The 114,397-nt window shown below is 71.5% G+C and carries 105 protein-coding genes and 1 CRISPR repeat array (2 of these 106 only partly in view); of the genes, 45 read left to right on the forward strand and 60 right to left on the reverse strand.

Annotated features, from left to right (window positions below):
* Positions 1-508: the start of an aromatic ring-hydroxylating oxygenase subunit alpha gene (locus tag C2865_RS13405; RefSeq protein ID WP_106398797.1), read on the reverse strand. Its footprint begins 653 nt before the window's first position; 508 of the gene's 1,161 nt are visible here — the first part of the coding sequence; it begins with the start codon at positions 506-508; its stop codon lies beyond the left edge, outside the window.
* A gap of 99 nt (positions 509-607) precedes the next feature.
* Here C2865_RS13405 and C2865_RS13410 point away from each other — a divergent pair, with 99 nt between their 5' ends.
* The gene (locus C2865_RS13410; protein ID WP_106399337.1) at positions 608-1,768 is read left to right on the forward strand and encodes an amidohydrolase family protein; all 1,161 of its coding nucleotides are present in this window, start codon (positions 608-610) and stop codon (positions 1,766-1,768) included.
* Here the strand turns inward: C2865_RS13410 and C2865_RS13415 are convergent.
* Positions 1,756-3,306 (reverse strand): MFS transporter, encoded by a 1,551-nt coding sequence (locus C2865_RS13415; RefSeq protein WP_198653303.1) that lies wholly within the window; start codon positions 3,304-3,306, stop codon positions 1,756-1,758. The two genes, C2865_RS13410 and C2865_RS13415, sit on opposite strands and share 13 nt — an antisense overlap.
* Positions 3,307-3,361: 55 nt before the next feature.
* Positions 3,362-4,048 carry a TetR/AcrR family transcriptional regulator gene (locus C2865_RS13420; protein ID WP_106398798.1) on the reverse strand — a complete coding sequence of 229 codons (687 nt, stop codon included), beginning with the start codon at positions 4,046-4,048 and terminating at the stop codon, positions 3,362-3,364.
* 102 nt (positions 4,049-4,150) lie between these two features.
* Here C2865_RS13420 and C2865_RS13425 point away from each other — a divergent pair, with 102 nt between their 5' ends.
* Entirely contained in the window at positions 4,151-4,711 is a 561-nt protein-coding gene (locus C2865_RS13425) for an NAD(P)H-dependent oxidoreductase (RefSeq protein WP_106398799.1), read from the forward strand.
* A 121-nt stretch (positions 4,712-4,832) separates the two neighbouring features.
* A complete protein-coding gene (locus C2865_RS13430) occupies positions 4,833-6,371 on the forward strand; it encodes an alkaline phosphatase D family protein (protein ID WP_232835579.1) in 1,539 nt (512 codons plus the stop codon).
* A 69-nt stretch (positions 6,372-6,440) separates the two neighbouring features.
* Here the strand turns inward: C2865_RS13430 and C2865_RS13435 are convergent, their stop codons facing one another.
* Positions 6,441-7,733, reverse strand: a complete 1,293-nt coding sequence (locus C2865_RS13435; protein ID WP_198653304.1) for an FG-GAP and VCBS repeat-containing protein — start codon at positions 7,731-7,733, stop codon at positions 6,441-6,443.
* Positions 7,734-7,998: 265 nt separating this feature from the next.
* On the opposite strand from C2865_RS13435, the gene C2865_RS13440 reads away from it, so the two are divergent.
* From C2865_RS13440 to C2865_RS13455, 4 genes are all read left to right on the forward strand, one after another.
* On the forward strand, positions 7,999-9,585 hold the full coding sequence (locus tag C2865_RS13440) for a PAS domain-containing sensor histidine kinase (protein WP_106398801.1): 1,587 nt from the start codon (positions 7,999-8,001) through the stop codon (positions 9,583-9,585).
* A 198-nt stretch (positions 9,586-9,783) separates the two neighbouring features.
* Positions 9,784-11,058 carry a serine/threonine-protein kinase gene (locus C2865_RS39975; protein WP_198653305.1) on the forward strand — a complete coding sequence of 425 codons (1,275 nt, stop codon included), beginning with the start codon at positions 9,784-9,786 and terminating at the stop codon, positions 11,056-11,058.
* Positions 11,055-12,095, forward strand: coding sequence for a serine/threonine-protein kinase (locus C2865_RS13450; RefSeq protein WP_106398802.1), 1,041 nt, complete (start codon positions 11,055-11,057; stop codon positions 12,093-12,095). The genes C2865_RS39975 and C2865_RS13450 overlap by 4 nt, the downstream gene beginning before the upstream one ends.
* On the forward strand, positions 12,062-12,436 hold the full coding sequence (locus C2865_RS13455) for a hypothetical protein (RefSeq protein ID WP_157963693.1): 375 nt from the start codon (positions 12,062-12,064) through the stop codon (positions 12,434-12,436). Before C2865_RS13450 ends, C2865_RS13455 begins: the two co-directional genes overlap by 34 nt.
* A gap of 92 nt (positions 12,437-12,528) precedes the next feature.
* Here C2865_RS13455 and C2865_RS13460 read toward each other — a convergent pair whose 3' ends face one another.
* Positions 12,529-13,344 carry an SDR family NAD(P)-dependent oxidoreductase gene (locus C2865_RS13460; RefSeq protein ID WP_106398804.1) on the reverse strand — a complete coding sequence of 272 codons (816 nt, stop codon included), beginning with the start codon at positions 13,342-13,344 and terminating at the stop codon, positions 12,529-12,531.
* A 139-nt stretch (positions 13,345-13,483) separates the two neighbouring features.
* On the opposite strand from C2865_RS13460, the gene C2865_RS13465 reads away from it, so the two are divergent.
* Positions 13,484-14,074 carry a TetR family transcriptional regulator gene (locus C2865_RS13465; RefSeq protein ID WP_232835580.1) on the forward strand — a complete coding sequence of 197 codons (591 nt, stop codon included), beginning with the start codon at positions 13,484-13,486 and terminating at the stop codon, positions 14,072-14,074.
* A gap of 162 nt (positions 14,075-14,236) precedes the next feature.
* Here C2865_RS13465 and C2865_RS13470 read toward each other — a convergent pair whose 3' ends face one another.
* Complete coding sequence (locus tag C2865_RS13470; RefSeq protein ID WP_106398805.1) at positions 14,237-15,013, reverse strand: IclR family transcriptional regulator; 777 nt, start codon at positions 15,011-15,013, stop codon at positions 14,237-14,239.
* A gap of 66 nt (positions 15,014-15,079) precedes the next feature.
* On the opposite strand from C2865_RS13470, the gene C2865_RS13475 reads away from it, so the two are divergent.
* Genes C2865_RS13475 through C2865_RS13490 form a run of 4 tightly spaced genes read left to right on the forward strand, consistent with a single transcriptional unit; the run spans position 15,080 to position 19,108 of the window.
* Positions 15,080-16,237: a cupin domain-containing protein gene (locus tag C2865_RS13475; protein ID WP_106398806.1), complete on the forward strand. Its 1,158-nt coding sequence runs from the start codon at positions 15,080-15,082 to the stop codon at positions 16,235-16,237.
* Complete coding sequence (locus C2865_RS13480; RefSeq protein WP_106398807.1) at positions 16,234-17,079, forward strand: fumarylacetoacetate hydrolase family protein; 846 nt, start codon at positions 16,234-16,236, stop codon at positions 17,077-17,079. The genes C2865_RS13475 and C2865_RS13480 overlap by 4 nt, the downstream gene beginning before the upstream one ends.
* Positions 17,079-17,789 carry a maleylpyruvate isomerase family mycothiol-dependent enzyme gene (locus C2865_RS13485; protein WP_106398808.1) on the forward strand — a complete coding sequence of 237 codons (711 nt, stop codon included), beginning with the start codon at positions 17,079-17,081 and terminating at the stop codon, positions 17,787-17,789. The genes C2865_RS13480 and C2865_RS13485 overlap by 1 nt, the downstream gene beginning before the upstream one ends.
* 26 nt (positions 17,790-17,815) lie before the next feature.
* Entirely contained in the window at positions 17,816-19,108 is a 1,293-nt protein-coding gene (locus C2865_RS13490; protein WP_198653306.1) for an FAD-dependent oxidoreductase, read from the forward strand.
* A 51-nt stretch (positions 19,109-19,159) separates the two neighbouring features.
* Here the strand turns inward: C2865_RS13490 and C2865_RS13495 are convergent, their stop codons facing one another.
* From C2865_RS13495 to C2865_RS13560, 13 genes are all read right to left on the reverse strand, one after another.
* Positions 19,160-19,759 carry a GNAT family N-acetyltransferase gene (locus tag C2865_RS13495; protein WP_232835581.1) on the reverse strand — a complete coding sequence of 200 codons (600 nt, stop codon included), beginning with the start codon at positions 19,757-19,759 and terminating at the stop codon, positions 19,160-19,162.
* A 100-nt stretch (positions 19,760-19,859) separates the two neighbouring features.
* Positions 19,860-20,375 (reverse strand): DUF488 domain-containing protein, encoded by a 516-nt coding sequence (locus C2865_RS13500; protein ID WP_198653307.1) that lies wholly within the window; start codon positions 20,373-20,375, stop codon positions 19,860-19,862.
* Between the two features lie 37 nt (positions 20,376-20,412).
* Positions 20,413-21,642, reverse strand: coding sequence for a TetR/AcrR family transcriptional regulator (locus tag C2865_RS39980; protein WP_198653308.1), 1,230 nt, complete (start codon positions 21,640-21,642; stop codon positions 20,413-20,415).
* A gap of 302 nt (positions 21,643-21,944) precedes the next feature.
* Positions 21,945-22,502 (reverse strand): hypothetical protein, encoded by a 558-nt coding sequence (locus C2865_RS13515; protein ID WP_106398811.1) that lies wholly within the window; start codon positions 22,500-22,502, stop codon positions 21,945-21,947.
* A 39-nt stretch (positions 22,503-22,541) separates the two neighbouring features.
* Positions 22,542-23,069: an RICIN domain-containing protein gene (locus C2865_RS13520; protein WP_106398812.1), complete on the reverse strand. Its 528-nt coding sequence runs from the start codon at positions 23,067-23,069 to the stop codon at positions 22,542-22,544.
* Between the two features lie 205 nt (positions 23,070-23,274).
* Positions 23,275-24,030, reverse strand: a complete 756-nt coding sequence (locus tag C2865_RS13525; RefSeq protein ID WP_106398813.1) for an enoyl-CoA hydratase family protein — start codon at positions 24,028-24,030, stop codon at positions 23,275-23,277.
* A 23-nt stretch (positions 24,031-24,053) separates the two neighbouring features.
* Complete coding sequence (locus C2865_RS13530; protein WP_106398814.1) at positions 24,054-25,217, reverse strand: acyl-CoA dehydrogenase family protein; 1,164 nt, start codon at positions 25,215-25,217, stop codon at positions 24,054-24,056.
* Complete coding sequence (locus C2865_RS13535; protein ID WP_106398815.1) at positions 25,214-27,169, reverse strand: acetyl/propionyl/methylcrotonyl-CoA carboxylase subunit alpha; 1,956 nt, start codon at positions 27,167-27,169, stop codon at positions 25,214-25,216. The genes C2865_RS13530 and C2865_RS13535 overlap by 4 nt, the downstream gene beginning before the upstream one ends.
* Before the next feature lie 7 nt (positions 27,170-27,176).
* A complete protein-coding gene (locus tag C2865_RS13540) occupies positions 27,177-28,766 on the reverse strand; it encodes an acyl-CoA carboxylase subunit beta (RefSeq protein WP_106398816.1) in 1,590 nt (529 codons plus the stop codon).
* A complete protein-coding gene (locus tag C2865_RS13545; RefSeq protein WP_106398817.1) occupies positions 28,763-29,905 on the reverse strand; it encodes an acyl-CoA dehydrogenase family protein in 1,143 nt (380 codons plus the stop codon). The genes C2865_RS13540 and C2865_RS13545 overlap by 4 nt, the downstream gene beginning before the upstream one ends.
* Positions 29,902-31,620 carry an acyclic terpene utilization AtuA family protein gene (locus tag C2865_RS13550; RefSeq protein ID WP_106398818.1) on the reverse strand — a complete coding sequence of 573 codons (1,719 nt, stop codon included), beginning with the start codon at positions 31,618-31,620 and terminating at the stop codon, positions 29,902-29,904. The genes C2865_RS13545 and C2865_RS13550 overlap by 4 nt, the downstream gene beginning before the upstream one ends.
* Entirely contained in the window at positions 31,617-32,231 is a 615-nt protein-coding gene (locus C2865_RS13555) for a TetR/AcrR family transcriptional regulator (protein ID WP_106398819.1), read from the reverse strand. The genes C2865_RS13550 and C2865_RS13555 overlap by 4 nt, the downstream gene beginning before the upstream one ends.
* Positions 32,232-32,339: 108 nt before the next feature.
* The gene (locus C2865_RS13560; protein WP_106398820.1) at positions 32,340-33,164 is read right to left on the reverse strand and encodes an SDR family oxidoreductase; all 825 of its coding nucleotides are present in this window, start codon (positions 33,162-33,164) and stop codon (positions 32,340-32,342) included.
* 121 nt (positions 33,165-33,285) lie between these two features.
* On the opposite strand from C2865_RS13560, the gene C2865_RS13565 reads away from it, so the two are divergent.
* Both C2865_RS13565 and C2865_RS13570 read left to right on the forward strand, forming a co-directional pair.
* A complete protein-coding gene (locus C2865_RS13565) occupies positions 33,286-33,906 on the forward strand; it encodes a TetR/AcrR family transcriptional regulator (RefSeq protein WP_232835582.1) in 621 nt (206 codons plus the stop codon).
* Positions 33,907-34,143: 237 nt separating this feature from the next.
* On the forward strand, positions 34,144-35,040 hold the full coding sequence (locus C2865_RS13570; protein ID WP_106398822.1) for a hypothetical protein: 897 nt from the start codon (positions 34,144-34,146) through the stop codon (positions 35,038-35,040).
* A gap of 78 nt (positions 35,041-35,118) precedes the next feature.
* Here the strand turns inward: C2865_RS13570 and C2865_RS13575 are convergent, their stop codons facing one another.
* From C2865_RS13575 to C2865_RS13610, 8 genes are all read right to left on the reverse strand, one after another.
* Entirely contained in the window at positions 35,119-35,451 is a 333-nt protein-coding gene (locus C2865_RS13575; protein WP_106398823.1) for a DUF1838 family protein, read from the reverse strand.
* A 120-nt stretch (positions 35,452-35,571) separates the two neighbouring features.
* Positions 35,572-36,600: a nitrilase-related carbon-nitrogen hydrolase gene (locus C2865_RS13580; protein WP_106398824.1), complete on the reverse strand. Its 1,029-nt coding sequence runs from the start codon at positions 36,598-36,600 to the stop codon at positions 35,572-35,574.
* 35 nt (positions 36,601-36,635) lie between these two features.
* Positions 36,636-37,568 (reverse strand): oligopeptide/dipeptide ABC transporter ATP-binding protein, encoded by a 933-nt coding sequence (locus C2865_RS13585; protein WP_106398825.1) that lies wholly within the window; start codon positions 37,566-37,568, stop codon positions 36,636-36,638.
* Positions 37,565-38,560: an ABC transporter ATP-binding protein gene (locus C2865_RS13590; protein WP_106398826.1), complete on the reverse strand. Its 996-nt coding sequence runs from the start codon at positions 38,558-38,560 to the stop codon at positions 37,565-37,567. Before C2865_RS13590 ends, C2865_RS13585 begins: the two co-directional genes overlap by 4 nt.
* Positions 38,560-40,116 (reverse strand): ABC transporter substrate-binding protein, encoded by a 1,557-nt coding sequence (locus C2865_RS13595; protein WP_106398827.1) that lies wholly within the window; start codon positions 40,114-40,116, stop codon positions 38,560-38,562. The genes C2865_RS13590 and C2865_RS13595 overlap by 1 nt, the downstream gene beginning before the upstream one ends.
* Positions 40,117-40,147: 31 nt before the next feature.
* Positions 40,148-41,035 (reverse strand): ABC transporter permease, encoded by an 888-nt coding sequence (locus tag C2865_RS13600; protein ID WP_157963694.1) that lies wholly within the window; start codon positions 41,033-41,035, stop codon positions 40,148-40,150.
* An 8-nt stretch (positions 41,036-41,043) separates the two neighbouring features.
* The gene (locus C2865_RS13605; RefSeq protein ID WP_106398829.1) at positions 41,044-42,012 is read right to left on the reverse strand and encodes an ABC transporter permease; all 969 of its coding nucleotides are present in this window, start codon (positions 42,010-42,012) and stop codon (positions 41,044-41,046) included.
* Positions 42,013-42,152: 140 nt separating this feature from the next.
* A complete protein-coding gene (locus C2865_RS13610) occupies positions 42,153-42,602 on the reverse strand; it encodes a DUF3598 domain-containing protein (protein WP_106398830.1) in 450 nt (149 codons plus the stop codon).
* A gap of 142 nt (positions 42,603-42,744) precedes the next feature.
* On the opposite strand from C2865_RS13610, the gene C2865_RS13615 reads away from it, so the two are divergent.
* The 4 genes from C2865_RS13615 (at position 42,745) to C2865_RS13630 (ending at position 47,516) form a co-directional block, all read left to right on the forward strand.
* Entirely contained in the window at positions 42,745-43,716 is a 972-nt protein-coding gene (locus C2865_RS13615) for a VOC family protein (RefSeq protein ID WP_106398831.1), read from the forward strand.
* 74 nt (positions 43,717-43,790) lie between these two features.
* Positions 43,791-45,338, forward strand: a complete 1,548-nt coding sequence (locus tag C2865_RS13620) for a class I adenylate-forming enzyme family protein (protein ID WP_106398832.1) — start codon at positions 43,791-43,793, stop codon at positions 45,336-45,338.
* 96 nt (positions 45,339-45,434) lie between these two features.
* Entirely contained in the window at positions 45,435-46,688 is a 1,254-nt protein-coding gene (locus tag C2865_RS39985; protein ID WP_198653309.1) for a DUF4437 domain-containing protein, read from the forward strand.
* Between the two features lie 81 nt (positions 46,689-46,769).
* Positions 46,770-47,516 carry a hypothetical protein gene (locus C2865_RS13630; RefSeq protein ID WP_232835584.1) on the forward strand — a complete coding sequence of 249 codons (747 nt, stop codon included), beginning with the start codon at positions 46,770-46,772 and terminating at the stop codon, positions 47,514-47,516.
* A 348-nt stretch (positions 47,517-47,864) separates the two neighbouring features.
* On the opposite strand, the gene C2865_RS13635 is transcribed toward C2865_RS13630, so the two are convergent.
* The 7 genes from C2865_RS13635 to C2865_RS13660 all read right to left on the reverse strand — a co-directional run bounded on the left by C2865_RS13635 (position 47,865) and on the right by C2865_RS13660 (position 53,958).
* The gene (locus tag C2865_RS13635) at positions 47,865-48,602 is read right to left on the reverse strand and encodes an ABC transporter ATP-binding protein (RefSeq protein ID WP_198653310.1); all 738 of its coding nucleotides are present in this window, start codon (positions 48,600-48,602) and stop codon (positions 47,865-47,867) included.
* Positions 48,599-50,488, reverse strand: coding sequence for a branched-chain amino acid ABC transporter ATP-binding protein/permease (locus C2865_RS13640; RefSeq protein WP_106398834.1), 1,890 nt, complete (start codon positions 50,486-50,488; stop codon positions 48,599-48,601). Before C2865_RS13640 ends, C2865_RS13635 begins: the two co-directional genes overlap by 4 nt.
* On the reverse strand, positions 50,488-51,357 hold the full coding sequence (locus C2865_RS13645) for a branched-chain amino acid ABC transporter permease (RefSeq protein WP_106398835.1): 870 nt from the start codon (positions 51,355-51,357) through the stop codon (positions 50,488-50,490). The genes C2865_RS13640 and C2865_RS13645 overlap by 1 nt, the downstream gene beginning before the upstream one ends.
* Positions 51,358-51,591: 234 nt before the next feature.
* Positions 51,592-52,419 (reverse strand): IclR family transcriptional regulator, encoded by an 828-nt coding sequence (locus C2865_RS13650; RefSeq protein WP_106398836.1) that lies wholly within the window; start codon positions 52,417-52,419, stop codon positions 51,592-51,594.
* A gap of 28 nt (positions 52,420-52,447) precedes the next feature.
* Positions 52,448-52,798: a hypothetical protein gene (locus C2865_RS13655; protein WP_106398837.1), complete on the reverse strand. Its 351-nt coding sequence runs from the start codon at positions 52,796-52,798 to the stop codon at positions 52,448-52,450.
* A gap of 132 nt (positions 52,799-52,930) precedes the next feature.
* On the reverse strand, positions 52,931-53,506 hold the full coding sequence (locus C2865_RS39370) for a cupin domain-containing protein (protein ID WP_157963695.1): 576 nt from the start codon (positions 53,504-53,506) through the stop codon (positions 52,931-52,933).
* On the reverse strand, positions 53,506-53,958 hold the full coding sequence (locus tag C2865_RS13660) for a hypothetical protein (protein ID WP_106398838.1): 453 nt from the start codon (positions 53,956-53,958) through the stop codon (positions 53,506-53,508). The genes C2865_RS39370 and C2865_RS13660 overlap by 1 nt, the downstream gene beginning before the upstream one ends.
* Before the next feature lie 121 nt (positions 53,959-54,079).
* Between C2865_RS13660 and C2865_RS13665 the strand changes: the two genes are divergently transcribed.
* The 4 genes from C2865_RS13665 (at position 54,080) to C2865_RS13680 (ending at position 57,016) form a co-directional block, all read left to right on the forward strand.
* The gene (locus tag C2865_RS13665) at positions 54,080-54,535 is read left to right on the forward strand and encodes a DUF3598 family protein (RefSeq protein ID WP_198653311.1); all 456 of its coding nucleotides are present in this window, start codon (positions 54,080-54,082) and stop codon (positions 54,533-54,535) included.
* Complete coding sequence (locus tag C2865_RS13670; protein WP_106398840.1) at positions 54,532-55,527, forward strand: MDR family NADP-dependent oxidoreductase; 996 nt, start codon at positions 54,532-54,534, stop codon at positions 55,525-55,527. Before C2865_RS13665 ends, C2865_RS13670 begins: the two co-directional genes overlap by 4 nt.
* Before the next feature lie 105 nt (positions 55,528-55,632).
* The gene (locus C2865_RS13675; RefSeq protein ID WP_106398841.1) at positions 55,633-56,070 is read left to right on the forward strand and encodes a YybH family protein; all 438 of its coding nucleotides are present in this window, start codon (positions 55,633-55,635) and stop codon (positions 56,068-56,070) included.
* 4 nt (positions 56,071-56,074) lie between these two features.
* Positions 56,075-57,016: a VOC family protein gene (locus tag C2865_RS13680; RefSeq protein WP_157963696.1), complete on the forward strand. Its 942-nt coding sequence runs from the start codon at positions 56,075-56,077 to the stop codon at positions 57,014-57,016.
* Between the two features lie 84 nt (positions 57,017-57,100).
* Here the strand turns inward: C2865_RS13680 and C2865_RS13685 are convergent, their stop codons facing one another.
* The 5 genes from C2865_RS13685 to C2865_RS13705 all read right to left on the reverse strand — a co-directional run bounded on the left by C2865_RS13685 (position 57,101) and on the right by C2865_RS13705 (position 63,047).
* Positions 57,101-58,333: an ABC transporter substrate-binding protein gene (locus tag C2865_RS13685; protein ID WP_106398843.1), complete on the reverse strand. Its 1,233-nt coding sequence runs from the start codon at positions 58,331-58,333 to the stop codon at positions 57,101-57,103.
* A gap of 59 nt (positions 58,334-58,392) precedes the next feature.
* Positions 58,393-59,592: an ABC transporter substrate-binding protein gene (locus C2865_RS13690; protein WP_198653312.1), complete on the reverse strand. Its 1,200-nt coding sequence runs from the start codon at positions 59,590-59,592 to the stop codon at positions 58,393-58,395.
* A gap of 140 nt (positions 59,593-59,732) precedes the next feature.
* A complete protein-coding gene (locus tag C2865_RS13695) occupies positions 59,733-60,743 on the reverse strand; it encodes a VOC family protein (protein WP_106398845.1) in 1,011 nt (336 codons plus the stop codon).
* Entirely contained in the window at positions 60,736-62,205 is a 1,470-nt protein-coding gene (locus tag C2865_RS13700; RefSeq protein WP_106398846.1) for an FAD-dependent oxidoreductase, read from the reverse strand. The genes C2865_RS13695 and C2865_RS13700 overlap by 8 nt, the downstream gene beginning before the upstream one ends.
* Positions 62,202-63,047 (reverse strand): VOC family protein, encoded by an 846-nt coding sequence (locus C2865_RS13705; protein ID WP_106398847.1) that lies wholly within the window; start codon positions 63,045-63,047, stop codon positions 62,202-62,204. The genes C2865_RS13700 and C2865_RS13705 overlap by 4 nt, the downstream gene beginning before the upstream one ends.
* A 168-nt stretch (positions 63,048-63,215) precedes the next feature.
* On the opposite strand from C2865_RS13705, the gene C2865_RS13710 reads away from it, so the two are divergent.
* From C2865_RS13710 to C2865_RS13720, 4 genes are read left to right on the forward strand one after another with little or no spacing between them, the layout of a single operon-like run.
* Positions 63,216-64,268 (forward strand): nitrilase-related carbon-nitrogen hydrolase, encoded by a 1,053-nt coding sequence (locus tag C2865_RS13710; RefSeq protein ID WP_198653313.1) that lies wholly within the window; start codon positions 63,216-63,218, stop codon positions 64,266-64,268.
* 10 nt (positions 64,269-64,278) lie between these two features.
* A complete protein-coding gene (locus tag C2865_RS13715; RefSeq protein WP_106398849.1) occupies positions 64,279-65,703 on the forward strand; it encodes an aldehyde dehydrogenase family protein in 1,425 nt (474 codons plus the stop codon).
* Between the two features lie 2 nt (positions 65,704-65,705).
* Positions 65,706-65,855 (forward strand): hypothetical protein, encoded by a 150-nt coding sequence (locus C2865_RS39375; protein WP_157963698.1) that lies wholly within the window; start codon positions 65,706-65,708, stop codon positions 65,853-65,855.
* A 47-nt stretch (positions 65,856-65,902) separates the two neighbouring features.
* Positions 65,903-67,330 carry an FAD-dependent oxidoreductase gene (locus tag C2865_RS13720; RefSeq protein WP_106398850.1) on the forward strand — a complete coding sequence of 476 codons (1,428 nt, stop codon included), beginning with the start codon at positions 65,903-65,905 and terminating at the stop codon, positions 67,328-67,330.
* A gap of 150 nt (positions 67,331-67,480) precedes the next feature.
* Here C2865_RS13720 and C2865_RS13725 read toward each other — a convergent pair whose 3' ends face one another.
* The 13 genes from C2865_RS13725 to C2865_RS13785 form a co-directional block, all read right to left on the reverse strand.
* Positions 67,481-68,323 (reverse strand): HpcH/HpaI aldolase/citrate lyase family protein, encoded by an 843-nt coding sequence (locus C2865_RS13725; RefSeq protein ID WP_106398851.1) that lies wholly within the window; start codon positions 68,321-68,323, stop codon positions 67,481-67,483.
* Positions 68,320-69,483, reverse strand: a complete 1,164-nt coding sequence (locus tag C2865_RS13730; protein ID WP_106398852.1) for an acyl-CoA dehydrogenase family protein — start codon at positions 69,481-69,483, stop codon at positions 68,320-68,322. Before C2865_RS13730 ends, C2865_RS13725 begins: the two co-directional genes overlap by 4 nt.
* A gap of 9 nt (positions 69,484-69,492) precedes the next feature.
* The gene (locus C2865_RS13735) at positions 69,493-69,888 is read right to left on the reverse strand and encodes a Zn-ribbon domain-containing OB-fold protein (protein ID WP_106398853.1); all 396 of its coding nucleotides are present in this window, start codon (positions 69,886-69,888) and stop codon (positions 69,493-69,495) included.
* Positions 69,885-71,027, reverse strand: coding sequence for an acetyl-CoA acetyltransferase (locus tag C2865_RS13740; RefSeq protein ID WP_106398854.1), 1,143 nt, complete (start codon positions 71,025-71,027; stop codon positions 69,885-69,887). Before C2865_RS13740 ends, C2865_RS13735 begins: the two co-directional genes overlap by 4 nt.
* Positions 71,024-72,106, reverse strand: a complete 1,083-nt coding sequence (locus C2865_RS13745; protein WP_106398855.1) for a RidA family protein — start codon at positions 72,104-72,106, stop codon at positions 71,024-71,026. Before C2865_RS13745 ends, C2865_RS13740 begins: the two co-directional genes overlap by 4 nt.
* Complete coding sequence (locus C2865_RS13750) at positions 72,096-73,445, reverse strand: MmgE/PrpD family protein (protein WP_106398856.1); 1,350 nt, start codon at positions 73,443-73,445, stop codon at positions 72,096-72,098. Before C2865_RS13750 ends, C2865_RS13745 begins: the two co-directional genes overlap by 11 nt.
* Complete coding sequence (locus C2865_RS13755; RefSeq protein WP_106398857.1) at positions 73,442-74,644, reverse strand: CaiB/BaiF CoA transferase family protein; 1,203 nt, start codon at positions 74,642-74,644, stop codon at positions 73,442-73,444. Before C2865_RS13755 ends, C2865_RS13750 begins: the two co-directional genes overlap by 4 nt.
* Entirely contained in the window at positions 74,641-75,669 is a 1,029-nt protein-coding gene (locus C2865_RS13760; protein WP_106398858.1) for an LLM class flavin-dependent oxidoreductase, read from the reverse strand. Before C2865_RS13760 ends, C2865_RS13755 begins: the two co-directional genes overlap by 4 nt.
* Positions 75,666-76,199 (reverse strand): MaoC family dehydratase, encoded by a 534-nt coding sequence (locus C2865_RS13765; protein WP_232835637.1) that lies wholly within the window; start codon positions 76,197-76,199, stop codon positions 75,666-75,668. Before C2865_RS13765 ends, C2865_RS13760 begins: the two co-directional genes overlap by 4 nt.
* A 135-nt stretch (positions 76,200-76,334) precedes the next feature.
* Positions 76,335-76,775 (reverse strand): MaoC/PaaZ C-terminal domain-containing protein, encoded by a 441-nt coding sequence (locus C2865_RS13770; protein WP_106398860.1) that lies wholly within the window; start codon positions 76,773-76,775, stop codon positions 76,335-76,337.
* Positions 76,772-77,272: an FAS1-like dehydratase domain-containing protein gene (locus C2865_RS13775; RefSeq protein WP_106398861.1), complete on the reverse strand. Its 501-nt coding sequence runs from the start codon at positions 77,270-77,272 to the stop codon at positions 76,772-76,774. The genes C2865_RS13770 and C2865_RS13775 overlap by 4 nt, the downstream gene beginning before the upstream one ends.
* A gap of 98 nt (positions 77,273-77,370) precedes the next feature.
* Positions 77,371-78,132, reverse strand: coding sequence for a FadR/GntR family transcriptional regulator (locus C2865_RS13780; RefSeq protein ID WP_106398862.1), 762 nt, complete (start codon positions 78,130-78,132; stop codon positions 77,371-77,373).
* Positions 78,133-78,498: 366 nt separating this feature from the next.
* Complete coding sequence (locus tag C2865_RS13785) at positions 78,499-79,113, reverse strand: TetR/AcrR family transcriptional regulator (RefSeq protein WP_106398863.1); 615 nt, start codon at positions 79,111-79,113, stop codon at positions 78,499-78,501.
* 192 nt (positions 79,114-79,305) lie between these two features.
* Between C2865_RS13785 and C2865_RS13790 the strand changes: the two genes are divergently transcribed.
* The 7 genes from C2865_RS13790 (at position 79,306) to C2865_RS13820 (ending at position 87,876) form a co-directional block, all read left to right on the forward strand.
* A complete protein-coding gene (locus tag C2865_RS13790) occupies positions 79,306-80,916 on the forward strand; it encodes an MFS transporter (RefSeq protein WP_106398864.1) in 1,611 nt (536 codons plus the stop codon).
* Between the two features lie 178 nt (positions 80,917-81,094).
* Positions 81,095-82,087, forward strand: a complete 993-nt coding sequence (locus C2865_RS13795; protein WP_106398865.1) for a phosphotriesterase family protein — start codon at positions 81,095-81,097, stop codon at positions 82,085-82,087.
* 51 nt (positions 82,088-82,138) lie between these two features.
* The gene (locus C2865_RS13800) at positions 82,139-83,098 is read left to right on the forward strand and encodes a phosphotriesterase family protein (RefSeq protein ID WP_106398866.1); all 960 of its coding nucleotides are present in this window, start codon (positions 82,139-82,141) and stop codon (positions 83,096-83,098) included.
* 14 nt (positions 83,099-83,112) lie between these two features.
* Positions 83,113-84,234: an FAD-dependent monooxygenase gene (locus C2865_RS13805; RefSeq protein ID WP_106398867.1), complete on the forward strand. Its 1,122-nt coding sequence runs from the start codon at positions 83,113-83,115 to the stop codon at positions 84,232-84,234.
* 3 nt (positions 84,235-84,237) lie between these two features.
* Positions 84,238-85,158, forward strand: coding sequence for an alpha/beta hydrolase (locus C2865_RS13810; protein WP_106398868.1), 921 nt, complete (start codon positions 84,238-84,240; stop codon positions 85,156-85,158).
* A 34-nt stretch (positions 85,159-85,192) separates the two neighbouring features.
* Positions 85,193-86,137: an MBL fold metallo-hydrolase gene (locus C2865_RS13815; protein WP_106398869.1), complete on the forward strand. Its 945-nt coding sequence runs from the start codon at positions 85,193-85,195 to the stop codon at positions 86,135-86,137.
* Positions 86,138-86,151: 14 nt separating this feature from the next.
* Positions 86,152-87,876: a CocE/NonD family hydrolase gene (locus C2865_RS13820; RefSeq protein ID WP_106398870.1), complete on the forward strand. Its 1,725-nt coding sequence runs from the start codon at positions 86,152-86,154 to the stop codon at positions 87,874-87,876.
* 144 nt (positions 87,877-88,020) lie between these two features.
* Here the strand turns inward: C2865_RS13820 and C2865_RS13825 are convergent, their stop codons facing one another.
* The gene (locus tag C2865_RS13825) at positions 88,021-88,623 is read right to left on the reverse strand and encodes a CGNR zinc finger domain-containing protein (protein WP_232835585.1); all 603 of its coding nucleotides are present in this window, start codon (positions 88,621-88,623) and stop codon (positions 88,021-88,023) included.
* A 189-nt stretch (positions 88,624-88,812) separates the two neighbouring features.
* Between C2865_RS13825 and C2865_RS13830 the strand changes: the two genes are divergently transcribed.
* A complete protein-coding gene (locus tag C2865_RS13830) occupies positions 88,813-89,385 on the forward strand; it encodes a TetR/AcrR family transcriptional regulator (protein WP_157963699.1) in 573 nt (190 codons plus the stop codon).
* Positions 89,378-90,700, forward strand: coding sequence for a glycosyltransferase (locus C2865_RS13835; protein ID WP_106398873.1), 1,323 nt, complete (start codon positions 89,378-89,380; stop codon positions 90,698-90,700). The genes C2865_RS13830 and C2865_RS13835 overlap by 8 nt, the downstream gene beginning before the upstream one ends.
* Before the next feature lie 96 nt (positions 90,701-90,796).
* Here the strand turns inward: C2865_RS13835 and C2865_RS13840 are convergent, their stop codons facing one another.
* Together C2865_RS13840 and C2865_RS13845 are read right to left on the reverse strand one after the other, a co-directional pair.
* Complete coding sequence (locus C2865_RS13840; RefSeq protein WP_106398874.1) at positions 90,797-91,729, reverse strand: RNA polymerase sigma-70 factor; 933 nt, start codon at positions 91,727-91,729, stop codon at positions 90,797-90,799.
* A 41-nt stretch (positions 91,730-91,770) separates the two neighbouring features.
* Positions 91,771-92,538 carry an SDR family oxidoreductase gene (locus C2865_RS13845; protein ID WP_106398875.1) on the reverse strand — a complete coding sequence of 256 codons (768 nt, stop codon included), beginning with the start codon at positions 92,536-92,538 and terminating at the stop codon, positions 91,771-91,773.
* Positions 92,539-92,656: 118 nt separating this feature from the next.
* On the opposite strand from C2865_RS13845, the gene C2865_RS13850 reads away from it, so the two are divergent.
* From C2865_RS13850 to C2865_RS13860, 3 genes are all read left to right on the forward strand, one after another.
* Positions 92,657-93,169, forward strand: a complete 513-nt coding sequence (locus C2865_RS13850; RefSeq protein ID WP_106398876.1) for a hypothetical protein — start codon at positions 92,657-92,659, stop codon at positions 93,167-93,169.
* Between the two features lie 130 nt (positions 93,170-93,299).
* The gene (locus C2865_RS13855; protein ID WP_157963700.1) at positions 93,300-93,875 is read left to right on the forward strand and encodes a TetR/AcrR family transcriptional regulator; all 576 of its coding nucleotides are present in this window, start codon (positions 93,300-93,302) and stop codon (positions 93,873-93,875) included.
* A 248-nt stretch (positions 93,876-94,123) separates the two neighbouring features.
* Positions 94,124-95,605 (forward strand): hypothetical protein, encoded by a 1,482-nt coding sequence (locus C2865_RS13860; protein WP_106398878.1) that lies wholly within the window; start codon positions 94,124-94,126, stop codon positions 95,603-95,605.
* Positions 95,606-95,797: 192 nt separating this feature from the next.
* Here C2865_RS13860 and C2865_RS13865 read toward each other — a convergent pair whose 3' ends face one another.
* Positions 95,798-97,255 carry an FAD/NAD(P)-binding protein gene (locus tag C2865_RS13865; protein ID WP_232835586.1) on the reverse strand — a complete coding sequence of 486 codons (1,458 nt, stop codon included), beginning with the start codon at positions 97,253-97,255 and terminating at the stop codon, positions 95,798-95,800.
* 169 nt (positions 97,256-97,424) lie between these two features.
* Here C2865_RS13865 and C2865_RS13870 point away from each other — a divergent pair, with 169 nt between their 5' ends.
* The 3 genes from C2865_RS13870 (at position 97,425) to C2865_RS13880 (ending at position 100,284) form a co-directional block, all read left to right on the forward strand.
* Positions 97,425-98,573, forward strand: a complete 1,149-nt coding sequence (locus C2865_RS13870; protein ID WP_232835587.1) for a helix-turn-helix domain-containing protein — start codon at positions 97,425-97,427, stop codon at positions 98,571-98,573.
* Between the two features lie 90 nt (positions 98,574-98,663).
* Positions 98,664-99,476: an alpha/beta fold hydrolase gene (locus tag C2865_RS13875; RefSeq protein ID WP_232835588.1), complete on the forward strand. Its 813-nt coding sequence runs from the start codon at positions 98,664-98,666 to the stop codon at positions 99,474-99,476.
* Positions 99,477-99,507: 31 nt separating this feature from the next.
* Entirely contained in the window at positions 99,508-100,284 is a 777-nt protein-coding gene (locus C2865_RS13880; protein WP_106398880.1) for a MerR family transcriptional regulator, read from the forward strand.
* A 34-nt stretch (positions 100,285-100,318) separates the two neighbouring features.
* Here the strand turns inward: C2865_RS13880 and C2865_RS13885 are convergent, their stop codons facing one another.
* From C2865_RS13885 to C2865_RS13900, 4 genes are read right to left on the reverse strand one after another with little or no spacing between them, the layout of a single operon-like run.
* The gene (locus tag C2865_RS13885) at positions 100,319-102,526 is read right to left on the reverse strand and encodes an outer membrane protein assembly factor BamB family protein (RefSeq protein ID WP_106398881.1); all 2,208 of its coding nucleotides are present in this window, start codon (positions 102,524-102,526) and stop codon (positions 100,319-100,321) included.
* A gap of 49 nt (positions 102,527-102,575) precedes the next feature.
* Positions 102,576-103,241 (reverse strand): SAM-dependent methyltransferase, encoded by a 666-nt coding sequence (locus C2865_RS13890; RefSeq protein ID WP_106398882.1) that lies wholly within the window; start codon positions 103,239-103,241, stop codon positions 102,576-102,578.
* 28 nt (positions 103,242-103,269) lie between these two features.
* The gene (locus C2865_RS13895) at positions 103,270-103,779 is read right to left on the reverse strand and encodes an HAD domain-containing protein (RefSeq protein WP_232835589.1); all 510 of its coding nucleotides are present in this window, start codon (positions 103,777-103,779) and stop codon (positions 103,270-103,272) included.
* A gap of 32 nt (positions 103,780-103,811) precedes the next feature.
* The gene (locus C2865_RS13900) at positions 103,812-104,078 is read right to left on the reverse strand and encodes a hypothetical protein (RefSeq protein WP_106398883.1); all 267 of its coding nucleotides are present in this window, start codon (positions 104,076-104,078) and stop codon (positions 103,812-103,814) included.
* Positions 104,079-104,703: 625 nt separating this feature from the next.
* On the opposite strand from C2865_RS13900, the gene C2865_RS13905 reads away from it, so the two are divergent.
* The 4 genes from C2865_RS13905 to C2865_RS13920 form a co-directional block, all read left to right on the forward strand.
* Positions 104,704-106,035 (forward strand): tyrosine-type recombinase/integrase, encoded by a 1,332-nt coding sequence (locus C2865_RS13905; protein WP_106398884.1) that lies wholly within the window; start codon positions 104,704-104,706, stop codon positions 106,033-106,035.
* Between the two features lie 146 nt (positions 106,036-106,181).
* Positions 106,182-108,284: a CRISPR direct-repeat array (repeat unit 28 nt; unit sequence GGAACATCCCCGCGCGTGCGGGGCCGAC).
* Positions 108,285-108,709: 425 nt separating this feature from the next.
* Positions 108,710-108,961 (forward strand): type I-E CRISPR-associated endoribonuclease Cas2e, encoded by a 252-nt coding sequence (gene cas2e / locus C2865_RS13910; protein ID WP_106398885.1) that lies wholly within the window; start codon positions 108,710-108,712, stop codon positions 108,959-108,961.
* A gap of 506 nt (positions 108,962-109,467) precedes the next feature.
* The gene (locus tag C2865_RS13915) at positions 109,468-113,523 is read left to right on the forward strand and encodes an AAA domain-containing protein (protein ID WP_106398886.1); all 4,056 of its coding nucleotides are present in this window, start codon (positions 109,468-109,470) and stop codon (positions 113,521-113,523) included.
* Positions 113,523-114,397: the 5' portion of a hypothetical protein gene (locus tag C2865_RS13920; protein ID WP_157963702.1), read on the forward strand. 13 nt of this gene lie beyond the right edge of the window; the window shows 875 of its 888 coding nt (coding positions 1-875); its start codon is at positions 113,523-113,525; its stop codon lies beyond the right edge, outside the window. Before C2865_RS13915 ends, C2865_RS13920 begins: the two co-directional genes overlap by 1 nt.

Below are 114,397 nucleotides of genomic sequence, written 5' to 3' on the forward strand. Positions count from 1 at the left end.
CGGGGGCGGGGCCGGGCCGCAGGCGGCCGATGATCAGCCCGTACCCCTCGGCCACCGGCAGCTCGACGAGCCCCTTGTCCTCCTTGCACATGCCCTCGAACGCGCGCGCGGCGGGCATGCGCAGCAGGTCGCCCCTGACGCCGTAGGTCCAGGCGTGGAAGGGGCAGGTGAACCTGGTGCCCTCGCCCGCGCCGTCGACGACGCGCACGCCGCGGTGGCGGCAGGCGTTCACCAGCGCGCGGACCTTCCCGTCCCCGTCGCGGGTCAGCAGGACCGGCGTGCCCATCAGGTCCACGGTCCGGTAGGTCCGCGGGGCCGGCAGGGCGCCCGAAAGGCACAGGACCAGCGGCAGGTCGCGGAACAGGACCTCGGACTCCTCCTCGTGGCGCGCCCTCGAGTAGACGTCGGTCGGCAGCTCCATCACGTCGTCGGCGAGATCGGTCGTGCGGTGCTCGATGTGGTCCAGCAACCGGCGTGCGAGACCGCGCTCCAGGGCTTCCCTATCCACGGCCAGAGGCTAACAAGTAATCGCTCACTCTACAAGGAATGCCGATGTTTGAGAGTGAACACTTGCTTCTTACAGGCGGAGAACCTTACTTTCGTGTACATGACGGAGACAGACTTTGTAGTGGACGCCGACTCCCACTGGTGCGAACGCCCCGACCTGTTCACCAGCCTCGCCCCTCCCGAGTACCGCGACCGGGTGCCCCAGGTGCGCGAGGTCGACGGCCAGCTCATGTGGGTCTTCGACGGCGTTCCTTCCGGCAGGTTCAGCGCCGGGGGCGTCGTGGCGCGCGACGGCTCCAAGGAGGAGTCGGAGATCGCGCTGCACACCTGGACCATCGACCAGATCCACGAGGGCGCCTACGACCCGGACGCCCGCCTCCAGGTGATGGACGACTGCGGCATCGACGCCCAGGTCGTCTTCCCCAGCACGATCGGCCTCGGCGGCCAGGGCCTGGCCCAGGTCACCGACGAGAAGCTCCGCCGCCTGACCTTCGAGCTCTACAACGACCGGCAGGCCCAGATCCAGCGGGACTCCGGCAACCGGCTGCTGCCCCTGCCCCTGATGCCGGCCTGGAGCGTCCAGGAGTGCGTCCGCGAGGCCGGGCGGGTGGCCGCGCTGGGCGCGCGCGGCGTCAACATGACCTCCGACCCCCAGGACCTGGGCGGCCCCGACCTGGCCAGCCGGGAGTGGGACCCGTTCTGGGAGGCCTGCACCGAGGCCCGGCTGCCGGTGCACTTCCACATCGGCGCCAGCGTCACCGGCATGACCTTCTACGGCAAGTACCCCTGGGCGTCCCACCCGCCGAGCACCCGGCTGGCCATCGGCGGCACGCTGCTGTTCATCGGCAACGCCCGCGTCGTGGCCAACCTGCTCGTCTCCGGCATCTTCAGCCGCCACCCCGACCTCAAGGTGGTCTCGGTGGAGAGCGGCTGCGGCTGGGTGCCCTTCATCCTCGAGGCCCTGGACTACGAGATGGCCGAGAACGCGCCCAGCGACCTGGCCAAACTCGGCAAACTGCCTTCGGAGTTCTTCCGCAGCAACATCTACGCCACCTACTGGTTCGAGACCAACCGGGGCAAGCTGGCTTCCCTGGTGGACTCCGTCGGCGAGGACAACATCCTCTTCGAGACCGACTTCCCGCACCCGACGTGCCTGTACCCCGACCCCGTCGAGCGGGCGAAGGAGACCATGAAGCCCCTCTCCGACACCGCGCGCCGCAAGATCCTCGGCGAGAACGCCCGCAAGCTCTACCGGCTCTGACCGCCGGGCCTGGCGACGGTCGTGCGCAGCTCCCGTTCGGGGATCAGCCAGACGGCCAGCAGGGTCACCAGGCCCAGCGCCGCGCCGGCCAGGAAGACCACGCCGATGGCGTCGGCGTGGGCGTCGCGCACGACGGACAGGGCGGGCCCGGACAGGCCGGACAGGTCGAAGCCGTCCGGCCCGGCCTGTCCGGTGAGATCCGCGGCGGCCAGCCCCTCGCGGGTCCGGTCGGCGACCTGGACGGCCAGGATCGCGCCGAGCACCGTGATGCCCATGGTGCCGCCCAGGGACCGGAAGAAGGAGACGACGCCGCCGGCCGCGCCGACGTCGGGGAGGTCGACGGTGTTCTGCACGACGAGCACCAGGTTCTGCAGCAGCACGCCGGTGCCCAGGCCCATGAGCACCATGTAGGCGCCCGCGAGCCAGACGGGCGTCGTGTGGTCCAGGGTGCCCATCAGGGCCAGGCCCGCGACCAGCAGCGCCGCCCCGGCCAGCAGGTACCGCTTCCAGGCTCCCGTCCTGGTGATGAGCCTTCCGGAGACGGTCGAGCCGAGCAGGTTGCCCACGATCGCCGGCAGCATGAGCAGGCCCGCGGCGGTCGGCGAGAACCCGCGGGCGATCTGGAAGTACTGGCTGAGGAAGACCGGCCCGCCGAACTGCGAGACGCCGACGGCGACACTCGCGAGGACGGCCAGCAGTGTGGTGCGTTCCAGGATGACGCGCGGCGGGACCACGGGCTCGGGGTGGCGGCGCTCGACGAGCACCGCGAGCACCAGGGCGGCCAGCGTCCCGGACAGGAACAGCGCGGAGGCGCCCGACACCCAGGGGAAGTCCTCGCCCGCGAACGACACCCACACCAGCGGCAGGGCCGCCGCGACCGAGATGAACAGCGCGCCCCACCCGTCGACGCGCGCCTCGCGGTGCAGCGGCTCCAGCCGCAGGAAGCGCTGGATCAGCGCGAGCCCGGCCACCGAGAACGGGAGGATGGCGAAGAAGCACCAGCGCCAGCCCGCCGTGTCCACCAGGAGGCCGCCGATCAGCGGCCCCGAGACCGTCGACACGGCCATGGCCGAGGCCAGGTAGCCGTTGTAGCGGCCGCGTTCGCGCGGCGAGATGATCGCGGCCATGACCGACTGGGTCAGCGCCGTCAGCCCGCCCACGCCCAGCCCCTGCAGCGCGCGGGCCGCCAGCAGTTCGGGCACGTCGCGGGCGAGCCCGGCCCACAGCGAGCCGAGCAGGAAGACCACTCCCGCCAGCTGCAGGACGCGCTTCTTGTCGTAGAGGTCGGAGAGCTTGGCCCACAGCGGCACGGTGACGGTCATCGCCAGCAGCGTGGCGGTGAACACCCAGGTGTAGGCGCGCTGGGAGCCGCCGAGGTCGCCGATGATCGTCGGCAGCGCGGTGCTCACGATGCTCGAGCTGACCATCGCCGTGAAGAGCATCGCCACCAGGCCGAGCACGACCTCGACGATCTGGCGGTGGGTCAGGGGGGCGGCCGCCGGGGGCGCCGGACGCGGCGGGCCGGAGATCTCGGTCACGGGTCTGCCTCCGCGGTCCTGCGGCCGGTGGTACGGAAAAAAGATACCAGCCGGTCTAGTTTTCCGCCGGGGCGGCCTCCGGCCCCGGGGACCGCCCCGGCGCGGTGAGGCGGTCGACCAGGTCCCGCCAGCCGTCCTCCAGGCGCTCGAGGGTCATGCCGCGCTCGCTGAGCAGGTGGTGGACGAGCACGGTGTCGAGGTATCCCAGCAGGGTCTGGCCGAGCAGCTCGACGTCACCGCCGGCCCCCGCCTGGCGCAGCAGCAGGGCGACATGGACGAACCGCGCGCCGTGGACGGGCCCGGTGTAGCGGTGGACCAGGTCCGCGTTGATGGCGGCGTACAGGTCGTGCCGGTCGAGCTCGTGGCGCAGCACGGCGGGCCCGAAGGCCTTCAGCCGCTCGACGGGAGGGGCGCCGGGGCCCAGCGGGGGCGGGCCGGAGATGAACGCCCCCTGGAGCCGCCGCTCGTGGTGGTCCAGCAGGGCATGCAGCAGGCCCATGCGGTTGCCGAAGCGCCGGGAGACGGTGCCCTTGCCGACCTGGGCGGCGGCCGCGACGGCCTCCATGGTGATGCTCGCCACGCCGCCCTCCTCCAGCAGGCGGGCGGCCTCCTCCAGCAGGCGGGTGCGGTTGCGCGCCGCGTCCGCCCTCAGCCGGGACGGGCCGCCGACCGGGGCGAGGACGGCCTCCCGCCGCACGATCGCGGAAAGGGGGGACGCCGAGGGCGGAGGGGTGGCGCTCATACGGAGAGACTAGCGCCCGCGGAATAACCGGGACGCGTCCCGGTTATAGTGTCACGAGAAACGGGACGCGTCCCGCTTAACTTGCCACCAAGGAGTCTCCCCATGTCCGTCCGTGTCCTCGCCCTCGTCGGCAGCCTCCGCGCCGGCTCGCACAACCTCCAGCTCGCCCACCTCGCCGCCCGGCTCTCCCCCGAGGGCACCGAGATCAGCGTGTACGAGGGGCTGGGCGACCTGCCCTTCTACAACGAGGACATCGACCGCGAGGGCCTCCTGCCCGACGCCGCCGCGCGCCTGCGCCGGGCCGCCGCGGAGGCGGACACGCTCGTGCTGTTCACGCCCGAGTACAACGGCACGATGCCCGCCGTGCTGAAGAACGCGATCGACTGGCTGTCCCGCCCGTTCGGGGCCGGTGCGCTGACCGGAAAGCCCGTCGCCGTGATCGGCACCGCCTACGGCCAGTACGGCGGCGTCTGGGCCCACGACGAGGCGCGCAAGGCCGTGCGGATCGCGGGCGCGACCCCGCTGGAGGACATCACCCTGTCCATCCCCGGCTCGGTGGAGCGCTTCGCCGACATCCACCCCGGCGACGACCCCGAGGTCGTCGAGCGCCTCACCGACGTCATCACCCGCCTCGCCGAGGCCACGGCCCCGCAGGCCGCCTGACCGCCGTCCGCGCCGTCCGAGCCTCCGGAGGGTCCGCGGCCCCGCGACCTGTCCGCTGAGGTCCGCCGGGTGCTCAGCCTGGCTTCACCCGGCGTTCGTGCCGGTCATCTGCACTGGCACCGTGGAGACAACGCGAAGAGGCGTCATTGCGGCGGGTGGACTGAGCGCCCTGGGACTGGTCTGCGGGCCCACCGGCCCCGCGTCGGCGGCCGCGCCCGACCCGTTCCGGCTGGGGATCGCCTCCGGCGACCCCCGGCCGGACGGGATGGTGCTGTGGACGAGGCTCGCACCCCGCCCGCTCGCCGAAGACGGCCTCGGCGGGATGGGTTCCGGGAGCGTCGAGGTGCGGTGGCAGATCGCCTCCGACGAACGGTTCCGGCGGATCGTCCGGCAGGGGACGGCCACCGCGCGGGCCTCCGGCGGGTTCGCGGTGCACGTCGAGCCGCGCGGGCTCCAGCCGGGGCGGGAGTACTTCTACCGGTTCCGCGCCCGGGGCCACCTGTCCCCCGCCGGCCGGACGCGCACCGCCCCGGCGCGCGGCGCGCTGACGCCGATGACGTTCGCGGCGGCGTCCTGCTCGCACTACGAGCACGGGTACTTCACCGCCTACCGGCGGATGGCCGAGCAGGACCCCGACCTGGTCCTGCACCTCGGCGACTACATGTACGAGTACGCGCCCGGCTCGTACGGCGGCTCGAACGGCGTCGTGCGCAGGCACACCGGCGGCAAGTGCCAGACGCTCACCGACTACCGGCGGCGGCACGCCCAGTACAAGAGCGACCCCGACCTGCGCGCCGCGCACGCCGCCGCGCCCTGGGCCGTCATCTGGGACGACCACGAACTGGAGGACAACTGGGCCGGGGGCAATCCCGGCTCGGGCGTCCCGGGGTTCACCGCACGCAAGAGGGCCGCGATGCGCGCCTATTACGAGAACATGCCGCTGCGCGCGTCGTCCCGCCCGTCCGGGACGACGATGCAGTTGTTCCGCAGGCTCTCGTGGGGCGCGCTCGCCTCCTTCCACCTGCTCGACACCCGCCAGTACCGCACCGACCAGCCCTGCGACGACTGGCTGCGGACCGGCTGCGACTCGCGGACGAACCCGTCGCACCGGGTCCTCGGCTCCCGGCAGCTGAAGTGGCTGGAGTCCGGCCTGCGCGCCTCGGGCGCCCGGTGGGACGTCCTCGGCCAGCAGATCTTCCTCGCCCAGCGGGACTTCGCGCTCGGCCCCGCCGTCAAGTCCGGCATGGACTCCTGGGACGGCTACACCGCCGAACGCGACCGCCTTTTCGACGCCGTCCAGCGCTCGGGCGCACGCAACCCCGTCGTCCTCACCGGCGACGTCCACACCGCCTTCGCCGGCGACCTGCTCCGCGACTTCGACGACCCGTCCTCCGCCCGCATCGGCGTCGAACTCGTCGCCACCTCGATCGCCAGCGACGGCGACGGCTACCGCGACCGGGGCGTCAACGCCGCCCTCCTGGCGGAGAACCCGCACTTCGCCTTCGTCGACCAGCGCCGCGGCTACGTCCTCGGCAGGCTCGCCCCCGAGGCCCTCACCGCCGACTTCCACACCCTGGAGTACGTCTCGCGGCGCGGCGCCCCCGCCCGCCGCGCCGCCCGCTTCACCGTCCCGGACGGCGCCCGCTCCCTGGCCCGCTGAACCACCCGGCGGAAAGCCCGACGCCCCGGCCTCGCCGGGGCGTCTTCGGTTCTCCGGGAGGGGGCGGCCTCAGCCGAAGGAGAAGCCGGTCAGACCCCGGCCTTCGAGCGGGAGCCTGGTGCGGCTCCGGTAGACGCCGCCGGTGAAACCGCCGTCGCCGGGGGCCCCGACCGTCAGGACGCCGCCGGCGATCTTCAGCGCGTTGCCGTAGTGGGCCGCGGCGCCGAGGCCGGAGGTGACGAGTTCCGCCTTGCGCGCGGTCAGGCCGTGCCGTCTGCGGCCCCGGAGGATCTGGACGGAGCCGGAACCGGGGATGCCGACCGCGAGGTCGGCGGTCCCGTCCCCGTTCAGGTCGCCCGCCGCCAGGGCCGCGCCGAACAGGTCGTTGCGGCGGGCGTTCCCGGCCAGGCCTCCGGTGAGCCGGTTCCACATCGGGCCCTCCTCCTTGAAGGACGGCCCGTACAGGACGTGGACGGCGCCCTCGCCGAAGCCCCGGTTCTTGTCGGTGAGCGCCTCGCCGGGAACGCCGACCGCCAGGTCGTCCCGCCCGTCGGCGTCGAAGTCGGCGGCCGCGAGGGCGCTGCCGAACCCGTCGTTGCGTTCGGGGGAGCCGCGCAGCCTGCCCGCCTGGGAGATGTTGCGGCCCGTGGAGCGGACGGCGTCCAGGATCGTCACCGAGCCCTCGCCCCGGTGCCCGTCGCCGGGCAGGCCGACCGCGAGCTCGTCGCGCCCCCTGCCGTCGAAGTTCCCGGCGGCGAGGACCGCCCCGAACGCGTCCGTCTGCGCCTTGCGCCTGCCCTTCCGCCCGATGGAGGCGGTGAAGACCTTGCGCCCCTTCAGCCCGTCGGCGCGCAGCCCGAAAACCGCGACCGCTCCCCCGCCCCTGCGTCCCGGCGCCCCCGCGGCGAGTTCGAGGTCGCGGTCCCCGTCCAGATCGGCCGCGACGAGGGCCGTGCCGAACTGGTCGCCGCCGGGCGAGGGCAGCCGCAGCACCGGCCCCCGCCGCAACCCGCCTTCTGCTCCCAGGTACACCTCGACCGTTTCCGTGCCCGGAGCCCCCACCGCGAGGTCGGCGCAGCGGTCGCCGTCGAGGTCCCCGACGGCCAGCGCGGCCCCGAAACCGCCCCCGCGCCGCGCGTCCGCCGGGACCAGCCACTCCTGCCGCCCGTCCCCGTACAGGATTCCCACCTGCCCGGCACGGGCCTGCCCGCCGGCCGCCGCCGAGGGCGCTCCCGTCGCGAGATCCCGCCTGCCGTCGCCGTCGAAGTCGGAACCGCCCCGGCACTGCGCCGCCTGAGCCGCGGTTCCGGGCACCACCAGCATTCCCGCCACGAGGAGGGGGGCCATCACAAGGCTTCGCATGCCGCCAACGTCCCTTGCCGGCGGAACGCCCCGACAGCGGACGGATGTCTCCCCGGTGAAGCTTGTCCTGCCAACCGCCCGCCCCGGCGGCGCGGAGATCACGATCATCGGCATCGGCATCGGCCTCGGCCTCCGCGGACCTTCCGGGCGATCTCGACGACTCCGTGGGGCACGCCGTCCGCCCGTCCGGAACAGGCGGTGGAATCGGTAACGGCGGAAGGTGGTTGTACCGGTAGGACCCGAAACCGGGGTCGGGGGGGCGCAGATGACCGAGGTCGATTTCGAGAGCCTGTTCGACTCCGTGCCGGGTCCACTGGCTCTGATGTCGACGGACCTCGTGTTCCTCGCGGCGAACCGCGCCTACGAACGGCTGCTGAGCCGCCCGCGCGAGGACCTCATCGGAAGATACGTCTTCGACGTGTTCCCCGGCGGCCCCTCTCAGGAAGAGGTGGAGGCCTTGCGCTCCTCGCTGGAGAAGGCCGCCTCGGGCGAGATCGACCTCATGATGCTGCAGCGCTACGACGTGGAGGACCCCAGCGCACCGGGGAAATTCGAAGAGCGGTACTGGAATGTGGTCCATGCGCCGCTGCTGGACTCCGAGGGCACGGTTCGCGGGGTCATCGCCCAGCCCCAGGAAGTGACCTCTTTCGTCCAGAGGACGGACGGCGGCAGCCTCCAGCCCTCCGCGAGCAGCACCCTGACGCATCTCGCGGCGGTCGAGGCGCACCTGTTCTCCCAGACGAACCAGCTGCACGAGATCAACCAGCGGCTCCGCGACTCCCAGGTCCAGGAGCGCCAGAATTCCGAAGCCCTCCGGCAGGCGGTGCAGCAGCAGCGCGAGGCCGTCGCCGACACCTCCCACGACCTGCGCGGCCCCCTCACCGGCCTGCAGCTGCGCCTGCAGGAGGCTCTCGACGACTCCGAGGCCGACCCGCACGAGATCATGCTGACCGCCCTGCGCGACGCCGAGCGCCTCGGCGACATCGTCAGCGACCTGCTGGACCTGGCCCGCCTGGAGGCCGGATCCCCCGCCGAGACCCGGCCGGTCGACCTCGCCCGCCTGATCAGGGGCGAACTGGCCCAGGTCACCGCCAAGACCACCCTCGCCACGAGCCTGGACCCGGGGATCGTCGTGCAGGGCTCCCCCGTCCGGCTCGGCCGCCTGGTGAACAACCTGCTGGCCAACGCCCGCCGCCACGCGCGCACCCGGGTGGAGGTGTCCCTCAGAGCCGACGGCGGCCAGGCCGTCCTGGAAGTGAGGGACGACGGCCCCGGCATCCCCGACGACGAGAAGGAAGCCGTCTTCCGGCGCTTCTACCGCCGGTCCGACGCCCAGCGCAGCGACCCCGACGGAACCGGCCTCGGGCTGCCGATCTCCCGCCAGATCGCCCAGGCCCACGGGGGCACCCTGCACGCCGCCGACCACCCCGACGGCTCCCCCGGCGCCCGCCTCATCCTGCGCCTGCCCCTGGCGAACCGGTCCTTATCCGCAGGGCGCCGACCCGAGCGCGAGCCGCCTCCGGGCCGTCGACCACCGCAGGCACCACGTCCGCCGCGCCGCCGCCTTTCCCGACCGGCCCCGTTCCCCGCGGCCGGGTCCCGAAGGGCGGGGATGACGGGTCATTCCGCCAGGTCGAGGCGGGGCAGTCGGAGGGCGGCGGCGACGGCGGCGAACAGGGCGAGGGCTCCGAGGAAGGCGAGGGAGCCGGCGGGGAAGCCGATCTTGGAGTTGTGGGCGGCGGCCGTGTACAGGGTGTGGGCCGAGGCGAGCGCGGCGGGGACGGCGGCGATCCGGGCGGCGGTGCCCGCCTGGTCGAGGCGCAGCCAGAGCAGGGCGGTGACGCCGACGTAGAGGGCCGCCGTGACCGCGGCCAGCCAGATGGACGCCTTGTCCAGCGCCGTCCGGTCGTAGCCGTAGTGCCACAGGTCGTCGAAGGCCCAGTGCAGTCGCAGGGAAAGCCAGGCGAAAACGATGATCACGGCCAGCATCGCAAAGCGGGCACGCTTCTCCATGGCGGCATCATAAGTACCGAATTACGATCGGTCCACGATGACTGTTCCGGCGGACAGGTACGACCTCGTACGGCTGATCGGCGAGGGCGGGATGGGGCGGGTGTGGCGCGCTCACGACCGCGTCCTGGACCGGATCGTGGCGGTGAAGCAGGTCCGGTTCCCCGAAGGGATCCCGGACGGGGAGCGCATGGTGTTGTGCCGCCGGGCCGTCGGCGAGGCGCGGGCGGCGGCGGCCGTGCCGCACGCGTCGATCGTCGGCGTGCACGACGTGCTGGAGGTCGACGGCAGCCCGTGGATCGTGATGGAGCTCATCGAGGGCCGTTCGCTGCGCGAGGCCCTGCCGGTGGACCCCCGCGAGGCCGCCCGGATCGGGCTGGCCGTGCTGTCGGCGCTGACCGCGGCGCACGCCGCCGGGATCGTGCACCGCGACGTCACCCCGGGCAACGTGCTGCTGGCCGACGACGGGCGGGTGGTGCTGACCGACTTCGGGATCGCCGCGATCGACGGCGGGGAGGGCCTGACCCGCACCGGCGCCTTCGCCGGTTCACCGGGGTTCGTCCCGCCGGAACGCCTGTCCGGCGGCGTCCACGGCCCGGCCGGCGACCTGTTCGCGCTGGGCGCGACCCTGTACGCGGCGGTCGAGGGCCGCGACCCCTTCCTGCGCGCCACCGAGGCCGCGACGCTCGCGGCCACCGTGCTGGACAGGCCCGCCCGGCCCCGGCGGGCGGGCCCGCTCCGCGGGCCGTTCCTGAGGCTGCTGCGCAAGGACCCCGCCGACCGGCCCGGAGCGGCGGCGGTCGAGACGGCGCTGCGGCGGGCGGCCGGAGAACCCGTCTCATGGTGGGAGCGGATCTCCTGGCTGCCCGACACCCGCTGGGAGTACGCCTGGCTCGCGGCGGTGGCCTTGCTCGCGCTGGGATTCCTGCTGGGCGACCGGATACCGCTCGACACCCGCTACCGCGGCCTGGACGTGTGCGCGGTCGCCGCGGGCCTGCCCGGAACGCGATCACGCGACCCCGGCTCGGTCTGCACGTGGACGCTCGACGACGGCCGGACGTTGCGGGTGTACTGGTGGGACCTCCCCAACCCCCGCAGCGCCCGCATGGAATTCACCGCGATCCGCCGGGAGCGGGCGAAGAACCAGGGTGAGGCACCGCTGTCCGGCCTCGGTGACGCGGCCTTCCGGACCGCGGACGGCGGGGAGGCCGTGTTCCGCGACGGCGCGCTGGTCGTCTCCGTCCGCCTCGACGAGGGCGGTTACGGCGTCTATCCGGAACGGTTGTGGGCTGCGGTGCGGAAGGTACGGCGATGATGCGGATCGCGGGCCGGTACGAGTTGCGCGAGGTGATCGGCGGGGGCGGGATGGGCCGCGTCTGGCGGGCCTTCGACGACGTCGCCCGCCGCGAGGTCGCGGTCAAGGAGATGTACGAGCGGGTCGGCACCGAACGGGCGCTGCGCGAGGCGCGGGCGATGGCCCGGCTCCAGCACCCGGAGATCGTCCGCGTCCACGACGTCCTGATGTGGGGAGACCGGCCGTGGATCGTGATGGAGTTCCTCGACGGCACGCCGCTGGACGAGCTGATCGAACGGAACGGGCGGCTGCCCCCGCACCGGGTCGCCGAGATCGGCCGGGCCGTGCTGCGCGCCCTGCGCCACGCCCACGACCAGGGCATCGTGCACCGGGACGTCAAGCCCGGCAACGTCTTCGTCCGCACCGACGGCCGCGTCGTGCTCACCGACTTCGGCATCGCCAGCCTCGACGGCCAGGAACGCCTGACCGCCACCGGGTACCCGATCGGGACGCCCGGCTACATCGCCCCCGAGCGGCTCCGCCACGCCGACCTGCCGCCCGAGCCGGCGTCGGACCTGTTCTCGCTCGGCGCCCTCCTGTACGCGGCGCTGACCGGCCGTGCGCCTTTCGCCCGCGACACGCCGCTGGCATCGCTGACCGCCCCGCTCACCGACCGGCCCTCCCGGCCGCACGGGCCGCCGCGCCTGGTCGGGGCCGTCATGGGGCTGCTGTCCGCCGACCCCCGCAGACGCGCGGGCGCGGCCGCCCGGCTGGACTCCCCGCTGGTGGCCGCGCCCGGTCCCGCCCCCCGCCGGGCGGTCCACGCCCTCGAGGCGGTCCTGGTCGCCGCGGCCCTCGCCGGCCTGGCCGTCGGGCTCGGCCTGGCGGTCAAGGGCGGGCCCGACCCCGTGCCGCTCCGCCCCCAGGTCACCCCCGTCCTCACCGACCCGGCGCGGATCCTCCCCTCCTACGACCCCCTGGTCTCTCCGCCGCCTCTCCCGATCCCGACCCCGACGCTGGACCTATGCGACCTGAACCTCGAACCCGGCTGGTGCTGACCGCGCTGCGCCTGCACGCCCTGCTCGCCGTCCTGCTCGCGCTGTCGGCGGTCTATCCGCTGGTCCGGGCGTCCGGCGGCGCGTACGCCGCCGACGGCCGCTGGCACGAACTGTCCGCGGCCCTGCTCCTGGCCGCGCTCACCGCCGCCGTCCTCACCCGCCCGATCCGCCGCGCCACCCGCCGCCAGTGGCTGCTCGCCCTCGCCGCGCACGCCCTCCTGCTGGCCGTCCTCCTCGAGTTCGCCCTGTCCACCGGCCCCGCCTACACCTGGCTTCCGGCCCTGCCCGTCATCGCCATGACCGGCTTCCTGACCGTCGCCGTCCCCGCCCTGCCCGGCTGACGCGCGGCCGGCGGCGTCCGGGCCCGAGGACCCCCGCCCGCGAGTCCCTCCGGCGCGGCGGCCGGTGGCGCGAGGGCCGCGCGCCCGCGGGGTCAGGCCATGGTGCCGCCGTCGGCGAGGAGCGTGCTCCCCGTCATGAAGGCCGACATGTCGGATGCGCAGAACAGCACGATACGCGCGATGTCGTCCGGGACCCCGCCCCTGCCGATCGGCGCGGTGAACATGAGGTCGGTCGGCGGCATGTCGTCCGGGTCGACCCCGGCGGCGACCGCCGCCAGCATGTTGCCCTCGGTGGGGACGAAGCTCGGCGCCACGCCGAGCACCCGGATGCCCAGCGGCGCGAGCTCGAGTGCCATCTCGCGGGTGAGGCCGCGGACCGCGTGCTTGGAGCCGACATAGGCCGCCAGGCCGGGCGCGCTGCCGCGGAAACCGGCGGTCGACACGACGTTCACGATCACGCCGCCCTTCCCGCCCGCCGCCATCTGCCGCGCCGCCTCGCGCGCGCCGACGAAGGTGCCGCGCGCGTTCACCGCGAAGACCTGATCCCAGGTCTCCTCGCTCATCTCCAGGAGGGGGACCGCGGGGAAGACACCCGCGTTGTTCACCCAGATCTCGAGACCGCCCAGCTCGGCGGCCGCACGAGCCGCGACGTCCGCCACGGACGCCGCGTCGGTGACGTCCATGGCGGTGCTGAGCGCCCGAACCCCGTACCGTTCGGCGAGCTCCCCGGCCGTGGACGCGGCGAGCCCCTCCTCGATGTCGCCGATCACCAGATCGGCTCCCGCCTCGGCCAGCCGCGACGCGATCGCCTTGCCGAGACCGCGCGCCCCTCCCGTCACGACCGCGCGCCGGCCCCGCAGGGAGACGAGCTCCGCGAGCGAACTGTTCGACACCTCGGCGGTGGACATCCTTCGGCTCCTTCTGTCCTCGGCCCGAACGGAATGCCGTCCCGGGCATGAAATCACATACCGGTCATGAAACTGAGTGTCAGCCTAGCAATGGCATTCCAGACCCAAGACCGGATACCGCACTTGGTAACATCCACCGGTGGAAGACTCGACGCGCGTGACGACGACCAGGGACATCGCCCGTACGGCCATCCGGTCCGAGCTGGCCCGCGCGGCCATCGAGCTGTTCCGCCGCGAGGGCTTCGACCGGGTCACCCTCAACGACGTCGCCGTGGCCGCCGGCGTCTCCCGCAGCACCTTCCTGCGCTACTTCGGCAGCAAGGAGGAGGCCGTCCTCGGCGCCATGGACGACCTGGGCGGCCAGGCCGCCGCCGCCCTCCGGGCACGGCCCTGTGGCGAGAGCGACTGGACCGCCCTGCGCCGCTGCCTCGACCCCTTCCTCGAGGCCTACCGCGCCGACCCGTCCGGCACCCTCACCATCACCCGCCTCATCCAGGAGAGCCCCGCCCTGCGCAACCGCCAGCTCGAGAAGCAGGCGAGCTGGCTGCCCGCCCTGGCCCTGGCCCTGGCCGACCGCTCCCCCCGGCCCGACCCGCTGGCCGCCTCCGTCCGCGCCGCCGCCGCCCTCGACTGCCTCAGCATCGCCGTCACCCACTGGACGGCCTCCGACGGCGCCGAGGACCTCGCCGCCCTCCTGGACCGCGCCTTCGCCGCACTCGCCACCGCCTGAGAGCACGCCACGCACGACCTTCCCGGGCCTCCGTCGAAGCGGCCGCGCCCCGAGCGCCGCCCGGCGGGAGAACCGTCCACCCGCCGGTTCAGGCAGAACGGACGAAGCGAAGCGGCCGCGCCCGGACGCCGCCCGGCGGGCGAGGCCGTCCGCCCCGCCGGTTCAGGCGGAGCGGGCGAGATCGGCCTCGATGGCGGCGGCGGCGCGGGAGAGGGTGTCGACCAGCGACGGCAGCCGGTGCCGGTCGTAGCGTCCGCTGGGCATCGACACCGACAGGCCCGCGAGCGCGGTTCTGTCCGGGGCCCGGACCGGTACGCCGAGCGCCACCACGCCGCGCTCCGAGCGGCCCTGGTTGAGCACGAAACCGTTGCGCCGCACCCGGGCCAGCTCGGCGCGCAGGCGGACCAGGTCCGGCCGGTCGGCGGGGCGGTCGGCGTACCGTTCGGCCGGGTAGACGCCCTCCAGCTCCGCGCCGGGGATCTCGGCCAGCAGCAGGAGCCCGGCGGTGGTGCGGTGCGCGGGGAAGACCATGCCCTCGCGGGAGCCGACCCGCAGGCTCTGGGAGCATTCGACGCTGGCGATGAACCGGACCGTGTCGCCGGTGCGCACCGCCAGGTTCGCGGACTCGTCGAGCACGCCGACCAGCCGGTGCAGGTGCGGCAGGGCCGCCGCCCGCAGCCGGGACGCGGCCGAGGGCGAGTGGGCGGCGAGCTCCAGGACCGGGCCCGCCCGGTAGAGGCGCCGCTCGTCCTGGACCGCGAAGTCCCGGTACACCAGCATCGCGAGCAGCCGGTGCGCGGTGGAGCGGGCCACGCCCAGCCGCTCGGCGACCTCCGAGACGGTCAGCTCGCCCTCCAGCTGCAGCATCGCGGCGATCCGCAACGCGTGGTCCACGCTGTTGACCAGGTAGGCGGGCGGGTTCTTCAGCGGTTTGTCCACGATCCCTCGATTCTGCACAGCAGAATTATCAGTTCTCCATAGTGAGACAGCAGCCACACTAGCCGCATGAGCACCCCTGTGACCACGCCAGAGTCGCCGGTGCGGCTCCGTGCGATCGACGCGCCGGGCCAGCCCGACGCCACCCCCGCGCTCGAAGACCTCTACCGCGGCTTCGAGCGGGAACTGCTGGTGCCGCTGTGGACGGAGATCGGCGACCTGATGCCGGCGCATCCCCGTTCGCGCGCGGTGCCGCACCTGTGGCGCTGGGAGAACCTGCGCCGGCTCGCCGCGCAGGCCGGCGACCTCGTCCCGGTCGGCCGCGGCGGGGAGCGGCGGGCGATCGCGCTGGCGAACCCGGGCCTGGGCGGCAGGCCGTTCGCGACGCCCACGCTGTGGGCGGCGATCCAGTACCTGATGCCCGGCGAGGACGCCCCCGAGCACCGCCACACCCAGCACGCCTTCCGCTTCGTCGTCGAGGGCGAGGGCGTGTGGACGGTCGTGAACGGCGACGCCGTCCCGATGCGCCGCGGCGACTTCCTGCCGCAGGCCGGCTGGAACCGGCACGCCCACCACAACGCGACCGGCCGGCCGATGGCCTGGATCGACGGCCTCGACATCCCGTTCCAGTACCTCACCGAGGCGCAGTTCTTCGAGTTCGGCCGCGACGAGATCAGCGACGCCGAGCGGATCACGCCCGAGCGCTCCCGCTCCGAGCGGCTGTGGGCCCACCCGGGGCTGCGCCCGCTGTCCGTCGGCGAGCTCTCCCCCGGCACCCCCCTGCTGTCCTACAAGTGGGAGTTCACCGACCGCGCCCTGGCCGACCAGCTCTCCCTGGAGTCCGAGGGCTTCGGCGGCACCGTCGAACCCGGCCACGCCGCCGTCCGCTACACCGACCCGGCCACCGGCGCCGACGTCCTGCCCACCCTCCGCGTCGAGATGCACCGCGTCGTCCGCGGCGCGCAGACCACCCCGGTCCGCGAGACCGGATCGTCGGTCTACCAGGTCTTCGACGGCTCCGGCACCGTCACCGTCGGGGACCGCACCTGGTCGGTCGCCCGCGGCGACCTGTTCGTCGTCCCGTCCTGGGAGCCCTTCTCGGCCCGGTCCGAGGCCGGCTCCACCGACTCCGACTCGGGCGCGCTGGACCTGTTCCGGTTCAGCGACTCCCCGGTCTTCGAAGCCCTCCGGCTCCACCGCACCCACCACGAAGGGACCACCCGATGAAGCTCGCCACCCTCCGCGTCAACGGCTCGACCCGGGCCGTACGGCTCGACGGCGACCGGCTGGTCGACCTCGGCGCCGCCGACCTCGGCGAGTTCCTCTCCCGGGACGGCTGGGCCGAGCAGGCCGCGGCCGCCGACGCCGCCACCGCCGGGACCTACCCCGCCGAGGGCGCGGACTTCGCCCCGGTCGTCCCGGCGCCCTCGAAGGTCGTCTGCGTGGGCCTGAACTACAAGAACCACATCCAGGAGATGGGGCGCGACCTGCCGCAGCACCCCACCCTGTTCGCGAAGTTCGCCGACTGCCTCATCGGCGCCGCCGACGACATCGCCCGCCCCGCCGAGACCGAGGCGTTCGACTGGGAGGTCGAGCTCGCCGTCGTGATCGGCAGGCCCGTCCGCCGCGCCAGGGGCGCCGAGGCCGAGGCCGCGATCGCCGGGTTCACCGTCCTCAACGACATCACCTGCCGGGACTGGCAGTTCCGCACCCGCGAGTGGCTGCAGGGCAAGATGTGGGACTCCTCCACCCCCGTCGGCCCCTACGTCGTCACCCCCGACGAGCTGCCCGGCGGCGTGCGCCCCGAGCTGGAGGTCAGGCTCAGCGTCGACGGCGAGGTCATGCAGCACGACAACACCGGCGACCTGCTCTTCGACCCGGTCGCGCTGGTGGAGTACGTCTCGACCGTCGTGCGGCTCAATCCCGGCGACATCATCGCGACCGGCACCCCGGGCGGCGTCGGCCACGCCCGCGACCCCAAGCGCTACCTGACCGGCGGCGAGCGCGTCGTCACCGAGATCCAGGGCATCGGCCGGCTCGAGAACACCGTGGCCGAGGACGCGGCCTGATGCGCCGCACCTTCGAAGACGCACTCAGCTGGAGCGCGACGGGAACCAGGCTGTTCCTCGACGCCGCCGCCGGATGGGGCGAAGAGCAGTACCTCGCCCCGTCCGGGCTCCCCGGCTGGACCCGCAAGCACCTGGTCGCGCACGTGGCGGCGAACGCCGACGCGCTGGGCAACCTGGTGCGCTGGGCCGCCACCGGCGAAGAGACCCCGATGTACTCCTCGATGGAGCAGCGCAACGCCGACATCGAGGCCGGCTCCGTCAAGCCGGCCGCCGAGCTGGCCGCCTGGCTGCACGGGTCCGCGGACCGGCTCACCGCGGGCACCGTCGCCCTGAGCTCCGCGCAGTGGGACGCCGAGGTGGTCACCGCCCAGGGGCGCACGGTCCCCGCGACCGAGATCCCGTGGCTGCGTGCACGCGAGGTCTGCGTGCACGCCGTCGACCTGGCCGCAGGCGTCTCCTTCGCCGACCTGCCCGCCGGGTTCCTGACCGCCCTGGCCGACGACATCACGGGCAAGCGCCGCAACGCCCCCGGACCCGCGGTCGTCCTCACCGCCGCCGACACCGGCGACGGCTGGGAACTGCCCGGGGAAGGCGACACCACCGCGGTCACCGGCCCGCTCGCGGAGGTCGCGGCGTATCTCGCCGGCCGCCCGCACGCCCTGACCGCGACCGACGGCTCCCCCGCTCCGGCACTGCCGGCGTGGTTGTGAGCGTCCACGGCACCGAGGAGAACGACGTGAGCACACCCACCTCCGCGAACCCCGTCGACGTCCTGATCGTCGGAGGCGGCATCGGCGGCCTGAGCGCGGCCTTCGCCCTGGCCCGCGAGGGCCTGCGGGTGCGCGTGCTGGAGCAGGCCCGCGAGTTCGGCGAGGTCGGCGCGGGCCTGCAGATCGCGCCCAACTGCACCCGGATCCTGCACGACTACGGCCTGCTCGAGGAGGCCAAGAGCCTCGGCGTGCTGCCGAAGAGCATGGTGATGCGCGACGCCGTCGACGGCAGCGAGCTGACCCGGCTGGACCTGGTCGACCTGGAACGCGAGTACGGCTTCCCGTACATGGTCATCCACCGCAGCGACCTGCACGGCATCTTCCTGCGCGCCTGCCGGCGCGCGGGAGTCGACCTGGTCACCGACGCCCGGGTCACCGGCTACGCGAACACCGCGTCCGGCGCCCGGGTGCTGCTGGCGGACGGCCGCGCCGACGCCGCACGGATCGTCATCGCCGCCGACGGCCTGCACTCGGTCGCGCGCGGGCTCCTGGTCGAGGACGAGCCGGTCAGCTCCTCCTACGTCGCCTACCGGGCCGCGGTCCCCATCGAGCAGGCGGGCCGCGACGTCGACCTCGGCGAGGTCTCGGTCCACGTCGGGCCGCGCTGCCACTTCGTCCACTACGGGCTGCGCGGCGGCGAGATGCTCAACCAGGTCGCGGTCTTCGAGTCGCCCAAGGCCCTCGCGGGCGAGGCCGACTGGGGGACGCCCGACGAGCTCGACGCCGCCTTCGCCGCCACCTGCCCGGACGTCCGGGCGGGCATCCCGCTGATGTGGCGCGACCGGTGGTGGCGGATGTTCGACCGCGACCCGGTCATGACCTGGGTCGACGGGAACATCGTGCTGCTCGGCGACGCCGCCCACCCGCCGCTGCAGTACATGGCGCAGGGCGCGATCATGGCCGTCGAGGACGGCTGGGTGCTCGCCCGGCACGTCGCGGCGCGCCGCGGCGCGGACGGTTCGGTCGACTGGCGGGGCGCGCTCGCGGCGTACGAGGCGGTCCGCCCCGAGCACTGCCGCCGGGTGGTGGAGACGGCCCGCGCCTGGGGCGAGCTGTGGCACCTCGACGGCGTCGCGCGGCTGCGGCGCAACGTGCTCCTGCGGGCCCGCGACACCCTCGACTACTCCTTCACCGACTGGATCTACGGCCCGACGGCCCTGACCCCCGAGGAGGAGCCGCCGATGTTCACCCCGATCCCCCTGGACTCCGTCGACGTGTCCGGCGTTCCGGAGCCCTCGGAGCCGGCCGGCGTCCGCTGACCGCGTGCAGGCCCGGCGTCCGCACGGCGGGCGCCGGGCTTCGCGTCGAGGTCACCGGGAGGGTCGCGCCGGGACCGGCGGGAGGTCTTCCTGCGTCCTGAGGAGCGGCTTGCTGAGGACGATGAACTCCAGGTCGGGACGGCGGGGGATGCCGAAGCGCTCGTTGTCGTGGGGGAAGGGGCGGCGCTCTCCGGTCCGGCGGTAGCCGCGGCGCTCGTACCAGGCGACGAGCTCGGCGCGGAGGGAGATCACCGTCATCTGCATCTCGCGGGCGCCCCAGCCGGCGCGGGCCTCGCGCTCGGCCGCGGCCAGGACGGCATGCCCCAGGCCGGCGCCCTGCAGGGTGGGACTGACGGCGAACATGCCGAAATAAGCGATATCGCCCTGCTGTTCCAGCTGGCAGCAGGCCACCGGCACGCCGCCCCGCTCGACCAGCAGCACCCGGCTGCCCGGCGTCTCGATGATCTCCAGCACGGCCGCCGCGTCGGTCCGCCCCCCGTCGAGCAGGTCCGCCTCCGACGTCCAGCCCGCCCTGCTGGCATCCCCGCGATAAGCCGACTCCACCAGCGCCACCACCGCGGGAACGTCCTGCGGCACCGCCTCCCGCAGGACGACCTCCACCGCCGTCAACGCCTCTTCACCGGTCCTCACCCGCACCACCCCTCTCTCGGTCGCCGTCCACGGTACGCCCGGCTTCCCCACCGAAGCCGACGACCCCGGCCCTCCCCACGTCCTTCGAGGTCGGCGTCCGTCATTCTCCGTCGTAGACGAGCAGGCCGTCCTCGCGCAGCCGGGCTCCGGGTGTCAGCGGGTGTTCGGTGAGCCGGCCGTCATGGGCCAGGTGCAGTGCGGGCCTGCCGCGGGCCAGGACCGCGAAGTCGGCGATGAGCCTGCGGTGGCAGCGCCACCACACCGACTCGCTGCACATCACGGCGGTCCGGGTCTCCGCGGCCTCGGCCAGCAGGTCGTCCATGGCGGCCAGGAAGTCCGGGCTGCGGGTGTGCCCGGCGTAGCCGCGGAAGGAGGTGTTCCGCCAGAACGTGTCGGGCGAGTCCGGCGCGGGCCGCCGGAAGCCGCCGAGCCGCCGCTCCCACCGGTAAGCGATCCCCTCCTCGGGCAGCCACTCCCGCAGGGCGTCGCGGTGCACGTCCGGATTGCGCCGGCTGCCGGGCGCGGTGCGCACGTCCACCACGCGCCGCACCCCGGCACCGCGGAGGAGGGCGGCCAGCTCCTCCCGCCCCGCGGTGCCGTGTCCGAATGTCGTCAACGGCTGCACACCGTCCATCCTTCCCCGGGCGCCCCCGTCACTCCCGCGAGCGGCCGAGCACCTGGAAGGCGCCCCGGACCAGCTCCTCGCGCATCTCCTCCCGCGTGAGGCCCAGGTCGTCGGCTCCCGCGCTGGACAGGATGATCGCGCCGAACGCCATCTGGGCGCGCAGGCGGTCGCGCGGCCGGGCGGACCGGCCGGCCAGCGCGTTCACCAGGAGGTCTCCCAGCGAGGTCACCAGGGGCTCCCCCCGGCGGAGGTCGCGTTCGCCCTCCAGGCTCTTGGCGCCCTCGGGCACGTCCGACAGCAGAAGCGAGATCTCGCGCCGGAACCGCAGGGCGAGGTCGGCGACGCCCTCGACGGCCGCCTCGGCCACCCCGTCGCCGTCGGGGATGCCCGAGAGCCGCTCGACCAGCCCGACCGCGGCCTGGGTCGCCGGGGCCAGCAGCTCGGTGAGGATGGCCCCCTTGCCGGCGAAGTGGTACAGCACCGCGGCCTTGGAGCACCCCGCCTCGGTGGCGATCTCCTGCAGCGACGTGCCCCGGTAGCCGTGGGCGACGAAGAGCCGCAGGGAGGTCTCCAGGAGCTGGGCGCGCAGCGCCGCGGCGGACCGCGAGGCGCTCGCCGACCTGGCTGTCCGATCGGACAGTGCCGGCTGGCCGGACGGTACGGCCGCGGCGAGCTGCGGCCACACGGCCGCGCCGAGCTGCTCGGGGGTGTCCGGGCACCCGCGGCCCAGCCAGTCGAGGGCGGCGCCCAGGATGGCTCCGGCGACGGCGGCCGCCACCGGGTCGTGCGGGGACTCCCCCGCGTCCCCCGGCTCCCCCTGGCCCCCCGCGCCGTCGCCGGGCCCCGCGAGGCCTGCGTGGACGGCGGCGGTGAGCCGCCGGCGCAGGTGGTCGATCACCTGGGCGCCGCCCTCGGGGCCCAGCAGGGAGCGGTAGACGGCGGCGTGCCCGCCGATGCGGGCGAAAAGCCCCGCGAGCTCCGCACGCGCCCCGCGCTCCCCGCCGGGGGCGCGACCGGACCCCAGGGCGGGGATCGCCGCGATGAGCTCGTCGAACATCGCGGCGCACGCCTCGGCGGCCAGCTCGGGGACGTCGGAGTAGTGCTCGTAGAACGTCGAGCGGTTGACGTCGGCGCGCTTGGTGACGTCGGAGACCGAGACCTGCGACAGGCTCCGCTCGGCGATGAGTTCCAGCGCCGCGGCCTGCAACACCGTGCGGGTCTGGCGGGCGCGACGGCTGGGGGCGTGTTGAGTGGCCATGCCTCCAGGGTATTGTTCTCCGACATCTGTCGGAGTCCCAGTGATCAACAAGTGGCACCGAACCCGCACGGGCAGGGGTGATCTTCAACCCCCTCCTCCAGGTCGCCCACCACGCCGGACCACCTCGCGAGGATGGCCAGGCAGCGGGGAGGAGGCTCACCGGTTCGCCTGGTCGGCCATATAAGCCCCCGCCTTGACAAAGTAAGTTCGCCGCAGCGGCACCGTCGGGCGGGCCCCGCCGCCGCGCGGTGAAGCGGCGGGGCCCGAGGGGGGTCAGGAAGGTTCCGAGGCCGTGGAGGCGGTCAGGACGGCGCCGGGGCGGGCTCCGCCGGATCGTCGGCGGCGAGCGGCCGGAGCTCGGTGGAGCGGGACAGGTGGACGGTCTTCCCCGTGGCGTCGCCGAGCCACAGCCGGCGGCCCTCCTGCAGGCCGAACAGGGCCGGCTGCTCGTGGCAGACGGCCTGGCCGGTGGTGAAGCGGATCTCGACACGGGCCCACTCCAGCAACCAGGCGGGTTCCTCGCCCCGGGTCTCCAGCCGGAGGTAGACCGGGTGCTCCCCGTTCCGCCAGGCGAAGGGCGGGGTGCGCGGATCGTTGCCGTCGGGCTCCTGGACGTTGGCCTCTTCGCCGAGCACGAAGGTGGTGCGGGCGCCTCGCGCGAGGTCGTTCTCATCGATGTGCAGGACGAACTCGCGTCCGGCCAGGCCCAGGTACAGGCGGCTGCGGCTGTCGGCGTGGAGGGCGTCGGCCGTCCAGATCACCGCCCGGACCTGCTGGATCTCCACGGCTTCCGGGGGCGCGGGCGGCGGGCCGTCCTCCCGGCCTGGCAGGCGGAAGCGGGGTTTGACGTAAGCGGTCATGGTCGTCCTTCCTGAGGCGCGGGCACGGGGCGGGGCCGCTCACGCCTCGGGGGCGTCGCCGATCCGCCAGATGTGGCCGATGGCCGGCTCGTCCAGCCACATCCGGGTGGGCTTGACGTAGACGTCACCGGTCTGTATGCCGAAGTACGGACCGAGCGCGTAGCGGGGGAACATCACCGGCACGATCACGTAGCTGCCGCCCGTCCCCAGGGAGGGCACGAGATGCCAGCGCTGCTGCTCCTGCAGGGCGGCGCTGCGCTCCCGCAGCCGCGGGTGGTCGTTGGGAACGGTGGAGGCGGTCAGGACGTGGCGGCGGTGGCCGCTTTCGATCCGGTAGGTGCCCGCGTCGTCGGCCGCGATGTACCAGCGGTGCCCGGCCACGGCCACGTCGGTCCGCAGGGCGTCCTCGTTCCAGATCTGGATGGCCTCGCCGATGTTGTCGTTGTAGTTGTCGGTGAACAGGTAGCCGCCGGTCACATCGTGGACGATCATCTTGACGCCGTCGGTCAGCGCCTCCCGGGAGCCGGAGATCGAGGTCTGCGGGGTGCGGATGTCGGCGTGGGGCATGGACCCTCCCTTTGTCAGAACACGACGTTCTGATCGTCACCCGTTACCTTCCGCGACGCCCCAGGTCCGGAACCTCGACGATCACGAGAGCCCCCTTGCCCCGCCTATAGCAAATCGTGACCCTTCGGATACTCTGGGTAAGGAGAAGTCGAGCCGGCACGGTGCTGGGCCGTTCCCCGGCCGCGGGCCGGGGAACGGCGGTCGGTCAGCGGGGTTTCCTGCGGTCGAGGAAGGCGAGCATGGCCTCGCGGGCGCCGTCGGAGGCGAACAGGCGGGCCGAGAGGGCGGCCGTCTCGTCGGCGCCGGTGTCGATGTGTTCGATGAGCTCCTTGTTGAGCAGCTTCTTGGTCTCGCGCAGGCCCTGGGGGTGGCCCTTCGCGAGGGAGGCGCAGAGTCCGGCGATCTCGGTGTCGAGATCCTCCTCCATGACCGCCCGGGTGACCAGGCCGTTGTCCGCGGCCTCCGTTCCGGTGAAGAGGGAACCGGAAAGGAACGTCATGGCGGCCGACCGGGAGGACATGCGCGGCAGCAGCACCAGGGAGATGACCGCGGGGGCCAGGCCCAGGCGGACCTCGGTCAGCGCGAACGTCGCGTCGTGGGCGGCGACGACGATGTCGCAGGCGCCGACGATGCCGATGCCGCCGGCGCGGACGGCTCCGGAGACCCGCGCCACGACGGGCTTGTCGAGCGTGGTGATCCGGCGCAGCAGGGCGATCAGGCCGCGGGCGCCCTCCTCCATGCTCCCGCCCGCGGCCTCCGACAGGTCCGCGCCCGAGCAGAACACCGGGCCCTCCTGCCGGATGACCACGACGCGGACGCCGGGGTCGGCCTCGGCGCGGTCCAGGGCCTCGGACAACTCCGAGACGAGCTGTCGGGAGAGGGCGTTGCGGTTGTGCGGGCTGTCCAGCACCACCGTGGCGACCGCGTCGGCGGCGGAGTAGTGCACGAGCTCGTCGGGCATGGGATTCCTTTCCGGGCCGCCGGTCAGTAGCTCTTGGGCAGGCCGAGGGTGTGCATGGCCACGAAGTTGAGGATCATCTCGCGTGAGACGGGCGCGATGCGGCCGAGCCGGGCGGCCAGCAGGATCGTGCCCAGGCCGTACTCGGAGGCGAGCCCGTTGCCGCCGTGGGTGTGCACGGCGACGTCGGTGGCGTTGCAGGCGAGTTCCCCGGCGGCGTACTTGGCCATGTTGGCGTACTCCCCCGCCGCGAAGTCGTCTCCGGCGTCGTACAGCGCCGCGGCCTTCTGGGTCAGCAGCTTCGCCTGCTCCAGCTCGATCTTGATCTTCGCCAGGGGGTGCGCGACGGCCTGGTGGGTGCCGATGACGTCCTTCCACACCTGGCGCGTCTTGGCGTACTCGACGGCCTTGTCCAGCGCGTAGCGCGCCATGCCGATGGAGAAGGCCGCGCCCATGATGCGCTCGGGGTTGAGCCCGGCGAAGAGCTGGCCGAGCCCGGCGTCCTCGTGGCCGACGAGGGCCTCGGCGGGCAGGCTCACCTCGTCGAGGAACAGGTTGAACTGCTTCTCGGGCGAGACGATGTCCATCGGGATGTGCTGGTACTCCAGGCCGGGAGCGTCGGTGGGCACCAGGAACAGGGCGGGCTTGAGCTTGCCCGTCCGCGCGTCCTCGGTGCGGGCCACCACGAGCACCGTCTGCGCCTCGTCGACGCCGGAGATGTAGGTCTTGCGGCCGGTGAGCAGCCACCTGTCACCGTCGCGCCGGGCGGTCGTGGTGATCTGGTGGGCGTTGGAACCGGCGTCGGGCTCGGTGATCGCGAACGCCGCGGTGGTGGACCCGTCGGCGATGCCGGGCAGCCACTGCCGCTTCTGCTCCTCGGTGCCGCACCGCGCGATGATCGTGCCGACGATCGCGGGCGACACCACCATGAGCAGCAGCGGCGCCCCGGCCGCGGCGGCCTCCTCCAGGACGGCCGACAGGTCCGCGATGCCGCCGCCTCCGCCGCCGTACTCCTCGGGGATGGAGACCCCGAGGTAGCCGTGGCGGCCCATGTCCTGCCAGAGCTCGGTGGTCTTCCCTCCGGATCGCGACTTGGCCTCGATGTACTCGCGGCCGTAGGAGGCGGCGAGCCTGCGCACCGCCTCGCGCAGTGCGAGCCGCTCTTCAGGTTCGGTGAACATCGTCGTCATGCGTCCTCCTCGACTCGTGCCAGCACGTCCCCTGCGGCGACCTGCTGCCCCGCCTGTACTTCGATCGCGGCCACCACGCCGTCGGCGGGCGCTGTGACGTTGTGCTGCATCTTCATCGCCTCGAGCACGAGGATGACCTGGCCGGCGCGCACGGTGTCGCCGGCCAGGGCCCGTACCGCGACGACGCTGCCGGGCATCGGCGCCAGCAGCGATCCGGCCGCCACCCGGGCGGCGGGGTCGGTGAAGCGCGGTCGCCTGACCAGCGCCAGATGGCCGAGGACGGAGTCGACCTCGTACCGGTCCCCTCGGATGTTCACGGTGAACGGCAGACGGACGCCGCCGTGCTCCAGGACCACCGTGGTGCCCCGTACTTCGACCACGCGGATCGCGCCGTCCGCCGACGTGTAGCCGTCGCGCCCGCCGTGCCATTCGACGGTCAGCCGGTCGAAGACGGTGCGCTGCGGCTGCGAGACCACGTTGCGCCAGCCCGCGGGGACACCGCGTTGGACGGGTGAGCGGCCCCGCCGGGCCTCCGTGTCGGCCGCCACCGCGGCCAGACCGGCCAGCCGCAGCCCCTGCTCGTCGTACCCGTTACGGGTGAGCTCACCGAGATCGGCACCGTCGAGGTACGTCGTGTGCATGTCCCCCGCGACGAAGACCGGGTCGCGCAGCAGGTTCACCAGCAGGTCGCGGTTCGTGTGGACGCCGTGGACGGTCGCCCGTTCGAGCGCTCCGGCCAGGCGGCGCAGGGCCTGTTCCCGGTCGGGAGCCCAAGCGACGACCTTGGCGACCATGGCGTCGTAGAAGGTGCCGATCTCCGAGCCCGCCTCGACGCCGCTGTCCAGGCGAAGGCCGTACGCCGGAGGATTGTCGAAGCACGCCGTGACACCGGGAACGTCGAGCGCGGTGAGCGTCCCGCTCTGCGGCTGGTAGTCCTGGGCGGGGTCCTCGGCATAGAGCCGCACCTCGACGGCGTGGCCGCGGGGCTCCGAAGTGTTCGCGGGGAGCAGGCCGCCCAGCGCCGCGCCCTCCGCCACCGCGATCTGCAGTGCGACGAGGTCGAGGCCGGTCACGCATTCGGTCACGGGGTGCTCGACCTGAAGGCGCGTGTTCATCTCCAGGAAGAAGAACCGGTCGCCGTCGAGGAGGAATTCGACGGTGCCCGCGCCGACGTACCCGATCGCCTCACCGGCGGTACGGGCCGCCTCGTGCAGCGCCGCGCGGACGGTGTCGGCGAGCCCGGGAGCGGGCGCCTCCTCGACGACCTTCTGGTGCCGCCGCTGCAACGAGCAGTCCCGGTCGCCGAGGACCACGACCGTCCCGTGGGTGTCGCCGAGGATCTGCACCTCGACGTGGCGGCCGCGTTCGACGTACGGCTCGCAGAAGACCGTCGGGTCGCCGAAGGCGCCGGCCGCCTCGCTCGACGCCAGCCGGACGCTCTCCGCCAGGCCTGCCATCGTGCGGACGACCCGCATTCCGCGGCCTCCCCCGCCGCTGCTCGCCTTGACGAGGACGGGCAGGTCGGCCTCGGTGATGGCCGACGGATCGAGCTCGGCCAGCACGGGGACGCCCGCGGCGTGCATGAGCCGCTTGGCCTCCACCTTGGTGGCCATCGCGTCCATCGCCTGGGGCGTCGGGCCGATCCAGACGAGACCGCTCTTGATGACGGCGCGGGCGAAGTCGGCGTTCTCGGAAAGGAAGCCGTAGCCGGGGTGGACCGCGTCGGCGCCGCTGCTGACGGCGGCCGCGAGGACGCGGTCGGCGTCGAGGTAGGTCTCCGACGGCGCGTCACCCGGCAGAAGTACGGCGAGGTCGGCTTCGGCGGCGAACGGCATCGCGGCGTCGGCGTCGGAGTGCACCGCGACGGTCCGGATGCCGAGCGTGCGGCACGTGCGGAAGACACGTCGGGCGATCTCGCCGCGGTTGGCGACGAGGAGACGGGTGATGGTCATCGCGGCCTCACATCCGGAAGACGCCGTAGCGCGTGGTGCCCTCGTAGGGCTCGGTGTCGATGACGGACAGGCAGATGCCCAGGACGGTGCGGGTGTCGCGCGGGTCGATGATCCCGTCGTCGTACAGCATTCCGGAGAGCACGAACGGGAGGCTCTGCTCCTCGACCATCGCCTCGACCATCTCCCGCATCCCGGCGTCGGCCTCCTCGTCGAAGGGCAGGCCCCTGGACTCGGCCGCGGCGCGCGAGACGATCGAGAGCACGCCCGCCAGCTGCTGCGGGCCCATGACCGCCGACTTGGCGTTCGGCCAGGTGAACAGGAACCTCGGGTCGTAGGCGCGGCCGTTCATGCCGTAGTTGCCGGCGCCGTACGACGCGCCGATCAGCACCGACAGGTGCGGCACCTTCGAGTTGGAGACGGCGTTGATCATCGCCGCGCCGTGCTTGATGATCCCGCCCTGCTCGTACTTCGCCCCGACCATGTAGCCGGTGGTGTTGTGGAGGAACAGCAGCGGGGTGCCGGACTGGTTGGCCAGCTGGATGAACTGCGCGGCCTTCTGCGCCTCCTCGCTGAACAAGACGCCCTGGGCGTTGGCGAGGATGCCGACCGGGCGGCCGTGGATCCGCGCCCAGCCGGTGACCAGCGAGGAGCCGTAGAGCGGCTTGAACTCGTCGAACGGCACCTCGTTGCCGGGGCCCGTGCCGTCGACGATGCAGACGATGACGTCGCGCGGGTCGAACGGCTCCTTCAGGTCGGTCGGGATCAGGTCGAGCAGGGTCTCGGGGTCTTCGGCGGGCTCGGCGTACCCCGCGGGCTCGGGCCGTGCCTTGCGCCGGTTGAGCCGCGCCACGATGCGGCGGCCGATCCTGATGGCGTCGTGCTCGTCCTCGGCGAGGTAGTCGGCGAGGCCGGAGGTGCGGGCGTGCATCTCGGCGCCGCCGAGGGTCTCGTCGTCGGACTCCTCACCGGTGGCCATCTTCACCAGAGGCGGGCCGGCCAGGAAGACCTTGGCCTGGTTCCTGACCATCACGGTGTAGTCCGACAGGCCCGGCACGTAGGCGCCTCCGGCGGTGGAGTTGCCGAAGACCAGCGCGACCGTCGGCTGCTTGCGGGCGCTGGCGCGGGTGAGGTCGCGGAACAGCCTGCCGCCGGGGATGAAGATCTCCTTCTGCGTGGGCAGGTCCGCGCCGCCGGACTCGACCAGCGAGATCGTGGGGAGCCCGTTCTCCTCGGCGATCTGCGCGGCCCGGAAGAGCTTGCGCAGCGTCCACGGGTTGGAGGCCCCGCCCTTCACGGTCGGGTCGTTGGCGGTGATCACGCATTCCACGCCCTCGACCACGCCGATGCCGCAGACCACGCTGGCACCGACGGTGAAGTCCGAGCCCCACCCGGCCAGCGGGGAGAGTTCGAGGAACGCCGAGCCCTCGTCGACCAGCAGCTCGATCCGCTCGCGGGGCAAGAGCTTGCCGCGCCCGCGGTGGCGGGCCGCGTACTTCTCGCCGCCGCCCGCGACGGCCTTGGCGTGCTCGGCGTCGAGTTCGGCGAGCTTGGCCAGCATCGTCTCCCGCCGCGACGGCGGCTCCACCGCGCCGGTCATGAGGTGTATCCCAGCAGCTTGGCGGCGAGGTCGGTGAGCACTTCGGTCGCGCCCCCTCCGATGGGCAGGATCCGGGCGTCGCGGTAGTGCCGCTCCACCTCGGTCCCGTGCATGTAGCCCGTTCCGCCGTGCAGCTGGACGGCCTGGTCGCACACGTACGTCGCGCACTCGACGGCGGTCTGCTTGGCCAGGCAGGCCTCGGCGATGACCTCGGCGCTGGAGCCCGCGGCCGTGTACCTCTCGACGACCGCGTGCGTGTAGGCCTTGGCGACCTCCACCTGCCGGTGCATCTCGACCAGCTTGTGGCGCACGACCTGACGCCTGACCAGCGGCTCGCCGAAGGTCTGGCGCTGCCGGCAGTACTCGGCGGCGAGCGCGAGCGAACGGGCGGCGATGCCGTAGGCGTGCACGGCGAGACCGATCCGCTCCACGACGAACTGCTCGGCGATGTACAGGAACCCGGCGTTCTCCTCGCCGACCAGGTTGGCCACGGGGACGCGCACGTCCACGAAGGACAGCTCGGCGGTGTCGGAGCAGTGCCAGCCCATCTTGGCCAGCGAACGGTCGACGGTGAAGCCGGGGGTGTCCTTGTCGATGACCAGCAGGCTGACGCCACCGGAGCCGGGACCGCCGGTGCGGACCGCGGTGGTGACGAAGTCCGCGCGCACGCCGGAGGTGATGAACGTCTTGGACCCGTTGACGACGTAGTGGTCGCCGTCGCGCACCGCGGTGGCGCGCAGGCCGCCGACGTCGGAACCGCCACCGGGTTCGGTGATGCCGAGCGCGCCGATCATCTCTCCCGCCAGCGTCGGGCGGACGTAGCGGTCGACGAGTTCGGGCGAGCCGTGGGCGGCGATGTGGGGAAGCGCGATGCCGTGGGTGAACAGGGCCGCCATCAGCCCCGAGGACGCGCCCTCGGAGAGCATCCCCTCGTCGAGCGCCACCTTGTCGGCGAGCGTGCCGCCCTCGCCGCCGACCTCCTCGGTGAAGCCGACGCCGAGAACGCCCTGCTTGGCCGCGGCCAGGTGCAGCGGGCGGGGGATCTCGCCGGCGTCCTCCCACCGCTGCAGGCGGGGGGCGACCTCGCGGCGGACGAACTCCGCGCCGAGGTCGAAGAGCGCTTGCCGTTCCGGGTTCACAGGAGGTCCTCTCTGATGTCCACGATGCGGGAGCGCACCCACTCCCCCAGGGCCTTGGCCTGCGGGTCGAAGCGGGTCGACGCCGCGACGCCCCGGCCGAGCAGGCCGCGGACCAGCACGTTCACGGCGCCGAGGCCGGGCAGCGCGTACACGTCGACGTCCTTGTCCGCGGCCTCGGGGACGAGTTCGCGGACCTTGTCGGGGCTCATCAGCTCGATGAGCCAGGCGGTCCGCCGCTCGCGCGAGGGGGATCCGTCGTCGGCCACCCACAGGCCGAGGTTGGCGTCGCCGCCCTTGTCGCCGGACCGGGCGTGCACGAAGGTGCCGAGCGGCATCCGGCGGGTCGGGACGTCCGGGGCCGCGGCGGGCGACGCGGGGCGGCGCCCGGCGCCGCTCACGTCGGCGGGCCCGAACGCGGACGGGTCGGGGATCACCTCGCGCGACCCGTCGGCGTGGACGACCGTGTGCCGGACGGCCGAGCGGTCGGCGTACTCGGGACGGTAGATGCCGTAGGGCGAGGGCGACGGGGGCGGTCCGGTCATGGTGAAGCCGGGGTAGGAGGCCAGGGCCAGCTCGACCGCGGCGGCGGTGAACTCCCTGCCCACCGGCTCCTGCGCGGCGTCCATCACGGTGCAGCGCAGCAGGGTGGACGCGCCTTCCTCGGTGTCGGCGTCGAGGGCGGGGCGGCCGCCGCGCGTCCAGGTGACCGAGGAGGCGGTCAGCCGGGGCGTGAGCTGCTCGCGGACCCATTCCTCCTTGGCGTCGAGGTCGAGTCCGGTGAGCACGAACTCCACGGTGTTGCGCCAGCCGCCGAGCTCGTTGAGGCAGACCTTGAGCCGCTCCGGCGGCGGAGCCCCCCTCGTCCCCGAGACGAGCACCCGGTCACGGCCCTCCCGGGTGAGCCGCACGGTGTCGAGCAGCGCGGTGACGTCGGGGTTGAGGTAGTGCGCCGACTGGATCTCGTAGACCAGCTGGGCGGTGACGGTGTCGACGGTGGCCGCGCCGCCGGTGCCCTCGTGCTTGGTGATGACGCTCGAACCGTCCGCGGCGAGCTCGGCGATCGGGAAGCCGAGCGGCCGGCGCAGGTCGGCGCCCTGTTCGGCGAGCGCGCGGAAGCCGGAGAAGTTGCCGCCGGTGGCCTGGGTGCCGCACTCGATGATGTGGCCCGCGACGACCGCTCCCGCCAGCTCGTCGTAGGAGGTCCGCGTCCACCCGAAGCGCGCGATCGCCGGGCCGACGACGAGCGAGGCGTCGGTGACGCGGCCGGTGACCACGATGTCGGCGCCCTCGCGCAGCGCCGCGGCGATGCCGAAGGCGCCGAGGTAGGCGTTGGCGGTCAGCGCGCCCTCGAAGCCGAGGTGCCTGACGTCGTCGCCCTCGACGTGCGCGATCGCCGGATCGAGGCCCAGCCCCGCGGCGACCTCGCGCAGCCGGCCGGCGAGGGCCGCGGGGTTGAGGCCGCCCGCATTGCTGACGATCTTCACGCCCCGTTCGAGCGCCAGGCCGAGGCAGTCCTCCATCTGCCGCACGAACGTGCGGGCGTAGCCCAGGTCGGGCGACCTCAGCGTGTCCCTGCCGAGGATGAGCATGGTCAGCTCGGCGAGGTAGTCGCCGGTGAGCACGTCGAGCGGGCCGCCCTCCAGCATCTCCCGCATCGCCGACAGGCGGTCGCCGTAGAAGCCCGAGCAGTTGCCGACGCGGTAACGGCCGGTCATCGCAGCTCCTCCAGCGCCCGGCCGAGCGTGATCGCCCAGCGGTCGAGGACGCGGCGCCGCCGGGCGGAGTCGTCGGTCAGGGTGTTGGCCAGGCCCAGCCCGCGGACGAGGTCGAGGGTGGCCTGGACGAGCTCGCGCACGCCGGGCACGGACTCGTCGACCCCGAGCGCCTCGACGGTCAGCCGGTGGGCGCCGCCGCCGATCTTGTGCTCCAGCCGGACGACGGCGGTGTGGAGGGACTCGTCGCTGCGGGCCGCCACCCACAGTTCGAGGGCCGCCACGTAGAGGTCGCTGGAGAAGTGCTCGCCGAGCACGTGCATGATCCGGCGGATCCGGTCCGGCCCCGCGGGGAGCTCCGCGAGGGCGGCGCGGTACGCCGCGCCCCGGGACTCCCACAGGTGCTCGACGGCGGCGAGCACCAGGTGGTTCTTGGTCGGGAAGTGGTGCAGCTGCGCGCCGCGGCTGACCCCGGCCCGTTCGGAGACCAGCACGGTGGAGGTGCCGCTCCAGCCGCGTTCGACGAGGCACTCGACGGTGGCGTCGAGCAGCCGCTGCCGCATGGCCTGGGAGCGCTCACCCTGCGGGACGCGGCTCGGTGCGGTGGGTGACATGGGCGCATCGTGCCACCCGGGAAAACAAACAGTCAAGACTGACTTTTAATGCGCCGCCGCGCACCGCACGGCCTCCCGGTGCGGTGCGCGGGGCCCTCCGGGACGGGTTCAGCCGAGGCGGCCCGTGCGGACCGCCGCGACGACGCCGCCGTCGACGAGCAGGTCGGTTCCGGAGACGAAACCGGAGGACGGGCCGAGCAGGAAGTCGGCGGCCGCGGCGATGTCGGCGGGGGCGCCCACGCGCTTGGCGTTGGAGGCGTCGATCATCATCCGCATCCCGGCGCCGCTCTCGCCGCTCAGCTCGGCCTGGCCCATGGGGGTGGCGATGACACCGGGGCTGATGGAGTTGACCCGGGCGCCCCGCTCTCCCCAGACGGGGCTGGCGCCCCGGACGCGCAGCAGGTTGGCGTACTTGGCGAAGCTGTAGGCCTCGCCGGGAGCGGAGAAGCGGGAAGCCTCCGCGACCGGCAGGGACAGCAGTTCACGGGCCGGGGCGGTGGCCAGCCGCAGCGCGTCCTCGTCGGACACGGGAGGCCGGAAGTGCCCGGCCATGCTGGCGATGACCACACCGGCCCCGCCGGAGGCGACGACCTTGCCGAACTCCTCCAGCACCAGGGCGACCCCCAGCAGGTCGACCGCCAGGATGGCGGGGACGGGGGCCTGGACCGGGGACAGCCCTGCGGTGTGCACCACCGCGCGGACCTCCCCCAGCGACGCGGCACGCTCGGCCAGCGCGACGACCGAATCGGGCGAGGAGACGTCGACCGCGGCGGGCGTCACCTCGTAGCCCTCGCCCCGCAGCCCGCCGGTCACCGACTCCAGCAGTTCCCCGTCGAAGTCCGCGACCAGGACGCGGGCCCCGGGACCCTGCCGGCGGGCGATGGCCTGCCCCATCCCGCCCGCACCGATGATCACTACCACGTTCCGTGCCATGTCCGTCCACCCTCTCGGCGATGAGCTCCACCGGTGCGGGCCGGGTGACCGGCGCTCCGCATCGGATAATCCGACACATGCCGGTTTTCCGGCATGTGTCGGAGAAACCTATAGTAGAAGGGTGCCCCACCAGCAACCGCCAGACCGCCGCGTCCACCGCTCCCGCACCGCGCTGGAGACGGCGCTGCTGGAGCTCATCGGGGAGCACGACCTGGCGCGGATCTCCGTCCTCGACATCACCCGGCGGGCCGGCGTCAACCGTTCGACGTTCTACGAGCACTACGGGAGCGTCGACGACCTGGCGGCCAGCGCCTGCGCCGCGATGTTCGACGAGCTGATCGCCGTCGCCCCCGTCCTCGGCGGCCACCACGGACCCGGCGGCCGGGAACTCGCCGCCGACGCCCTGACCGCGGTCTTCTCCCACGTCGCCGAGCACGCCCGCCTCTACGGCGCCCTCCTCGGCGCCGGGGGCAGCGCCTACATGATCAACCACATGCACGAGCGGCTGACCGCCTCCATCCGCACCAACCTCGACCGCGCCGACGACCGGCGGGCCCGCCCCGCCGACCCGGCCGGATCCCCCCACGGCTCCTCGGCCGCGCTCCTCGCCGGGATCCTGCTCGGCGGCATCCTGGACTGGTTGCGCCACGGCTGCCCCGGCACCCCGCGGCAGACGAGCGCCACCACGCTGCCCCTGCTCCACGCGGCCGCCTCGGCGGCGGGATTCCCGCCCTTCCCCTGAGTGCCCGCCACCCCGCCCGCTCCACGATCTGACAGGGCTGTCGAGTAGTGATTTGCCGTGCAGTGCGCGATTTTCAGCAGGGCTGCGCCTTCTACTAGGCAGGAAGTGGATTTTGCTAGTAAGCAACGGGTTACCTCCCACACCTCCGTCGGGTAACAATGGCTCTCGACAGAGACGCACACCACGGGCGGGGGCCGGAAAGGAGCCGACAGCCATGGCGCTTCCCCGAGGGGACCGGTGAACACCCAGACGGCCGTGGTCATGGCCGTCGCCTCCAGCTGCCTGTACTTCCTGGGATTCGTCCTGTTCAAGAACGCCGGCACCGCGATGCCGCCGCTGCGGGGCACCCGCCCCGTCCACTTCGCCGTGACCGTCCTGTCCAGCGGGAGGTGGCTGGCCGGCGGGCTCGTCATGGGGGTCGGGGTGGCGCTGCAGTTCGCCGTCCTGCCCCGGCTCTCCCTGTCCGTCCTCATCCCGTCGCTGCTCTGCGGACTGGTCGTCCTGATGTTCCTGGCCTTCTTCGTCTCGGGCGAGCGCACGAGCACGAACGAGCTGTGCCACCTGGCGGTGATGACCGCCGGCGCCATGGTGGTCGCCCTGGCCGGGCCCGGCACGCCGCCCCCGGTGCCGAACGCCCTCCTGGTCCTGCTGGCCGCGCCCTCCTTCGCCGTTCCGATCCTGATCTTCTCGCTCGGCGACACCCGGCCGGAGGGCCAGCACGCCAGACCGCTGACCGGCATCGCCTACGGGCTCAGCGCGGGCACCCTCATCGGCCTGGCCGAACTGACGCTCGGCCTCCAGGCCGCCGAGGGGCTCACCGCCTCCGCCCTCGCGGGCCCCCTCCCCTGGCTCTTCCTCCTCGCCGTGGCCTGCGGCATAGCCCAGCTCCAGATAGCGCTGCAACGCTGCCGCATGCTCATCGTGCTGTTCGTCGCCACCCTCGTCGCCAAGACCTACCTCATGCTGGTCAGCGGCCTCCTGTGCCTCGGCTCGACCAGCGACCCCTTCTCCGCCCCCTGGCTCCTGCCCCCCGGCCTCGCCCTGATGACGGCGGCCTTCCTCCTCACCCCCCGCTACGAACCCGCCCGCCCCTTCGCCGCCCGGAGGAACGATCCCGGATGGCCGAGCCCCTGACCGAACCCGCACCCATCCCAGCGTGATCGACCGGGAGGGTCTCAGCGAGAGCGGACAGGAGAGGGCCGCAGGTGACCGTCAGGACGGTTTGCGCGTCTTCTTGAAGTACGTCCAGCTCGTGTCGTTGGGAGAGGTGAACTCCCGGGGCGCGTGAGCGTACTCCGGATGGTTCTTCTCGGCGTAGGCCCGCACGCCGGCCGGTAGGTCGTCATAGGAGTCCAGCTTCGTGCCCCTGCAGTGGAAGACCAGTCCTCCGGGGCGTTGCGCCATCTCCATCCAGGGCAGCCAGGCGGAGAGCCGCATCCACGACACGTCGCACCGGGCGCTCGCGAGCGACGGGTCGAGCGCTTCTGCGCGCGGGGCGTAGAAAGGGTCATGTCCGTCTCCTGGTCCGTAGCGGCGAGCCGTGATCGGTCAGCGGTGTCCGTCCGAGGGTCAGACCCGGGGTGGAGTCCCGTCAAGGCCGGGTGGGACGTCCGGTGGGCCCCGTCCGCGGGGACGGGCGGGGCCTCGCGTCGGGGGGTCGTGCGGTCAGGTCCAGCGGGAGCGGTCCTTCAGGTACTCGCCGGCGTCCTCCAGGCTCACGGGCTGGTAGGGGGTGTAGAGGTTGGGCTCGAAGCGGCTGCGGTAGCCGTCGAAGACCTCCCGGTACAGGTCCCAGTGGATGTCCGGCTGGCGGTTGTGGGCGCGGAAGCCCGCGATCGGGATCTGGCCGAGGACGAGCTTCTCGAACTTGCTGTCCGCCGTCGCGATGGCGTTGCCGTCCGGGCCGTAGATGGCGCTGCCGCCCGCGCCGGTGTCCTCGAAGAAGGGGGACTCGGCGGCGAGCACCGAGTTGTTGACGATCGCGCAGTACACCCGGTTGTGCAGGGCGGAGGCGCGGACGTCGATCTCGGAGAAGCTGCCGCTCGCGGTGCGCAGGAGGACCTCGGCGCCCTTGATGGCCGCGGCCCGGAACAGTTCGGGCTCCAGCTGGGTGGAGGACATGGAGATGTTGCCCAGCGGGGTGCGGGCCACCGGGACCACCGCGTCCCTGCCGTACTTCTCGACGTACTCGTCGAGCACGTCGTAGACGGTGGTGGTGAACAGCTCCTTCCCCTGGAAGATGCCCTTGACGTTGCGCGCCTTCCAGTGCTTGGCCACGATCCCGCCGTCCGGGCCGATCAGCGTGGTGATGCTGAGCACGTGGCCGGGCCAGTCGGGGTCGCGCACGTAGGCGCCGAACGCGATGTGGCAGCCGTACTCCCGCGCCTTGGCGGAGATCAGCTCGGTCTCCTCGCCGGGGATCTCGATGCAGCGGCGCTCCACCTCGGCCTTGGTCCAGTGGTCCCAGCCGCTGATCGGGAACTCGTGGAACAGCAGCAGGTCGGGGCGGGGGCCGAACCCGATGTGGAACGAGTTGTCGATCAGGTGCAGCATGTGGTCGAGGTTGGCCCGCATGCCGGACGGCTCGGGCGTCGGGTGCACCCGGGACTGCACGACCCCGAGGGTCCAGACGTCCTTGGCCAGCGGCGCCGTGGCGTAGCGGCCGTCGGCCTGCCGGGTGATGGCGGGGTTCATCGTTCACATCTCCTTGTCGGTGGGTTCGGCGGGGGTCAGCGGAGTTCGTCCGCGCGGAGGCAGGCCACCAGGCGGCCGTCCTCCTCCCGCCGCAGCTCCGGTTCCGTGCGCGAGCAGGCGTCGACGGCCAGGGGGCAGCGCGTGTGGAAGCGGCAGCCGGCCGGCGGGGAGACCGCGGAGGGCACCTCTCCCGTCAGCGGCACGCCGGGCCTGCGGTCGAGTCCGGGCACGGCGGCGAGCAGCGCCCGCGTGTACGGGTGGCGGGGGTCGGTGAACACCTGCTCGGCCGGGCCCGTCTCGACGAACCGGCCGAGGTACATGACCGCGACGTCGTCGGCCAGGTGCCGGGCGATGTCGATCTCGTGGGTGATGAGCACGTAGCTGAGGCCGAGGCGCTGCTTCAGGTCGAGCAGCAGGTTGACCAGCAGCGCCTTGACGCTGACGTCGAGGCTGGCGGTCGGCTCGTCCAGGACGAGGACCCGCGGTTCGACGGCCAGCGCCCGCGCGACGGTGACGCGCTGCAGCTCCCCGCCGCTCACCCCGCCCGGCCTCCGGTCGAGGTACTCCTCGGTGAGGCCGACCAGCTCCAGCAGCTCGCGGACCCGGGCCGCCCGCGCGGCGCGGCCCGGGTGCAGCCCGTGCACGGCCAGCGGCTGCTCCAGCGCGTGGCGGATGCTCTTGCGCCGGTTCAGCGCCGACCAGGGGTTCTGCGACACGAGCTGGATCGCGCGCCGGTCCACGCCGTCGCGGCCATGGACGAGGATCCGGCCGCCGGTCGGATCGGCCAGCCGGACCAGCATCCGGGCGATCGTGGACTTGCCGCAGCCCGACTCGCCGATGATCGACAGGGTGCGGCCCTCGGGCACCTCGAACGAGACGCCGTCGACGGCGTGCACCACCCGGTCCCCGCCGCGGCCGGACCTGATCCGGTAGTGCTTCTCCAGGTCCTGCACCGTTACCGCGTTCATATCTCCTCCTCCGCCCGGTGGCAGCGCACCAGCGCGTCCCCCACCGGGCGCGCCTCCGGGAGCTCCTCGCGGCAGCGGTCGATGACGGCGGCGCAGCGCGGGGCGAACGGGCAGCCGGGGAGCCTGTTGGCTCCGGTGACCGAGCCGGGGATGGTGCGCAGCGGCTCGCCTCTGCGGCCCCGCCCCGGAACCGCCTCCAGCAGTGCCCGCGTGTAGGGGTGCCTGGGCGTCTCGAACACCGCGCGGGCCGGGGCGAGTTCCACCAGCAGTCCCGCGTACATGACGCCGATCCGGTCGCTGACCTGTGAGATCACCCCGAGGTCGTGGGTGACGAACACCATCGCCAGGCCGGTGCGGTCGCGCAGTTCCAGCAGCAGCCGCAGCACCTGCGCCTGCACGGTGGCGTCGAGCGTCGTGGTCGGCTCGTCGGCGAGCAGCAGGTCGGGCTGCTTGCCGAGGGCGGCCACCGCGATGAGCAGCCGCTGGAGCTGCCCGCCGGAGAACTCGAAGGGGTAGCCGTCCAGCCGGTCGAGCACGGTGCCCAGACCGACGCCGGTGAGCAGCTCCCTCAGCTCGCCGTCGCCGATGTCGCCGAGGTGCCAGCGCAGCTGGCGGCCGACGGGGGTGGACGGGGACAACGAGGTCATCGGCCGCTGCGGGATCAGCCCGATGCGGTCGCCGCGCAGCCGCCGCATGCCGTCCTCCTTCAGCGACGCCAGGTCGGCGTCCCCGAAGCCGACACGGCCGGAGGTGATCTCGGCGTTGCGCGGCAGCATGCGCATCAGCGCCGTGAGCAGGGTGCTCTTGCCCGAACCCGACTCCCCGACCAGCCCGAGGATCTCGCCCCGTGCCAGGTCGAACGACACCTCCCGTACCGCGGGCACCCCGCCGCCGCGGGTGCGGAACGTGACGGCGAGGTCCTGCACGGACAGCAGCGGAGCCCCCGCCGGGGCCGGTGGCACGGCCCCGGCGGTCTTCTGCTCGGCGGGCATCAGTACGTCCGCGCCGAGGGGAGCGAGAGACGGCTGACCTTCATGATCTTCGCGTCGAGGGACTCGATCTCCTTGCGCTGGGCCACGACGAGCTTGGGGTGGACCGGCGGCATCATGATCGCGTCGGCGGCGAGGAGACCGTTGATCTTCTTGCAGATCCCGGCCCGCTCCGCGTCGTCGGAGGTCGCCCAGGCCTGGGCGAGCAGTCCGTCCACCTCCTCGTTCTTGTAACCGAAGTTGAGCGGGTACTTGGAGCTCATCGTGGTGAGCAGCGTGAAGGCGGTGTCGCCGCCGCCGAAACCGCTCTCGAACGACGTCATCGCCATCTCGTACTTGCCGGTCGCCCAGTTCTTCACCCACGGGCTGAAGTCGAGGACCTCGAGGGTGCATTCGATGCCCGCCTGCTTCCAGCCCTCGGCGAGCACCTGGCCGATGTTCTTCATCAGCGTGTCGCTGGTGACCATCAGGGTGAACTTCAGCGCCGGCATCCCCGCCTCGGCCAGCAGCGCCTTGGCCTTCGCGGCGTCGGGGACCTCGCCGTAGAGCCGCAGCGCGGCGTCGTGGCCCTCGACCGAGGGGCCGATCGGGCCCTGGGCGATCTGTGCGTTCCCGGCGAAGACGATGTCGCGGACGCCCTTGCGGTCCATGGCGTGCGCGAGCGCCTGGCGCACCCTGACATCGTCGAACGGCGCCTTGTTCGTCACGAAGTAGGTGATGAGGTCGCTGGGCGCGTCCACCTCGTGCACCTGGACGGCGCTGTCCTTCTTGAGCAGTTCGACGCTCTCGGGAGCGACGTCCGTCATGATCTGGATCTTGCCCTCGCGCAGGTTGACCATCCGGGTCGCCGGGTCCGGGATCGCCTGGAAGACCAGGCTGCGGACGGCGGGCTTGGCCCCGTGGTAGGCGTCGTAGCGCGTCAGCGAGACCTCGCTGCCCTGGGTCACCTTCTCCAGCTTGAAGGGGCCGGTGCCCATGGTGGTGTCCGTGCGCTCGACGAAGTCCTTGTGCACGATGGGCAGGTTGGTGAGGTGGGAGCGCAGCACGCCGAACTCCGTGGTCAGCTCGATCTCCACGGTCTGCGCGTCGACGGCCTTCGCGCCCTTGACGTAGCCCACGAAGAACGAGGTCCAGTCGCTCGTGCTCTTGGGGTCGTTGACGAACCCGATCGTGGCGACCACGTCGTCGGCGGTGAGGGGGTCGCCGTTGTGGTGGGTGACGCCCTTCTTGATCTTGATCGTCCAGGTCAGGCCGTCCGCGGAGACCTCCGGCTCGCCGTCGGCCAGCAGCGGGACCGAGCGCAGCTCGGCGTCGTAGGTGTAGAGGGACTCCACGACCGGGTCGAGCACCCAGTGCACCCGCTTGGTGGTGCTGGCGAGCGGGTTCATGTAGTCGGAGATGGACAGGACGCCGAACGTGATCTTCTCGGGCGTCGCGCCCTTCGCGGCGGGGGCGTCGTCCGTTCCGCACGCGGTCAGCGCGAGCGCCCCGGCGGTGAGCACGCCGGTCATCGTGAGGAAGCGGCGGCGGTCCATCGTGGCGCGGGAGATGGCGGTCATCGGGTTTTCCTTAGGGTCGGGGGGAGGTGGCTCAGTGGCGGGCGTCGGCGTCGAGGGCGTCGCCGAGCCCGTCGCCGAGGAGGTTGAAGCCGATCGTGGCGACGAGGATGACCAGCCCGGGAATGATCGAGTACCACCACGCGCCGAGCAGCATGTAGCTCGTGGCGTCGCCGAGGATGTTGCCCAGGCTGGGCTGGGGCGGTTGGATCCCCAGGCCGAGGAAGCTCAGGGCGCTCTCGGCGAAGATGGCCACCCCGATCCACAGGAACGCCTGGACCAGGACGGGCGGGAGCACGTTGGGCAGGATCTCGCCGCCGATGATGCGCCGGCGGGGGACGCCGATCACGCGCAGCGAGTCCACGTAGTCCTCCTGCACCTCCACGAGCGTCGCCGACCGGGTCACCCGGGCGAAGTACGGGATGAACCCGACGCCCAGCAGCAGGACGACCTTCGTGGTCGAGGTGAGGGTGAGGAAGCCCAGTTCGGTGTCGCCGGTCCCGGTGATGCCGATGACGAACAGCGCGAAGACGAAGAGCGGCAGCGCCTGGAGGGCCTCCAGGATCCGCATGATCACGTCGTCCGGCCAGCGCCCGCCGAAGTACCCGGCGACCAGCCCGGCGGGCACCGCGACCGCCAGGCCGAATCCGACGCCGGCCACCGCCACCAGCAGCGACACCCGTGCGCCCTCGGCCGTGCGGGCGAAGAGGTCGCGCTGGAGGTGGTCGGTGCCGAACGGGTGCGCCGCACTCGGGCCGGCGAGGGTCTCGCCGGTCCTGGACGTGGCGTCCCCAGCGAACATCGGCCCCGCCAGGGCCAGCAGGAGGAACAGCAGCAGCAGGAGCAGTCCGGTCCAGGTCAGCGCGGACAACCGCGGCGGACGCAGGCGCGCGGCCCGCGGCCGGGGGAGCACTCGGGTCATCACCATGTCTAGCGGGCCGTCCCGTTCAGGAACCCGGCGCGTATCCGGGGGTTGAGCACGAAGTAGAGGAGGTCGACGACCAGGTTGGCCATGAGGAACACCGAGGCGGTGACCAGCGTGCAGGCGATGGCCAGCGGGTAGTCCTGCTGGCGGAACGCCCCGACGATGGTCTGGCCGATCCCCGGGATGTTGAACACGGTCTCGACGAGCACGGTGCCGCTGACGAAGACGCCGAGCATGAGCCCGATCACCGTCGCCGTGGGGATGATCGCGTTGCGCAGCGTGATGTCGCGCAGGATGCGGCGTTCGTTCAGGCCCATGGCGCGGGCGAAGGAGACGTAGTCGGCCTGCGCGGTCTCGATCATGGACGCGCGCAGGGTGCGGGCGATGATCGCGCCGGAGCCCAGCCCCAGGGCGAACGCCGGCAGCACCACTCCGCGCAGGTTGCCCAGCGGATCCTCGGTGAACGGCACCCAGCCGCTCGACGGCAGGACCCCCTTGATGAAGAGGCCGAAGACCGCCACCAGGACCAGCGCCAGCCAGAAGCTCGGGATGGAGAGCGCGATGACGCTGACCACGCGGACGAACCCGTCGGTGAACGAGTCGCGCCTGCGGGCGGCCAGCGCGCCGGCGGCAAGGCCGACCACGATCCAGAAGAGGAAGGCGGCCAGGCTGAGTTCGAGGGTGACGGGCAGCCGCTCTCCGATGATGGCGCTCACCGGCCGGTCGCTGAAGAGCGAGTTGCCGAGGTCGCCGGAGAGGAGGTTGCCCAGGAACTTGACGTACTGCACCCAGATGGGCTGGTCGAGGCCGAAGCGGTGCTCGACCTCCGCGCGCTTCTCCGGGGTGGGGTTCATCCCGAGGTAGGCGTCGACCGGACCGCCGGGGGCGGCTCTGAGCATGAAGAAGACGAGGGTCAGGACGATGAGCAGGACCAGCGCGAGGCCGGCGACCCGACGTCCGACATACCGAAGCATCCCGGGTCCTCATTTGCGTGATGGGCATCGCGGGTCCCGCGGCGGGGAACGGCGGATGCACGAGGGGCGGGGACGGGGGCGCCGCGCCGCGCCCCGGGCGGGGGCCCTGGGAGCGCGGGCGGTGAAACCCGGGGAGGAGCTCAGACGACCTTGGTCTCGTTGATGACGGTGCGCTTGACCAGGCGGTCGCCGTCCATCCACTGCCAGGTGCGGCATTTGTGCAGGCCGTCGCGGGAGAGCTGGATCAGCTCGTAGAGGTAGTTGGCCGAGTCGTTCTTGTACGACCAGGTCAGCACGATCGTCTGGTCGTCCACCTGGCTCATCTCGCCGATGATCCGGTCGGTGTCGAAGTGGCAGACGCCGTTCCCGTCCAGCCGGCCGCCGAAGTCGAAGGCCTCCTCCCGGCCGTCGGCCCAGGTGTAGGTGTTGGTCTGGAGGATGTCGAACGTTCCGTCCTCCGGGACTCGGCAGTACAGGTGGGACGCGTGCCGGTCCACGATGGTCCCGTCGGCGGCGATGTGGACGTACTCACCACGCCATTCGCCGAGGTGCTTGGCGATGATCGGCATTCCGGAGATGGCTGCGCGCATCGGTCCTCCCTGTTCACAGGTGCTCGCTGGGGTCGAAGGCGGCTTTCGTTGACAGGGCCGCGGCAGCGACCCTAGCGTGATCCCCGTCTCAATGGAACAGTGTTCCGTCACCAGGAACGAAAAACTCTGAGGTTTAACAAACATGACTCAGAACACCCAGCGGCCCCTCATCGAGGGCATCACCGCGGCGATCGTCGGAGTGAGCGACTTCGCCCCCCATCTCGAGCTGTTCACCGGTCGGCTCGGCTACGCGGTGGCGGCCGAGGGCGCCGTGCCCGCGGCGGTCGCCGACGCCCTGTGGGGAACGGGCCCGGCGGACCTCGAGGTGGTCGCGCTGGCCGCCGCCGGCTCCGGTACGGGGCGGATCCACCTCGTGCGGGTGCCCGAGCCCGTCGCGCCGGCCGAGCCCCCGCACAACCTCGACGTCGGCCTGGTCGGGATCGACATGTACGCCCGCGACATCAAGGCCGCGCACGCCGAGCTCGGCGCCGCCGGGCACCCCTGGACCGTCGCCCCCACCACCTACGGCGTCGCGGTGGGCGAGCGCGAGGTCGAGGTCACGCAGGGCATCTGCCCGGCGCCGGACGGGACCGTCGTGGTCTTCGTCCAGCCCGCCGCGGTCCGCGGCACCGAGGCGTGGGACGCCGACCCGGAACGCTCCTACACCGAGCTCACCTCGGTCGTCTGCCACGTCCCCGACCCCGACGCCGAGGTCGCCTTCTGGGGCCCGCGGGGGCTGGGCATGGACGTCTGGTACGACGTGGTGTTCTCCTCCCCCGGGTTCGACGAGGTCGCCGGGCTGCCGGACGGCACCCGGATGCGCCTGGCGTTCCTGGCCGGGGAGAAGACCGCCCGGATCGAGGTCACCTCCGCCGACGCCGAGCACCGCGTGGACCGGCGGGCGGCCCAGCGCCCGGCGCGCTCGCTCGGCCACAGCGGCTGGTCGGTGCGCACCCGCGACCTGGCCGCCGCGCTGGAGAGCGTCCGCCGCACCGGCGGCCGGGTGCTCGCCGGCCCGGTCGAGACCGACGACCCGTGGCACGGCCGCGCCACCGCGGCGAGCGTGGACACCCCCAACGGCGTCTCGGTCACCCTCTGGCAGCCCCTCGGCTGACCCGCCGCGCTCCGATCCAGCGGGACACCGCTCCCGTACGACGTGCCGGACCCGGCTTTCCGAAAGGAACAAGCATGCCCGTCCTCCGTGGAGGCGCACCCCTGTCGATAGCGGGCGGCGTGCGTGAATTCGCCCGCGCCACCCCCCTGGCGACGGCGGTGATCGACGGCGACCGCGCCCTCACCTACGCCGCGCTCGACGACCGTTCGAACCGCCTGGCCACCGCCCTGCTCGCCGGGGGCCTCTCCCCCGGCGACCGCGTCGCGGTGCTGCTGGGCAACCGGCTGGAGTACCCGGAGATCGCCGCCGGGATCGCCAAGGCCGGCCTGCTCATGGTGCCGCTCAACCCCCGCCTCACCCCGCCCGAGGCGCGCTACATCCTCGAGCACTCCCAGGCCGGGGCGGTCGTCCTCGACGACGCCTGCGCCCCCGTCGTGGGCGACGCGATCGAGGAGCTGCGGCTCCCCGCCCTGTCGATCGACGGCGGCCAGGCCGGCCGCCCCTACGAGGACGTGCTCGCCGGAGCGCGGGCGGTGGACCCGGCGGTACGGGTGGACGAGCTCGACCCGTTCTGCGTCGCCTACACCTCGGGCACGACCGGACGGCCCAAGGGCGTGCTGATCAGCCACCGGAGCCGGGCGCTGACGTTCTACTTCTCGGCGATGGAGTGGGGGCTCGGCACCGGCCGCACGTCGGTCGCGGTGGCGCCGATGTACCACGGCGCCGGGTTCGCCTTCGGCTACGCCCCGGTCCACACCGGCGGCACCGTGACGATGCTCCGCAAATGGGACCCGGAGGCGCTGCTGCGCCTCGTGGAGCGGGACCGCGCCCAGTCGGCGTTCCTGGTGCCGACGCACGCGCAGATGCTCCGGGCGCTGGACGGGGCGAAGCTCGCCGAGCGGGACCTGAGCAGCCTCGACACGCTCTACTTCAACGCCGCCGCGCTCCCCTGGGCGCTCAAGCAGTGGGTCATGGAGGCGTTCCCGGACTGCGGCGTGCACGAGCTGTACGGCTCGACCGAGGCGGGCATCATCACCGACCTCCGCCCGGTGGACCAGCACCGCAAGCCCGGTTCGGTCGGCCACGCCTGGTACATGACGGAGCTGCGGGTCGTCGGCCCCGACGGCGAGCCCGTCGGTCCGGGCGAGCCGGGCGAGCTGTTCAGCCGCTCCCCGTTCCTCATGAACGGCTACCACGACGACCCGGCCGCCACTCGGGAGTGCACCACCGAGGACGGCTTCCTCACCTGCGGCGACATCGTGGTGCGCGACGAGGAGGGCTACGTCCACGTCGTCGACCGGAAGAAGGACATGATCATCTCCGGCGGCCTCAACGTGTACCCGCGCGAGGTCGAGGAGGTGCTGGCCGGGCACGCCGCCGTGGCCGAGGTCGCCGTGGTCGGCGCGCCCTCCGAGACCTGGGGCGAGGAGGTCGTGGCCTATGTCGTCCCGCGCGGGGGCGAGGACGGCCCCGGCCTGCTCGCCGAGCTGGCCGAGCACTGCCGCGCCGGTCTGGCGGGCTACAAGCTGCCCCGGCGCTGGGAGGTCGTCGACGCGCTCCCCAGGAACGCGGCGGGGAAGATCCTCAAACGTGACCTCAAGGTGAGGGCAGATCCCTCCTGAGTCTTGACCTGGAAACCTCAGACAATTACCTTCGAAGCATCGAAACAGCGTTCCAACGCATAAGACATAGCTTTGAGTCAGTGGAAGGACATCACAGTGCGCCCCCATGTCGAGCTGATCCAGGAAGACGACTACGTGTGGCACGGCGCCGAGCTCATCGGCGGTGAGGGCCGCGCCAGCGAGCGCCGGCTCTCGGTGGACGAGGAGGACGGCTCCTCCTCCCTGCGGATCGACTTCCACACCGACTGGGGTCGCGGGCCCGGCATCCACCACGCCAACAGCGAGTACTACGTGCTCGAGGGCTCGATGACCTACGGCGGCCGGAAGATCGGCAAGGGCGGGTACGTCTACGCGCCGAAGGGCGTGCCGACCGACGCGATCACCTTCGCGGAGGGCACCCGGCTCCTGCACTACCGCGAGTACGGCGACGCCGGCTTCGACCGCGTCGACTCCCTCGCCCACCCGCGCTGGGAGGGCGCCCGCGAGGACGTCATCGTCATCGACAGCGGGGCGATGAAGTGGGACGCGGTGCCCAACCCCGGCCCCATGCCCGGCCTGTTCATCAAATACCTGCACGTCGACCCGGCCACCGGCTTCTACACCCGCCTGGTACACGCCCAGGAGGGCTGGGCCGACCACCGCCTGGCCCACCACCCCTGCTACGAGGAGGCCTACACCACCCAGGGCCACATGGAGTACAACTTCGGCACCCTCGACCTCGGCACCTACTTCTTCCGGCCCGCCCGCGTGAAGCACGGCCACTTCACCACCATGGAGGGCGGCGCGACCTGGCTGCTGCGCTCCGACGGCGAACTGCAGAACTGGTACACCCAGAACGAGTGGCTGCGCTGGGGCGGCGAGGCCGTCAACTACGGGCCGGAAGGCGGCCGCATGCGCTGGTCGCAGTCCTCCCACGACCTCGGCTCGGGCCCCACCTGGCGCAGCGAGAAGGACATCGCCGACCTCACCGCCGCATGGCAGTTCCAGCGTGACCAGGGGCAGCCCGACGCGCGCTACACCCAGCACGGCCAGGGCGTCGACCGCAGCATCCTGGCCATCGCCAAGGCCATGGACGCGGCGCGCCTGCAGGGCGGCCACTCCGACGACCACGGCCACACGCACGACCACGGACACGACCACACGCACGACCACGAGCACGAGGTCCCGGCGCTGGACTGGGGCGCGGACCCCGCGTCGCTGGAGCACGCCGACGAGCGCACCGACCCGGGCGCGCACAACTGGGCGCACGGGCGGGCGTGGAAGCCGGGCGACCACATCCCGGCGCCCATCATCTCCTCCCTGCCGGTCCGCAGCCGCTCGCGCGGGCGCTGGGACGGCGACGGCATGTAACCGCCCCCCTCTGCCAGAACCATGCGAACACCGTGGCCGGGCCCTACGGGTCCGGCCACGGCCGTCCCTCCGGAGCTTCACGTGCCCCTCATCCCGCTCTCCGCGCCCGCCATGGAGCCCGTCCACGGGTTCAACTCCTACAGCCTGGCGATCCTGCTGCACATCGTGCTCTTCGTCTACTGGCTCGGCAGCGACATCGGCGTCTTCTACTCCAGCAGGTTCATCCTCCGCTCCGAGCTGCCCGTCCCGGCCCGCTCGGTCGCGACCAAGATCATGCACGCCGTGGACATGGCGCCGCGGATCTGCCTCGTGCTCTTCCTGCCCAGCGGCGTGACGCTCATGGCGCTGAGCCCGTTCGGCGACGGCGTCTTCCCCGGCTGGCTGGTCGCCCTGACCTGGGTCGGCTCGCTGGCCTGGCTGGCCCTGGTCGTCTACGACTACACCCGCGGCGCCACCCCGTTCGGCAGGGCGGTGCAGCGGCTCGACCTGATCGTCCGCTACGGCCTGGGCGCCGGGCTGCTCGCCGTCTCCGGCTACGTCCTCCTCAGCGCCGAACCGTTCGGCGTCACCACCAACCCCAAGTGGCTGGCCGCCAAGGTCGCCGCGTACGCCCTGTGCATCCTGTGCGGCGTGATGATCCGCCGCCGGCTCGCCCCCTTCGGCCCCGCCTTCGGCAGGCTGGTGAGCGAGGGCTCCAGCCCCGAGGTCGAGCAGCAGATCAAGCACTCCGTGCGCTCCTGCCTGCCCTACGTCTACTCCATCTGGTTCCTGGTCCTCCTCGCCGCCTTCCTCGGCGTCGTCAAGCCCGGCACCACCGCCTTCGGCTGACCCGACCGCCCGCCAGGGGCGGAGGAGCGAACCCGCTCCTCCGCCCCTCTTCCGTTCCCCCACCACCCCGACCAGAACGCCACAAGACCGACAGAACGCCGTATCACGAACCGCGCGACAGACGCCGTGGAGCGAGACAGGCGGACGGTCCCACCGCAGGACACGCTGGAGGCGGGAGGAGAGGGCAGCGAGGCCGGGCGGGGCGGCGGGTGGTTTCGGCCGGGGTGGTCGTGGGGCCTCTTTCGACGCGAAAGGCATGGCGGGCGACGTTCGGTCGTCCGCCATGCCTCTTTCCGGTCGCGGCCGGGGGTGCGCGCCCGTCTTTGCGGGCGGGTCAGGGGTGGGTGGTCAGGCGTTCTCCTGCCGGAGGCGGCCGAGGTAGGCGGCCTGGACGCGGGGGTCGTCCCGCAGTTGCGCGGCGGTCCCCTCGACGGCGACCTTGCCCCGCTCCAGCACGTATCCGCGGTCGGCGAGGCGGAGCGCGGTGCCGGCCTGCTGCTCCACGAGCAGGACGGTCAGGCCGCGTTCGGCGTGCAGCCGCCTGAGGTAGCCGAACAGCTCGGCGACCTTGAGCGGGGCCAGGCCGAGGGACGGCTCGTCCAGCATGAGGAGCCGGGGCTCGGCCATCAGGGCGCGGGCGACGGCGAGCATCTGCGCCTCGCCCCCCGACAGGGTGCCCGCGAGCTGGGAGCCCCGCTCGGCGAGCCGCGGGAAGATCTCCAGCAGCTCGCCGCGCCTGCGCTCGCTCTCGGCGCGGCGGCGCCGGGTCGGGAAGCCGCCGAGGGCGAGGTTCTCCAGGACCGTGTGGTCGGGGAAGATCTGCCTGCCCTCGGGCACGTGGCCGAGCCCGAGTCCGGGCCGGCGCCAGCCCGGCACCCTCGCCAGGTCCCGCCCGGCGAACCTGACCTGCCCGGCGCTCGGCTTGAGCAGGCCGGACACGGTCTTCATCGTCGTGGTCTTGCCCGCCCCGTTGGGGCCGAGCAGCACCACGAACTCGCCCTCGTCCACCCGCAGGTCGAGCCCGTCGAGGGCGCGCACGCCCCCGTAGCCCGCGGTCAGCCCGGACAGTTCCAGCAGCGCGCTCACGATGTCTCCTCCTCCACCAGGTCGGGCCGTCCGAGGTAGGCCTCCAGGACCGCCGCCGAACCGCGCACCCTCTCGGGATCGCCGCGCTCGATCACCTTGCCGCTCTCCAGGACGGTGAGCTCGTCGCAGAGCCCCATGACGAAGTCGACGTTGTGCTCGATGAGCACGACGGCGAGCCCGCGTTCGCGCAGCACCCGGCACAGCCGTCCGAGGGCGTCGAGCTCCTCGGACGTCAGGCCGGTGGCCGGCTCGTCCAGGATGAGCACCTTCGGCCTGCTGGCCACCGCGCGCACCACTTCCAGGAGCCGCTTCTGGCCGTGCGACAGGGAGGACGCCAGCCAGTCGGCGCGGCCCGCGAGCCCGGCGAAGGCGAGCAGCTCCCTGGCCTCTTCGCGCTCCCTGCGGTCCTGGCGCCGGTAGGCGGGCGACCGCAGGACCGCGCCGAGCCAGGAGTAGCTCTCCTGCATGCGCATGCCGGTGAGGACGTTGTCCAGGACGCTGACCCGTTCGAAGAGGTGCGGGACCTGGAACACCCGGGTCACCCCCGCGCGCGCGACGCCGTGGGCGGCGGACGGCGCCTCCTGGCCGAAGACCTCCACCCGCCCGGCGTCGATGCGGTGGTAGCGGGTCAGGCAGGAGACGAGCGTGGACTTCCCCGACCCGTTGGGGCCGATGATCCCGTGGACGGTGCCGGGCATGATCCGGATGTCGACGCCGTCGAGGGCGTGCACCCCGCCGAAGTGCTTCACGATGCCGGCGCCTTCGAGCGCCGCCGTCCCCCCGGGGACGTCGCGCACCCGCGGCACCACGTCGGGCACCACGTCGGGGAGCTCCTCGTCCTCCAGCTCGGGCAGCCTGTCCCGGCCGAGCCGGGAGGCCTTCCAGCTGCCCACGAGCCCCTGGGGGATCAGCATCATCGACACCAGCAGCAGCAGGCCGAGCACCAGGGTGGTGTACCGCGCCTGGTCCTTGATCAGCTCGACGAGCACCGCGATGATGCCGACGCCGATGACCGGGCCGACCAGGGTGGAGATGCCGCCGAGGAACAGGCCGACGAAGAAGATGATGCCGTTGTCGAGCAGGCCGACGTCGGGGTTGATGAAGCCGAGCTGCAGCGCGTACAGCGCGCCGGACAGGCCCGCCATGCCGCCGCAGACGCCGAAGAGCAGGAGCTTGGCGCGGGAGGGCGCGATGCCCATCGCGGAGGCGGTGTCGGAGGACTCGCGCACCGCCATCGAGGCGCGGCCGACGCCGCTGCGCACGAGGTTGCGCTGCAGCACGTACATCAGGGCGAGGCAGGCGAGCACCACGTAGTAGAACGCCGTCTTGGACATGACCTCACCGCCGGACCCGGGGGCGATGCCGCTGATGCCGACGATGCCGCCGGTGACCGGCTCCCACTCCCTGCCGACCTCGATGACGATCAGGTTGGCGGCCAGGGTGATCATGCCGAAGTACAGGTAGGTGGCCCGGAGGCTGACCAGCAGCACCAGCACCGCGACGACGGTTCCCACCGCCACCGAGGCCACGAGGCCCAGCAGCCAGGAGCCGCTGACCTGGACCACCAGGTAGCCGGTGGCGTAGCCGCCGGCGAGCTGGAGTCCCGAGTGCATCATGGACAGCATCCCGCCGTACCCCATGGAGAGGTTCAGGGAGATGGTCAGGATGGCGCTGATCGCGGCGGAGGCGACGAGGCCGTTGTAGTACGCCGCGTTGTAGCTGTAGTAGTCGGTGATCATCGGCCAGGCGAGCAGCACCGCGACCGCGATGACCGCCAGGCCGCCCAGGACCGCGGTCCGGGCGCGGTGGTAGCCGGGCGAGTCGAGCACCGACCGCCGCGCCGCGCCGTCGCCGGCGCCGGGGACAGGAGAATCCGCCGTTGTCATCAGTGCGCCTCCATGGGCTTGCCGAACAGGCCGGACGGGAACACGACCAGGATCACGGCGAGCGCCGCGAACACCGCGAAGTTGCCGACGGAGCCGCCGACCATGCTCCGGACGACGGTGTCGAGGACGCCGACGATCATTCCGCCGGCGAGCGCGCCGCGCGGGGAGCCGACGCCGCCGATCACCGCGGCGGTGAAGCCCTTGATGGTGAACAGCAGCCCGGCCGCGGGCGCCACGAAGATCACCGGTGCGGCGAGCATGCCCGCGATCGCGGTGATCACCGCGCCGATCACGAAGGAGAGGCCGATGATGCGCTGGACCGGGATCCCCATGAGGACCGAGGTGTCGGTGTTGTGGGCGGTGGCCCGGATCGCCCGCCCGTAGGCGGAGCGCCGGAGGAAGAGGTCGTAGCCCGCCATCACGGCCAGGGCCACGGCGATCGCCAGCGCCTCCTGCCACTCCACGGTGACGCCCGCCACCTGGAAGCCGCCGTCGACGACGGGCCGCGGACGCAGGGCGTCCACGTCGAAGTAGGTGAGGTTGAACAGGGACTGGAAGATCAGGGCCGCCGCCAGCGTCGCGATGATCCACGCGTAACGCGAGCCGGACAGCCGGACCGGCAGCATGATCATGCGTTCCATGAGCAGGCCCATGAACGCGGCGAGGACGAGCGTGATGCCGATGGCCGCGGCCCAGCCCAGCTTCTCGAGCGCGACGATCTGATACGCGACCGCGGCGCCGAGGATCACGGCCTCCCCCTGCGCGAAGTTCATGATCCGAGTCGGCTGGAAGACGATGGTCAGGGCGAGGGCGACCAGAGCGTACACGGAACCGGCGAACAGTCCATCGATGATCGCCTCAGGGCTCATCTGCACTGCTCCTTCGAGAAACGAAGATGGGCAAATCGTGTTCCGGATACCAGAACAGGATTGGAAACCTAGGCTCCCGTCCTCGCCGTGTCAATAGGTCTGATGTTTACATTGCCCTCGCTGGACGACCGTTGTCGATAAAAGTCGGTGTGGATAGGGCAGGCCACCGGCCCGGTCGCCCCGCACCCGCGCACCGCGCGGATGGGAGGCGGTCCGGGCCGTTCCCGGCGGCCGTTACCCGCCTTCCGGAGCCACCCATCCCATCTGGGCCGACAGCCTTCGCGTGGAGTCGAGCAGCGCGTCCACGCACGCGTCGACCTCCTCGCGGAACCGCTCCAGCGGCCCGCAGACGCTGACGACCACCACGGGCCGGCCGTGGTGGTCGAAGACGGGGGCGGCCACGGAGGCCGCGCCCGACATGCGCTCGGCGAACGACTGCGCCCAGCCGCGCTCACGGATCTCCGCGAGCTCCTCGCGCAGCCTGGGGACGTCGTCGATCGTGCGGTCCGTCAACGGCTCCAGGCGGACCTCCGACAGGTAAGCCTCGATCTCCTCGTCGCCGAGGAAGGCCAGGAACGCCTTGGAGGAGCCTCCTGCGTGCAGGGGGTAGGGCACGCCGAGGGAGACGCTCATGATGACCTCGCGGGCGGGGGTCACCTGGTCGGCGTAGACCCGGGTCCGGCCGGTGCGCAGGGACAGGGTGGCCGTCTCGTCGGTGCGCTGGGAGAGCGTCACCAATTCGGGCGCCACGATATGCCGGACGTCCAGCCGGTCCAGGTAGGCCAGGCCGAGGCGCATGGCGCCGATTCCCAGCGAATAACGCCTGCTCACCGGATCGAGGGCGATGAGATGTCGGCCGCGCAACGAGGACAGAATCCGGTGCACGGCCGCCTTCGACATTCCAAGCGTTTCGGCTATCTCAGTCACCCCGAGTGTCGCCGCCGGGGTTTCGACGAAGTACATCAGCACGTCCACGGCCCGCTCGACGGTGGCGATCACCTGTCCGGTGTTCTCACGAACGGGGGGTTCGCCTGGCACGGCGCTGCGATTCTTCGTGGGCATGTCTTCCTCCGGAAGCGGCTACGTTGTGTCAACCATTTTGGTGTTGGAATCCCACCTTCACCGGAAGATCAGTGACAATTCTTGTATTGAGGAATTCCCACCACTCGTCCTGGCTGACCCGCTGGGCCTCCCAGGCGTCGTCGGTCTTCATCGCGGCCAGGGCCGAGCGGTACTCGCCCCAGCCCGCCTCGTCGTCGAAGGCGGCCCAGTTCTCCACGACGTACACGTCACCGATCACGCTGTAGTACCAGCGGACCTCCCGCACCATCGGAAGGTCACGGTAGAACCAGCGCTCCCGGTCCTCCAGCCAGTTCCAAAATCCCCGCATGTCGCCGCGGGCCCGCAAGCTGAGCTTCATCCGGTAGACGAGGTAGATCATCGTCGCCCCTGCCTTCCCCTGGTGACCTGCACCACATGCTTGTTCCGCAGACAGTAACGCCGTTCCAAGAAATTGGGAAGCCCTGTCCGGACGGGGCGAAACGCCCCGATCCCCTGCGGCCTTCCCGGTCCCTCACCGGTCCCCGCGCCCCCAGCGGCGGACGAGGACGCGGCCGGGGAGCTCCGGCAGGGGTCCGCCGGACGGGACGTACGCCCAGGCCCTGGCGTCGAGAAAGGTCATGTCGAGACCTCCGGCTCCGGCCGGCCGGCCGGGGAGCTCCGCGAGGGAGCCGAGCAGTACCGAACGGCCGCCCCTTCCCGCCCGGCCGGGTGCGGGAGCGCCGTCCGCGACGCCGTCCCGCCAGCGCGGGGGCCCGGAGAACCAGGCGACGGCCAGGCAGCCGCCCGCACCCGCGGCGCTGGCCGCCCGGGTCGCCAGTCCGGGCAGGTAGGCGTGCGTGCCGGCGGGATGGTCGACACCGCTGACGGAGATCCGGCCATCGAGCACCGCGAACTCCTCGGCGCAGGTGTAATGGCCCGTCCCCGGCCTGGTCCAGGCCGGGGGGAAGCGCACCAGCGACACCGACGAGCCGGTGGCCTCGTCGGCGTGCAGCCGGACGAGCCGGACGGGGGCGGACGAGGCCGGCATGGCCACGTCGGCCCACGCGAGGCCGGGGGCGTCGAGGTCGACGACGCGGCCCGCCCCCATCAGTGCCAGGCCTCCGGCACTCCGCCGTGGACGCGGTGCTCCTCCACCACGGTGACCTGCTCCAGCCGCCCGTCGCGGAGCGTCTTCCAGATCCGCGACTTGTAGTCGTCGCCGGCGAAGGTGACCAGCTCGACCACCTCCAGGCCCGGCTCGGCCTTCCACCGGTAGGGGAACAGCAGGAAGCGCCCGTCCACGAGCCGGGCCTGCCCCTCGAAGCCGGTGGAGTCGAAGACGAGGTCGTCGTCGCCCTCGAACCTCGCCCGGAAGTCGAGCGCCTGCGGCTCGGCGTCCGGGCGCAGGTAGACGATCCGCTCGTACCAGAGGTCGCCCTCCAACCGGGTCTCCTGCCGGGAGGCGTAGGTCTCCAGCACCGTGCCGCCGGGTGTCAGGTGGGTGTAGACGCCCTCCCAGACCCCGGTGACGGAAGTGAGGCGCGCGCGCAGAGTGGTCATGCGCGGAGCCTAAAGGTCAGATGTTTGATGAATCAAGCCTTGTCCACCCTTCATTCCCTCTAGCGGAACGTCGTTTCATTGTGCGACCCTGATGCCCGGCCCCGCAGAGAAGGAGCGACACGTGAACATCCGCGAAGGCATGCCGCTGCTCGCCAGGCACGAGGGCGAGTGGGAGGGGACGTACACCCACGTGGACCGCGCGGGGAACGTCGTCGACCACCACGCCTCCCACCTGAGCTGCACGTTCCCCGCCGAGCATCCGGACCGGTACGTGCAGGTCAACCGGTACCGGTGGGCGGACGGCCGGACGGAGGAGTACACCTTCCCCGGCGTCTACGACGGCGGGGAGCGCCTGCACTTCGACACCGAGCGCATCGAGGGCGTCACCTGGTGCCTGGACGCGAACACCGCCTACCTCACCTGGCGTTTCAAGGCTTCCGCCGAGGAGGTCGACCAGCGGCTGTTCGAGATGATCGTCCTCAGCGACGACGGCAACGACCGGACCCGCGTCTGGCAGTGGCTGGAGAACGGCGTCTGCGTGAAGCGCACCCTCATCAACGAGAAGCGCATCGCATGACCCTCCCCGCCGCGCAGCGCAGGATCGTCCTCGCCGGGCGCCCCTCCGGCGTCCCCCGCGAGGACGACTTCCGGATGGAGACGGCCGAGGTCCCGCGGCCCGGACCGGGAGAGGTTCTGGTCCGCACGGTCGACCTCTCCCTCGACCCCTACGTCCGCGGCACCCTGACCGGCCGCGACCTGGGACACCCGCCGATCGCTCCCGGCGACCTGGTCCCGGGCAGGGCGATCGCCCGGGTCGTGGACTCGGGCGCGTGGGTCGTGGCCGAGACGGGCTGGCAGGAGTACGCCGCCGTCCCCTCCGCCGCCCTGAGCCCGCTGTCCGTGCCCCAGGGCGTGCCGCGCACCGCCGTTCTCGGCGCCCTCGGCACCCCGGGCCTGACCGCCTACTCCACGGTCACCCGGATGTTGCGCCCCGCCGCCGGGGACACCGTCGTGGTGTCCTCGGCGACCGGCGGCGTCGGCGGCGTGGCCGGGCAGCTCGCCGCGCTCGCCGGAGCCCGCGCGGTCGCGATCGCCGGCGGGCCGGAGAAGTGCCGGATCGCGGTCGAGCACTTCGGCTACGCGGCGGCCGTGGACCGCCACGACCCCCGCTGGACCGAGGCCCTGGCCGCGGCCTGCCCGGACGGGGTGGACGGCTACCTGCACATGGGCGGCGGCGCGGTGCTCGACGCCGTGATGGCACTGGTCGCGCCCGGCGGACGGGTCGTGCTGTGCGGGCTGCCCGAGAACTCCAACGAGGTGGGCACCCCCGCCGTGCTGCCCGCAGGGCTCCTGATGCGGACCCGCGCGATCGTGTACGGATTCGTCGTCTACGACCACGAGGACCTGCGGCCCCGCTTCCTCCACGAGGTCGGCGGGCTCCTGGCGGAGGGGCGGCTGCGCCTGCTGGAGGACGTCCACGAGGGCCTCGAGTCGGCTCCCGCGGCCTTCCGCGGGCTCATGTCCGGGGCGAACCTCGGCAAGACGGTCGTGCGCGTCGCGCACGAGTGACCCGGCCGTCCTCATCCTGACGCATCAGACCGTGAAGTCACAGGTCAGACCGATCTTCCGCGGTCCGCCCCGGGCCCGGAACGTCCCGAAGCTGGAGGCGCGCTCATGCGGACACCCCTCGGCACGGCTGAGGCCATGCTCACCGCCGTCATCGACAAGAACCTGGAAGGCGTCCTGGACACCTTCTCCCCCGCCGACGACGCCTACGTCTTCGTCGAGGGCCCCCGCTGGACCACGCACGGCGGCGACCGGATCGCCGAGGGGTGGCGTGCCTACTTCACGTCGCCGGTCGGCATCACCGCGTTCCGCTGGGTCGAGGGGCCGTTCGTCTACGAGAGCGACACCCTCGCCCAGGTCTGCGGAGTGGTCGACTACGACATCGTCGGCGACGGCAAAGCCGGCCGCCTGCGGATGCGGATGACCTGGCTGGTGCGCAGGGAGGGCGGCGAGTGGCGCATCGTCCACGAGCACGGCTCCCAGCCGCTCGAGGACCCCTACGGCGCCGGGGACTGGTGGCCCGAGGGCGCCAATCCCCTGTCCTGAAGCGGTGGCACCCGTGATCAGCGAACTGCAGGCGGCGACGGTGTCCGTCGCGGACCTGGAACGTTCCTGCTCCTTCTACCGGGACGTGTTCGCCTACACGCGGCTCGCCGAGGCGGAGGTGGCCGGACGCGAGGCCGAGCTCCTCTGGCGGATGCCTCCCGGCCTCATCGGCCGCACGGCCGTGCTGGGACCCGAGGGCGCCGCCGCCGGGCTGCTCCGGCTGGTGGAGTTCGACGCGCCCGGGGAGCCTTACTGGGGCGACTACTCGCGGGCCCAGGACTACGGGCACTACGCGCTCAACATCCGGGTGGACGACATCCACGCCGCCGTCGCCCGGCTGCGCGAGGCCGGAGGCCGCACCAAGTCCGAGCCCTCCCACTGGACGGCGTCGGCCGGCCTGGCCGCCTGGGACTCGCTGTCCTACGACCCCGACGGCAACATCCTCGACGTCTTCCAGCTGGAGCCCGCCGAGGGCTCGCCCCTCGCGGACTACGACGGGCGGCCGAGCGCGCTGCAGACCGTCGCGGTCCACGTCTCCGACGCCCGCGCCTCCGCGGGCTTCTACGCCGCGCTCGGCTACGTCGAGCTCTACGACAAGCTGGTCGAGGGCATGGAGTCCTTCTTCCGGCTGCCGCCGGGGACCGGCCTGCGCAACATCAACATGTACGTGCCGCGGAGCCCGGCCGCCGGCCGGGTGGAACTGGCCCAGTACGTCGGCTTCCCAGGGGTCCAGCAGCGCGACCGCGCGGTGCCGCCCCGGCTCGGGATCCTCTCCGTCTCGCTGGCCACCGACGACCTCGCGGCCACCGCGGCACTGGTCACCGGGCTCGGCGGCACGCCGGTGTGCCCGGCCGTGGAACTGGACCTCCCGCCTTACGGCCCCGTGCTCGCCCGGTCCTTCTTCGGGCCGGACGGCGAGGTGCTGGAGTTCCACCAGCCGCGGTGACGGCCCCGCAGGCCGCGGACGCGAGAAGGGGCCCGCTCGTCCTCACGGAGACGAGCGGGCCCCTTTCGGCGCGCGCCGGACGGGTCAGTCCTGGACCTCGACCGTGTGCCAGCCCTTGTCGTCCTTCTTCCACTGGTAGACGTGGATGTCGTCCAGGCCGAAGAACTCGTGCTCGTCGATCTTGATGGAGTTGCCGGACGGCGTCTCGGTGTCCGGGATGTCGATCTTCTCCAGCGCGGCGGCGACCGCGTCCGGGGCCAGGGTCCGCGCCTGCTCGGCCGCCCGCGTGTAGGCGAAGACGCAGTCCGCGGCGATCTCGGCGGCCTTGGGCGACTCGGCCCCGGTCTTGGGACCGGTGTTCTTGCCGAAGCGCCGCTCGATGTCCTCGATGTGCCGCCGGTACCCCGGCCTCCAGGCGTCCCTGCCGTCCCGGCCCGGGTAGGGGTAGTAGGTGGCGCTGAAGAGCGCGCCGTCCGCGGCGTCGCCCGCGGCCTCCACGAACGAGATGTTGCGGGCGCCCGAGCCGCCCACGATCATGCCCTCGTAGCCCGCCTCGTTCGCCGCGGCCATGGTCTTGGCGCCGCTGGCGGAGTTGGAGATCCAGATCGCGCCGGCGTCCTTGAGCTTGTCGACGTACGGCCGGTGCGACTGGTCGTCCGGCCTGGTGGCCTCGAACCCCTTCCAGGCCAGGCCCGCCGCCTCCGCCTGCGCCTTCACCTCCTCGGCGGTGTTCTTCCCGGCGTCGTCCCCCTCGTAGACCACGCCGATCGAGGTGACGCCCCGCGCCTTCAGGTGGGTGATCATCTTGGTGACGTCGAGGCTGACCGGGTCCTGGGCGCGGAAACCGTACTCGAGGTCGGCGAAGCTCCCGGTGGCCACCATGGGCTGGCAGTTGATCTTCTTGTTGCTCTCGAAGCCGCCCTTGGCCGCGTTGTAGAAGGCGGTCAGCGCCGGCCCCACCACCAGGCCGACGCTCGCGTCACCGGAGAACTCGTTCGCCGCCTGCACCGCCTTGGCGGGATCGAGCCCGGAGTCGCGGACGACCAGTTCCAGCTTCGCCCCGCCGAGCCCGCCCGCGGCGTTCAGCCGGTCGATCTCGACCTTCACCGAGTTCTCCAGGGAGATGCCCGCGACGGCGAACGGGCCGGTCATCGGGCCGATCAGCCCGACCTTCACCACGGGCATGCCCGCGCTCCATCCGCCGCCGCCCGCGGACCTCGGCGTCACGCCGGCGCGCTCCTCCTTGCCCGCGCAGGCGGTGAGCAGCAGTGCGGCGCCGAGCAGCGCCGTGACCTTGTATCCAGTCTTGACCGACATGGGGGGATTCCTCTCAGGTAATGCGGTCAGCACGGAGCCGACCCGCCGGCACCGCTCGGTCAGGACCCGGGGGTGACGTCCGTGATGAACCAACCCTGGCCGTCCTTGTCCCACCGGTAGATGTGCATGTCCTCGACGTGGAAGAACTCGTGGTCGGCGGGCTTGATCCGGTTGCCGGACGGCGTCTCGGTGTCCGGGATATCGAGCTTCTCCATCGCCGGCGCGAGCTCGTCCGGATCGAGGGACCGCACGCTCTCCGCCGCGGCGGCGAACGCGGTGACGCAGTCGGCGGCGATCGCGGTCCCCTTGGGCATCTCGGCGCCCGACCTGGGCCCCTCGACCACGCCGTACTTCTTCACGATCTCCTCGACGTGCGCCTTGTAGCCGGGCTTCCAGCTCGCCTTGTCGCGGATGTTGAACTGGACGTTCACCGCCGAGAACACCGCGCCGACCGCCATGTCCCCCGCCGCGTCGAGGAAGGAGACGTTCTGCAGGCCCGAGGTGCCCGCCAGGATGCCCTTGTAGCCGGCCTCGCCCGCCGCCGCCATCGTCTTGGCGCCGCTGACGTTGCTGGAGACCATGATCGCGCCGGCGTCCTTGAGCTTGTCGACGTACGGCCTGTGCGACTGGTCGTCGGGGCGGGTCTGCTCGAAGCCCAGGTACTCGATGCCGTACTCGGGCGCCAGCTCGGCGATGAAGCCGTCGTTGGCCTTGCCCGCGTCGTCCGCCTCGTAGACGAGCCCGATGGACTTGACGCCCTTGCTCTTGAAGTACTGCATCAGCTTCTCGACGCCGATGTGGTTGGGATCCTGGGAGCGGAAGCCGTACTTCAGCACGCCGAAGTCGCCGGTGCCGACGCCCGGCTGGCAGTTGATCTTCGCGTTCTGCTCGTAGACGCCCTTGGCCGCGTTGTAGAAGGCCGAGAGCGACGGGCCCACGACCATGCGGACCTGGCTGTCGCCGGCCAGTTCATTGGCGGCCTGCACGGCCTTGCCCGGGTCGAGCCCGGAGTCGCGGACGACCAGTTCCAGCTCGGCCCCGCCGATGCCGCCGGCCTGGTTGATCCGGTCCATCTCGACCTGGATCGAGTTCTGCTGGAGGATGCCGAGGATCGCGTAGGGACCGGTCATCGGCGAGATGAGTCCGATCTTTACGGTGCCGGCCCCCTCCACCCAGCCGGCGGTCCCGCCGTCGGCCCGGTCGCCCGCGCGCTCCTCCTTGCCCGCGCAACCGGCGAGCGCCAGAGCGCCCACCGCCATCGCGGACACCCAGCGAGTTGTGGACCTGCGCACCTGCTACCTCCTGAATTCTTCGTCCCCGAAGTCGATTCCGCGGTGCGGAACGGAGTTACGTGCAGCCTAGAAATCTGCCAACCCAGCGTCAAGGATTTGTCTGATGTTTATTTCCGCGAGCTTCTCCGGCGCTTTGGTCGGCAGAACGGCTGCCAGATCTCCACCGAGATTCCGTTCGGCGTCTCCACCACGGCGAGCCGCGCCCTGCCGTGCAGCGGGGTGGAGGTGTCGAACGCAGGGCACACCACCCGCCCGCCGGTGGCCCTCGCGCGCCGCACCGCCGCGTCGGCGTCCCCGGTGCGCACGGACCACCCCGTGTGCCCGAGGCCCCGTGCGGGCCGCTGGGCGGCGCGCCGGTCCACCCCCCGGTGGCCGCTCTCCACCCGGGTGAGCTCGATGCGCGTCGACCCGCTCCCGGCGCCCGCGACGAAGGCGAGCCGGAGCACGGTCCCCGCCGGGAGGCCCGCCATCTCCTCGATTCCCGGGGAGCTGAACGTCACGTCGTACCAGGCCGAGAGTCCGAGCCCCGCCGGACCCCAGAACGCCAGTTCCGCCTCGAAGTCCGGGACGTGGGCCACCACGGACGTCAGCTCCGTGTAGTGCCTCCCCGGGTCCGTCCGCCACGCCTGCGTGCCCCGGGCGTTCGCCGGCTGCACGAAGACGAGGCCGAGCCCGTCGGGGCCGAGGCAGTAGCCCTCCGTCACCGACACGACCGCCCCGCCCAGCGGCACCTCGTACGTGGCGGGCGCGCTGATCCAGGGGTGGCCCGCGCCCGCCAGGCGCTCGTGCGAGGCCTCGATGTCCCGGGTGTAGAGGTTGAGCCCGGCGAGGCCGACGTCCAGGGTGTGCGGGTGCTCTGCCGGGGCCGCCGCGCCGTCCGCCTTCAGCAGGTGGACGCGGCCCGTCGACGCGCCCGCCGCCGTGAGCAGCACGGCCTCGACGTCGCCGAGCCCCGCGCCCCACAGCCGCTCCGCGTCGGCCGCCTCCACCACGCCCCGGGCCGCGACCTCGAAACCGAGTTCGCCGCAGAAGAGGTCGAGATGGGGGCCGAAGTCGGTGACGCCGACCACCGCCGAGGTGACGCTCTCGATCAGCGGGTCGCGCCCGGTGTCACCCATGCGCGTCCTCCAGCCCCGCGGCCAGCGCGCGGCCCAGTTCGCGCCCGAGTGTCATCGCGGGCGTCACGCTCATGCCGCCGACGTAGTTGTCGCCCGCGAAGACGTTGTTGCCCAGCACCTCGCCCACCGCGTACAGCCCGGCGATCGGGACGCCCTCCCGGTCGAGCACCGCCAGGTCGCCGTTCACCCGCAGGCCGTCCCGGCTGAGCAGGGAGGCCCCGATCGAGGTGAGCCCGTAGTACGGGGCCTCGGAGATCGGCGAGGGCAGGACCGTCCGCCCGTGGTCGGGGTCGTGCCCGCCCGCCACCGCCTCGTTGTAGCGCCGCACGGTCTCGGTGAGCCCTCCCGGGTCCACTCCGAGCTTCCGCGCCAGCTCCTCGAGGGTGTCGGCGGCGGCGATCCACCGGCCGCGGGCGTGCTCCTCGAGCATGCGCTCGCGCGTCCAGTCGCCCGCCCCGTTCCTGATCAGCGGCTCGGCCGCCTCGGCGACCGCCCGGTCCCAGACGACGTGCATCTCGATGCCCGGCTGGCGCAGCAGGGCCCGCTCCCGGTGCTCGGGGCTGGTGGTGTCCTCCGCGACGAAACGCGCGCCGTCGCGGTTGACCCAGATCTCGTGCGGGGTCCGGTAGGCGGGGGCGACCTCGACGAACGCCTCGCGGTAGTCGACCGCGAAACCGGGCCTGCCGGGATCGGGGATCAGGCCCATCACCGGGATGAAGTGGCCGTCGCCGCCGGTGCCGGCTCCCAGCCCCTCCGCCAGGCGGAGGCCGTCGCCGGTCGCGTGGTCCAGGCAGGCGATCAGCGCGTTCTCGCACCCCGGCGGCAGGAACCGGTTCCGCAGGTCCCGGTCGGCGTCGTAACCGCCGGTGGCCAGGACGACGGCGCCGCCGTACGCGGTCACCGCGCCGCCGGGTCCCGTCCCGGACACTCCGGCCACCCGGCCGCCCTCGACGACGGCGCCTTCGACCCGGACGCCGAACCGCACCGTCACCGAGCCGTCGGCGACGTGCTCCCCGAGCAGCCGCCGCAGCACGGCGATCACCGAACGGCCGTGCTCCACTCCCCAGTAGGTGCGGGGCACCGAGTAGACCTCGTGCCCGTGCACCAGCCCCGGCGTCGCGGGGTCGAACGCGAAGCCGTGGCCCTCCAGCCAGTCGACCGTCTCGCCCTGGGCGCGCACGCTCTGCCAGGCGAGCCGCTCGTCCGCCCTGCCGTGGGACAGCCGCATCACCTCGGCGAAGTGCTCCTCGGGGGTGTCGTCGATGCCGTGCGCGGCCTGGCGGCGGGTGCCCGCCCCGCTGAACTCGCCGTTGGCGATGTGCAGCATGCCGCCGATCTCCCGCCGCTTGTCCACGAGCAGGACCCTCGCGCCGCCGGCGGCCGCCTCGATGGCCGTGCACAGGCCGCCGGCGCCGGCGCCGACGACCACGACATCAAAATGTCCGATGTTTTCGTCACTCATCCCTTCTCCGCCCCGGAGCGGCGCAGCTCGACCTCCACGCCGGCGGGACCGCGCACGACGCGGTCGCCGACGCGGACGCCGCCGCACGCCAGGAGGGCGGCCTCCGACGCGTCCGGGTCGGCGGCGGCGAAGACCAGCCGGCGCAGCCCGAGCGGCCGCCCGGACAGGTCGCGCGCCTCGACGCCGGTGAACGACATGATCTCCAGCCGGGCGGGCGCCTGGTCGGCCGAGACCAGGAAGGACAGCCGCAGGCTCGCGCCGGGCGGCATCCCGATCATCCGCTCGAACGGCTCACCGCTCATCTCCCCGTCGAAGGCCACCTCCAGGCCCCCGGCCCCGGTGAAGAAGCGCAGCGCCTCCTCGTGGTCGGCGGGCACGAGGACCGCCGTGTGCAGCTCGCCGTGCAGGCGCTGCGGATCCCCCTCGAGCGCGGGGCTCGGCCGGTGGCCGGGACCCGCCTTCGGAAGCGTCCACCAGACGCCGTCGCTGCCGAGCGCCACGGCCTCGCTCAGGGAGGCGGAGCCGTAGGGGTAGGTCACCGGCTCCCGCGACCGGCCGCCCGCCTCGTCCACCAGCCGGACGGAGCGCTCCAGGTCGCGCGAGTACATGCCGAGCAGCCGGGGGCCGACGTCCCAGACCCGGGGCGGCTCGGCGTCCGCCGCGTCCGCCGCCGCGGCGGGCACCAGCCGCAGGCGGCCGGTCGCCGAGCCCGGCGCCCCCAGGAGCACCTCGGCGCCGTCCCGCCCGACCGTTTCGAGGCCGAACGCGCGGGCGTGGAATCCGGCGGACGCCTCGACGTCCCGGCACACGACGACCGCTTCGATGATCGCTCCGAGCGACAACGTCATCCTCCCTCTCACCCCATCCGTTCCGAGTGCCGGAACATCGTTCCAAGCTAGGAGGGAGGCCTTTCCCTGTCAATGGTCTGACTGTTTCACCAGAGGTCTTCCCAAAGCGCCGCGGCCTCTCCTATAGTCGCCAGGAACAGTGTTTCGGTGGGTGGAACAGAGGTGCGTGTGAGTCATAACGACGAGGTCGAACCGGTGACCGCCTACCGCGCGGTCGCGCTGCAGAGCGCCTGCCACGCCGTCAACCGGGCGCCCGACGCCGCGGCCGCCCGCGATCTGATCAGGGCCGCGATCGACCGGGTGGCCGACCAGGTCACCGCGACCCAGCGGTTCGTCGGCGGGCTCAAGCTCGTGGTGCTCCCCGAATACCTGCTGACCGGGCACCCGACCGGCGAGCCGCTCCCCGAGTGGTGCCGCCGGGCCGCCCTCGACCCGGACGGCGTCGAGTACGCGCGGCTGGCCGACCTCAGCCGGGACACCGGCCTGTTCCTGTGCGTCAACGCCTACGACCTGGACGAGCACTTCCCCGGCCTGTACTTCCAGGCCTCGGTGGTCTTCGACCCGCGCGGGAGGACCGTCCTGCGCTACCGGCGGCTCAACTCCATGTTCTCCGTGACGCCGCACGACGTCCTCGACCGGTACCTGTCGATATACGGGGAGGACTCGCTCTTCCCCGTGGCCCGCACCGAGATCGGCAACCTCGCCGCCGTCGCCTCCGAGGAGATCCTCTTCCCCGAGGTCGCCCGCTGCCTCGCCATGCGCGGAGCCGAGGTGTTCCTGCACGGCTCCTCCGAGGTCTGCAGCGCGATGTCGTCGCCGAAGAACGTCGCCAAGCTGGCCCGCGCCGCGGAGAACGGCGCGTACGTGGTCTCCGCCAACACCTCGGGCGTGTACGGCATGGGGCTGCCCGCGGAGTCCGCGGACGGCGGCAGCCAGATCGTCGACTACCGGGGCAACCTCCTGGCCAAGGCGGGGCAGGGCGAGTCGATGGCCGCCAACGCCGAACTCGACATGGCCGCGCTGCGCCGGGCGCGGCGGGCGCCGGAGATGATGAACCTCCTGCCCCGCCAGCGTTTCGAGCTCTACGCGCCGAGCTACGCCGGCACGTCGTTCTACCCGCCGGACACGGTGCGGCCCGGGGAGACCGACCGCGGGCACTTCCTGCGGACGCAGCGCGCCGTGATCGACCGGCTGGCCGCCGACGGCCTGATCTGAGGAGACCCGCATGACGAAGCAGATAGCGGTCCGCAACCCCCGCACCGGCCGGACCGACTACGAGATCACCGCGCTGGACGCCGCCGCGGTCGCCGGGACCGCCGGCCGGCTGCGCGCCGCCCAGCCCTCCTGGGCGGGGCGGCCGGTCGAGCACCGGATCGCCGTCCTCGCCGCGTTCAAGGAGGCGGTCGCGCGGCGGCGGGACGAGCTCATCCGCCTGCTGGAGGCCGACACCGGCCGCCACCAGGTCTCCGTCCTCGAGGTGGACGCCGTCCTGTCCGGGATCGACCGGGCGTCCGGCTTCGCCGCGGCGGTCTTCGCTCCCGCGGACCTCGCCGCCACGGGCGACCCCTCCGTCCGGACCACCGGCGACCTGGTCGCCTACCCCGTCGTCGCCGCGATCTCCCCCTGGAACTTCCCCCTCCAGCTCTCGCTCATCGACGCGGTGCCCGCCCTCCTGGCCGGATCCGCCGTCATCCTGAAGCCGAGCGAGATGACCCCCCGCTTCATCCCGGCGCTGCGCGAGTGCGTCGCCGAGACGCCCGGCCTCGGCGACGTCTTCGCGGTCGTGGAGGGCGACGGCGCGACGGGCGCCGCGATGATCGAGGCCGCGGACGCGGTGTGCTTCACCGGCAGCGTGCCCACCGGCCGCGCGGTCGCGCGGGCGGCGGCCGAACGGTTCATCCCCGCCTTCCTCGAACTCGGCGGCAAGGACCCCGCGGTCGTGACCGCCTCCGCCGACCTCGACAGCGCCGCGGCCGCCATCCTGTGGGGCTCGACCATCAACTCCGGGCACGCCTGCATGTCGATCGAGCGGGTGTACGTGGACCGCCGCGTCGCCGACGAGTTCGTCGAGACCCTGGCCGCCAGGGCCGAACGGGTGCGGCTGGCCCACCCCGGGCCCGCCGACGGCGACATCGGCCCCATCATCACCGCCGCTCAGGCCGGCACCCTGCGCGAGCAGCTGGAGGACGCCGTCGCGCGCGGCGCCCGCGTCCGGACCGGCGGCGAGATCGAGCTCATCGACGGCGGCTCCTACCTGCGGCCGACCGTGCTGACCGGCGTCGACCACTCGATGCGGCTGATGCGCGAGGAGACCTTCGGACCGATCATCCCCGTGATGGCCTACGACGGGCCGGACGAGGCGGTCGCGCTCGCCAACGACACCGAGTTCGGCCTCAGCGCCGCGGTGTTCGCCGGCACGGTGGAGGAGGCGCTGCCGATCGCGCACCGCATCGACGCCGGAGGCGTCAGCGTCAACGACGTCTGCCTCACCGGCATGGTCCCCGAGGCCGAGAAGAACTCCTTCAAGATGTCCGGGCTCGGCGCCTCCCGCATGGGGCCGCCCTCCGTCCGGCGCTTCCTGCGCAGGCGCGCCCTGCTCGTCCGGGAGGCGGCGGGCCCCCGTCCCTGGTACTACGACACCGCGGAGTGACGATGACGATCGCCGAGATCCTGCGAGAGATGTCCGGCGACTACCGCACCCGCATGTGGCAGCACTTCGAGAACGGCGCGCTCAGCCGCCTCACGATGATCGAGGAGCGCCGCCTGCCCGGCGTCGAACCCGAGCGCTGGTACACGCCCTGACCGCGGCGCCCGCCCGAGAGAAACCCAGCACTACAGGAGATTCAGTCGTGGAGAGTTACGACCTCGTGGTCGTCGGAGCCGGCACCGCGGGCATTCCCTGCGCCGCCGAGGCGGCGCTCGCCGGAGCCCGGGTCCTCCTGGTCGAGAAGGACCAGCGCATCGGCGGCACCCTGCACGTCTCCGGCGGCCACATGGCCGCGGCCGGCACCCGGCGGCAGGCCGAGCGCGGCATCACCGACTCGGCCGAGGCCCACCTGGCCGACATCCGCCGCATCAGCGAGGGCACCGCCCGCGAGGACCTCATCACCACCGTCGCCGAGAACGCCGCCGAGACCATCGACTGGCTGGACGAGCGGGGCTTCAAGTTCGCCGCCGAGACCCCGCGCATCATCTACGGGCACGAGCCGTACCGGACGCCGCGCACCTACTACGGGGTCGACGAGGCGGTGTCGATCCTGGAGGTGTTCGAGGGGCTGCTCGACGAGGCCGTCGCCACCGGCAGGCTGGAGGTCTGGAAGAACGCCCCCGTCATCGGCCTGTCCGCCGACGACGGGGGCGCCGTCACCGGGGTGACCGTGCTGCGCCGCGGCCAGGACGTGGAGGTGCGCGCCCGCGACGTGGTGCTGGCCACCGGGGGCTTCGCGGCCGAGCCGGAGCTGTTCCTCGAACTCGAGGGAGCGCCCCTCGTCTCCGCGGCCCACCCGACCTCGACCGGCGACGGCATCCTGCTCGCCCGCGAGCTGGACGCCGCCGTGGCCGGCACCGGCTCCTACCTGCCCACGTTCGGGGGGCTGCCCGACCCCGTCTCCCCCGGGAAGGCCAACTGGTCGGACCGCCAGCTCCTCATCGCCGCGGAGCGCCCCCCGGTGGAGATCTACGTCGACGGGTCGGGCCGGCGCTGGGTCGCCGAGGACGAGCCCTCCATCGACGTCAAGGAGCGGGAGCTCACCCGCGTCGAGGACATGACCTTCTGGACCGTGTTCGACGACGCGATGCTGGAGTCCACGCGGGACGGCCGCCCCCTGGTGGTGGGCTGGACCCCCGACGACCTGCGCGCACGGGCGAACGAGCGGACGGGCGTCCACGCGGCCGCGACGCTGGAGGAGCTGGCCGGGATCGCGGGCATCGACCCCGCCGGGCTGGCGGCGACCGCGGCGCGCTACAACGAGGCGGTCGCGGCCGGATCCGACCCGGACTTCGGCCGCACCCACCTGCCGCTTCCGCTGAAGCAGGGACCCTTCTACGCCATCCGCAACCACGCCATCTCGCTGGTGACGTTCGCCGGTCTCGACATCGGCTCCGACCTCAGGGTCCGGCGTACCGACGGCGCCCCGATCCCCCACCTGTACGCGATCGGCGAGGTGATCGGCGCCGCCGCCACCTGCGGCCAGAGCTTCTGCTCGGGCATGCTGATCACCCCCGCGATCACGTTCGGGCGGCTGCTCGGCCGCCGCCTCGCCGCGGCGGCCGTGTAACGGCGAACGCCCGCGTGAAGAGCCCCCGGCCGGTCGGCCGGGGGCTCTTCGCGTTCTTCGCGCCACTGCTTCGCGACGGAGAGGGATGCTCCGGAAAGCCAGAGGCCCGCCGGTGTGAACCGGCGGGCCCCTTCCGTCCCGACGGGAGTGTCAGGACAGGAGGCGGCGAGCGGAGCGGACCACCGCCTCGTCTATGAGCCTGCCTCGGGCGTCGAGGCAGACGCCGGATCCGGCGGCGAGCGCCTCCTCGTAGCGGGCGAGGACGTCCTCGGCCCTGGCGGTCTCCTCCTCGGTGGGGGTGAAGACCTCGTGGACCACGGGGATCTGGGCGGGGTGGATGCAGGCGCGGCCCCAGAAGCCCAGGCGGCGCAGCGCCCGTGTGGACTCCCGCAACGCGTCCGGGTCGCGGAAGTCGGTGCTGACCGGGGCGATGGGCGGCTCGATCTTCGCGGCGGCGCTGGCGGCGACGGTCTGCGAGCGGGCCCACAGGAGTTCGCGGCCGTCCGGGGAGGGCGTGACGCCCAGGTCGGCGGCCAGGTCGGCCTCTCCGAGCTGGAGCCTGACCACGCGCGGGGCGCGGGCCAGCTCGCGGGCGCGGAAGAGCGCCTCGCCGGACTCCAGCAGCGGGATGAGCCGCAGCGGCACGGTGATGCCGCGTTCCGCCTCCAGCCGCGTCAGCAGGGCGTCCAGCGCCGCCAGGTCGGCGGGGTCCTCGGCCTTGGCGACGCAGACTCCGGCCAGGCCGGGGGCGGCCACGGCGCGCAGGTCCTCACGGCCCTGCTCGCCGGGGTTGATCCGCAGCCACAGGCGCGGGGCCGTGGGCCCGGCGAGACCGCCGAGCCAGGAGGCGACCGTGGCCCTGGCCGCCTCCTTGCCGGACGGGGGCACGGCGTCCTCGAGATCGACGATCAGCTCGTCGGCACCCCGGGTGAGGGCCTTGGCGAGCTTGTCCGCCGCATCGCCGGGAACGTACAGGGCGGAGCGCGCGGTCATCCGATGGTTCCCTTGCCGCTGGTCAGGGCCTTGGCTATGACGGTGCGCATGATGTCGTTGGTGCCCTCGCCGATGCTCATCAGGGGGGCGTCGCGAAAGAGGCGCTCGACGACGAACTCCTTGGAGTAGCCGTAGCCGCCGTGCACCTGCATCGAGGTGAGGGCGCACTCCATGGCGGCCTCGGAGGCGAAGGTCTTGGCCATGCCCGCCTCCATGTCGACGCGGTGCCCGGCGTCGGCCTGGGCGGCGGCCCAGTAGACGAGCAGGCGGGAGGCCTGGACCTTGATGGCCATCTCGGCGATCTTGAGCTGGACGGCCTGGAAGTCGTGGATCGGCTTGCCGAACGCCTCGCGCTGGGCGGCGTAGCCGAGCGCCTCGTCGTAGGAGGCCTGCGCGATGCCCAGGGAGCGCGCGGCGACGTTGATGCGGCCGACCTCCAGGCCGCCGAGGACCTGCTGCATGCCGCGGCCCTCGACGCCGCCGAGGAGGTTCTCCTTGGGCACGCGGACGTTCTCGAGGGTGATCTCGCACGACTCGGTGCCCTTGTAGCCGAGTTTCGGCAGGTCCCGGGAGACGGTGAAGCCGGGGGTACCTGCGTCGACGAGGAGCACCGACATGCCCTTGTGGGCCGGCTCGGCCGTCGGGTCGGTCTTGACCAGCACGGGCAGCGGGTCGGCGTAGCGGGCGTTGGTGATCCACGTCTTGCTGCCGTTGACGATGTAATGGTCGCCCTCGAGCCGCGCGGTGGTGGAGATGCCCTGCAGGTCGGTGCCCGCGCCCGGCTCGGTGAGGCCGATGCCGGTGCGGCGGCGCCCGGCCGCCAGGTCCGGCAGCAGCCGCGCCTTCTGCTCCTCGGTGCCGTGCTTGTTGATCATCCAGCAGGCCAGGGAGTGGCTGCCGAGGATGCCGGCGATCCCCATCCAGCCCTTGGAGATCTCCTCGAAGACCAGGGCGAACGACACCATGTCGACGCCCAGGCCGCCGTACTCCTCGGGGACGGTCAGGCCGAACAGGCCGAGCTGCTTCATGCCCTCGACGATCTCGGTGGGGTAGCGGCCGGAGGCCTCCCACTCCTGCGCGACCGGGCGGATCTCCTTGTTGACGAAGTCCCGCAGCGTGTCGCGGAACATCTTCTGCTCTTCGGAGAGGGCGAAATCCATGATCGATCCTTAGTCAGCGGGGGTGAACACCGGCAGGTGACGGCCGTCGGGCAGGGCGCGCCAGGCGACCTTCACGGGCGCGTCGCACCGCCAGGAGCCGGGTTCGGCGTCCACGAGGTTGGTCAGCAGCAGGGGCCCTTCGGCGAGCCGGACGCGGGCCACCACGTAGGGGACCTCCAGGCCGGGCCGGGGGGCGCGGTGCACGACGGTGAAGGAGTCGACGGCGCCCAGGCCCGAGACGCCGGTGAAGTCCAGGTCGGTGCCGCCGCAGCCGGTGCACAGCGCCCGCGGGTAGTGCTGGAGGCGATCGCACCCCCGGCAGCGCTGGACGGTCAGCCGCTTCTCGCGGGTGGCCTCCCACCAGGGCCCGGTGACCTCGTCGACGGGGATTTCCAGCTCGTTCATCGGTCGACCCCCAGGAGAACGGTCGCGTGGGTGGAGAAGATCCCGCCCGTGCCGTGCGCGAGCGCGATCTCCGCGCCGGGGACCTGCCGTGCGCCGCACTCGCCGCGCAGCTGCCGGACGGCCTCGACGAGCAGCAGCAGCCCGAACATGCCCGGGTGGTTGTAGGACAGGCCGCCGCCGGAGGTGTTGAGCGGAAGGTCGCCGCCGGGCCGGACCCGTCCGCTCGAGACCAGTCCACCCGCCTCCCCCGGCTTGCAGAAGCCCAGCCCTTCCAGGGTGAGGAGCACGGTGATGGTGAACGAGTCGTACAGCTGCAGGACGTCCACGTCCGCCGGGGCGAGCCCCGCCATGCGGAACGCGGCCTCCCCCGAGGCGAACGACCCGGGACGCAGCAGGTCGTCGACGGCCGTCATCGAGGCGTTGGTCGTCGACTCGCCGTAGCCCAGCACGAGCACCGGCGGCTTCGGCAGGTCGCGCGCCCGCTCCAGGGACGTCAGCACGATCGCGCCTCCGCCGTCGGTGACCAGGCAGCAGTCGGCGACCGTCAGGGGGGACGAGACCGGCTTGGCGGCCAGCACCTCCTCGACGGTCAGCGGACCGGCCTCGTGGCGGAACGCCTTGGGGTTGAGCAGCGCCCACTCGCGCGCGACCACCGCCACCTCGGCCAGCCACTCCCTGCCTCCCCCGTAGGAGTGCAGGTAACGCTGTGCGGCCATGGCGTAGTACGACAGCGGGAACAGCGGCGCGTAAGGGTCCTCGAACTGCGCCTGCGGGAGATGCGACTCCTGCACGCCTCCCAGCGAACGCGAACGCGCCGAACGCTGGTTGGAGCCGTAGGAGATGACGACCGTGGAGCACTGACCGGCCTCGATGGCCTGCGCGGCGCGCGCCACGTACATCTCGAACGCCGAGCCTCCGGCGAACGTGGAGTCCGACCACGACGGCTCCAGCCCGAGGTACTCCGCCAGCTGCGGGGTCGAGAACCGGGAGACGCCCGCCGTGGCCAGCCCGTCCACGTCCGACAGCGACAGTCCGGCGTCGGCCAGCGCCCGGGTGATCCCCTGCGCCTGCAGGGTGAGGATGGGCTTGCCGGTCACCCCGAGGTCGGACTCGGCCGCCCCGACGATCGCGACGGTCATGACGGGAACACCGCCGTCGGCACGACCTCGATGAGGAACTCCGGCCGCAGCAGCGCCGAGCACACCACGGACGTCAGCGCCGGGGTGTCGCCGAAGTACTTGCGGCGGATCTCGGCGATCTCGTCGTAGCGCTCGACGGCGTCGGGGGTGATGTACTCCACCAGCCGCGTCACGGAGCCGTACGGCAGGGTCTCGCCCAGCCCGGCCTCGCGCAGCACCGCCGCGATCGCGGCGTAGGTGTACTCCGCCTGCGCCGCGAGGTCGCCTTCGAAGATGGCCTTCTGGGTGGCGGGCTCCAGCGCGCCGAAACCCGACATGAACAGAGTGCGTTCGGTGGCCAGACCCGGCTTGTACGTCAGCGTCCGGTAGCGCTGCCAGCCCGGGTTGACCGCGCGGAACGGCGCCGCCGAGGCGATCGCGTCCAGCGAGACCATCGCGCCCGGCACGACGGCCTGGTCGATGACGATGCCCGCCGCTCCCGGGTGCACCGGCTGCCCGTCGGTGCCCGTCCCTCCGAGCAGCTCCTTGCGGGGGCGGCCGCAGCGCGGGTACTGCGAGCGGGTGGCCTGGGCGGTGTAGTCGGTTGTCTGCACCAGCGCGTCCAGGCCGAGGCCCGCGGCCTTCAGCAGCTCGCCGGCCCGCTCCAGGCAGTAGCGGTACTGCTCGCGGAAGTCGTCGGCGAAGACGATGGACGTCCCGTCGTGCGGGTGGATGCTCGGCAGGTAGACGATGTCGTCGGCGACCCGCAGGGTCCCCCGGTGGAAGCCCTCGTCAGGGTGGGCCTGCACGAGCCGTCCGCCGCCGGGGAAGGCGGTCAGCTCGACCGACAGTTCCGCGCCCCCCTCCGGCAGGCCCTCCACGCCCACGGTGGCGACCGGCGCCGGGTGCCCGCCCAGGGCGGCCTCGCGGGCCTTCTCGACCCGCCCGTAGGAGTCCAGCGCCGCGTTGGTCGCGTACTCCACCACGTGCACCACGTCGTCCGGACCGAGCCCGGCCCCGGCCAGCGCCGCGAACGCTCCGGCGTAGGCGTCCTCGACGGTGCCCGCCACGGACGACAGGCGTGTCGTTTCAGAGCTCATGGTTCTCCAATGCACGGATGAGGGCGGCCGTGGACGGCGCGTCGGCCAGGCCGAGAACGGAATCGATGATCTTTTCGCCGCCGGGGCCGAGGTTGCCCAGGGCCTTGGCGGTGACGAGCCGGTCGAGGCCGGGGTCGTCGGGGCCGCCGCCGCTGCGCGGTACCTCTGCGGCGACCGTACGGCCCCCGGCGGTCCGGACGCGGACGCGGCCGGGCTGGTCGGCGGCGACGCCGCCGAAGTCCACGACCTCGGTGCGCACCCGCGCGGCCAGGGCCGCCACCTCGGGGCGGTCGATCCGGTCGTAGGTCGCGACGGTCACCTCGCCGTCGAGCAGCATCGCCGCGACGCTCCAGGGCAGGCTGAACTTGGCGTCGTAGGCCGAACGCGGCGTCTCCTTGCCGGGAGCGCACACGATCGACGCGGCGTCCGGATGGGCCTCGACGACCACTTCACCGAGGCCGCGGATCTCGTCGGCGGAGCCCAGTCCGGCGCGCACCTCGTGGGCGGCGTCGAGCTGGGCGTGCATCAGCTGGCAGGCCGGGTACGGCTTGACGGTGATGCGGGTGGCCTCCCAGCGGTCGCCGAGTCCGTCCAGGATCGCCGGGCGGTCCGCGTCGCGGCGGGCCAGGGCCCGGTAGAGGCCGTATTCGCCCTCGAACACCGTCGAGGGGCCGGTGGCTCCCGCGGCCGCGAGCGCGGCGGCGACGAGCCCGTCCGAGGCGGCGAAACCGGGATGGAGCTGCTTGGTGGAGCTGCCGGTGTTGAGGAACTCCAGCAGCCCGGACGCGCGGCTGCCCGCGATGCCCAGCGCGTTGACGGCCTGTGCGACGGAGAGCCCGCGCAGCCGTGCGGCGGTGAGCGCGGACGCGAAGACCCCGCAGGCGGCGGTGGCGTGCAGACCCACGGCGTGGAAGCCGTGCGGTGCGGCCGCTCCGAGACGGCAGATCGTCTCCAGGCCGATCGCAAGTGCGGTGAGCGCCTCCTCGCCGCTCACCGCTCCGCCTTCGGCGAGGACCACCGGCACGACGGGAGCGGACGCGTGGACGAGCCCGCCCGCATGGGTGTCGTCGAAGTCCAGCGCGTGGATCAGCACCCCGTTGGCCAGCGCCGCCGCCGGACGGGACACCCGCCCGGACCGCCCGATGACGAGCGCGTCGCCGGGGCCCATCGCCTGCGCGGTGCGCACCGCCGCCTCCGCGGCCTTCGCCCCGGCCCCCGCCACCGCGTTGCCCAGCGCGTCGAGCAGGTGGCGGGCCGCGGCCTGCCGCACCCGCTCGGGCACCTGGTCCGGCCGGACGTCCAGCGCCCAGCCGGCGAGTTCCTCGGCGATCGCCGTCATGACCGCGCTCCGAAGGCTCCCTCGTCCGCGAGTTCGGCGACGCGTTCGCCCGAGTAGCCCAGCAGCCCGCGGAGGATCTCCTCGGAGTGCTCGCCACGCTGGGGCGCGCGCCGGTACTCGGGCCGTTCCGTGCCGACCTTGACCGGGGAGGCCAGGTTCTTGAGCGTGCCGTACCGGGGGTGCTCGGTCTCGACGATCAGGTCGCGGGCGAGGGTGTGCTCCTCCTGGAGCGCCTGCGAGACGTCGTTGATGGGGCCGCAGGGGATGGACGCGGCGGTCATCGGGGCGAGCCACTCCTCGACGGTTCGGGTGGAGAGGGTCTTCTCCAGCTCCGGAAGCAGGGTGCCCGCGTTCTTCTGCCGGTCGGCGAAGGTGGCGTAGCGGGGGTCGGCGCCCAGGTCGGGGCGGTCGATCACCTCGACGAGGCGCTGCCAGAACTTCTCCTTGGCGCAGCCCACGACGATCCAGCCGTCCTTGGCCTGGAACGCCTGGAAGGGCACCAGGGAGGGGTGGGCGGAGTGGTGGGTGCGCGCCGGGGTGAAGCCCGCGTTCATGTGCCAGGTGCCCGGGTAGGTGAGCATCGAGAGCGCGGTGTCGTACAGGGAGACGTCGCAGTCCATGCCGACGCCGTCGCGGCGGGCGGCGTGCAGGCCGGTCAGCAGCGAGACGATCGCGACGTAGCCGCCGCAGTAGTCCACCAGCGACAGGCCGGACTTGGTGGGCGGCCCGTCGGGTTCGCCGGTGAGGTCCATCCAGCCGGCCAGGCCCTGCAGGATGTAGTCGTAGCCGGGCTGCTTCGCGCGCGGGCCCGTCATGCCGAATCCGGTGAGCGAGCAGCAGACGATCTTCGGGTTGAGGTGCTTGAGGTCGTCGTAGGTGATCTTCAGCTTGGCCGGGACGTCGCCGCGCAGGTTGGAGTAGACCGCGTCCGCGCCGCGCACCAGGTCCTCGAAGACGGCGCGGCCCGCCGGGGTGGACATGTCCAGCGAGATCGACTTCTTGTTGCGGTTGAAGGTCTCGTAGAACAGCGAGTCCTCGTCCTGGGCGTACGGCGGGACGTAGCGTCCGACGTCGCCGCCGGTCCGGGGGTCCTCGATCTTGATGATCTCGGCGCCCATGTCGGCCAGGTGCAGCGAGCCGAAGGGCCCGGCGCCGTACTGCTCCAGGGAGATGATGCGGACGTCCTGCAGCGGCTTCACGACAGCTCCCTGATCAGTTCGATGATGCGTGCCTGCGCGGCCCGGATGTCGGCGGGCCCGACGCCGTGGACGGGCGGGGTCAGCTTGATGGAATCGGCGACGCCCGCGTAGGCGGAGATGCGCTCGGCGACCTGGTCGAAGGTGCCCGTCAGGGTCAGGGCGTCGACCATCCGGGAGGAGACGGCGTCCCCCAGGTAGTCGGCGCCCGCTCCGGCGCGGAAGGCCTCGATGACCTTCTCCTGGTCCTCGGCCAGGTCGTGGAAGGCGAAGAAGTCGGCGTAGGTGCGCACCGAGGCGTAGAAGCCGGCGGTCCCGGCGGAGCGGCGGCGGGCGACGCCGGGGTCGGCGTCGACCGAGCAGCAGGCCGAGACGACGACGTCCAGCTCCGAGCGGTCCCGGCCGCTCTCCGCCAGGCCCTCCAGGAGCGGCGGCAGGGAGCGTTCGGTGAGCCAGGCCGGGGAGCACAGCTCGTGCGAGATCCAGCCCTGGCCGATCTCGCCGGCCAGTCTCGTCATCGCGGGGCCCATGCCCGCCACGTACACCGGGATCTCGCGGCGCGCCTGCGGGAAGGGACGCTGGTAGCCGCGGATGCGCATCGGCTCGTGCTCGCCCTCCAGCGTCATCGGCGCGCCGTCGGCGGCGTGGGCGACGAAGTGCCGCACGGCCGCGACGGTCTCGCGCAGGTGCGCGACGGGCCTGCCCCAGCGGGCGTTGTGCCAGTCCTCGTTGAGCCGCTTGACGCCGCTGCCCAGGCCGAGCACGAACCGCCCGCCCGACAGCTCGTCCAGGTCCAGGGCCTCCAGCGCGGTCGTCATCGGGCTGCGGGTGAAGGCCAGCGCGATGGCGGTGCCGACCCGGGCGGTGGAGGTGCCCTGGGCCAGCGCCGCTGCGGAGACCGTGGCGCTGCGGTGCAGTTCGGGCACCCACAGGGTGGTGGCGCCCGCCTCCTCGGCGGCGCGGCCCGCCGCCACCAGCTCCTCCAGGGTCTCGCCCCAGGGACCGAAGGTGATGCGCGGTCCGGTCACGCCGGCTCGCCCGTGGCGGGGAGCTCGAGCTGCCCGGTCTTGGCCTGCGGGAAGTAGTTCTTGTCGTGCTCGGCGCCGCGCTTGTAGATCATGACCGAGCGGACCCAGGAGACGATCTCCTCGCCGTCCTGGTTGAGGCCGCGGGTCCGCATGGTGATGATCCCGGCGTAGGGCCGCGACTTGGACTCGCGCATCTCGGTGACGATCGACTCGGCGTACAGGGTGTCGCCGACGAAGACCGGGTGGGTCAGCCTGATGTCGGTCCAGCCCAGGTTGAGCAGCGCGTTCTGGCTCATGTCGACGACCGACAGGCCGAGCACGAGCGCGACGGTCAGCCCGGAGTTGACGATCACCTTGCCGTAGGGGGCGCGGGCGGCGAAGTCGGCGTTGAAGTGGTTCTGGTTCGTGTTCAGGGTGAGGAGGGTGAACCAGGTGTTGTCCGCCTCGTTGATGGTCCGGCCGAAGGGGTGCTGGTAGACGTCCCCGACGGTGTAGTCCTCGAAATAACGCCCGATTCCGGCTTCGTGCACAGTCAACGCAAGTCCTTCACAAAAGTCTGATGTTTAAATCAGAGTAAAGGTCTGATGTATTGGGGTCAAGATCTTCCACTCCCCGCCCCGGGCCGGAACCGGCCGTCCCGCGGGCGCCGGCGCCCGCGGACGCCCTCAGGCCCCCGGGCCGTCGGCCGTGCCCAGCAGCACCCGGGCGCGCGCGGGCGCCGCGGCGACCCGGTCGACCCCGCCGTCCGGGCCGATCACGACCACGCGCTGCTCCAGCACCAGGTGGTCCTCCCCCACCTCCACCACCGTGCCCTCGCAGCGCACGGTCTCCTCGGCGAACACCAGCGCCTTGAAGGTGAAGTCGAGCTTGTGCACGAAGCACCGCGGGCCCAGCCAGTCCTGGATCTGCTCGACCAGCAGCGCCCCGAACACCTGGCCGTCCACGACCGGGCCGGGGACCCGGGCGGCCCTGACGAACTCGGGGTCGTAGTGCAGCCGGTACCAGTCCCATGTCGCGCCCGCGTAGGCGACCATGTCCGACAACCCGATCCTGCGCTCCAGCGGCGGCACGGCGTCGCCCGCCCGGTGGTCCGTCCGCGTCGTCATTTCCCGCCCTCCAGCGCCACGAAGATGATCGTCTCCTCGTTCTCGGCCAGGAGCCCGCCGTCCTGGTCGGTGTACGTCGCCCGCGAGGAGACGATCAGCATCTCCGCGCCGGACCGCGTCGCCTTCCCCGCCACGTCCGTGATCTCCCAGGTGGCCGTGACCACGTCCTCCGGGCGGATCCGGCGGTGGAAGGTGTAGGAGTTGCCGCCGCGCACCTTGCGGGTCCCCGGGATCTCGATGCCCCACTCGTGGCCGGCGTAGCCGTCGGGCGGGATCGGCAGGTTCGCGTACTGGTTGGTCTCGCAGATCAGCGTCGGCGGCGCCGTCACCCCGCGCAGCCCGTGGGCGCGGGCGTACTCCGGATCGGAGTACAGCCGGTTGTGGTCGCCTATCGCGAGGCCGAAGTACCGCCCCGCCGCCGCGCCGAACTCCTCCGGCGCGGTGTAGACCTTCTTCCGGCCGACGAGCGCGCGGACCTCATCGGTGAGCAGCGACATGGACCATCCTCGGGTAGAGAGACCGGCGAAACCCCCGTCCGGCCCCCGATATTATAAAGTCAGACATATATTGTCCAGAGCGGCGGCGCGCCGGCCGCTCACGCCTCGCGGTAGGCGTCCCGGATGTTGGTCAGGTGGGCGCGCATGGCCTCGCTGGCGCCCTCGCCGTCCCCCGCCGCGATGCGCTCGGTGATCTCCTCGTGCTCCTGGTCGACCATGGCCCAGAACCCCTCGTGGGTCACCGGGGACGGCTTGAGGAACCGGGTGCGCAGCACGTGGAACACCGGCTCGGTCATCATCGCCAGCAGGCCGTTGCCGGTCGCCTGCATGATGACGTCGTGGAAGTGCTGGTGCTCGCGGAACTTCATGCTGCGGCCCCGCGACCGCTTCTCCCGCTCCATGGCCGCGTGCAGCGCGTCGAGGTGGTGCTGCTCGCGCCGCCGGGCGGCCAGGGCGGTGGCCGGCACCTCCAGCAGCTCCCGCGCCTCCAGGATGGCCGCGAGCGGCAGCGCCGCCGATCCGGACATCAGCCCGATGCTGGCCTCGAGGTAGTCGCTGATCTGGTCGGGGTCGACGCTGGAGACGAAGGTGCCCCCGGTCGTGCCCCGCGAGGTCTTGACCAACCCCTGCGAGGCCAGGACGCGCAGCGCCTCGCGGACGGTGCTGCGGCTGACCCCGAAGTTCCCCCCGATCTCGCTCTCCGGGGGAAGGCGGTCGCCGGGCGCCAGCGACCCGTCGAGGATCAGTTCGCGCAGCTGGTCGGCGACCTGCTGGTACGCGGGGCGCAGCCGGGTGACCGGAAGGACGGCGGGCGCCGTCGAGTCCGGGAGACCCGCACTCTTGCGGTTAGCACTGGACACTCTGCCCTGCCTCTGTGATCGGCTGAAACATCAGACTTCGAAATCGCGAAACACTCCGGAAACCTCCGGAGCGGAGAAAACATCTTCGCACGAAGGCACGTACCCGGAACGCGCCCACACCGGAAAGCACGGCACGCGGGTTACCGGCATCCCGATACCAAAGGTAAGAGGTTTCGCCCGAACCCGGTGGTCCAGTGGCCGCGGCACAGGGCGGAAGATCTTTCACCAGCACGAACGCTGTGTTCAAGATTCAGGTCTGATACCCCAGATCTTAACCGAGACGGCCGGAAACACCGAAAGGCCGCGGGAGCGTTCAGCGCGCGGCGGGGCCGTGCGCGGCCCGGAACGGGTGGCGCGGACCGGCGCTCAGGGGCGGCCGATCGAGCCGGCCCAGCTCTCGGTGAGGACGTCCAGCATCTCGTCGCGCTCGACGCCCCAGGTCCCGGGCGTCCAGTGGCGCGCGACGTGGTCGAGCTCGGTGATGACGATGACGCCGCGGAAGCGGCGGGTGCCCGCGGGGAACCTGCCGGCGCGGTCGAGCCCGTCCCGGACGTCGCCGATGGCCTCGTTCAGCCACTCGTCGAGGAGCGCGCGGATCGCCGGGTCGACGGCCGCGGCCTCGGTGGCGGTCGTGGTGTAGGGGCGGATCTCGTCCCAGCGCCGCGAGGTGGAGTCGAGCCACGCGCGGATCCGCTCCCGCGAGCCGTCCTCGACCACGGCGACCAGCTCGCGCTCGGTCGAGCCGTGCTCGGCGGAGGGCACCCGGCCGAGCACGGTGTTGAGCCGCTCCGAGATGAGCGCCTTCATCAGGTCGACTTTGGAGGGGAAGTAGGCGTAGAAGGTCACCCGCGTCGTCCCCGCCGCCGACGCGATGTCGTCGACCTTCGTCGTCGCGTAGCCCTTCGAGACGAACAGCTCCAGGCCCGCGTCGAGCAGCAGCTTGCGCGTCATCTCCTTCTGCGCCTCACGAAGCCTCGCCATGCCGCCAGCATAGGGCACCGAGGACGCGTTCCTCTCGCTCCGACCATTTCGGATACGCACTGCTCAAATCCTTGACGTCATGTCAAATAATGTGACACCTTGCACAGCCAACTGGTGACCGCGCTCACATCGGGCGGCCGGTCCCGGGCGGCCGGAACGGCCGCCGGCTCATCGACAAGGAAGAAATCCCCCATGACGCAGACCGCTGCGCACAAGCAGGGCTACACCGCCACGGTGGTCGCCGGCTGCTTCGCCGTCCTCCTCGCGCAGGTGGCGTACTCGCTGCCCGGCGCGCTCAACGGCACCCTCCAGCAGGAGTTCCAGACCACCGGCGCCGAACTGGCCTGGATCACGGCGGCCTTCGCCATCCCCATGGTCGTCTTCGAGCTGACCACCGGCGTGATCGGCGACCTGTTCGGCCGCAGGCGGCTGCTGCAGGCGGGCGCCCTGCTGACCGCCGCCGGCTCGCTCGTCAGCCACCTCGCCGGGACGGTCGAGGTCCTGTGGGCCGGGCAGGTCGTCGCGGGCCTCGGCGCCGCGATCCTCTACCCGATCTCGCTCGCCATGCTGGCCGCGGTCAGCCCGTCGCAGGAGGCCCGCTCCAAGGCCATCGCCGTCTGGGCGGGCTTCCTGTCGATCGGTGCGGCGATCTCCCCGCTGATGGGCGGGTGGCTGGCCGCCGAGGGCGACTGGCGGACGTCGTACCTCGTGGTGATCGCGGCGGCGGTCGTCTCGGTCGTCGTCACCCGGTTCGCCACCGACTCCTCGGCTCCGCAGGGCCGCAGGCTGGACGTCCCCGGCCAGGTCACGCTGGCCCTCGGCCTGATCGCCGTCCTCTTCGCCGCCACGCAGGGCTCCGAGGCCGGCTTCGCCCGCCCCGAGATCATCGGCGCCTTCGTCGCGGGCCTGGCGCTCCTGGGCGCCTTCGTCGCCATCGAGCTGCGGACCGACGTCCCGCTGCTGCAGCTCGGCGTCTTCGCCAACCGCTCCTACGCGGTCGTCGCGATCGCCACGGTGATCGGCATGTTCGCGTTCCTGGCGATCTGCTTCTCGATGAGCATCTGGCTCGGCGCGATCCAGCACCAGAGCGCCCTGAAGATCGGCGTGCTGTTCCTGTTCGTCCAGGGTCCGGCCTTCGTGCTGGCACCGCTCGTCTCCCACCTGATCCGGAACTTCTCGCCCCGATGGGTGCTCACCGCCGGTTTCGCCCTCATCGCCGCAAGCGGCGTCCGGTGCTCGACGTTCGACGTCCACGACATGGACTGGACGCGGTTCATCGCCCCCATGCTGGCCCTGGGCGTCGGCTTCGCGCTCACCGTCGGCTCGCTCACGGCCGTCGCGATCAACACCGTTCCGCTGCGCCTCGCCGGCATGGCCAGCGCCACCACCAACCTGCTCCGCGACTTCGGCTTCGCCCTCGGCCCGGTGCTCGTCGCCGCGTTCGCGGTCAGCCGGGCGAACGACGACCTGGGCGCCGGTGTCGGCAGGGCGATCGGCGAGTCCGGCCTCGAGCCGCCGTACGCCGAGATCGCCGGGGGCATCGCCAGGGAGGGCGGCGCCATGGCGGTCAACTCGATGCCGGTCGTGCCCGGCGCCGGGGCGGACATGCCGCCGGTGCCGATGCCGGAGAGCCTCCGCGCACTCGCGCTCGAGTCGCTCGGCGGCGCCTACGGCCTCGCGTTCCTGGTCGTCGGCCTGTGCGCCGCGGCCGCGGCGGCTCTGACGCTGTTCGGGCTCTCCGACTCCGGGCGCGCCGGCGTCGGAGAGCCCTCGGCCGACGAGGAGCCCGCCCCCACCGGGTGACCCGGGAACCGCCGGGTCGGGGCCCACCTCCCGGAGGCCGGGCCCCGTCCTGCTCCGTACACTCGTGTAGCTTAATTTACGCGAAGGCTACTCGCTTGACATGCTGTAAATTCAGGTGACACCATTCACACCGCGGCGTGACCGCAGTCACTCGCCGAGACCGAAAGGAGTGCCAGTGATGGGTGCCCAGACCGCCGGGAACACCACCGGCGGCACCGTCAACACCGTCCTCGGCCCCGTTCCCGCGCGGGAGCTGGGGGTCGTCGCGGTTCACGAGGCCCTGCTGTCGGTGCTTCCCGGAGCGGAGTACGCGTTCGACGTCACCATCGACCGCGCCGAGATCTTCGAGATCCTGGCCGGGAGGCTGCGGGACTTCCGCGACCACGGCGGCGGGACGGTCGTCGACGCCACCGGCATGTTCCACGGGCGCGACGTGCGGTTGTACGAGGCCCTCTCGCGCACGACGGGCGTGCACATCGTCGCCTCGACGGGCCAGGGGCCTGAGGAGATACTCGGCGGCTACTTCCTGACACCGCAGACCAATCCCCCGACGCCGTGGCCGGCCGAGAAGTTCGCCGACCTCTTCACCAGGGAGGTCACCGAGGGCATGGTGGTCCCCCGCGTCGAGCGGCGGGGCGCCGCGGGCCTCGTGGCCACCGCCGCGACCCGCGAGGGCATGACCGCGACCGACGAGAGCCTGTTCCGCGGCGCGGCCCGCGCCGCCCTGGCCACCGACGTCCCGGTGTCCATCCGCTGCGGGAGCGACGCCGTGCGCGACCTCGAGGTCGTCCTGGACGAGAGGCTGCCGGCCGGCCGCGTCGCCGTCGGCGGGCTCGACCGCGAGGACGCCGTCGCGGCCGGTGCCCCGCTCGAGGTCGCCCGCCGCGGCGCCTACGTCGTGCTCGACCACGTGGGCACCGAGGACGGGCGGCACATCGGCGACGCGGAGCGGGCGGACCTGGCGGCCCGGCTCGTCGATGCCGGTTTCGGCGACCGGATCCTGCTCTCGAGCGACGCGACCGGCGTGGCCAAGGGCCACGCCGGCAACGACGTGCCGTACAGCCACGTCCTGTCGGACTTCGTCCCCCTCCTCAAGGCGCGGGGCCTGGCCGACGAGGACGTCCGGCGGATCCTCGTCGACAACCCGCGCGACCTGCTGTCGGTGCGCTGACCGGCGGCGGCCGGTCCCCGAAACCATGAACGCCTATCTGAGGTGAATGTTGTGTCGAGAGTGAACACGGTCCTGGGACCGATCCCGACCGAGGAGCTGGGTCTCGTGGCCGTCCACGAGCACATCGGCTACGGCATGCCCGGCTCCGAGCTGGACACCAGGTGGTGGAAGACGCCCGAGCAGCGGTACGGCGAGACCGTCCCGAAGCTGCGCGAGTTCCACGAGCACGGCGGCGGCACGTTCGTCGACGCGACCGGCATCTGCAACGGCCGCGACATCGACTACTACCGGTCGCTGTCGGAGAAGACCGGCGTGCACATCGTCGCCTCCACCGGCTTCGTCGGCGGCGACACCGCCCTGCCCTTCTTCGAGCGGGCGAGCGTGGAGTACCTCGCCGAGCACTTCGTCCACGAGATCACCGTCGGCATCGGCGGCAGCGGCGGCAAGGCCGGCATCATCAAGGTCGGCGTCAGCCGCGGCGGCCGGATGACCGACCTGGACAAGCGCATCTACCGCGCGGCCGCCCGAGCCGCCAGGGCCACCGGGGCCGGCATCCTGACCCACCTGGCCATCGACGCCGAGAACGCGATCGCGATCTTCAACGAGGAGGGCCTCCCCCTCGACCGCGTGCTCTTCGGGCACGTCGACGACGGCGTCAACGCCGACAGGACCCGCGACACCTGGATCGCCGGGCAGGGCGGCCGGATCGGCTTCGACACCTTCGGCTACGAGACCGAGCTGCCGGACCCGCCGTTCTGGGCGCGTCCGCGCCGGGAGCGCCTCGAGCACTTCCTGCGGTTCATCGGCGGCGGCGAGGGCCGCATCAGGCAGGTGCTCGCCTCGGCCGACGCCAACTGCAGCCCGCTGGGCTGGCCGGGCGTGAAGGGCCACACCGTCAACTACATCTTCACCGACCTCATCCCCGACCTGCGCGCCGCCGGTCTCGACGAGGCGGCCATCAAGACGATCTTCGTCGACAACCCCGCCGACTTCCTTTCGATCGAGAACTGACGAGGACCGGAGCCATGCAGCCCTCAGACCTGAAGAACCTGAACATCGCCGTCATCGGCGCGGGATACGGCGGCGCCGCCGCGGCCAAGGCCCTGAGCCTCCTCGGCGCGACCGTGGACGTCTACGAGCAGGCGAGCCGCATCCGCGAGGTCGGCGCCGGCATCGGCCTGCGGCCGTCCACCATGGACCGGTTCCGCCGGTGGGGCGTCATCGACGCGATCACGAAGGTGAGCTCGCCCAGCGACTACTTCGAGATCCTCACCGCCACCGGCGGCCCGATCATGCGGGAGCCGTGGCCGGAGATCGAGTCCTTCGGCGAGAGGACCCACCTGATCCACCGCGGCGACTTCATCGAGGCGCTGCTCTCGGTGCTGCCCGAGGGCATGGTCCACCTCGGCCACAAGCTCGAGCGGATCGAGGACGGGGGCGAAAGGTCCGTCCTGGCCTTCGCCAACGGCGCCACCGCCGAAGCCGACCTGGTCGTGGGCGCCGACGGCATCAAGTCCGTGGTCCGCAAGGCCCTGTTCTCCGATCAGGAGCCTGTCTTCTCCGGCGAGCACGCCTACCGCGCCGTCATCGACGTCGACGACGCCCACGGCATGGTCGCCGACGACAACCTGCGGATGTACATCGGCCGGGGCACGAAGGTCTACCTCCTGCCGCTGCGCCACCGCGGCCAGGTCTCCTTCGACATCACCGCGCTGTGCCCGGACGGCACCTGGGCGCCGTGCGTCACCAAGGACGACCTGCTCAAGACCGTCGAGGGCTTCGACGAGCGGATCGTGGACATCACCCGCGGCCTCGACATGGACGCCGTCAACTGCCGTGCCGTCTACGACATCGACCCGGTCGAGGTGTGGCACTCCGGCTCCGTCGTCCTCGTGGGCGACGCCGCCCACTCGATGCTGCACCACCAGGGGCAGGGCGCGAACTCGGCGATCCTGGACGCCGGCGCGCTCGCCGACGCCCTCGCCGAGGCCGGTTCGGTCAAGGAGGCGCTGGCGCTCTACCAGGCCGCCCGCAAGCCGGTGACCGACGAGCTGCAGCGGATCTCCCGCCAGGGCTGGACCGAGGACGAGGTCGACGACGTCTTCCCGGGCCAGAAGCCCGCCTCCCAGCAGCCGAAGGAGGCCTGAACCATGCCGCTGCACCCTGAAATCGCCAAGGCCCTCGCCGCCATGCCCGCGCCGCCGCCCGGACCGCTGAACCCGGAGATGATGCGCGCCGGTGAGGAGTCCCAGGTACCGCCGGTGGCCGACCGCCTGCCGCTGCACTCCGTCGAGGACCGCACCGCGCGGACCTCCTCCGGCGAGGTCCCGGTGCGGGTCTACACGCCGGTCGAGGCCGACGCGTACGGCCTGCTCGTCTACTTCCACGGCGGGGCGTTCTTCCTCGGCAGCCTGGAGACGCACGACCACGTCGCACGGTCCCTGGCCCGGGAGACCGGGCTCAAGGTCGTCTCCGTCGGCTACCGGCTGGCGCCCGAGCACGCCTTCCCCGCCGGCCTCGAGGACTGCTACGCCGCCGTCCGGTGGGCCGCCGCGAACGGCGAGTCCCTGGGCTGGGACGGCACGACGCTGGCCGTCGCCGGTGACAGCTCCGGCGGCACGTTCGCCGCCGCGGTCGCCGCCATGGCGCACGACGACGGCTTCGACCGGATCACCCACCAGGTGATGTTCTACCCGTCGCTCGACCTGGACTTCGACGTCGACCGCTACGCCTCGCTGCGGGAGAACGCCGTCGGCCACGGGCTCGAGACGGCGGGGCTGAAGCCGTTCAACGCCTTCTACCTCGACAGCGGAGCCGACCCGGCGGACCCCCTCGTCTCCCCGGTCAAGCGGGCGGACCTCACCGGGCTGCCGCCCGCGCTGATCATCACCGGCGAGCTCGACCCGATGCGGGACGAGGGGGAGCTGTACGGCCGGAGGCTGCAGGACGCCGGCGTGGCCGCGACCGTCAGCCGGTACGACGGCGCGGGGCACGGGTTCGTGCAGCACTTCTCGTGGATCCCCGAGTACCACCGTGCCTTCGAGGAGACCCGCGACTTCCTCGCGCGCTGACCCCCGCCACCCCGCGGAGCTCGGAAGGAGAGCCTTGTCCGCATCCGCAGTGAAAATCCATCCCCTCTTCTCGCCGTGGGGCCGGTTCGGTCTCTACAGCTTCTTCATCGACGCGCCGGAGCCGGCCATCGTCGACACCGGCATCGCCTCCTCGCCCGCCGAGGGCGTGGCTCCCGCGCTGGAGGCCATCGGCCGCCGGATCGAGGACGTGCGCTGGATCCTGCTGACCCACGGCCACATCGACCACGTCGGCGGGGCCCACGCCCTGTGGGAGCTCACCGGCCGACGCGCGCAGGTCGTGATCCACGAGGCCGACGCGCCACTGCTGCGCTCGCGCCGCGCCCATGTGGAGGAGTATCTCGCCAGGCGGGGTCGGTACCTGAATGACCCCGAGGGTGCGGCAAAGGTGACGGCCGCGACGAACGCCGTCATCTCCGGCGAGATGGAGCCGACCCTGCTCGTCAAGGGCGGCGAGACTCTCTTCCTCGGCCGTGGCGTTGACGTCTCTGTCCACTCCATTCCCGGCCACACGCCGGGGTCGGTCGCCTACGTCGTCGACGGGCAGCGCTCGGTGTTCGTCGGCGACGCCGTCCAGGTGCACGGGGCCGCCAACGGCTTTCCCGGCTTCGAGGACCCGGTCGCCTACCGCGCGAGCCTGGAGTACCTGCGCGACGAAATCCGCCCGCGGCACCTCTACCTCGGCCACCCCTACCGCCGCAGCGACGGCACCCCATACGGCGTCGTGCTCGACGCGGGCCAGGCGGCGGAGGCGCTCCGGGAGAGCCTCGACGTCGAGGGCCGGGTCGGCAAGGCGGCCCACGGCTGCCTGTGCGCGGGGCTCCTGGAGACGGACTCGCCGTACTCCCCCTTCGCCCCGGTGGCACGGGAGGTCGGCTACACCGCCGATCCCGCCCTCGAGCCGTCGCCGTTCTTCACGTCGATGCACGGCTACCGCACGCACTTCAAGCAGAACCCGTGACAGGGGAGGCATCCATGTCCGACTTCCACATCATCCAGGCGGGCCTGGAAGAGATCGCCGTCCGCAAGGACCTCCGCGTGCCGATGCGCGACGGCGTCACGCTCGCCGCCGACGCCTACCAGGGCACCGACGACAAACCGCGTCCCGCGCTCGTGGCGCTCAGCCCGTACGGCAAGGAGCTGCAGGCCCTCGCGCTCACGACGCCGCCGCAGCGGCGCCCCTCCCCCATGTGGGACGGCTGCATCGAGGCCGGCGACATCGCGCGCGTCGTCAAGGAGGACTATGTCCACGTCATCGGCGACCTGCGCGGCTCCGGTGCCTCCGAGGGCGAGCACATCGGCAACTACAACGCCGGCGGCGTCCCCCTCGGGCAGGACGCGTACGACTTCATCGAGTGGGTCGCGGCGCAGCCGTGGTGCGACGGCAACGTCGGCATGATCGGCATCTCCTACTTCGGTTCGATGCAGGTGCTGGCCGCGGCCGAGCGGCCGCCGAGCCTCAAGTCGATCTTCGTCAGCGGCGGCCACTACGACTTCTACGAGACCACCTACCACGGCGGCGTCATGTGGTTCATGCCGCGCGCCGCCCGCGAGGGCCGCGGCGGCGACTCCGGCTGGGCCTTCACCGACGGGGTGAAGGCCCGCATGCTGGAGACGTACTCCCCCTCGGAGATCAAGGAGAAGGTCGCCGAGCGGCTGAAGGACCCGGACGTCGCGGCGTGGCCGAACCTCGTCCACGTGCTGAACTACCCGAAGAACCACGAGGCCTGGTTCGACATCGTGATGAACGAGGTCGACGGCGAGTGGTACGAGGAGCGCAACCCGGTCAACCTCGCCAGGAACATCGACATCCCGGTCTGGCTCCAGATCGACCAGGGCCGCGGCTGGACGATGGACGGCACCATCGAGGCCTACAACGCGCTGAAGGGTCCGAAGAAGCTCGACATCGGCCCCTACCCGCCGATGCAGTCGCGGCCCTTCATCGAAGAGCACGACAAGATGTTCCGCTGGTACGAGTACTGGATCAAGGGCGTCGACAACGGGATCATGGACGAGCCCGCCGTCACCGTCCACGTCGAGGGCTCCCGGGAGACCGTCACCGGCGCGCAGTGGCCGCCGAAGGACGTCGAGTACCGGCCTCTCTACCTGCGTCCGCGCCGCAAGCTCTCCTTCGAGCCCGAGCCCATGGGCGCCGAGTACGCCGCCCCCGACGGCTTCTACCAGGCGCCCCTGACGGTGACCGACAAGGTGGAGATCCTGAGCTGGAGCACGGCTCCGTTCACCGAGCCGACCGAGATGATCGGCCAGGGCGCCGCGCACCTCTTCGCGGAGATCGACCAGCCCGACACGAACTTCATCCTGCGCATGTGGGACGAGGCCCCGAACGGCAGACGGCAGCTCATCACGACCGCCTACCTCAAGGCCTCGCACCGCGAGCTGGACACCGAGCGCACCACCGAGGGCGACCCGTTCCACCCGCACACCCGCGCGGTGCCGGTCGAGCCGGGCGTGATCGAGGAGTACGTGCTGCGCGTCTACCCGTTCGCGGCGACGTTCCTGCCCGGTCACAAGCTGGTCGTAGAGCTGTCCAACGCCGAGCCGCTGGCCGACGAACACAACGCCCTGCTGCCGCCGGACGCGTTCCACCTGCCCGTGGGCCGCCCCGTCACGCACAAGATCTACCGCGACGCCGCCCACCCGTCCCGGCTCGTCCTGCCGTTCACGGTGGAGAGGAAGTAGTCGGACGGCATTCGTCTACGCGACGGCTTGCATCTCCTTCGCCCGGTTCAACGGAGCGCTCACCGGCGTCCGTGTGCTCGAGACGTTCGGCACCTCCGTCGAGGAGCTCCGCGCCCGACCGGCGTCCGCTGACCGTTCCGGCCGTCACCGGTCCGTGGCGCGCCGGGCGCGCAGGGCGCGGAGTTTGTGGCGGTTGCCGCAGCGTTCCATCGAGCACCAGCGGCGGGCGCCGGGGCGGGACGAGTCGACGAACACCAGCGGGCAGTCCTCGCTCGCGCACTCGCGGATGCGCTCGGCCAGCGGCCCGGACAGCAGTTCGATCATCTCCCGTGCCAGCGTCGACAACGCCTGCCTGGCCCGCACGGGAGGGGCCCACCCGGCGGTCGTGCCGTCGGCGGCCAGCTCGGGGACCAGGGGCGCCGCGGCCGCGGCGCCGTTGATGGCCGCGACCGCGCCGGCGGGAAGGGGGCGGTGCGCCGCCCGCGCGTGCGCCGCCTCCCAGACCGCCTGGCGGAGCGCCTTGGCCGCGGCCAGCTCCCGGCCCGTCACGGGGGTCGTGACGCTCGCGGCCAGCGGCGGCCGGGCCAGCCATCCGCCCAGGTCGGCGGGCTTGTGCAGGGCCTCGAAGACCGCGTACGGGCCTTCGCCGCCCGTATGGGCGAAGTCCAGGCAGACGGCGCCGGCGTCGAACCAGAACGACCCTCCCTTGGGGTCGTGCAGCATCCGTCCGGTCGTGCCAGCTCGCATGGAACCACCATAACCGGTGTCACGGGCGTGTCCGTGACACCGCTCCCGCGGGAGACCCGCGCCGCGGCAACGGCGGCACCCCCGGAGTGCAAGGCCCGCACCCGGAGAACCCACGGATTTCATTTGACCATCTACTCAATTGAATGTAATCATCACTCCATGGAAAATACGGGGAGGCGCCCGTACCGCATGGGTGCCCGTGCCGCGGCGGTGGAGGCCACGCGGACGCGGATCATGGAGGCCGCGGCGGGCCTGTGGATGCGGCAGTGGAATGACGACGTCACGCTGCAGCACATCGCGGACGAGGCGGGCGTGTCGGTGCAGACCATCGTCAACCACTTCGGCGGCAAGGACGGGCTCGCCGATGCCGTCGCCGATCTGGTGGCGTCCCAGACGGCGGACGTCCGGCGGGCGCCGACCGGCGACGTGGCGGCGATCGTGGCCGTGCTGTTCGAGGACTACGAGCAGCACGGCGATGCCAACGTGTTGTGGATCGCGCAGATCGACCGCGTTCCGGCGGCGGCGCGCGCGGCCGCCCACGCGCGTGTCCAGCACCGGGCGTGGCTGGAACAGGTCTTCGCCGACCGCCTTCCGGCACCGGGCCCCGACCGCGAACACGCGCTGGCCCTGCACTACGCCGCCACGGACCTCTACCTGTGGAAGTTGTGGCGGCGGGACCTCGGGCTGTCGCGCCAGGCCGCCGAACGCGCCATGCGCGATCTGCTGATCTCGATCGACCCTCGAAAGGGAGACGATGAGTAAGAATTTCTTGTTCGCGCTGTGGGCAGGCGGCGGAGCCGTGCCGCCCGCACTCTCCGTCGCCCGCGCGCTGCGCGAACGCGGCCACGGCGTCCGGGTGCTGGCCGACAGGTCGCTGCACGACGAGGTCACCGCCACCGGCGCGGAGTTCGTCGACTGGACGACCGCGCCCCAGGGCGACACCTCCGACCCGGCCAAGGACGTCATCAAGGACTTCGAGGCCCGCACGCCGCTGGGTGAATTCGCACGGTTGCGGGACCGCATCGTCTGCGGGCCCGCGGCCGACTACGCCCGGGACGCCCTGGCGGAGCTGCGCGCCCATCCCGCCGACGTGCTGGTCACCGAATACGTGCTGCTCGGCGTGCTCACCGCCGGTGAGGCCGCCGACGTCCCGGTGGCCTCGCTCGTGACGACCCTCTACCCGCTCCCCACCCCGGGAGGCCCGCCGTTCGGCCTGGGGCTCGCGCCCGCCACGGGGCCGCTCGGACGCCTCCGCGACCGGATCCTGACGGGGATGACCGTCAGACCGTGGGCGAAGGGGCTGCCGGCGCTCAACAACGCCCGCACCGCGAACGGCCTCCCGCCGGTGGACTCGGTCATGGACGCGTTCGACCGCGTCGACCGCTGCCTCGTTCTCTCCCCGCGCGCGCTGGACCACCCCGGCCGGAACTTCCCCACCCACGTGCGCCACGTCGGACCGCGGCTCGACGATCCCGCCTGGGCCGGGAAACAGGAGTTGGAACTGCCGGAGGGGGACGCGCCTCTGGTGCTGGTCAGCCTGAGCTCGTCGTTCATGAACCAGCGCCGGCCGCTCGAGCGGATCGCCGAAGCCCTCGGCACGCTGCCGGTGCGCGCTCTGCTGACGACAGGTCCCGCGGTGGATCCGGCGACCGTCAACGCGCCGGGCAACGTCCTGGTCACCGCGGCGGCACCGCACACCGCGGCGCTGCGGCACGCCGCGGTGACGATCACCCACGCCGGTCACGGGACGGTCGTCAAATCCCTGGCCGCCGGAGTGCCCCTGGTCTGCATCCCACAGGGGCGAGATCAAGGCGAGGTCGCACACCACGTCGAATCCACCGGCGCCGGGGTCACCGTGAGCAAGAGCGCCTCGCCCCGCGCGATCGCACGCGCGGTCGACCGCGTCCTCAACGACCCCTCCTACCGGCGCGAAGCCCGGCGCATGGCCGCCGAGATCGCCGCCGAAACGGCGACCGACGAAGCGGTCCTTGAGATCGAGGCCCTTGCCGAGCGGACGACCGGCGGAAGCGGGGGCGCCTCCGAACGCGGCACGGCCTCCAGCCCGACACGGAGGTGACCGGAGCGCAGGCGGGACGGCTCCGGTCGGCTTTTCCTCGCTTCCGGAGCCTGTCCTTCGCCTGCGTTCCGGCGCCGACGGGGGCGGGCGGCCCGTTCAGTCCGCGTGCAGGCGGGTCCGGGTCGCCTCATGGAGAGCCGCCCAGGCGTCCGCCACGGTGCCCACGTGCCCGAGCTTGTCGGGGTTGTTCACCGTGCGGATCGTCTGGATCCGCCCGTTGAGGATCTCGAGCACCCAGATGCTGAGGACCTTGCCGTCCCGGTCGCGGAGGATCGCGCCCGGCTGGCCGTTCACCCGGTGCGGCTCCACCGCGCAGCCGATCCGGGTGAACCGCGAGACCGACCAGGCGAGTGCCCGGACCACGTCGCCGGGACCGGTGATGCGCCCGGCGAACCGCGGAGCCTTGCCGCCGCTGTCACCGACCATGTGGATGTCGGCGGCCAGCAACTCCCGCAGCCCGTTCACATCACCTTCCCGGAAGGCGTCGAAGAAGCGTCCGGCGAGTTCCTCACGCTCCCTTCGGTCTGCCTCGAACCGCGGCCGGCCCGCCTCCATGTGGCGGCGCGCCCGCACCGCGAGCTGGCGGCACGCCGCCTCCGAACGTTCCACAGCCGACGCGATCTCCGGGAAGCCGAACCCGAACACCTCCCGCAGCACGAAAACCGCCCGTTCCAGCGGGCTCAACCGCTCCAACAACAGCAGAGCCGCCATCGACACCGAGTCGGCCAACTCCGCCGAGCGCTCCGGATCCTCGTAGGGATCGCTCAGCAGCGGCTCGGGAAACCACGGCCCGGCGTACTCCTCACGCCGGACGCGGGCCGAACGCAGCACGTCGATCGAGATCCGGGTGACCACGGCCGAGAGGAAGGCCTTGGCCGACGCGGGCCGCGTCGGGGTGGCCTGGTAGCGCAGCCAGGTCTCCTGGACCGCGTCCTCGGCCTCGCTCACGCTCCCCAGGATCCGGTAGGCGATCGAGAACAGCAGCGGCCGCAGCTCCTCGAACCCCTCTGCCTGCCATGAACACCGCATGACCCTCACCTTCCCGATCTAACCCGCCTTGGGCCCCGCCGTCACCAGGGCACCGGCCCCTCCTCTCCGAAGAACCCGGCGGTCGGCCCGTCCGCGCCGAGCGTGGCCAGCCGCACCACGACCGCGGCGCCCTGCGCGACGGTGAGGAACCCCGTGTGGGCGTTGCTGTCCGTGTCGACGAAGCCGGGCGCGACGGCGTTGACGAGGATGCCGTCCTTCCTCAGCTCGTTGGCGTAGTGCACGGTCAGCGCGTTCAGCGCGGACTTGGACGGCGAGTAGGCCGCCGACGGCAGCAGCGCCGCGAAGGGGCCCTCCGGATCGCTGGTGATGGTCAGCGACGCGGCATGGCTGCTGACGTTGACGACGCGCGGCGCCGGCGACCGCCGCAACAGCGGGAGCATCGCGTTGGTCACCGCGATCACCCCGAAGACGTTGGTCTCGAACACCGCCCGGACCATGTCCAGGTCGACCGAGCTGGGAACCTGGTCATGGGCGTCTTCAGGCGAGACCTGCCCGGAACCGGTGATACCAGCGTTGTTGACCAGCACGTCGAGCCTGCCGAAGCGCTCCTCGACCTGCTCGGCCGCCTCCCGAACGGTGACCGGGTCGGTGACGTCCAGGGTGACCGCGTGCACGTCACCGCCCCCCGCTCGCAGCGCCGCGGCGGCCTCCTCCCCGCGCCGCGGATCCCGGGCACCGACCAGCACCGTCATGCCCAGCCCGGCGAGTTGCTCGGCGACCCCGCGGCCGATCCCCTTGTTCGCCCCGGTGACCAGCGCGACCTTCCGGTGAGTGACCTGCTCGCCCATGACCGGCTCCTTCCCGTGAGCGGGCCCGCCCTTCGCGGAACCCGTCTTCACCACCCGAGACGAGACAGCCCGCACTTCTGTGACACGCGACCGGGCACCTGATCACTAGGCTGACCCGGTGGCGTTCGACATCAACGGGTACCGCCCTCCGCGGCTCTGCGGGTTCGCCGCGATCAGCGAGATGCACGCCGACCGCCTGCGTTCCCTGGTCGGACGGCGGCTGAGCTCGGTATGGGTCGTCTGGGACCTGGAAGACGACTCGTGGTTCGCCGACTGCCCTGTGCTGCTCTCCTTCGAGGGAGCGCAGGTCGAGATCGACCACAGCAAGTTCAGCGACGTGTCCATCACCTGGAACGAGATCGACCCGCTGGCCCCCGTCATCTGGCCGGACTCGGAGCTGGAGTTCCGCCTGCGGTGGCGTGAGGACGAGCGCGCGGGCATGGCCGCTCTGCACGGCCGGGCCCTGACCGCCGTGGAACTGCTCGAGTGGTCGGGCAGGGACATGGCCCACGGCATGGTCGCCGTCAGCTTCGTCTTCGACGACGGACGCATCACGGTCCACAACGCGCTGGACGAGAACGGCCTGGAACTCACCCCGCCCGACCCGCACTACCGGGTCCACCGCCTCTGAGCTTCGCGGTGCGGAGCGGGAGGCCGGGCCGGTCGTAGACTCGCGCTGTTCTTTCCGTTTCGGTCGGGTCGGGCTGGAGTCGTCCGTGGTCTCTCGTGGGGTTCGGGGTCCGTATGCGAAGTCGGCCGCGGTGCGACGGCGGATCCTGGAGGCGTGCGTGGAGGCGTTCGCCACGACCGGCTTCTACGGTGCGACCTTGAAGGACGTCGCCGCTCGTGCGGGCATCAGCTTCACCGGGTTGCTGCACCACTTCCCGCACAAGGAGGAGCTGCTGCTGGCGGTGCTGGAGTTCAGGGCCGAACAGGGCAGAAATCTGCTGGAGCAGGCCGGCGCGCTGGATCCGGCCGGAGATCCGCTGGGGGCACTGCGCGGGATGCTCGCGGTGAGCGCCGACAACGCCTCGTATCCGGGGCTGGTGGAACTGCACTGCGTCATGACGGGCGAAGCCACCTCTCCCGTGCATCCCGCCCACGGCTACTACACCGACCGCTTCCGCGAGCTCCGCCGCTTCTACACCGCCGCCTTCACCGCTTTGGCCGAGCGCGGCGAGCTGTGCTCGCCGATCCCGCCGGCGGTCTTGGCGGACATGACGCTCTCCCTGCTCAACGGCCTGCAGACCCAGTGGCTGTACGACCGCGACGGCATCGATGTGGAAGGCGGCGTCCGCGCCTTCCTGGCCTCGGCCGTCCCCTCTCTGGCCGAGTGAGCCGAAGGCGGCCGTCCGCACCCCTGACGGAAACATAACTATGCACTTACGAGAATCATGTTCTTGACTGTCGAAAATCGTAATGCCACTCTGTTTTGAGCTGCCGTGACGCCGGTCACAGAGCAGCCGAAGGGAGTGTTCGCATGACGGATCTGACGGCGTTGGAACGAAGAGCCGGGTGGTCGCGTGCTCGGCGACGCGGACTGGGAATGCTGGCCCTCGGTGCCTTGGCGGCGAGTACCGCTCTGATGAGCGTCCAGCCCTCCGCCAGGGCGGCCGCGCCCGCCCCGTCCCCTGCCAGGGTGTCGGTCGACTTCGGCTCCGGGCTGGGCGAGCTCCCGCGCCCGGAGAAGCTCAACAACTTCGGCAACGTCACCGCTTGGCCCGAGCAGCGCTCCGACGACGTCGCGTTCCTCAACGAGCAGGGCCTGCACGGCGACATCTACCGGATCTGGCTGAGCAGCCCCAACGCATCCGCTGAGGAGAACATCTTCAACCAGTGCGACCTGGCCACCGGCAAGTGCGACTTCTCCAAGCTGGACGCCTACCTCACCCAGGCGAGCACCGTGTCCGACTCGGTGCTGGTGAACATCAACCCGACGGACTTCGTCGAGGGCAAGCGGCCCTTCAAGGACCTCAAGCCGCTGCTGGAGCTGATGCTGAGCGACCTGAAGAAGAAGTACCCCCGCGTCGACCACGTCGAGGTGTTCAACGAGCCGGACTGGCAGTTCCACGGGCTGGCGCGCCGGCAGGGACGCCCGGCGGAAGAGGCGACCTTGCAGCCCGGGGAGCTCTACCGCTTCTACGTGCCGTTCTATGAGGCCGTCGACACCGTCAACAAGAAGCTCCGCCGCTCCGACCGGCTCCAGGTCGGCGGTCCGTCGCTGATGTTCATGGACCCCAAGTGGCTGAAGCCGTTCCTGGACGGCTACGCCGCCGACAGGAACCCCCGCAAGCGCCTGGACTTCCTGTCCTACCACTCCTACCTGAAGTGGGACGACGACTACCAGGTCCCCACGCTCTACAGCAAGGACCTGCGCACGGTGGCCTCGGACCGGGACACCCTACGGGCATGGCTGAAGGAACGCCGCCTGCCCAGGAACCTCCCGACCTTCATCACCGAGACCGGCATCTACCCCGGCCCGTCCTTCGACGACCCTGAACCCGAGAACGACTACCTGCGCCAAGCCGCCGGAATGGCCACCTACGGCTACCTGTACGCAGACCAGCCCGGCACCCGCATGTTCAACTGGTGCGTCCGCCACCGCGTCGAAGAACGCAAGGACCAGCTGGTCACCCGCGCCCCTGACGGGCCGCTCACCGACACGTTCACCCCCTACGGGAACATGCTGCTGATGCAGTCCAAGATGAAGGACACCCGGGTGTCCGCCACCTCCAGCGGCCTCAAGGAGGACAACGGCGTCTACGCCATCGCCTCCAAGGACCGCACCGGCGCCTCCCTGATGGTCTGGAACTGGCAGCACACCAACACCGACAGCTACCGGGCCACCGTCGACATGTCCCGTCTGCCCGCCGACCTCAGACGCGGCCCCGTCCGCCAGCGCACGTACAGAATCGACCAGACCACCAGCAACTACTTCACCGACCCGGCCAAGGCCGACCTCCAGCTCGTCGACGAGAAGACCGTCACCCCCGGCAAAACCCACACCCAGCGCATCGACCTCGCACCCAATGCGATCTACCTGATCCTCCTCGAACCCGCGCGATGACCTACCGGGGCCTTGCATCCGTTTCCGCCTCGCCCGATCCGCTTCAGCACTAGCCGGACGGGATGGTGAGGGACATGAGCGTGCCAGACGCGCTCATGTTCCTCACCGGTGGTCGAGTACACCGCGAAGATCCCGGACGGGATGTTCTGACGCACACGGTCCAGATTCGCATGGTGCCGCCCGCCACCCGGGTCAGGCGACCCGCATCGCGTCCCGTTCGGCGGCGATCGCCTGCGCGGTCCGTGCGGCTTGGGCGGCGACGCCTGCGATGCTCGAGGTGAGGAACGGACCACCGCCGGCGAAGTCGCCGACCACGTGCAGACGCGGGACGGCCGGTACCAGGCCGCCGGACGGGTGGAGTTCGGCCAGGCCTTCGGCCCGCAAGGACGCGACCAGGCGTCCGGCCGCGCGGGGTGTCGCTCGCGGCGGCGGGTTCACTGCGTTGATGACGATGTCGGGGGTGAGTTCGCCGCCGTCGCCGTGCGCCCGGAACGACCCGTCCACCGCCTCGATCTCGCGGACGCCCGCGGCGACGGTGAGTTGCCCGGAGTCCAGCAGGCGCATCATGGTCGAGGCGTTCACCGGGATCATCGGTGAGGCGACGCTGGACGCCAGGCGGAAGTGGCTTCGCAGCCGCTCGCGGTCAGGCTCGGGCAGCAGCCGCCACGCGTACGGGCCGAGGGTGTGCGCTGTCTCCTGGAGTACCCGGCGGCCGATCCTGGGGTCGCCGACAGCAGCCAGTTGCCTCCGCAATCGTCGTACCGGATCCTCTGTCTCGGTCGCCAGCAGTTCGGCCGCGAAGTCCTCGAAGTCCTCCCCCGCCTCCTCCATTTCGGCGCGCAGCAACCCGATGAGGTCCTCGAGAGTGACGGCGCCGCGCTCGCGGTGCAGTGCCGCCACCCGTTCGGCGGTCACGTGCCGCGGCCGGTGGTCGGCCGGGCTCTGCCAGACGTGGGGCAGCACACCGCTGCGGGACAGCAGCGTGATCCGCCCGGTGTGCCCGCGCGCGGCGAGCGACACCACGACGTCGACCGCGGTCAGGCCGCTCCCGATGATCGCGATGTCGCCGCCGGGCGGAACCCGGTCGAGCGTGCGCGCCAGCGGGTACGGATCGGCCGTGAAACCGGCGGCCCGGCCCAGACCGTAGTGGTCCTGGGGCGTCCCGCCGCCCACGCACAGGACCACGTGGTCGGCATCGTGCCCGCGGCCGTCCTCGGTCCGCAGCGACCAGCGGTCACCGGACCGAGCCGCCCCGGTGACGTGGGAGGCGACGACGCGCACGCGCCAGCCGCTTTCGCGCAGGGCGGCCAGCGCCGTCTCACCGGTGTGCGCCAGGTACTCGCCGTAGAGGGCGCGCGGGACCAGCGGTTGCCCCAGCAGTTCGTCGAGGTGGCCGGCGCCGCGCGTGCCCAGCCAGGCCGCGTAGTGCCCGGGGTCCGAATGGCGGATCGACATGATGGCGGGCGGTGCGTTGACCCGCACCGAGTCCAGGTCAGGGCCGTACGGGCGGCCTCTCCAGAGATGCGGTGACGGCTCGAAGACGGTGATGCCGCCCGGACCGCCGGCGGTGGCCGCCAGCGCGTCCAGCAGACCGACCGCGGCGGCGCCCGCCCCGATGATCGCGATGTCCATGTTCTCCTCCGTGTTCATGTCGCCGCCGAGGGGATCGGGGCCTTCTCGAGCCTCGCCGCCGCCGGAGCCGGGCCCCATCCCCCGCGAGCGGTGACCGCCGGGAGACGGTCCCCCCCAATCGGGGGGTTGGCGCAGGGGAGGAAGATCGGACAGGCTGACCGGTGTCCAGAGCACAGGAGGTACCGCCGTGCCCGTTGCGCGCCGTCTCGCCGAGGTGCTGTCGGGGGCGGAGCGTGCCGCCGACGCCCTCGACCTCTTCACCCGCACGTCCGCCGGACTGCGGCGGTTCATGCCGTTCGACTCGGCGGTGTGGGCGGCGACCGACCCGGAGACCGGCCTCATCACCGCCCCGATGCTGGTGGAGGACCTCGGCTCCGGCGAAGGCTGCGCCGCCTACTGGGAAAGCGAACTCCTGGAGGAGAACGTCATCCCGTTTCGGGACATCGCCCGTGCCGCCGTCCCGGTGGCCGGTCTGCGTGCGGCCACCGGTGACCTGCCCGCACGCAGCGCTCGTTTCCGCAGGCTGCTCGCGGATCTGGGCGTGGCCGACGAGCTGCGGGCCGTGCTGCGGATCGGCGACCGGCCGTGGGCCGTGGTGAGCCTGTTCCGGATGAGCCGTGACGCCCCGTTCGGTCCGGCCGAGACCGCGCTGCTCGCCGGCCTGTCCGGCCCGCTGGCCGCGCGGCTGCGCCGGTTCGCCCGCCCATCCGCGTCCGGCGGCGGGACCGGCGCGCCCGCACCCGGACTGGTGCTCTTCGACCCCTCCGGCGAACCGACCTCCCTCAACGAGGAGGCGCGGCAGTACCTCTCGCGGCTCCCCGGCGGCCCCTCCATCTCCTCTCCGCTGGGGCTGAGGCTGCCGATCTGGGTGGTCGCCACAGCGCTGCAGGCGCGTGCGGTCGCCCGGGGCCGGGATCGAGGCGGCGCGAGAGTGCGGATCCGCACCGTCGACGGCCGCTGGCTGACCTGCCATGCCTCCTGTCTCAGCGGTCCCGCCGGGCGGCCCGGTCCGGTGGCGCTCGTCATCGAGCCGGCGGCCGCCGCCGACCTGGCGGTCCTCATCGCCGAGGCCTACGGCCTGACGCCGCGCGAGCTGGAGATCGCCCAGCTCGTCACGCGAGGGTTGTCCACCGCTGAGATCGCCGCGACGCTGTTCATCTCCCCGCACACCGTGCGCGACCACCTCAAGGCCGTCTTCGGCAAAGCGGAGGTCTCCAGCCGGGGCGAACTCGTCGCGCGGTTGTTCTCCGAGCACCACTCGCCTGCGGCTCCGACGACGCCTCCGGCTCCCGTCTCCTGGTGGAGATCCGCCAAGGCGTCGGGTTCACCTTCGTGACGCGGCCGTCCCGGCCGGTGCGGGAGCACCGGTGTCATGTCCCCGCAGCGGTTGACCCTGACGCAGGGTCAACCGCCCAGCATGGTCGGCATGAACGAGAAGACCAGTGCGCTACGGCACTTCACGATCCACCATGACGGCGTCTCGATCCCGGTGTCCCGCGGCGGCCGGGGACGGACGCTGGTCCTGTGCCCCGGGCTGAACTCGACGCTGGCCGACCTGCACGAGCTGGCCGGGCTGCTGCGGCAAGACCACGACGTGGTGACCTTCGACCTGCGCGGCCACGGCCTCGCCTCGGCCGCCGACCGGTACACCTTCGAGGCGTTCCTCGGTGACCTCGCCGCCGTGATGGGCGAGCTGCGACGCCTCGACCCGGACACGGCGCCCGTGCTCGTGGGCTACTCGCTGGGCGCGGACCTCGCCGTGCACTACGCCGCCGGGCATCCCGGGGCCGTCGCCGAGCTCGTCCTCGTCGACGGGGCGAACCCGGTGCCCGAGCCGTTCGTCACCGAGGCCCTCCTGCCGGAGCTGCGCGCCATGTGGGAGGACATGGCGGCACGCCAGGAGGCCGAGCGGGGCACCCCGCGCCAGGTGCTGCTCACCGCCCGGGAGATCCTCGACCTGAACGTCGAGATCGACACGGTCCGAGCCGAAATCCTCGACCGGTACGAGAAGGTCGCATGCCCGATCAGCATGATCGTGTCGACCTCGATGGCGGGCGACGGCGCCGGAGGGCACGCGCAGCGGCTCAACCAGAACTGGCGCGCCGGCATTGAACGGCTTGTCCGCGAACAGCCGCACATCACCGCGTTTCGGCTCGACGCCGACCATCAGCTGGTCTTCACCTGCGCTCCGGAAATCGCCCGGATCATCCGGAGCGCACAGGACCGGTCGGCCAGGTGACTCCTTGACCGCCCTGTAGGAGACTGATCCGATGCTGACCATCGGTGAGCTGGCTTCGTACGCCGGGGTGACGGTGCGTGCGGTGCGGCACTACCACGTCAAGGGACTGCTGCCGGAGCCGGAGCGGGACCACTCCGGCTACCGCAGATACGACGCCGACGCCGTGATCGAACTGATCAAGATCCGGACCCTCGCCGGGGCGGGCGTCCCGCTGGCACGGGTACGGGAGCTGCTCCGAGCCGACGAGGCGGAGTTCGCCGCGGCGATCGCGGACATCGACAGGCGGCTGCAGGAGGAGATCCGGCAGCGGCGGCGCCACCGCGAGCAGATCGCCCGGCTGGCCTCCGGGGACAACCTGGTGCTGCCCCCGGACGTGGTCGGGTACCTCGACCGGCTGCGGGCGCTCGGAATCGACGAGCGGATCGTCCAGGTCGAACGCGACGGCTGGATCCTGCTGGCCGCGCACTCGCCCGAGCGGGTCCCGGAGTGGATGGCGCGCAAACACGAGCAGCTCGCCGACCCGCAGCTCATCGGCTTCTACCGCACCCTGGACCAGGCCCTCGACCAGACCGCCGACGACCCGCGGCTGGTCGAGCTGGCCGACGAACTGGCCGCCTACATCACACGGCTGGCCGACGAACAGGGCGAGGACTACGTCGACGACACCGGCATCGATCCACCGCTGGCCGGACTGATGGACGCGCTGGCGTTCGACACCGTGCCACCGGCCCGCCGGCTGATCGAACTGCTGAAGGAACGCGGCTGGACCGGCTGGACCAGGCTCGAGCGCGTGACCCCTCCGCGGTAGGGCGCTCCTCGTCCCCTGCCGGTGCGGCCGGACCTCAGTAGAGGGTCGTGGCGTCCTCGCCGGGAAAGTCGAAGGCGTAGACCTCCCGTTCGTGCTTGGCCAGCAGCCTGCCCGGTACGCGCAGGACCCTCCACTCGTAGGGGGAGTCCTTCTCCGCGGCGTAGAACCAGGTTTCGCGCCCTGTGGCCAGGTCCCGGCCCTGGAGCCCCTCCCTGCTCGCGATGGTGACCTGGCCGCCGAGGCCCTCCCGCAGGGAGAAGTCCAGGGCGCTGCTCCCGGAACCGGTGAGTTCCACTTCCCACAGGGGTCTCCCGGTCCGGACATCGATCGCGCGGAGGGACTTCGTCTCGCAGGAGCAGAACGTCCTCCCCGAGAGCGCGAAAGTCGCCGTATCGATGGGCTTCGGCTTCCAGAGGCGGCGGCCCGTGGCGGAGTCGAAGACGGCGAGCCTGCCCGGGGTGCTGCAGGTGCCGATGAGCAGGCCGTCTGCGAAGCTCAGCCAGTAATCGGGTTCGTCCTTCTTGGGACGGTAGAGCGGCATACCGCTGGGGCTGCTCCAGATCTCCTTACCGGTGAGCGGATCGAGGGCCCGTACCTTCAGGTCCTCGTCGAGGACGTAGAACCGCTTTCCGTCGGTGCAACGAGCGAGCAGTTTGCCGCGCCTCGTCCACTTCTTCCTGCCGCTGCTCATCGTGACGCCCGCGTACGAGTTGCCGGTCTCCTGAAAGCGGGTGTCGATCAGCATCACCCCCTTGCAGGGGTCGCCGTTCACGTAGAACGGCTCGTCCGCGGTCCCGAGCGTCCAGCGCCACCTGCCGGTCTCCGGGTCGAACCCGTGCGCCCGCTGCTCCTTGTCCCGGACCACGAGCAGCGAAGGCGCGATGGGGAGCGGGCTCTCGGGCACACCGCCGTCCAGCTCGGAGATCCACAGCTCCTCCCCCGTCTGCGCGGACAGCGCGGAGATCTCGCCGTCCGCGATCAGATAGACCCGGCCGTCCCGATACTTCGCCGGGTAGAACGCGTCATGAGCGGTGCTCTCCCAGACCTCCTTCCCGTCCGCCGGAGAGAGCGCGTCCACACCCTTGTGAATGGACAGCACGACGTCGCCCGCGAGCACGAGTTCGCCGTACTCCTCGCCGACGGACGCCTCCCAGACCGGCTGGAGACCGCTGTCCGTGGCGTCGGCCGACGGCTTCGCCCCTTCCGTGCTCCGCCCGCGCCCCCGGACCAGGGGCGACAGGGCGACGACGGCCGCCGTCCCGGTCAGGGCGAGAGCCGCCCCTCCCAGCAACGTCTGGCGGCGGGTGAGCGCGGGCGGTGACACCTGCGTGGGCGGAACCGGAGCCGGGGGCAGAAGCGGCACGGAAAGTACCGACACGGGTTCCGAGAGCGGCTGCTGGAGCGGCACGGCGGGCGCCGTCTCCGGCGAGGCGGACGCCTCGGGGCGGGGGGCCGGGATCCGATCGGCCGCGGCGAACAGTTCGGGAAGCCCTGCGACGGGAGGACGCCGCGCCGGATCCTTCTCCAGGCAGGCCGCCACCAGCTCGGCGAGACCCTCGGGCACCCCGTCGAGCTGCGGCGGCTCGTAGGCGGCGCGGAACATCAACACCTGGAAGGGCCCCGTCCCGAACGCGTGCCTCCCCGTCGCGGCGAACACCACCACCGCGCCGAGCGCGAACACGTCGCTGGCCGGGGTCAGCTCGTGCCCGGCCACCTGCTCCGGCGACATGTACCCGGCCGACCCGATGACACCGCCCGTCACGGTGAGCACGGTGCCCTCGGAGGCGCGGCTGATCCCGAAGTCGATGACCCGCGGCCCGTCGTCGGCGAGCAGGATGTTCGACGGTTTGAGGTCCCGGTGGATGAGCCCCGCACGGTGGACCGCCGCCAGCGCCTCGGCCAGCCGCGCGCCCAGCACCCGGACCTCGGGCTCGGCCATCGGCCCGCGGGCGTCGATCTCGGCCTGCAGCGAAGGCCCCGGCACGTACACCGTCGCCAGCCACGGCAGCGCCCCCTCGGGATCGGCGTCCACGACCGGCGTCGTGAACGCCCCGCTGACCGCCATGGCCGCCTCGACCTCGGCCTTGAACCGCCGCCGGAACCCGGCGTCCGAGGCCAGCTCGGGCCGCACCACCTTGACCGCGACCTGCCTGCCGCTGGACGAGGCCCCGAGGAAGACCCGCCCCATACCGCCCTCGCCCAGCAACCGGACGATCCGAAAGGGGCCGATGGTCTCGGGCATGACACCATCACTCCCGAAAAATGCCACCTGGGGAGAATAGCGACTCTCTTCACCCGAGCCGCCGGGGCATCCCCGACCACCGCCGGCTCCGAAGTCCGCGCTCGGCTCGAACGTCAAAGGACTTCACCGATCCTGGACAGCTCACGTCTTCGGCCGCCGAGGCGCAGCGCGTAACAGCGTCAGAGCAGGCCCCGGTGGCCGCGGTCGGGCGGGTGTCGTCGCCGCGCCGGGGGTGCCAGTCGGCGATGGGCACCACACCCGGAGGCAGCAAAGTCGTGCCGTCGAACAACCGGGTCACCTGCTCGGCGGTACGCAGATGCACTCCAGGCGGGGTCGCGGCGGAGTAGATGTCGACCGCCTCGTCCAGCCGCTCGGAATCAGCACCTCCCGGGGAGATGTGCGAGATCGCCATGGCCGAACCCGGAGCCAGACGCGCCAGATAAGCGCGCAGGAGGCCCTCGACGTCCTCCTCGTCGGAGACGAAATGCAGCACCGCGACGAGCATCAACCCCACCGGACGGGAGAGGTCCAGCAGCCCGCTCTCCTCGACCGCGGCCAGCAGCTCGTCCACCCGGCGCAGATCCGCGGCAGACCCGCCGGAGCAGAGAAACGGGGCCGCGGAACCGCTTCCTCGGCCCCGTCCGGTGCTCTCGCCTATGAGACTTAGCCACCCGGCACGGGGCACATCAAAGCTCCAGACGACCGGGCGATTCACTCAGCAATGACGGCCGTGGCCAGCTCGGCTATAGCCGTCCCAACCAGTCAGCGATCACGATGAGGTCAGCGCGAGTGAGACCACAGCGGGCATCGACTCCGTGGAGAAGCGCTCGTCCATGATGATGGGCGGACACCCACACCCGGTCGGCATCGGTGATCTCGTCATCGACCCACACGAACGGACGCCCCGCCGCCCACTCGACCAGACCGCGGGTCTTCCAGTGCAGCGGCCCTTCTTCGTCGGAATCCGGCCAGTCCACCACCGGCAGTTCGGGCAGACCCAGCAACGGACTGATCGCCTCGTTCGCCTCCGCCATCCACGTCGTCGCCCACACCAGATCACACGGCAGAGCCGACAACCGAACCCCGTGCCGGGAATCGATCCTGGCCAGCAGCGGGTTCGACCCCGACGGCAGCCGTCGCGGCACCATCCGGTCGTCCGAGCGCCCATCGAGATACGGTACGGGCGCCCCGAACGGGATGAGGGGGCCGTCAACATCAAGAAACAGCAGGGGACGCTCCAATGGCTCCGGCACAGCCGCAGAATAACGGGCCGCCCTCTGAGACCTCACCCACAAGCATCGGCTTCATCGGTCGTCGCGGCAGAAGAAGACCTGACCCCCACTTCAGCGAAGGCCCCGAAGGACTGACCCAAGTACTCATCGAGATCGAGCGGGACTTCTTCCTCAAGAAGATGGAAGCCGAGCCGGGCATGGAACCCCTCCAAGCCGCCACCCTGCGTTCCCGCCCGCACCGCCACCAGGTCATCGCCGTTCTCGTCACCGGCCGCCTCCAGCAACTCCAGCCAGCGTTCGGCCTCGCCGTCGGCCCCCATCCAGATCCTCGTGCTTCGACCTCGACCAGCCACGCACCACACGCTCAGGCGCGATCGTAGGGATACGGCCGCCGCCAGGTGCCCTCCGTCAAGGGGCCGCACCTGAAACGCCACGCGCCACCCGGCAGGTGCCTTTACGCCGTAGATTCGCAAGTCGGTCCGAGCCGAGGACCGACGCGACAAGGCCGCAACTTGTTCGAGTACGAAGACCGGCACCACACCGTTGGTCGCGAACCACCCCTGCAGCCGGAGGCAACCGTGCTCAAACGAGCCGGCGACGGTGGTCGAGGGGACGGCAGCGCAGACCAGCCGGAGGCGCCCCAGGGCAGATGATCACGTTCGCCCCCGTGGGCGAACCGCGGACCAACGATCGAAGGCCCCACCTCCCCGGAGGGAGATGAGGCCTTCGACCTGCGCTTCACTGTCGGGACGACAGGATTTGAACCTGCGACCCCTTGACCCCCAGTCGCGTTCCGCTGTTCATCAATCACCTTGAGCAACCGCCTCTCCTGCGAGAAACTGCAGGTAGAGCGCCTGATCCCCCTGCCACACCGTCTCACCCGATGCCAGGGCCTAGCGCAGAGTCCACGGTCAAACGACGGTCAGACGATCTTGAGGAGGGAAGATGGGCTTCTCGCGGAAGCGCGTCGCCAAGAACGGCAAGCCCCGGTACACCGCCTACTACACCGACCTGCGCGGCAGGGAGCTCTCCGCGGGAACCTTCGCCAGCAAGAAGGAGGCCGACAAGGCCTGGCAGAAAGCCGAGGCCAAAGTCGCCGAAGGCCAGGCAGGAAACCCGGCCCGAAAGAAACAGACCTTCCGAAGATACGTAGAGAAGGAGTGGCTACCGAACCACGTCATGGAGGCCACCACCCGCGAGGGCTACACGTACTCCATCTACGCGCACATCATGACCTGGTTCGGCTCCATGCGCATGGTCGAAATCATGCCCAGCGACGTACGCGCCTGGGTGAAGGACCAACACGACCGCGGCCTCTCCCCCACCACCATCCGACTCAACAAATCGATCCTCAGCGGCATCTTCACCACAGCCCTGAACGACCAGATCACCTCCCTCCACCCCTGCAAAGGCGTGAAGACCCCCACCATCGCAAAAAAGCCCCTGCGCATCGTCACCCCCGAGGAGTTCGACAAGCTCTACTTCGCCCTCCCCACAGAAGACGCCCGCCTCCTGGCCGAAACCGCCATCGAGAGCGGCATGCGCTGGGGCGAGCTGACCGAACTCCGCGTCAAGGACCTCGACCTGCTCAGCCGCATCGTCACCGTGAGCCGAACAATCGTCGAGATCAACCCCAAGCACCACCCCCAGGGCAAACGCTTCCTTATCAAGGACTACCCCAAAGACCGCGAGTTCCGCCGCTTCAAGCTCAGCCCGCAGATCACCACCAAGCTCAAGCAGCACATCGAGGACAAGAAACTAGAGCCCGACGACCTGCTCTTCCTCTACCAGCACGAAGAACCAGCCCAGAAGCCAAAACCCGAACAGCCAGAACCTTTGGGCCTGACCGATCCGAACGCCGCCGGACGGCGATACCGACACGGCACACTCAGCGCCTACTCCGCCGGCAAATGCCGCTGCCCACACTGCAGAAGCGCCTACGCCACCTACCGCGCCCAGCGCCGCAGCACCGGCAAAGACAACCCACGCAACCTACGCTCCTGGAACACCGACGGACACATCCCCCGCCGATGGTTCCGCGACCACATCTGGCGCCCCGCCCTCACCGCCTCAGGCCTGGAGTTCAAGGTCAAAATGCACGACCTCCGCCACGCCCACGCCTCCTGGCTCCTCGCAGGCGGCGCCGACCTCCAAGTCGTCAAAGAACGCCTCGGACACGGCAGCATCTCCACCACCGAAAAGTACCTCCACACCCTCCCCGACGCCGACGACACCGCCCTCGACGCCCTCGCACGCACTCGGGCCCGCTCTCGATAAGAGGACCCGTTTCCGGCAGGTTCAGATATGGCACCCCATGCGTGTAGGGCCAACCTCACCGCGCATCTCTACAGATGATCTGAGGGAAAGCATCCCGCGTGCGCAAGGTTGACTTCACCGACGGCCAGGCCGCCGTCCAGCAACACGGAGCATCCCCGCGCGTGCGGGGCCGACTTGGCGGGCAGCACGTACTCGCCGTTGGACAGGGGAACATCCCCGCGCGTGCGGGGCCGACCCCTGGGGCTGGTTCTGCTTGTCAAGCTCGACCGGAACATCCCCGCGCGTGCGGGACCAACCCTGGCTCCGCGCTGTTGAGGAAGAAGTTCCGGGGAACATCCCCGCGCGTGCGGGGCCGACTGCACCGCCTGCTCATAGGCGAGCTGCGCCTCTGGAACATCCCCGCGCGTGCGGGGCCGACGCCAGAATCCACCGGCTGCTGGAGTTCGGGGAGGGAACATCCCCGCGCGTGCGGAGCCGACCCGCCGCCCTCGGCGCCCGCCGCCCCGAAGATGGGAACATCCCCGCGCGTGCGGGGCCGACCGACGGCACGGTCGACACCACCACCCGGCACGGGGAACATCCCCGCGCGTGCGGGGCCGACCGCCACGATGCCGCGCGCGTACTGGCGCGCCCGGGAACATCCCCGCGCGTGCGGGGCCGACTCGACGGTCTCGCCGTCGATCTCGTAGCCCGCGGGAACATCCCCGCGCGTGCGGGGCCGACAGCGGCCCCACCCAGCGGACGGACATCCATGAGGGAACATCCCCGCGCGTGCGGGGCCGACGTCTCTCCTTGGTGTCGGGATCAGAGGGCGTGCGGAACATCCCCGCGCGTGCGGGGCCGACGCGGGGGAGAGCTGGGCGACCAGCTCCATCATCGGAACATCCCCGCGCGTGCGGGGCCGACAGGTACCGGCCGTAGCGCTGAAGCCCGGCCTTCGGAACATCCCCGCGCGTGCGGGGCCGACGGTCACGCCCAGCTCGAGCGCTCCACGAACAGAGGAACATCCCCGCGCGTGCGGGGCCGACAACGTGCTCGGCGAGATCGAGAGCTACAACTCGGGAACATCCCCGCGCGTGCGGGGCCGACGTCTCCCTCGGCGCCCTGGCCAGCCTGGTCGGAGGAACATCCCCGCGCGTGCGGGGCCGACAACTCGGCGACCTCGGCGGCGATGACCTCCAGCGGAACATCCCCGCGCGTGCGGGGCCGACCGCTCTTCCCCGACCCGGACCAGTAGGAGACACCGGAACATCCCCGCGCGTGCGGGGCCGACGGGTTCTGTAGGTGCCGGGGGCCTACACAATCGGGAACATCCCCGCGCGTGCGGGGCCGACTCGTCGGTGAGCTGCTGGGGCATCGGTGCGCCCGGAACATCCCCGCGCGTGCGGGGCCGACCAAGAAGAGGACCGAACGATGAACGAGAACCGCGGAACATCCCCGCGCGTGCGGGGCCGACACCTGCCTGTTCGTCGATGAGTCGCTGCAGTTCGGAACATCCCCGCGCGTGCGGGGCCGACGCGCCGATCCCCGCGACCTTCGGCGCCGGCTTCGGAACATCCCCGCGCGTGCGGGGCCGACGCGTTCAGGATCCATCGCGTAGGCGGTGAGCAGGGAACATCCCCGCGCGTGCGGGGCCGACGGAGACCAGCGGCACCGGGGCTGAGCTGGCCGCGGAACATCCCCGCGCGTGCGGGGCCGACCGAAGGCGCCTTCCGATGGGTCCGCCCGTGGGAGGAACATCCCCGCGCGTGCGGGGCCGACTTCTCAGCTCGGGCCGCGCGCCCGCCCAGGTACGGAACATCCCCGCGCGTGCGGGGCCGACTAATCGCCCCTTTTCTTGGCTTGGCCCCATGAAGGAACATCCCCGCGCGTGCGGGGCCGACGATCGGCCGCAACGGGCGTAATGTCGCCTGGACGGAACATCCCCGCGCGTGCGGGGCCGACCTGCTCAAGGCCCCGCCCCCGACCTCGTAACCCGGAACATCCCCGCGCGTGCGGGGCCGACGGACGCCCCGGCCTCGACGGTCCGCTCAGCCACGGAACATCCCCGCGCGTGCGGGGCCGACTCCCGCTTGATCGTGATCCCGCCGATGTTCACGGGAACATCCCCGCGCGTGCGGGGCCGACGCCTGGACCCAGCCGATGTCGCTGGCGTCGATGGGAACATCCCCGCGCGTGCGGGGCCGACCTGCAGCTGCGTGGCCTCAGGGTCGTTCAACACGGAACATCCCCGCGCGTGCGGGGCCGACACTTGCTGACCTGGGGGTTTGCAGGCGAGGGGAGCGATTTTTATTCAGGTGGATTCGGTCGAGGCGCGTTGGGCGGGCGGACAAAAGGCTGGTGAGCTCATTCTGTCACCAGCTGAGGATAGGTGGAGCGGCGCCTGGGAGAGGAGGTCGGATGAGTGCGGGTCAGGTATGGACGGGATGGGATGCGGATGTCGTGCGGAGATTGGGGTCTTGTAGGGGAAATCCGCGGAGAAGAGGAACGCTCCCCTCCTCCCCACTGAAGGGGCCGAACCGCCAGAAGACACCAACGAGCTATGGGACGAACGCGTCGGCAGCGTCAATTGGGCCGACGAATCGGACATGGCCGTCAACCTCAGTACAGCCTTCATCCAACCCACCATGGGAGACCATCACATGGCGATCATCGGCCCCGAGTTCGACGCCCCATGACCGTCATCGTCCTCATCGCCGCCCCCGAAGGCCTCCGCGGCCACCTCACCCGCTGGATGATCGAAGTCAACGCCGGCGTGTTCGTCGGCAACCCCAGCCACCGTATCCGCGACCGCCTCTGGGAACTCCTCGCCACCCGCATCGGCGACGGCCAAGCCATCCTCGTCGAACCCTCCACCAACGAACAAGGCTGGTCCGTCCGCACCGCCAGCACCCAACCGTCTTTTACCAGGTCAAAAACCCGCTGAGCTTTCTGCAGAGACCACCGCATCGGCGCACTCTTCGGGCACACCCCAACACCAGTGAACCTTCTCCCTTTCCCCCAGGCCAGCGTTCCATTACTCACTGTGTCCAAATCGGGCCACTGGGTTGTGGACAGCCAAAGCTTTTCGAATCCTGGAGGGCTGGCCTCCCTCCTTTGAAAGGCGTTCGGTTGGACCCGTCAGATCCCCAGATCAAAAATTCTTCACTCGGCCTCGCCAACTACCTGGGTGAGCTGGTGCGTGCAGCCGAACCGCTTAACCGCACCGTGCGCGGTCTGGAGTCATGGTGGTTGGCAGACCTTCCGCACGGCGTTCCCTCGCCTGCACTCCACCGAGACGGGCTTCTCCTGACTCTCGACCTGGAAGCCGCTCAACCTCCCCCCGCTCCTCCTTCCGTGTGCGAAGACCTCATCGAGGGTGGCTGGTCGGATCCCGCGGCTGTTCCAAAGCTGCGACCCGGGTTGCCGGAGCCTGCCTCCGGCGGAGTGCCCATGATCGAGGCACCAGGCGATCCCGTCGAGAGACAGTTCGATGAGTGGCTCACCCGCTGGTCACGCTGGGCGGAGCCAGAAGCCGCGAGGCGAAGCCGGGAAACCCTTCGGCGGGAACTCGCGGCCGCCGCCCGGCAACTGGATCTCCATAGCGATACGCAGGAACTGATCCTCGGTGTCGGACTTCTCTGCTGGCGCTCGCCCCGAGGAGATGAGGTATTCCGCCACTTGCTCACCGCCCCGGTGCAGATTGTGGTGGACAAGCAGACGGGCCGCGTGGGCGTGCACCTGCGCGACGAAGGCGAGCTGGCCTTGGAGGACCAGTACTTCCTCACCGAGCAGGACGGATACGTCGCCTCCCGGGTCGAGCCGTTGCGAGGAGCCCTCAGCGAGGTCTCCGACCCTCTGGACGATCAGGCGAAGGCCCTTCTGCACAAATGGGCTTCCCACGGGTTGGAGACGCCATGCAAGTTCGAGCCGGTCTGGTCAACACCCGAAACAGGAGGGCCTCATGCCCTGGTATCCCTCTCACCGGCTCTGGTACTCCGGCATCGAAGCAGCAACCGGTTGGCGGAGTTCTACCAAGGCATTCATGCTTCGCTGAGCGATCCTGAAGGAGTGGCGCCCTTGGGATGGGCTCAGCTGATGTTCCCGATGGAGCCCGAAGAGCGCCTCGCCTGGCACCGCGCAACCCGCGGAACCGCCGGCACTTCCCGGCTCCTCTCTGAGGAACCGCTGTTCCCGCTGGCGATGAACGATGAGCAGCGTCTGGCCTTCGACAAGCTGTCAAAGGACACGGTGCTGGTCATAGAAGGGCCGCCCGGAACCGGAAAGACCCACACGATCGCCAACCTCATGTCGGCTCTCCTGGCCGAAGGCAAACGTGTGCTCGTGACGAGCGCCCGGGACAAAGCGCTCAATGTCCTCTTCGACGACGGCATGCTTCCCAAGCCGTTGCAGCGGCTGTGCGTCCGTTTGGACGACCAGCGCGGCAACCGGGGAAAGGAACTGACCCGATCAGTCACAGCGTTGTCTGACGCCTCCGCCGAGCGCAGCAAAGAAGAGATCCTCGAACGCGCCCGAATGCTGACAGATCGGCGCAGCGAGTTGAAGAGGGAGATCTCGCTCGTACACCGGCAGCTGTGGGAACTCATCGAAGCCGAGACCACAGACCTCGGTGAGGTCGCGCCCGGCTACCGCGGTCGTCGCGCCGACATCGCTGAACGCGTAGCCGACACCGCAAGCACGCATTCCTGGATCGGCATCATGCCGGACTCCGCAGCACCGGTGCCCTTGAACTCGCAGGAGGCACAGGAGCTCGCACAACTCCTCCGTACCCCAGCGCAGAACGATCAGCCGCTGCCTACACTACGAGCCGGCAATCCCCCGACCCCGGACGAGTTCACCGCCCTCGTCTCGGCGGCTCATCAAACGTTGCCCGCAAGCGGCGTCGGAGCACGTCTCGCCGAACGTCTCAGCACCCTAGACGAAGGCGCTTTTCGAACGGTAAGCGCCTTCTGGGAGCTTGCCTGCAACGCTTTGCAGGGCCTTCGCCTCCCAGGAGACACCGCCTCATGGTCCTCTATCGACTGGCAAGGCACAGCGGCGCTTTCGATCCTTCAAGGCGGAGACGTCTCGGCATGGAAGCATCTGTGGGAGGCCACCCGAACCGCCGCACCACATGCACAGGAGCTGGCGCGGCTGACCGGTCGTTACCTTCAAATTCCGGCACTACATGGTGCGGGGGCTGCTGAAGCCGCCTCGGCTGCCGAGGCCTACAGCCGTTTCCTCAAAGCGGGAGGACGCCCAGGAAAGATCAAGAAAAGCCCTGAACAGCGGATGGCGGAACGATCCTTGGCCGAGTGCTTCGTCGATGGCCGGAGGCCTTCTACCGTCGCGGACTTCGACATGCTGACGACCGCCCTCCGCGCGGTTGCAGTTCTCAGCGGGTTGAGCAATCGGTGGAGACGAAGCGGCGTCAAGACCAACACACCAGACAACGTTTCACAGAACCTCGAAGCCCTCGTCGGGCGCGAAGCGGACCTGGCGCATTTGATCCGTTTCGCTGAAGCACTTGAAAGTCTCCACCAGCACTTGCCAGATCGCAGCGCCATCCACGCGAGCGGTTCGTGGGATTGGCCAGCTCTCGTCGAGGGATTTACAGCCGCTCCCGCCCACATGAAGTCCGCTCGAGCAAGGCGCAATCTCGACTCGCTTCGTGCTCGAATAGCCGATGCCGACCACCCTCTCTTCCGAGAGATGACTACCGCCGTCGAGCGACGGGACCTCGCCGCTTACACGACGGCGTTCGAGATCTGGAAAACACAAGCGCACAGTCAGCGGCTGGCGGAACGGCGCAGCGAACTCGTCGATCGTGTGGCCGCCGTGCATCCTGCTCTCGCGCACAGACTCGCCACAGCCACGATGGATGACGACTGGACTTCTCGCCTGGAAACTCTCGACGAGGCTTGGGCCTGGTCCGCTGCCGCCGCAGCGGTGAGCAGCAGATCCGTCGAGTCCACAGCCGAGCTGCAGAGGGAGCTGGACCGTCTCGAAGACGCCCTCATGAAGACGACCGCGGAGTTGGCCTCCGAACAAGCCTGGTGGCATTGCCTGCAGCGCATGAGCGTCCGGGAGGCTTCGGCTCTCCGTTCCTTCGCCCGAGAGATGAAGAGGGTCGGACGAGGCAAAGGCCGGTACGCCGGTCGGCATCGGCAAGGCGCGCGGGAGGCCATGCGACTTGCCCGAGATGCGGTACCTGCATGGGTCATGCCGGTACGTCAGGTCGCCGAGACGATCGATCCGCGGCCTGACGCGTTCGACGTGATCATCATCGATGAGGCCAGCCAGCTCCCCGTCGAGTCGGCGTTCCTCCTCTGGCTGGCGCCCCAGGTGATCGTCGTCGGAGACGACAAGCAGTGTTCGCCGCCGATGCGGGTCAGCGGAGAACTCGAACCGATCTACGAACGGATCGAGGAATACCTACCCGACGTACCCAGAGCGTTCCGGCACGACCTCACGCCGAAGTCGAACCTGTACGAGCTGATGAACGTGCGCTTTCCCGGTGGACAACGGCTGACCGACCACCACAGGTCCATGCCAGAGATCATCGCTTGGTCGTCGCGCATGTTCTACGACGGCTCGCTCACTCCCCTACGCCAGTACGGCACGGATCGGCTTCCTCCCCTGCGCGTCGTGGATGTCCCGGACGGCTATCGAGAGGGACGCGACCAGAACGTTCGCAACCCGCCAGAGGCAGAGAAGCTCGTCACCGAGCTCAAAGCCATGATCGAGGATCCTGCGTACAGCGGGAAGACATTCGGGATCATCTCCCTGCAGGGAGGCGAGCGCAGCGGCCACATCAGGCTCATCGAGCAACTGCTCGACGAGCATCTCCCCGACCAGGCTCTACGCGAACGGCTCAAAATCAGGGTCGGCACGCCGCCGGACTTCCAGGGCGATCAGCGCGATGTCATCCTCCTGTCGATGGTCGCCACCGGCACACCGCGGATCCAAGGAGGAGCAGACTTCGAGCAGCAGCGCTGGAACGTCGCGGCGACGCGAGCCCGCGACCAGATGGTCCTCTTCGCCTCGACCACCCTGACTCAACTGAAGAGCGACGACCTCAGGGCATCCCTGCTGAAGCACATGCTCGACACCCCGATGCGAGAGACAACGCCCCAGCACCTGCTGCACGTTGAACCGCAGACCAAACACCCCGAATTCGACTCGCTCTTCGAGCAGAAGGTCTTCCTCAAGATCAGAGAACGCGGATACGAGGTTGTCCCGCAATATCCGGCCGGCCGCAACATGCGCATCGACCTCGTGATCGTCGGTGAAAAAGGGCGTCTCGCGGTGGAATGCGACGGGCGTTATTGGCACAGCGGCGCCAAGCAGGTTCAAGACGATCTGCTACGCGAACGCATCCTCCGCCGCGCCGGATGGACGTTCTGGCGACTCCGCGAGAGTGACTTCCTCCTCGACCCCGATGTCTCCCTTCGCCCCCTGTGGGCACTTCTCGACCGCATCGGCATCCATCCCGCGAAAGGACAATGATGCACGCCCTCGACGACAACACCTTGGAAGAACTCGCCCACCTCATCTGCGGGGACGACGGGCCCCTCTACAGATCCGGCCCGAATCTCGCGAAATTCCTCACACGCGCAGGATGGCCGACGGTTCCACCGCATGACGGCACCCCACGCCGCTCCTGGATCTTGGCGCGGCTACGCGAACGCCGTAACGACCCCCAAGCAATGGAAGCCGTCCTGCTCCGCCTGGCCGATAGCCGGGAATATCTGGGCGAGCCCTCCGCCACCGTCAACGACGTGACGCGCGAACTCAACGCCTTCCTCGTCCACGAGGGCTACAAAGTGACCCGTGCCGGCGGCGCGCCTCGCCTGGTCGAATGTTCTCCAGGATCGGACACCACTACGTCATTCGCCCCCGAGCTCCTTCGCGAAGCCCTCGACAAAGCCATCGCTCCTTCGCAACTTCGCACGGTCCTTCGGAGCCGCCTGGACGAAGCCGTCACCTGCTACGAGAACGGTTCGCACGTCGCGGCGATCATCATGCTCGGCAGTCTCATCGAAGGCATTCTGATCGATGCCATGATGACCAGGCCTGTCAGCGTGCCACCCCGAGCAGACCTGAACAAGATATCCCTCGACGAATTGCTGACTCTCGCTCAAAGGAACGGCTGGATCGGCAACGACGTGACCAAGTACCCCTGCGCGGCCCTTCGCCAGTACCGGAATCTCGTCCACCCCCGAGCCCAGATGCGCATGCCAGGCCCGCCCCCTGACCGAGACACCGTCGAGCTCTGCTGGCCAGTCGTGCGGGCAGTGCTTAACGACCTCATCGACACGCGTGGAAAGCAGACGAATCCAGCGACCCCATCTCCCGCCCAACTCGCACAACACAGAAGGCC

It is taken from the genome of Actinocorallia populi (assembly GCF_002995495.1).
Classification (GTDB): Bacteria; Actinomycetota; Actinomycetes; order Streptosporangiales; family Streptosporangiaceae; genus Actinocorallia; species Actinocorallia populi.

Coding starts and splice junctions, on each gene's coding strand:
- C2865_RS13410 (WP_106399337.1), top strand. CDS start 608: ATGACGGAGACAGACTTTGTAGTGGACGCCGACTCCCACTGGTGCGAA.
- C2865_RS13420 (WP_106398798.1), bottom strand. CDS start 4,048: ATGAGCGCCACCCCTCCGCCCTCGGCGTCCCCCCTTTCCGCGATCGTG.
- C2865_RS13425 (WP_106398799.1), top strand. CDS start 4,151: ATGTCCGTCCGTGTCCTCGCCCTCGTCGGCAGCCTCCGCGCCGGCTCG.
- C2865_RS13435 (WP_198653304.1), bottom strand. CDS start 7,733: ATGCGAAGCCTTGTGATGGCCCCCCTCCTCGTGGCGGGAATGCTGGTG.
- C2865_RS13440 (WP_106398801.1), top strand. CDS start 7,999: ATGACCGAGGTCGATTTCGAGAGCCTGTTCGACTCCGTGCCGGGTCCA.
- C2865_RS39975 (WP_198653305.1), top strand. CDS start 9,784: ATGACTGTTCCGGCGGACAGGTACGACCTCGTACGGCTGATCGGCGAG.
- C2865_RS13450 (WP_106398802.1), top strand. CDS start 11,055: ATGATGCGGATCGCGGGCCGGTACGAGTTGCGCGAGGTGATCGGCGGG.
- C2865_RS13455 (WP_157963693.1), top strand. CDS start 12,062: ATGCGACCTGAACCTCGAACCCGGCTGGTGCTGACCGCGCTGCGCCTG.
- C2865_RS13460 (WP_106398804.1), bottom strand. CDS start 13,344: ATGTCCACCGCCGAGGTGTCGAACAGTTCGCTCGCGGAGCTCGTCTCC.
- C2865_RS13475 (WP_106398806.1), top strand. CDS start 15,080: ATGAGCACCCCTGTGACCACGCCAGAGTCGCCGGTGCGGCTCCGTGCG.
- C2865_RS13480 (WP_106398807.1), top strand. CDS start 16,234: ATGAAGCTCGCCACCCTCCGCGTCAACGGCTCGACCCGGGCCGTACGG.
- C2865_RS13485 (WP_106398808.1), top strand. CDS start 17,079: ATGCGCCGCACCTTCGAAGACGCACTCAGCTGGAGCGCGACGGGAACC.
- C2865_RS39980 (WP_198653308.1), bottom strand. CDS start 21,642: ATGGCCACTCAACACGCCCCCAGCCGTCGCGCCCGCCAGACCCGCACG.
- C2865_RS13515 (WP_106398811.1), bottom strand. CDS start 22,502: ATGACCGCTTACGTCAAACCCCGCTTCCGCCTGCCAGGCCGGGAGGAC.
- C2865_RS13520 (WP_106398812.1), bottom strand. CDS start 23,069: ATGCCCCACGCCGACATCCGCACCCCGCAGACCTCGATCTCCGGCTCC.
- C2865_RS13525 (WP_106398813.1), bottom strand. CDS start 24,030: ATGCCCGACGAGCTCGTGCACTACTCCGCCGCCGACGCGGTCGCCACG.
- C2865_RS13530 (WP_106398814.1), bottom strand. CDS start 25,217: ATGACGACGATGTTCACCGAACCTGAAGAGCGGCTCGCACTGCGCGAG.
- C2865_RS13535 (WP_106398815.1), bottom strand. CDS start 27,169: ATGACCATCACCCGTCTCCTCGTCGCCAACCGCGGCGAGATCGCCCGA.
- C2865_RS13540 (WP_106398816.1), bottom strand. CDS start 28,766: ATGACCGGCGCGGTGGAGCCGCCGTCGCGGCGGGAGACGATGCTGGCC.
- C2865_RS13550 (WP_106398818.1), bottom strand. CDS start 31,620: ATGACCGGCCGTTACCGCGTCGGCAACTGCTCGGGCTTCTACGGCGAC.
- C2865_RS13555 (WP_106398819.1), bottom strand. CDS start 32,231: ATGTCACCCACCGCACCGAGCCGCGTCCCGCAGGGTGAGCGCTCCCAG.
- C2865_RS13560 (WP_106398820.1), bottom strand. CDS start 33,164: ATGGCACGGAACGTGGTAGTGATCATCGGTGCGGGCGGGATGGGGCAG.
- C2865_RS13580 (WP_106398824.1), bottom strand. CDS start 36,600: ATGAACCCCGCCATCACCCGGCAGGCCGACGGCCGCTACGCCACGGCG.
- C2865_RS13585 (WP_106398825.1), bottom strand. CDS start 37,568: ATGAACGCGGTAACGGTGCAGGACCTGGAGAAGCACTACCGGATCAGG.
- C2865_RS13590 (WP_106398826.1), bottom strand. CDS start 38,560: ATGCCCGCCGAGCAGAAGACCGCCGGGGCCGTGCCACCGGCCCCGGCG.
- C2865_RS13595 (WP_106398827.1), bottom strand. CDS start 40,116: ATGACCGCCATCTCCCGCGCCACGATGGACCGCCGCCGCTTCCTCACG.
- C2865_RS13600 (WP_157963694.1), bottom strand. CDS start 41,035: ATGACCCGAGTGCTCCCCCGGCCGCGGGCCGCGCGCCTGCGTCCGCCG.
- C2865_RS13605 (WP_106398829.1), bottom strand. CDS start 42,012: ATGCTTCGGTATGTCGGACGTCGGGTCGCCGGCCTCGCGCTGGTCCTG.
- C2865_RS13610 (WP_106398830.1), bottom strand. CDS start 42,602: ATGCGCGCAGCCATCTCCGGAATGCCGATCATCGCCAAGCACCTCGGC.
- C2865_RS13615 (WP_106398831.1), top strand. CDS start 42,745: ATGACTCAGAACACCCAGCGGCCCCTCATCGAGGGCATCACCGCGGCG.
- C2865_RS13620 (WP_106398832.1), top strand. CDS start 43,791: ATGCCCGTCCTCCGTGGAGGCGCACCCCTGTCGATAGCGGGCGGCGTG.
- C2865_RS13640 (WP_106398834.1), bottom strand. CDS start 50,488: ATGACAACGGCGGATTCTCCTGTCCCCGGCGCCGGCGACGGCGCGGCG.
- C2865_RS13645 (WP_106398835.1), bottom strand. CDS start 51,357: ATGAGCCCTGAGGCGATCATCGATGGACTGTTCGCCGGTTCCGTGTAC.
- C2865_RS13650 (WP_106398836.1), bottom strand. CDS start 52,419: ATGCCCACGAAGAATCGCAGCGCCGTGCCAGGCGAACCCCCCGTTCGT.
- C2865_RS13655 (WP_106398837.1), bottom strand. CDS start 52,798: ATGATCTACCTCGTCTACCGGATGAAGCTCAGCTTGCGGGCCCGCGGC.
- C2865_RS39370 (WP_157963695.1), bottom strand. CDS start 53,506: ATGGGGGCGGGCCGCGTCGTCGACCTCGACGCCCCCGGCCTCGCGTGG.
- C2865_RS13660 (WP_106398838.1), bottom strand. CDS start 53,958: ATGACCACTCTGCGCGCGCGCCTCACTTCCGTCACCGGGGTCTGGGAG.
- C2865_RS13670 (WP_106398840.1), top strand. CDS start 54,532: ATGACCCTCCCCGCCGCGCAGCGCAGGATCGTCCTCGCCGGGCGCCCC.
- C2865_RS13675 (WP_106398841.1), top strand. CDS start 55,633: ATGCGGACACCCCTCGGCACGGCTGAGGCCATGCTCACCGCCGTCATC.
- C2865_RS13685 (WP_106398843.1), bottom strand. CDS start 58,333: ATGTCGGTCAAGACTGGATACAAGGTCACGGCGCTGCTCGGCGCCGCA.
- C2865_RS13690 (WP_198653312.1), bottom strand. CDS start 59,592: ATGGCGGTGGGCGCTCTGGCGCTCGCCGGTTGCGCGGGCAAGGAGGAG.
- C2865_RS13695 (WP_106398845.1), bottom strand. CDS start 60,743: ATGGGTGACACCGGGCGCGACCCGCTGATCGAGAGCGTCACCTCGGCG.
- C2865_RS13700 (WP_106398846.1), bottom strand. CDS start 62,205: ATGAGTGACGAAAACATCGGACATTTTGATGTCGTGGTCGTCGGCGCC.
- C2865_RS13715 (WP_106398849.1), top strand. CDS start 64,279: ATGACGAAGCAGATAGCGGTCCGCAACCCCCGCACCGGCCGGACCGAC.
- C2865_RS39375 (WP_157963698.1), top strand. CDS start 65,706: ATGACGATCGCCGAGATCCTGCGAGAGATGTCCGGCGACTACCGCACC.
- C2865_RS13725 (WP_106398851.1), bottom strand. CDS start 68,323: ATGACCGCGCGCTCCGCCCTGTACGTTCCCGGCGATGCGGCGGACAAG.
- C2865_RS13730 (WP_106398852.1), bottom strand. CDS start 69,483: ATGGATTTCGCCCTCTCCGAAGAGCAGAAGATGTTCCGCGACACGCTG.
- C2865_RS13735 (WP_106398853.1), bottom strand. CDS start 69,888: ATGAACGAGCTGGAAATCCCCGTCGACGAGGTCACCGGGCCCTGGTGG.
- C2865_RS13740 (WP_106398854.1), bottom strand. CDS start 71,027: ATGACCGTCGCGATCGTCGGGGCGGCCGAGTCCGACCTCGGGGTGACC.
- C2865_RS13745 (WP_106398855.1), bottom strand. CDS start 72,106: ATGAGCTCTGAAACGACACGCCTGTCGTCCGTGGCGGGCACCGTCGAG.
- C2865_RS13750 (WP_106398856.1), bottom strand. CDS start 73,445: ATGACGGCGATCGCCGAGGAACTCGCCGGCTGGGCGCTGGACGTCCGG.
- C2865_RS13770 (WP_106398860.1), bottom strand. CDS start 76,775: ATGACGACGCGGACGGACCACCGGGCGGGCGACGCCGTGCCGCCGCTG.
- C2865_RS13775 (WP_106398861.1), bottom strand. CDS start 77,272: ATGTCGCTGCTCACCGATGAGGTCCGCGCGCTCGTCGGCCGGAAGAAG.
- C2865_RS13785 (WP_106398863.1), bottom strand. CDS start 79,113: ATGGCGAGGCTTCGTGAGGCGCAGAAGGAGATGACGCGCAAGCTGCTG.
- C2865_RS13790 (WP_106398864.1), top strand. CDS start 79,306: ATGACGCAGACCGCTGCGCACAAGCAGGGCTACACCGCCACGGTGGTC.
- C2865_RS13795 (WP_106398865.1), top strand. CDS start 81,095: ATGGGTGCCCAGACCGCCGGGAACACCACCGGCGGCACCGTCAACACC.
- C2865_RS13805 (WP_106398867.1), top strand. CDS start 83,113: ATGCAGCCCTCAGACCTGAAGAACCTGAACATCGCCGTCATCGGCGCG.
- C2865_RS13810 (WP_106398868.1), top strand. CDS start 84,238: ATGCCGCTGCACCCTGAAATCGCCAAGGCCCTCGCCGCCATGCCCGCG.
- C2865_RS13820 (WP_106398870.1), top strand. CDS start 86,152: ATGTCCGACTTCCACATCATCCAGGCGGGCCTGGAAGAGATCGCCGTC.
- C2865_RS13825 (WP_232835585.1), bottom strand. CDS start 88,623: ATGCGAGCTGGCACGACCGGACGGATGCTGCACGACCCCAAGGGAGGG.
- C2865_RS13830 (WP_157963699.1), top strand. CDS start 88,813: ATGGGTGCCCGTGCCGCGGCGGTGGAGGCCACGCGGACGCGGATCATG.
- C2865_RS13835 (WP_106398873.1), top strand. CDS start 89,378: ATGAGTAAGAATTTCTTGTTCGCGCTGTGGGCAGGCGGCGGAGCCGTG.
- C2865_RS13840 (WP_106398874.1), bottom strand. CDS start 91,729: ATGCGGTGTTCATGGCAGGCAGAGGGGTTCGAGGAGCTGCGGCCGCTG.
- C2865_RS13845 (WP_106398875.1), bottom strand. CDS start 92,538: ATGGGCGAGCAGGTCACTCACCGGAAGGTCGCGCTGGTCACCGGGGCG.
- C2865_RS13860 (WP_106398878.1), top strand. CDS start 94,124: ATGAGCGTCCAGCCCTCCGCCAGGGCGGCCGCGCCCGCCCCGTCCCCT.
- C2865_RS13865 (WP_232835586.1), bottom strand. CDS start 97,255: ATGAACACGGAGGAGAACATGGACATCGCGATCATCGGGGCGGGCGCC.
- C2865_RS13875 (WP_232835588.1), top strand. CDS start 98,664: ATGAACGAGAAGACCAGTGCGCTACGGCACTTCACGATCCACCATGAC.
- C2865_RS13880 (WP_106398880.1), top strand. CDS start 99,508: ATGCTGACCATCGGTGAGCTGGCTTCGTACGCCGGGGTGACGGTGCGT.
- C2865_RS13885 (WP_106398881.1), bottom strand. CDS start 102,526: ATGCCCGAGACCATCGGCCCCTTTCGGATCGTCCGGTTGCTGGGCGAG.
- C2865_RS13900 (WP_106398883.1), bottom strand. CDS start 104,078: ATGGGGGCCGACGGCGAGGCCGAACGCTGGCTGGAGTTGCTGGAGGCG.
- C2865_RS13905 (WP_106398884.1), top strand. CDS start 104,704: ATGGGCTTCTCGCGGAAGCGCGTCGCCAAGAACGGCAAGCCCCGGTAC.
- cas2e (WP_106398885.1), top strand. CDS start 108,710: ATGACCGTCATCGTCCTCATCGCCGCCCCCGAAGGCCTCCGCGGCCAC.
- C2865_RS13915 (WP_106398886.1), top strand. CDS start 109,468: ATGATCGAGGCACCAGGCGATCCCGTCGAGAGACAGTTCGATGAGTGG.